The following is a 115,343-nucleotide window of genomic DNA, read 5'->3' on the forward strand; positions in this document are numbered from 1 at the left end:
TGCTTGACCACGCGGACTTAGTGAAATTTGAGATACACTCCCTGGGCGTACTGCCTCGGCAGCAATGGCATGTCCAAGTTCGTGTACAGCTACTCGGAAGCGCTCATCCTGCGCAGTTTCACGATCTGTTTTTTCGCCCATCATGACTTTATCAATCGCTTGCGTAAGATGCCTCATTTGAATCTGCTCATTAGCTTCACGCATAGCATAGATCGCACCTTCGTTCAGAACGCTTTCCAATTGTGCCCCAGAGAAACCGAATGTTTCTTCAGCAATACGTTCTACATTAACATCATCAGCCATCGGTTTATTTTTTGCATGCAACTGCAAAATATGTGTACGACCACTTTTATCAGGTAGATCCACTTGAATATGTCGATCAAATCGACCTGGGCGTAACAAAGCTGAATCTAGCATTTCTTTGCGATTCGTTGCTGCGATAATCAAGATTTGCGGATTCTCACTGCCGTACAATCCATCCATCTCCGTCAAAAGCTGATTCAACGTTTGATCGTATTCCCGCTGCTGCCCACCGTCTCGCTTACCTCCAATGACATCAATTTCATCAATAAAGATGACAGCACTTTCTTTCTTCGCTTTCTTAGCTTGCTGTCGTGCTTCCTTGAATAATTCGCGAATACGCCCTGCTCCAACACCGACGTACATCTCGACGAATTCACTTCCTGAGGCACCTAAAAATACAGCATCAGCATAGTTTGCAGCAGCCTTAGCCATTAACGTCTTCCCTGTCCCGGGTGGACCTGTTAACAGCAACCCTTTAAGGGGTCGAATCCCGAACTTACGTATGTCTTCCTTTTTCACAAGAAAATCCAACGCTTCAATGAGTTCTTGCTTGGCACGATCTTGCCCACCAATATGTTGAAAGCCAATTGACTTATCTGTCAACGCACCTGACTTTGCGCGAGGAGTACTTCCTTCATATCGGCTCATTACTTGACCTCTACGCTTCGCAATGACTGCGAGTAATCCAATCGCAACAGCCGCAAAAACAACAGGCCACACATTAACTCCAATGTAAGCCAAAAGTGCTAGTAACGGAACTAATATGCCAACCCCGATCTCAAGCCATCGTTTTGTTCGATTGTTCATTTGGCCACACCCCCATAGACTCCCCATTGAGCGGCAGCAGCAGCACTTTACTTCCTTTTCCCTTCTCTGCTGTCAGTGTCACATAGACATACTCATTATCCATTTCCGTCTTTACGGCTACTCCGCTTCCCTCGGCTAGTTTATTCAACTGAATAGGGATATCACCGTAGCTGCGATGCGCCATCGCCTCCGTCACTGGAAATAACGCTTGTGACCACCAACGTTCAAGTTCTGGAGTTGTATGCTCATTATTGATTTTTATAGAAATATTACGCTTATCTAGTTCATTATCAGCCTGTCGTTTTACTTCTTGTACAACAGTACGTACGTCAGCTGCTGGATCTAAAGAAAGCTCTACAGTAACTTGCTTAGGCCCCCACACGACTTTCGCTTGCTGAACAGTATCTATTTGTTGAATGGTTGATTGCAATGGTGTCTCAATCATTTGATGACGATAAAAAGACCAACCGCCGAACAAAACAATCGAACTGACCGCCATTGTCGCAACCAAGGCTGCCCAACGTTTATTTTGCATGATCTTCACTCCTTTATAGGGATTGATGAACCTTCGACGGTATTAATAGTTATACAAAGTGTATAGATAAAAGTATATCACATTGATATATCATCATTTGAATGTAATGATTGGATCTTCGATTTCAAATGCTTTTGTCAAAATCTATCTGAAATCGTTTACATTAGTCGAAGTTTCGTTTATACTTCAACTTACCAAATGTAATAGATTGACAATGAAGTCGATCACATTTCATAATTCCTCAAATTTCAACACGATCTCTCACACCTAGACCACAACACTCATTTCTATTTCTAAATCGCTTTTTATTTCATTGATCCGTACTCTATCTTAACGACCAGCTGTTGTTGTACACGGTATAAGCTCACATTGAGTTTATATAGATTTATTACACCTTTACATAGAGGAGTTGATAGCGGTAAACCGAGAGAAAAACCATATTGTATTGCCAAGGATTTAGCGAGGAGGTTCTGACGTTCTGTTTCGGATGCTGTAGCTGTAATGAAAAATGCAAACACATAATTTAGGAGGTAATTGATGATGCAATTACGTTTATCCAATCCTGTACTCAGCAAGCTTTTGGTTGCTACTGGTGTTACCGTGCTAGTGACAGCTTGCACGCTTATGTTCGCTGATAAAGTTTCCGCTCATGGTTATGTACTAGATCCAAAGAGCCGTACTAGCTTGTGTAATACAGGCGTTAATACGAACTGTGGAGCTATTCAATATGAGCCACAAAGCCTTGAAGGACCTAAAGGTTTCCCGGCAGCTGGTCCTGCTGATGGCAAGCTTGCAAGTGCTGCAGACCCTAGATTCTCTGCAATGGACGCGCAATCTGCTACTCGTTGGTCCAAAGTCAATTTGACTGGTGGTCCTACAACTTTCGCTTGGAAAAAGACTGCTAACCATGCGACAACGAACTGGAAATACTACCTTACTAAACCGAACTGGAATCCAAACGCAGTATTGACTCGCGATTCCTTTAACTTAACTCCTTTCTGTACAGCTGATGGCGGCGGCAAACAACCACCAAAAGATTTCTCTCACAGCTGTAACGTTCCAACAGATCGTACTGGATACCATGTAATCCTTGCTGTTTGGGAAATTGCTGATACACCTAACGCATTCTATAACGTTATCGATGTAAACTTCGGTGGCCAAGCACCAACAGATACAGTTGCTCCAACTGCACCTGCAAGCTTAAGCGCTACTGGCACAACGACAACTAGCGTATCCCTTGCTTGGAATGCTGCTTCTGACAATGTTGGTGTTACTGGTTACCAAATTTTTAACGGCTCTACATTGATCGGTTCTGTATCTGGCACTACGTTAAACTACACAGCTGCTGGATTAACTTCGAATACGGCTTACACATTTACAGTGAAAGCTGTAGACGCTGCAGGCAATGTATCTGCAGCTAGCAATGCAGTAAGCGCTACAACTGCTCCTGTTGCAAATGATACAACTGCTCCAACTGCTCCAACTTATTTGCACAAAATGGCTGTTACAACTAATAGTGTATCCTTGATGTGGACAGAATCCACTGACAACGTAGGCGTAACGGGCTACCAAATCTACAACGGCAACACACTAGTTGCAACAGTTCCTGGTACTGCAATCGAGTATAACGTAACAGGTCTAACTGCAAATACAGCATACTCTTTCAAAGTTCGTGCTATCGATGCAGCTGGAAACGTTTCCGCTGACAGCAACATTTTAACGGTCACGACTTCTGCTGGCACTGGAACTCCAGGTACTGCACCTGTGTGGGCAGCTAACACTGCTTATGCGGTAGGTGCAGAAGTGACGTACAACAATGTTACTTACGTGTGCCGTCTTGCACACACTTCTCTTACTGGCTGGGAGCCAACAAATGCAGCAGCATTATGGCAAGTAAAATAATTTATACAAATTATTCGACGAAGGAGAGCTATGTAGCTCTCCTTTTTCATAGCAAAAAAAGCGTAAACGTTCACTCACATGAACGCTTACGCTTATACCTATTGGTTAGGCATTGGATATCCTTCACCTATGCGCTGACCATTATCGAAACGGAAGAAGTGATAATAGTGCCGATTGTTCCCTTCCTCATCTTTTCGATTGACGAACGCTTGGTATACGAATTCACCGTCTTTGATACCAGGTGTAATCTGCTTAATATCCGCATCCGGATAGGTAGACAGAAGTTGATTCGAGATATATGCTTTATCTACCCCATCAGCTGCTCGTTTCACATCTACCTTTTCTTTACCTACCCAAATGATCTGGTTTGTATTTGCTGCATCTTTCCCTCGAATGACGTAAGTCGTATCATACCAAACAAACTTGTCTACCTCATCAATACTCACAAGTTGAACCGTTTCATTTGCTCTTTGTATCGCGGCCGCTTCTTTCACGTCTTCCTCACGATTCACCGAGTTCAAAACATACACCAAAAGAATAACAATCAACACCAACGCTAGTATTACACCAGATACGACCCAACGCCAACGTGGGTTACGATTGCGTCGTGGTCGACTTCTAGTCATATGAAGATCCATCTACTGCCTCCTAGCGTTCAAGCAAGTTTCGGAAGCATTGTTCCGCTTCATGCTTAATACGCTCTTCATCCATTGTCAAGCACTCACCATTTTTAACAACTTGGTTGCCGTCCACCCATACGTGCTGAACGTCTTTAGCGCTAGCGGAGTACACCATATGAGATACGAGATCCGTATGCGGATATAGATGCGGCTGGTCAATATTGACTGCAATAAAGTCAGCCTTCATCCCAGCTTGCAACAAACCTACATCATTCATATGAAGCGTACGAGCTCCATTCACAGTAGCCATTCTCATTGCATCAGCGGCAGGAACTGCTGTTGGATCACCAGACACCCCTTTATGTATAAGGGCAGCTAAACGCATTTCTTCGAACATGTCCAAGTTGTTGTTGCTGGCAGCACCATCAGTACCAAGAGATACGACCACTCCAGCTCGCTGCAATTCAACGACACGGGCAATACCGCTTGCCAATTTGAGATTACTTCCTGGATTATGAGAAACACCGACATTGTACTTCGCCAATGTTGCGATTTCTTCATCATTCAAATGTACGCCATGTGCAATAAAGGAAGGTCGACTAAACAAACCGAGTTTCTCCAAATGAGCTACTGGACGTAGTCCGTATTCCTTGACGTTTTGCTCTACTTCAGCTGCTGTCTCAGACATATGTGTATGAAGCATTAAGTCTAGCTCATGTGCAGCCTCTACAAATTTTTCAATAAATGCAGGCGGACATGTATATGGAGCATGCGGTGCAAGCAACGTTGTAATTCTACCATTTGCTTGTCCATTCCAGTCTTTCGCTAACTGTACAGCTTCGTTCAACTTCATAAGTTGTACTTCTTCACTGCACAATCCAATCGCACCGCGCATCAAAGCAGCGCGAATACCAGACTCTTCACTTACTTTTGCAACTTGGTCCATATGATCATACATATCAACGAAGAGCGTAGTTCCACCTTTAAGCATTTCGATCACAGATAATGCAGTACCCCAATATACATCGTTACCCGTAAACTTAGCTTCCATAGGCCACATTTTTTCTTGCAGCCAGCTTTGGAGAACCATATCGTCCCCATATCCACGGAGCAGCGACATCGCAGCATGACCATGTGTATTAATTAAGCCTGGCATGAAGAACAGGCCTTTGCCATCTATATATTCAACTTCACCTTGTTCATAGGCTTCAGGAAGTGTTTCGCCAATATAAACAATACGATCTTGTTCTACAACCATATAACCTTTACTTGTAGTGTGAGCTGCACCTTCTTGCAGTTGTGCAAATAATCCGTTACGTATGATCAATCGTTGTGTCATTCGTTACAACATCCTTTCCTTCATTAGGTAAATAATAAGCCAAGCTAAACAAATCTGTTGAGAAGTCAGCTGTATGCACACGTACATGTGCAGGCACCTTCAAAATAACCGGAGCAAAGTTTAGAATAGCCTCTACACCAGCCTCAACAAAACGATCAGCTACCTGCTGCGCCTCTAATGCAGGTACAGTAATAATGCCGATACGAATGTTATTTGCCTCTACACTCTCTTTCAGATCCTCCATAGGCTGAACCTGAAGATCACGAATAGCAGTTTCTATTTTCGCGGGGAATGCATCAAATACGGCAACAATTTTCATATTGTCATTTAAAAAACCAGAATAGTTGCATAATGCTTGTCCAAGCTTACCTGCTCCAACAAGAGCAACATTAATTTGTTGATCCAGCTTAAGTATATGTCGAATCTGCTCAATTAGATAAGAAACGTCATAACCGATCCCTTTTCTGCCGAAATCACCAAAATAAGCTAAATCCTTTCGAATTTGGGCTGGGTTAAGATCTAGTTTCTGTCCCAAATCCTGAGACGATATGGTTAGTACTTCACTTTGTTTTAGTTCTTTTAGATGTCGCAAATAAACAGGCAGCCTGCGTACGACAGCTTCAGAAATTTTTAGTGTTTTCATATACCAGTCCCCCTTTCGTTCTCTATCAACATACCAACGCCAACTATTATTATAATAAACCTTTTGCATTTCCTCTACTGGTTACTGCTGTTCCTCTTTTAGCCACGTTTCAACTCTTGGAACAACATGCTCCGTTGCCATATGTTCCATTTTGGGTCCAGGCAGTGAATACAGAAAATGCTTCCCGTAGCTTGTTTCAATCACTCGCGTGTCGTAAATAAGCACAATTCCTTTGTCCTGTGTCGTTCGAATGAGTCGACCAAATCCTTGCTTGAATCGGATAACAGCTTGCGGAACCGAATATTTACGAAATGGATTCTGTTTGCGTCGCTTCAACAAATCGCACTTTGCTTCCACCAGCGGATGATTCGGCGGCTGGAATGGCAACCGAACAATAGCCAAACAGGTCAATGCGTCCCCAGGAATATCTACACCTTCCCAGAAGCTGCTTGTGCCTAAAAGTACCGATGCTGATTGCTCTTGAAAACGACGTGTAAGTTTGCTTCGATTACCACTATCCATACCTTGACCGAGAACTTGAATGCCATGAAGCTTCAAATGTTCTTTCAAGGGCTCATATACGTCCTTGAGCATACGATAAGAAGTAAACAGTACAAGCATTCTACCTTTTGTCACTTTCGCAATTTCCGCTAAGGAAGTTGTCAAGTTGGAGTTAAAGTGAGGATCGCTTGAACCTCTTACTGTCGGAAAATCACGCGGTATAATGACTAAAGCCTGTTCACGATAGTTAAACGGAGAAGGCAATATGACTGTATTCAACCGTCCATCTCTCGCAGCATCTTTCAAACCGATCTGTTCTTCAACGAAACCGAAAGATTTGTCAACAGACAAGGTCGCAGAGGTAAGAATGACACTTTTCTTCGGTTCAAAGAAGTACCGATTAAGCGCTTCACTAACATCTACCGGTACAGCATACATGTTCATAGATTTATGTTTGTACTGCGGATTACCTTCCATCCAATAAACGGTCTCAGGATCATTGACTTGGACAAACATACGGAATTCATCTTTAACATTCGCCAAATCTTTGAGCAATCCTGTTACATCCGTAATTACACCCTGCAATTCCTCGTCATCTGCATCTTTCCATTCTTGAGTCAGCTTCTCTCCGGAACGCACGATTTCATTTAATCTTGTATGAACTTCTTGTTCCATCTCAGAAACGGTCGACCATGCCTCGGGCTTATTAGAAGATTGCAATCGTAATACAGCCTGTCCTACTTCAGCTTGACCCGCTTCTGGAGCTGGCAGCAATTGATACATAGCTTCATGCAATCGATCCCAACTGTCCTTAATCTCAACAATCTGATTCATGAGCTTATCGATACCTTCTGCCCACACCAATGATTTCTCACTTCCAGATAATCGCAATCGGGTTTGAAGCAGAACAAGGGAACCATTTTTACTATCTTTATACAAACGCACGAGCGGATGTACCAATGAGAAATATTGCACATGAACACCAAGATGCTTTCCGGCCGTCTCTTCGAAATGATGTGCCTCATCAATGACCAAATGCTCATATGCAGGCAGTAAACGATGCTCCGCAATCACATCCGTAAACAATAGAGAATGATTCGTAATGATTACATCCGATAAATTGGCACTGTTCTTCGCACGATGATAATAACAGCGCCGGAACCACGGACATGCACGATTCAAGCAAGAATCACTGTCGCTTGACACTGTATCCCAAAAATCGGGGCCTTTATGAACCAAGTGAAGCTCTTCATCATCACCATGCTCCGACTGACTTAACCAAACAACCATCTGTGCAGCTGTAATGAGATCATCACGAGCATGTACAAACTCTCTATGATTTATTTTATGTTCAAACTTTCTCAAACACAAATAATGACTGCGTCCTTTTAATACCGAAGCTTTAAATGGAACAGGCATAATCATGTCTAGCAAAGGCAAGTCCCGTTGACGTAACTGCTCCTGCAAATTGATTGTATGTGTACTAACTATTACTTTCTTTTCGTTCTTGACGCTGTGATACAAAGCTGGGAGCAAATATCCAAGTGACTTTCCTGTCCCAGTCCCTGCTTCAATCAGCAAGTGCTTGTCTTCATCCAAGCATTCCATAACTTCCTCAAACATCTGTTCTTGTGCAGAACGAGGCTCATAGTTGCTGAATCGCTGTTTGAGATTGTCTTTCACTTGATCCATAAAAGATCGGAATGAAACACCTTCTAACGCCTTATCATCCATTCCTTCGCGTGGTGGCAGCTCATCTGTCCATTCATCCATCTTAAAGCTAAGTTGACGATACGAATGCTGGTCATGACGATCATTAAATCTGGTTGCATCTTGTTCAATGCGTGCTAGCTCAGATTGCAACAACCAAGCAAGGTCATTATCCTCGTTCGCAAACAATTCAACGATACGCTGCAGCGTCAAAAGCGGAAGCTCTCGAATAGCTTCTATACAGCGAACAAATATGTGCGCGGTTGCAAGTGCATCACTATCTGCCTGATGCGGTCGCTCGTGTTCGACTCCAAATGTCTGGGCGACAGAGCCTAACTGATATGACGTTAATGATGGGAACAAGATTCGCAGCATCTCGATCGTATCCAATATGCGACCTGTAAAAGGTAAATAGCCTGTCTGCTCAAGTGCATTCCGTAGAAATTGATAATCAAATGCTACGTGATGCCCCACCAACGCCACATCACTTAATAATGGCACAAGACCTGTCATCGCTTCATCCAAGTCAGGAGCTTCAGCAACCATTTCGTCAGTAATTCCTGTTAATTGTGTAATAAACGCAGGAATCGGGATGGAAGGACGGACAAGAGTATGATACTGCTGTTCAATCGCTAGCTGTTCATTTAGCACAACGAAGCCAATCTGTATAATTTCATCGCCAGGCTGGTTACCTGTCGTTTCAAAGTCCAATACGGCAAATCTCATCATTTACATATTCCTCTCGCCCAATTCTGTTTATATAGCATAACAGATGTTCGGTTGTTTGGAAATGAGTAGAGGGGTACATCTTACGAAAAGATGTTCCCCTCTTGTAATTTCATCCCATATGAACCATTCGCTTTTCCCCTAATTGGAGACAGCCCTGATTGTCTAAACACACTTGCAAATTAGCAATTGGTTCGGGAATCGTCGGATCAGCAACATGTGCTTGGTGAAAATAATGCTGCGCTTTCTCCGTATTTCGATCCATCGCTTGAATACAACCTAGTGCATTGTAAGCCAATGCCTTCAACATTGCATCCTCCGTCAAAGGAATAATAAAATGAAAATGACGGCATGCTTCCTGCTTGCGACCGAGATGCAAATAAGATAATCCCAAATATGCTCTTGCTAATAATCGTTCAGGTTGCTGTAAGGCAGCCTCTTCAAAATGATTGGCCGCTTGATGATACATCAGAAGCGTAAAGTAACCTTGCCCCCGTTGAAAAGGATCACTGTAATCCAAATCCAGCATTGACTTCTGTGCAGAAGTTGAAGTCTGTTTTTGAGAAACGATACTTGTTAGACTGTTGCTTTGGCTGTTATGCTCGCCTTCATTTTGCTTACGAAGTAATGCCAGTTTTTCTTCGAATCGAAGCCATTCTTCTAGAAAATGGTCACTCATGGAAGTAAGCAGTTGAATTTGCTGATTCAGCTCTTCACGTATTTGCCCCTTCGCTTTCGGATAATGCTTCAAGATATCATCCAACTGATCATTCATCGTCGCGAACATGTGCTGCAACACGATTCATCCCACCTCTACATGTGATGCTGTGCGTTGTTGTTTGGCTCACGTTCATTGTGTGTATCAACGATGCTTTTCATGCGAGATGGCATTGATTCAACAATACTGCCTCATGCTGTTATCAAATTATCGAATTGTAGCATGAATTTCAACACTCGCTGTTTCCGTAGGGCGGTTGCGCTCATCAACGAATACGATACGAGGCTCATATTGACGCGCTTCTTCATTCGTCATGCCAGCATAGGAAATAATAATGACATTATCCCCTGGCTGAACAAGTCGAGCTGCTGCACCATTCAAGCAAATAACTCCAGAATGACGTGCTCCACGAATGACATAAGTTTCAAGACGAGCACCATTGTTATTATTAACGATTTGAACTTTCTCATTCGGCAATAAATCAGCAAGCTCCATAAGATGCTCATCAATCGTAATGCTGCCAACGTAGTTCAAATTTGCTTCTGTTACCGTTGCACGATGAATTTTTGACTTCATCATTTCACGAATCACGGCGTAATCCCCATTTCTGAATGATTCATATATTTGAAAAACGTAAATAATATAGAAACTTATAAACGGAATGAATCAAATCTTATTGATTATGATTGGTACGGCAAATATAAGTTATCAATCAATCTCGTATTGCCAAATCTTACAGCAAGCGCGATTAGTATGTCCGACTTTTGTTCTGGCAACTGCACAGACGCAGCAAATCGTTCCATACTTGGATACTGAACAATTTCTACATAATCAATATTTGCAAGTGGCATTGCTTGAATATTTTTTATAATTATATCCATTAACTCTCCTGCTGTAATGGCAGCTTGTTCGCGAATTAGTGAATGAGCCATTTGTAAAGACTCAGATAACACAAGCGCCTGACGACGTTCTTCATCAGACAAATAGACATTACGTGAACTAAGGGCTAGACCATCTGTTTCTCTGACAATCTGACAAGGAACAACTTCCACATCGATATTGAGGTCATTTACCATCTGTTGAATAACAGCCACTTGCTGTGCATCCTTCAGTCCAAAGTAAGCCCGATCTGGCTTTACCATATTAAATAATTTGGCTACCACTGTTGTTACACCGTCAAAATGACCTGGTCTAGACGCACCGCATAAACCTTCTGTTACTTCAGCAACTCTAATCTTAGTCTTTGTCGCTTGTGGATACATAACGTCAACGGATGGTAAAAATACGATATCAATACCACATTGTCCAGCCAATTGTAGATCACCCGATTCATTTCGTGGATAGCGATCCAAATCTTCATTCGGTCCAAATTGAATGGGATTCACAAAAATGCTAAGCACCGAAATCTCATTTTTTTCAACCGACTTGCGCATAAGACTTGCATGTCCTTCATGCAAATATCCCATTGTCGGTACGAAACCAACCGTACTATTAGGACGATTGCCGCGCAATTGCTGCACTGCTGCTCTTATTTCTTCAACCGTACGTGCTACGATCAACGTACTTCCACCTTTCCTGGGCCATACAAATGATCAACTACAACATCTTCTGCACGGAAGCTATTCGCTTCTGCTGGGAATGAGCGAGTCTTGACATCTTGTACATAAGACTGAATGCTTTCTCTAATTGTCGTACCGATATCGGCATATGTCTTAACAAATCGCTTCTCACGGTAATCTGGTGAGTAACGGACAATATCATGGAACACAAGCACTTGGCCATCACAACCAGCACCAGCACCTATACCAATAGTAGGGATGCTGAGTCGTTCGCTAATATAAGTAGCCACTTGATCCGTTACTAGCTCAAGCACGATTCCGAATGCACCCGCTCGCTCCAAAGCAAGTGCATCTTGCAACAATCGATCTGCATCTTCTTTTGTTTTCCCTTGAATGCGATAACCGCCAAGCTGATGTACAGATTGAGGCGTTAGTCCGATATGACCTAGTACAGGCACTCCTGCCTTAACGCATGCATCCACCATAAGCGTAATTTCTGCGCCGCCTTCCATTTTAACAGCGTTTGCATGGCCTTCTTGCATAAGTCGACGAACATCATTCAACGTCTCTGTAACCGTGCTGTGATAAGTCATGAATGGCATATCTGCAACGATAAATGTATGAGGCGCCCCACGGCGTGCAGCGCGTGTATGGTAAACCATGTCATCAACGGTGACTGGCAGTGTGGAATCATATCCTAGAACGACATTCCCAAGCGAGTCTCCGACAAGAATCATATCTACCCCAGCTTGTTCCACAAGTGCTGCAGTTGGATAATCATAAGCAGTCACCATCGTAATGGGATCTTTATTTTCTTTCATATTTTTCAATTTAATAATGCTTACAGGCTGTTTTTTGACTACTGACATGTAAGTCAACTCCTTTGGTTTTTCCTTTTTAGTTTACGCAAAACAAAAAAACCTTTTAGCGTTTCCACTAAAAAGGTCCCAAAGCAAAAAAGAAGTCACATGCGGACGTCTTTCTGTCTCGGTCCCTTCGGCTCAGAGCAGAAATGTGCAGCACAGCTACTATGCAATTAAAGGCACAATTCCGTTGCTTTGCGAGTGCGGTTCCAACTATGGATACCGCCTACACAGCTAGTATACCAGAAATGCGCCTTCAAATCATGTGCTAAATTGCACGTCTCCTGAAAATACTTTCTTATAGCAGCCATCCGTATCCAGCAATACGAGTGCACCGGATTCATCCAATCCTTGTGCGACACCGCTAACCTGGCCGAAAGGCGTATCTACGTTGAGCGAACGACCAATTGTTATGCTTTGCGCTTCCCATAACGAACGAATCGGACCGAAACCTTGCTCTTCATAGAGTCGATACAATTGCTCCCATTCGAATAATACTTCGGCAAGCAGTGCAGCTCGGTCCACTTCTTGGCCACTTTCATGGCGCAGCGAAGTCACGACTTGTCGAAGTTCCTCTGGGAAGTCTTTTTCTTCTAAATTAACGCTGATGCCTACACCAGCTATTACACTAAGTAATCGCTCATCCTCTGCTTGGGACTCCAGCAAAATACCGCATACTTTCCGCTCGCCGACGAGTAAATCGTTCGGCCATTTTATCCCGATCGGTAAGGAAACAATTCGCTTAATAGCACGACATATCGCTACAGCTGTCAGAAGCGTTAAATGCGGTGTGAAGTGAAGTGGTATACGCGGCTTAAGCACGAGACTCATCCAAATCCCTTTACCCGCAGGCGAATGCCACGCTCGTCCACGACGACCACGACCTTCCCCTTGTTCTTCAGCAATGACGATCGCGCCCTCTTCTGCCCCTTCCAAAGCCCAAGCAAGTGCAACGTTCTGAGTCGAATCTGTTCGTTCAAGCAGCTTTAGCTGCTGGCCAAAGCTACTCGTCTTCAGATGCTCTCTGATCGAAGCTTCATCGAGCTTGGTAGGTTCACCAATCAGACGATATCCGAGCTTTGGTACCGCTTCGAACTGATAGCCTTTTTTGCGCAGGCGATTAATTTGCTTCCATACCGCTGTACGCGATATGGACAGCTCCCGACTTATCTCTTCGCCAGAAATATATTGATCTTGATGGGATTGGAACCATCCTAAAAGTGGATCGCTCACGTTGTATCCCCACCTTTCCTTACGACATTCATCAAGGCATCGCGCTCATTCGGAAGCGCACCAACTGCCACCTTGATCCAGATATGTTCTAGATTAGCTCGTACCCAAGGGCCAGCAGGACGCTCGCTTGCTTCTAGAATGTCGCGGCCCTTAATGGCAAGGTCCGACAGCTGCCGGACCGGCATGGCATTGAGCCATTGCGGCCCCATGCGAAGCAGCGTGCAAGCAGCATGCGGCTCCGCGCATTCATGCGGTAGATCAGCTGCAGCCTGCGGCTGCATGGATGCCTGCTGCACTGCCGCAGGCTGCTCGCCTTCGCTTGCGCCTAGCATCGCTTGGCGGCAAGCGAGAGCTCCGCGCACAGCCGTTTCGCCATAGGCGAGTACGGCTTGCGCGAACGCGCGGCGCAGCGCAGCTTCGCCAGCGCTAGCGGCGCCTTGCGCTGCTGCGGCGGCGGATGCCGCCTGCGCCGCAGCAGCGAGCTGCGCATGGGCGCGCAGGACGGGCAATATGCCGTCCTGCTGCGCGCCTGAGAGGCGCAGGGCTAGGCATACAGCCTGCGCCTCTTCTGCGCTTGCGCCATGCACAAGCGCAAGCAGCGCGAAGCGCAGCTCGGGCGTCTCTACCTGCCCCAGCACTGCCAAGGCACTTTGCCAGCGGGCGCTCCATGGATGCGCCAAGAACAGAAGCGGCTCTTTCGCATATGCGAGTATACCGCTTCGCACGACGAACGCCCAGCCTCTAGCAGGATCTGGCCCAGCAGTAAGCTTCCACAGCTCTTCGCGTACCCGTTCCATCGCAACAGGAGCCAATCCAGCACGTAGCTTCACCAATGCGCGCCATGTTCCCTTTGCGATCCGCATCTGTAACACAGAAGCGAAGCGAAGCGCTCGCAGCATGCGCAAAGCATCTTCACTGAATCGCTCCTCTGCATGACCAACCGTACGCACACGATGTGCTTGCAAATCAACTTGTCCATCAAATGGATCCAACAACATGCCGTCAGCATCAACGGCCATTGCATTCATGGTAAAATCTCTGCGACGCAAATCTTCCGTCACATCCGTAATAAATTCCACAGACGCCGGACGACGATTATCCACGTAGCCGCCCTCACGTCGGAACGTTGTCACTTCATAGGTACCACGCTTCGTAACAACCGTAACTGTTCCATGCTGCAAGCCTGTCGGTATGACACGCTCAAACCATTCACATACTTGTTCTGGCGCTGCGGAGGTAGCAATATCGATATCGTGAATGGGACGATCTAATATCGTATCACGCACACAGCCGCCTACCATATAAGCTTGATGACCCTGCTGCTCTATTGCGCGAATGATTTCTCGCGCTCCATCAGCCAGTTCACTATTCAACTGTAGTCGAAGCATATTCATTCAAGCCTTTCTTGACATTTGCTTTACGTCAGAATGCCGACAATAACCAAATGTATATCGTTCCTTACGATTACGTGCACACCGGTTGCTCTAAATTCACTTCCCGATTCAATACACGATAATAAATTTTCTCATACTCGTGCGTAATGAGATCATTACAGAATACATGACGAGCTCTATGCAAGCACGCTTCCCGCATACGCTCTGCCAAAGCATCATCCGTCAACAAGCGAACCGCATAAGCTGCCATTGCATCGGTATCCCCGACTGGTGCCAAAAATCCGGTCTCTTCATGAGTTACGAGCTCAGGTATCCCTCCTGCAATCGATCCGATAGTGGGAACACCACAAGCCATTGCTTCCAAGGCAACTAAACCAAAGCTTTCTTTCTCCGAAGGTAACAACAACACGTCCGCTAAGGAAATGACTTGAGCAATCTCATCTTGCTTTCCTAAGAAATGCACGCGATTTTCCAAACCCATCGCCATAATTTTGTGCTGCACTTTCGGCATATCAGGTCCCTCACCAACAAAAACAAGTCGTGAAGGCACTTTTTCCGCCATTTTTGCAAACGTATCAACTACATCACATACTCGCTTCACAGGACGGAAGTTAGAAATGTGCATAACGATTTTCTCATCTGGGTAAGCAAACTCTGAACGCAGGTGAGAAATATCACGCGGATAATACACACGCTTATCGATAAAGTTATAAGTCAAATCAATATGACGATCAATATCAAGTAGCTCTCGAGTTTCTGCAATCAGATCTTGGGAAACCGCCGTAACGGCATCACTTTGATTAATCGCAAACCGGATCATATCCTTTAACGTTTCATCCTGAGCCAGCACGGTAATATCCGTACCATGAAGCGTAGTGACCACTTTAAGATCCGAAGTACTCATCTGTTTCGCCAAATAAGCGCACACAGCATGTGGTACCGCATAATGAACATGAAGAAGATCCAATTGCTGCATCTTTGCCACTTGTGCCATTTTGCTGGCTAATGACAAGTCATAAGGCGGATAACGGAACACGTAATAATCGTTCACATCCACCTCATGATAATAAATATTTTTTTGAAAAGAAGTCCCTAAACGAAAAGGAATATTATGTGTAATAAAATGAACTTGATGTCCACGCTCAGCCAACAGTTTGCCAAGCTCCGTTGCAACAACACCTGACCCTCCAAGTGAAGGGTAGCATGTTATTCCTATTTTCAAAGGCTCCTGTGTCATACTCCGACCTCCCTTACACTGCTGCTCTTTACAACAACGGTTTCCTGCTGCTGCATCAATGAAGGATTCTATGCCTTCTTTAGTATTTACGAATTTATGATTCCCGATCTAACAAATATGCAACATGATACGGTCCCTTATAAATAAAACCTTCTGCGAATCCGATTCCTCTTGCCTGTCCGATTAGCGCATCGCGAGCGGCAACCCGTTCTACGTAGCCTTGATTTAAAGGAGTCGCAACGATATCTTCTCCACTTTTGGCACTTGTAAACTGAGATTGATAAGCATAAAGTGCTGCCTGCTTTCGATCATACACATCAGTTACATCGACGATAAGATCAGCTGGTGCCAAATCATTAATGAAATAAAAATATACATGTTCAGGCTGATGAGCAGCCAACTCAGGCATATATCGACGTAGCTTTGCATTAAACAGTGCTTCTTGAACAATACGACTGCACATGACATGGTCAGGGTGCCTATCTTCCCAATAAGGTACGAACACAATGCGCGGCCGATAGGTGCGAATCGCTTTGACAACTTCATCAACATGCGACTTATCCAGTTTCAATCCGCGGTCAGGCAGCCCCAAATTCAAACGAAAGGTAACTCCCAAAACTTCATCAGCTGCCTTCGCTTCCAGTTGACGTACTTCTACCGTTCCATTAGAAGACATTTCAGCATAAGTCACATCCACAATGCCAATGCTAAAGCCTGCTTGCTGATGTTTGGCCAGTGTACCCCCCATCCCAATTTCTACATCATCAGGATGAGCCCCGAATGCCAACAAATCCACCTGATTCATTAAGCTTCATCGACTCCCGGTTTATATTTGTCCGTTAACTCTCTCCAAGCAAAATCTCCACGCTCTAATGCACGTACGAGCAGCTCAGCTGTAGCAATATTCGTCGCCACCGGAATACCTTGCACATCACATAGACGAAGAAGTGCAATAATATCCGGCTCGTGAGGTTGTGCCATAAGTGGATCACGCAAGAAGATGATAAGATCCATTTCATTATCAGCAACTAGAGCTCCAATTTGTTGATCTCCACCAAGCGGTCCAGATTGGAAGCGATGAATATCTAAATTGGTAGCATCCATAATACGGCTTCCTGTCGTGCCCGTTGAGTATAGTTTATGCCCGTGAAATACATATTCGTAAGCAATGACAAAGTTGACCATTTCATCTTTTTTGCGGTCATGTGATATGAATGCGATGTTTAGCATAGTTAATTACCCTCCGTCTATCTGCGATGTATACAAGTTTGAATATCGTGAATGGCATGTATTTAAGAAGCCTATTAGCTATTAGTCCATCATGTGCTCAAAACCATAAATTAATTCTTCTATTTCCATGACTTTCTTTATCGCAACATTAACGCCGGGCATATAGCCTGCACGCTCGTAAGAATCATGACGAATTTTTAGTGATTGGCCGTATCCACCGAAAATAACTTCTTGTTGTGCAAACACACCAGGTAAACGAACACTGTGAATTCGGAATCCATTGTAGTATCCACCACGAGATCCTTCGATTGTCTCTTCTTCATTCGGATTGCCTTGACGATGCTCTTTACGAACTTGAGAAATCAACTCTGCCGTTTTAACAGCAGTACCTGATGGTGCATCCAACTTTTGATCACCATGATACTCAATAATTTCGAGATCAGGGAAGTATTTAGAAGCCTGTTGGGCAAATTTCATCATTAAAATGGCTCCAATAGAGAAGTTAGGTGCAATTAAGCCTCCCAGCTTCTTCTCACTGCATTGCTGCTGTAACTCTTCAATCTGTTCTGCCGTAAAGCCAGTTGCTCCTACAACAGGCCTTACCCCATATCGAATAGCAAGCAATGTATTATCCATAACTACGTGAGGAGTAGTAAAGTCAACAAGTACATCAGGGCTTGTCTGTTCCAATGCTCGTTCCAAATCATTTGTTACAATAACACCACTTGCTGGCAAGCCAACTAATTGTGCAGCATCTATGGAGCCAGAAGATCTATCGATTGCTGCTGCAAGTTCCAGCGTTTCATCTTCTAGAACCATCTTTACAACTTCGCGGCCCATACGACCACCCGCTCCAGTCACAGCAACTCTTATCTTTTTCACTTTTCATCAACCTTTCCGTTATCAGCCTGTTCCACGTTCGATGCTTCGTCAATTCGAGTCCATCGATTCGCATCACGCGTGTTGAATTTATCCATTACTTTATCATGAGCTTCTGTCAGATCAATTCCTAAGGAATTGGCAAAGCATATTAGAATAAAGAGAACATCCCCAAGCTCCATTTCAATGGAGTTATCAGCTTCTGATGATTTCTTCGGTTTTTCACCATAGAAATGATTGACCTCACGAGCTAATTCTCCTGCTTCCTCTGTCAATCTAGCAAGCATCGCTAATGGGCTGAAGTATCCTTCTTTAAACTGAGATATGTATTGATCCACTTCGCGCTGCATTTCAGCCAATGGTTTGTCACGAAGATCTTTTAATGAAAATGGGTGTTGATGATCCGACATGGTCAATCCTTTCTGTACATGCACATGTTGAATGCCTGCACGATGCCTAATATAGCTAATATGTTATCGCAAAGCATGATGGAAAACAAATGCTTTTTAAGCCCATTTATTGTTGCTGTGCAGGATTGAAGCATGATAGCAGGCGCCAATTTTACAAAATTATAAAAAAGACGACTTCTACTTTGAGAAGTCGCCTTAACTTTCATTTATAACGAGCCCATGGACTATTGTGAATACCATTTCGATCATAGCGATATTTTTGATACGCCACATATGCTAATGTAACCGTGACAATACACCCTAACCATATTAGCACTTGCATCGGAATTGGTTCTTCGACAATAGGTGCGATTGTCTCTAATTCCTTCGTTGATCCGAACAAGTTATCTAAAATGACGGATTCATAATCTTTTAAAGCTCGCTGTACATCTTCATGCTTCACTTCACCACGCATGCCTTTATTAACAAGCGCAATCATCGAAGATGCCATTTCAATAACTTCCGGTGATCGATCCATGGAAGCAGCAGGAAGCAACCTATCCATATGTTCCAACCACTGTAAGGATACTTGCTTCCATTCAGCAGCAGATTTGGCGTTCGCCATCTGCTTCATCTCATCCATAATGACCGTTGCATACTGTCGCCACATCGCATCTTGTTCATGTGTAACAGCGTCAATGACTAATCGTAATCGAGCTGCCGCTCGTTCAAGCTTCTGTTCATCTTGCTGTGCAGCAACGAACGTCTGCTTAAAGCGGATCACACTATCGGTAATCGCCTTCATTTGCTCGTAGGTCATATGATCGAACATGCCTGGTGCTGATAGTACCGTGGTGAAGTTTTTCATATTGGCATGTATATTTGTCATGTTTCCATTCACGCTATCTTTATACATCGCGGCAGCAATTCGGTCTGCCTCTTTCCAATTCAGGATGTTGACATCCGATTGTTTCTCAATGGCAGCTTGTACGTACGGAGGCATGGACATTATGGCCCATACAAGTACGAAACAAATAACGATACGCAGTGCATGCATGTACACCCCTCCCCTTCATTAACCTATGGGGAAGAAGAGAAATGTAGAACAATTCAAATAGACAACCTATCTTTTTCTTGCAGCAATAACAATACTAATCGAATTTCCTGTCAAAGGCTGCTCTTTCCAACCACCCCACATATGAAGCAGCTCAAATCCACTATCCTCAATTAAACGAACTAGCTCTTGAGGGAAGGTATAACGTAAATCAATATAAGTTGTGTCCTCACTATCAAATGTTTCATTCACATAATAGGACCTAACCGTCTTATACCGTTGAATTTGGCTAACCGCATCATAGCTGCTTTGATAAGCAACTTCACATAGACGACCATCTGCACATGTATATTTATGATCGACGAGCAGCTCATCTGGCTGAAATATTTCTTCTGCCAACGGGAATCTCGTGTCAAATATACAAATGCCTCCTTGCTTCAGCGCTCGATGAAAAGATTGCAGCAAACGGTTCTGGGCTTCATTTGTCATAAAATGCTGAAATGCATTTCCAACCATAGAGACGAGCTGGAATCGATTCTCCCAAGGTAGATCTTCACAGTCAGCTTGTTGCCAAGCAATGTCCAAATTCAGCTCAGCTGCCTTTTGAGCAGCATGATCGAGCATACCTTGATGAAGATCAACACCTACAACTTCATACCCTTGCTGTGCTAAAGGTATCGCAATTCGACCTGTGCCTGTCGCTGCATCTAACACAGGACCTGCTGACAACTGACACATTTTCAAAATAGTTTCAAGTTCATAAGTACCTCTGTTCTCTTCATCATAACGTATAACATCTGCATATTCTTGTAGATTATGATCCATGTTGTGCCTCCGTATGCGCTAGTTGTATGTATAAAATTGATTAAAACCATCGATTCATTATTAATGAAGAACGTTTCTCCATAATTGCCAATTGTGCAGTAACAACACTTAGTCCAGTAAGCGTAAATGTAAAAATGCAAATGACAGTCAAGTCATCCATTAATACTTGAGATAAACTAGGAAATACACCGAACATGTAATCAACGGCATCATTGAGCCACGTCCAAGTTGCTGCAACCATAAGACTAATCGCCCCATAACGGAACCATTTCGCATATAACAAAGCTTCGACTGCCATCGCCAAGTGAGAAGAAATTAACATCCAGTCCTGCCAGACCATGTCCTGCCCTTGATAGGCCGCGCTAAAAATCATTACGCATGCCCATATTCCATATTTAATAGAGGTAACCACAGCTAATGCATCAATGATTCCCCTGAACGCAATAACTGCTATTCCCGTACCTTTAGGAGGAAATAATAAGAATAGAAGAGATAGCGTGAAAAACAAGCTCGCAGTAGGGCTGTCCGGCACAAATACAATCTGCCATAGCGGACGATTCATCCAAGTGTAAACGAGCTGCTCTTTGTACCAATAATAGCCGTATATTGTACCTATCGCATTAGACCAAAATAACGCCCATAATACCCAACGCCTAGTAAAAAAAGCTTGATTACCTACAAGATGTATCATACTACTCCTCCAAGCAGGCAAAATGATCGTAGAAAGCCTGACCGCATGTTTACGATCAGGCCTACTTCATGGATATTTCAACTATTCTTTCTTCTGCTTCGCAAGCCAATCAGCGAGCTTATCTAGCTCTTCTTCGGTCACACCTGCTTTAGTCGCTGTATCCAGCATCGCTGGCATCGCACCACGACCATCTTTAATGACAGTCAATATTTCTTCCTTAGACAAGCGATCACCAACACCAAGTAAGGCAGGAGCTCCGCCACCTTCAAGTTCCCCACCATGACACGCGATACAAGTTGCTTTCTTGTAAGTTTCCATGGCTGGATCATCTGCAGCTACTAACGCAACCGAGTCGTTAGGCTTCGGATGATTGTACGGCTTGCCTGCAAGCGCATTCTTTTCTGCCTCACGGACACGCTTATGATGTTCTGGCTCAATCTTCTGCACTTCAAGCTCATGTTGGTATTGATCCCAAGAAACTACTGTTAAATAGACACAAGCAGCCAAAGAAACAAGCATAAGTGAAGTAGCAATTGGACGTTTATAGAAGCGGCGTTCATTGCCAGTGTCCAAGAATGGAGCAAGCATCAATCCACCAAAGGCAATACCTGGTATAAGCACGGTACCAATGAGTACATAATCACCGGCAGCATACGGGTATTTAAGCAATTGATACAAAAATAAGAAGTACCAGTCCGGTATTGGAATAAACGCTGCATTGTTCGGATCAGCCGGATAACCTAACGGAGGAGCCTCCGAAATCGTTAAAACGAGAAATCCAACAAGTACAACTGCTCCTACCATCCATTCTTTTAATAGAAAGTTAGGAATGAAAGCTTCCGATTTACCTGGATAGGAAGAATAGTCCGGCTGAAGCGGTTGCGAACTTTTCTTCTTGACGCGGGAGTCTCCTACGTATACGACTTTTTCATCTTTAGAACCATGTGCCATCTCTTCTCCCCCTCTCTTATAGCGGCCCTGATATGCCTTGACGACGTATCATGAAGAAATGTGCTCCTAGCAATCCTAATAGAGCTGCAGGTAAGAAGAAAACGTGTATAGCAAAAAATCTAGTTAGTGTCTGCGCACCAACAATTTCGCCGCCTTGCATTAATTCTTTTAAGTATGGCCCGATATATGGAACCGTATCGGCAATCTCCATACCAACTTTTGTTGCAAAATAAGCTTTGTTATCCCAAGGAAGTAAGTAGCCTGTGAAACCGAGTCCTAGCATGACAAAGAAGATAAGCATACCAACTACCCAGTTCATCTCACGTGGAGCTTTGTATGAGCCTGTGAAGAAAACACGGAGTGTATGTAAGAACATCATGACAATTACTAATGATGCTCCCCAGTGATGCATTCCTCGAACGATACCACCGAATGCAACTCGTTGTTGTAAGTACTCTACGCTGTAATATGCATTTTGAATATCTGGCACATAACTCATCGTAAGAAACATACCCGACAAAATTTGAATTACCGTAATAAAAAACGTCAATCCACCAAAGCAATACACGAACGCTGAAAAATGATGTGCAGGGTTAACGTGTTCCGGCACTTCATGATCGGCTACATCACGCCATATCGGCGTGATGTCCAGACGTTCGTCTATCCAGTTGTAAACGCCTTTAAACATCTGTCATTACGCCTCCTTATTTCACGCGTGTATTTGGTTTTATTGCTCCTAAGTAGACAACACCATTGTCAACTTTTACTTCGTATTCGTCCAATGGAGCACGTGCAATTGCCATCTGTTTGCCGTCTTTAGTGTAAAACGCTCCATGACACGGACAAAAATATTGGTCTTTATGAGCGGCACTATTATTCCAGCCAACGGTACAGCCTAAATGCTTGCATACTGGGGATAATGCTAAAATCCCACTCTCATCCTTCGTAATCCAAGCTTTCAACTTTGCTTCATTTTCATACCAACCATCAACTTGCAGCCTTTTAAAAGAAAATTCTTGCGGTTCAGCGGTCAATTTACTCTCTTCTACTACCTTAATGAACTCGGCTCCAGCCTTTTCCTGAAGCAAAGGATCGACAGCAAAGCGAACCATTGGTAGTGCCGCTCCACCCATCATAAACGCGCCAGCCCCACCTAGCGTGTAGGAAAGAAATTGTCGACGGGACATTTCTTTACGAGTTGCCGGTTTGTGAGGTTGCTTGTTCTCAAGCGGTTGACTCATCCTCTCTAACCCCCTTTACCAACCGTTGTTACAGCTAATTATGAGATTTATTACCATCTAACTAAGACATCCCTATAATATCCCAGCACTATGTAAGCGTCAATAATTTACCAGATTAATTGGAACTATCAACCATTAATACTTCAATAATTGTTGATAATTTGTCACATTTAGTGATCGGTTTGTGACGAATTCCACATTTGACTCACTTGAGTTTCTATCATTTCGGCTATACTTTTTCCATCTTCCACCTTTACTGAATACGGAGTAACTACTAAATCAGCCTCAGAAAGGTTCTCCTTAGAAATATGAGACTGACAAGACATAATAATGACATATTTGAACCCGCTTCGTTTCACCATTCGAACAACTTCTTGTATCACACAGTATGTATCTTCTCTATCACTTGTTCCGTAACTGCTATAATGATAAGCCGGATAAGTGACAACCCTACCGTGAAAAGGAGTTTCGACTAAATCCAACCAATCTCGCAACTCTCCTAATCGCTCTGCCGCTTCCACAGGAGACTCAAGCCCAGTTAACCCTGTGATAGGTAAAAGACAAGTATCTAGGTATGGCCTCCACTCTGTCCATTGTTCTCTAGTCAAATCACTAAATTTCATCGTTACCCCTCCATCATTGCCAAGTTGTTCCTATTCCATTATACCTGTACAAACAAAAAAATGAAGAACTGCAAAATGCGTTCTTCATTGAAGCGTCTTTAGTTCATTTGTAAGTTGATGAAAGGTGTTTTCATCCCCCGCAGCGAGCGCTTTATCAATTTCTTCGTAAATTCGTAAAGTTCGATGCTTTTTAATCGCTTCGTCCCACACCATTTCAGCAGTCAGACTTAGCATTGCTTCATACGTTACTTTCATTTTGTCCATAGGATGCACCTCCAACCTTAACGATTAAGAGCCCCTATATTCCTTTCCTTTCACCACATAGCTTTCGGTTGTTCGTTTCATACGTTGTAAATCTTCTTCCGTCAGTTCTCGAATAACTCGGGCGGGTGAACCGATGGAAAGAGTATAGGCCGGGATTGATTTGTTTTCGGTTACAACCGATCCTGCCCCTATTAAAGCATATTCACCGATGTCTGCCCCGTTCAGTACAATCGCCCCCATCCCGATTAATGTACCCTTGCCTAGTGTACAACCGTGGATGATCGCCCCGTGTCCCACAGACACTTCCGAGCCTACAATTAAAGGCTGATTTGCATTCACGTGACCGATGACTCCATCTTGAATATTAGCGGATTCTCCAATGATAATAGGTGCCAAATCCCCTCGCAGTACCGCATTAAACCATATGGTCGACTGCGCTCCAACCGTTACGTCTCCAATTATTTTAGCTCCATCTGCAACATATACCGATTGATGAATAGTCGGCATAATATGATTGTAAGGAATGAGCATCGCTTTCCCCTCCAAGTCGGCATAAATAGCTCACTTTCAGCATAGCCGTTCAATTTGGGTTCATCGTAACAATGCTGCATTTTATTGTCAACCTAGCTTAATTTTATCCTCATGTGTGATAATTACACCTTTAACTAGAAGATTTCCCCGTTTTGACATTTGAACGGATGTACCCGTCTGTGCATCTTCACCTATTCTCATCAAGCCAAGATGTACTAGCATCTGAATGATCCGCTGCCTGATGATAGACTGTGGTTCATCGTAGAAAAAAGGCTTCACATAAGGAATCAATGCTTGTTCCATTGATTCAACGGTCGTCCATCTTGCCGTACATAAGTGAATCCAATGAACGATAGCTGACAAATTAGGAATTGCATTTTTATACAGTTTCAACCAAAACCGATAAATAGGCTGTATCGGCTCATAAGCTGCACCTTTTTCCAACCGTTCAAGTCCCGACAATGAAACAATTAGCTTACCTGCATGTTCTTCGATCCATCCTTGATAGAACACATAATCGTACAAAAGAGATAAACGATTTGGGTAATTATGAAAACGTCTTCCATAACCGAAGCGCCATTCTCCTTTAGATACGGTTTCTTCCATCACAGACATTTTTTCAATAAGCAATTGCTGTGTCTTCTTGTACATGACTCCTTCAGGATTAAGCGGCACGCTGCCTGCTTCATGAAAATATCGAAGCATGGTAATAATATCTTCACCTATTCGACCATCTTCATCCCGATATGCCTCCGGCTCTTGGACAGATACAAGTTCTTGCTCCATTCTTCTTTTCATAACAAGCTTGAAGCGCTCTTTAAGATCTTCAGGTACTTGAAAGAGATATTTGGTTTGCTGGCTAGCACCATTGAACAACCAGCCACTCTGCCGCATTTTCACTATCATATCGCGTGGGCTAGACGTTTGCGTTTGTTCATCTCGTTCAAATCGAGTTTGTTGAACTCTCGCAATTAACTCTTCTAGACTGAACAACGTTCGCTGCTCAAACAGTAATGAGTTAATGAAACGAAGCTCCTCTACGCTCATCTCATTTATGAATTGCTCAAACCAATCTTTGCGCCCTATTTTCGTCAAAATGGATTGAATCAATTCACGTTTCGAATGGGCATCACACTCGCAATCGTATCTTTTCGCAATGCTGACGAGCTGTTGAATATCTGCATAGCTAAGCATATCGGCTAAGTTCATGAGCCACCTCCAATTGTCCCGTCATCCATCGCCGATTCTCGTTGTCTAGAATCCATTATTGGACAATTCCGCTTGTTTATACGAATGATCTGAAAAAAATATAATAATCAACGGAAATGCAACCACAAGATTACGTTTAGCTCAAAAATAAAAAAGGTTGTTCCAAAGCTGGTATACAGCCTGTGGAACAACCTTTTTCATAAAACTCTCCAACCTTATTTAATTCAACTTACCGCACATCAACAGTCGGCTCTTCCATATGACGAGCACAGTTCAACAGCAGAGGTTCCCACTTCTGCTCATGTCTCTCTACAATTGTAAAAGACAAGTTTCCAATATGACTTGTACATTCTTCTCCAAACCAAGTGTAGAACAACTGAGCTAACCAGCTTCCATGACTAATGATAAGTATGTTGCGATCAGGCCATTCATTGGCAATAAAGTTCACTGCCTCTACCGCTCTCAACCTGATAGCATGATCTTTCTCTTGACCAACATCTTGAGCTTTCCAATCCACTCCCCATCTAGAAGTTCGTTCTTCTAGAGTGGTTCCTTCCGCGAGTCCAAATGCCCTCTCCAGTAAACCAGCATGCGGCTCTAATAACGGAATCTGTAAATGCGATGCAATGATAGCGGCCGTTTCTTCGGCACGTTGTAAACCACTTGAAATAACGGCATCAAAGCGATAAGGTTCGTGCACTAATCGTGCAGCGAGCTTCATCGCTTGATCTCTACCGATATCATTAAGTGGAATGTCAGTCTGACCTTGAATACGACCAAGCGCATTCCAATCAGTCTGGCCATGTCTTACTAATCCTATTTGTTGTTTATTCATTAGATACTCCTGCCTGTTCCAATTGATGATATCATCAATCTTACCATATTAACGCCTCATACGCGCTAAATAATGATACAGCAAGGAGGCTATAATGATTCCTACTAGGGAATAAACAATCCAGTACTCTGGAATCGTCGGGACGACTTGTAGAATTAGCGGTTCACTTGTTTCAGAATAAGGAACATCTCCTATGGTTATGTCCAATTCTGTTGAATTACTGCCTGCTATTGCGGTTGGTATAATGCCACTCTGATCAGAAGGATCCGTTTCCACTTTGTTTGGGTAAACAGCCATCACAATCAGACTGCTCATAAATACTACGATACAAAAAGACATTACCCCAACCAAAATGTTACGCATCTTAAGCGACATCACATGAGAACGTCTATGGACCGGCATAAGCCATTCTTGTTCGCTATATATGCGGTCCATCACGAGAGAGGAATCAAACGTAATTGGCCCGTTTATTTCCGCCTCTGCTAAGCTTGACTCTACTAAGTCATCTGTCCATGCCTCACTCGCCGCCCAAATCAGATACTCTTCCGCACAGCCTTCACAAACTGACAAATGACTTTGAATGCTAAGACGTTGCGGATCGTCTTCTGGCATATCGCTGTAAACCGATATCCATTCGAGCGCTTCCGCACATTTCATTTTCCGTTCATCCCTTCAATCCCGGGTCAGTTATGTATCCTTCCATTTGACATTTAATACTTGTGCGAGCCCGGAACAACAATGATTTTACTGAGCTTACCGTCTGTCCTAGCTGATTAGCTATCTCTTGGTAATCCAGTTGGTCATATTCACGTAGGATGATGGCAGAACGCTGTTTATCAGGCAAATTGTTAATCGCTTCCCTAACGAGCTGTACTTTCTCATTACGAAGAGCTGTATATTCAGGTGTTAGTTCCTTTGGAGCTTCAGGTACAATGCTATTATCTTCATCAAGTGATACTTGAAGGCTTCGCTGCTTACGAAGTTCACTTAACACCGTATTACGAGCTATCGTATAGAGCCATGTAGAGAATGATGCTTCCGCTTCTCTAAACGTATGTAAGCTGCGGTATGCCTTATAGAATGTCTCTGCACACAAGTCCTCTGCAAGTAATTCCAACTGAGAATTACGAAGCATGTGATAAATAAATGCTAGAACTTTGCGGTGATAACGATTCATCAAATCCGCATACAAGTCGGTATTTCCTTCCTTGATTTCACGGATAATTAGGGAGTCTGTCATGGATTGCGGTCCTCCTTGCTTTCCATTTCGTCCCCGATGCGCTACCTTTAACGATATTATACATCAAGAAACAATAAAAAGTTGCGAATCGGATACTACTTATATTTATAAAACGAATAATTAATTACCAACGATACGACAATAAATCCTATGATTTGACATCTTTGTTTAGTACATTGCTATTTTAGCATAAGACCTGCCCGCATAATGTTAATTTTTCTTAAGAATCTTTTAAGGTTAGACATTTGCACAAAAAAGAACCTCCTCGTATTGAAGCGGCTCTAGCTCTTACATATTAACACATATTATACAGCTGTAGCACAGAATTGGAGAATTGCGAGCATGGTAATTAATGTTTCTTTAAGCTTGTACTTCGTTCATTGCCTTTGTCACCTTGCACAAAAATTTTAAAAAAATGCATCCGCTTCCTTCACGATGGACGCTCCATTCCTTCTGGATGAAGATAAAAAAAAGAACCACTCCATAATGGAGTGGTTGCACAAAGTGCATATTTGGATAGGAGTGGAGAGAAACCATACTGTAGTTATAGTATAATGTATACGTTTTCATTCTGTCAATAACTTCTACCGAAAAAATTTCATGTCTTATCAATTTTTTCCGTTTCCACGTAAAAAAGCCCTTTCATAAGGGCTCTTTTACTACACGTATACTTCATATCCCAAAGCACGCAAGCACACCTGCGCGCGCTCCCAGTTCTGCTCTTCTCGGAATGAAAGTCGAAGCACACCTGGAACATCTTCTCTACTCTCAATAATCTGAAGATTACTAAGATTAATCTCTTCTTGTCCCAATTGGGTTGCAATACGGCCAATAACACCTGGCGTATCAGGTATATCCATATATACATCATAAAGGGCATGAATCGCACCTTTACGTCGTTCAGGCATTTGATTGCGGAAATGCCCTGAGAGACGGAAAGACTCTTCTATCCAATCACCATCTTCTCGTAGCAATACATCTTTCCATTCCTCGACTTTATCCTGCCAATCCTGAAGTAAATCCAACATGACTTGGCGATTATTAATCAAAATGTCTCGCCAAACAGTAGGATCACTGGATGCAATCCGAGTAATGTCTCGGAAACCGCCAGCAGCAAGTACAAGATGCAGCTCATTAGAATCATTGTACTGGCGTACTTGGTTGACTAGTGCACTTGCCACAATATGAGGCAGATGACTAATCGCTCCAACCACACGATCATGCTCTTCTGCATCCATTTGAATAATATGTGCGCGTGTATATTGAAGAAGCTGGCGAAGTTCTTGTATCACTTTGTCTGGACAATCACTAGTCGGTGTCAGTACATAATATGCATTCTCAAATAACAATAAAGACGCCGCTTCCACACCAGAACGCTCAGATCCTGCCATCGGATGACCACCAACGAAATAAACTTCATTCCAGTTCAGTTTACTTGCACATGCGGTTACCGAGGCCTTTGTACTGCCAACATCCGTAATGACACAACCGCGTCTAAGCGTTAAAGTATTCAGGTGCAAAATAGTCTCTTCTAGCATACCTACAGGAGAACAAATAAATATATAGTGCGCATCTTTCACTGCTTCTTCCAGATCTGTCGTTGCTTCATCAACGACGCCGCGCTCTACGTATTTCTCAGCTGATGATGCACGGGGGGAATATCCAATGACATGAAGCCCTGGCTTTCCCTTAAAACATAATGCAAGCGAGCCTCCGATGAGGCCCACTCCAAGAATGGCAATCTTTGTAGTCGTAGTCATAGGTCCACCTTACATTCTGATAAAATTTGTTCTATAGCTTGAATAAATGCTTCATTCTGCTCACGACTTCCTACCGTGACACGTATCGCATTTGGATAATGACGGAATCCTGCTCGAACGATAATCCCTTTGGAAACCAATTGTTCGAACATGACCTTACCAAGCGTTGGAACTTCGATCATAATGAAATTACCGTGTGCTGGCATTGTACGTAATTCTAACCTCTCACACTGCTCTTGTAAATACCTCAAACCTTCCTCGTTCCATTGCTTACACTGTGATACATACTCCTGATCTTGAATCGCAGCGATTCCTGCCGCCTGTGCAAAGCGCGACGTATTAAATGGCTCTCTAACTTGATTAATGGACCGAATCACCTCAGGTTGGCCGATACCATAGCCAAGCCGTAATGATGCTAACCCATAGATCTTGGAGAACGTACGCAGAGCAACAAGGTTCGGATATTTTGAAATTAGTTCAAGTGAATTAGAATAGCTTACATCCGTCACATATTCACAATACGCTTCATCCACAGCAACGAGCACATGTGAAGGGACCTGCTCCATAAATGAAATAAGTTCATCGTTCGTAACAATCGTTCCAGTCGGATTATTAGGGCTGCATATCCATACAACCTTCGTTCGCTCAGTAATAGCAGCGAGCATTCCTTCTAGATCATGTTTACCTTCTTTTAATGGAACTTCAATGGTACGGGCTCCCTCAATATCAGCGTTGTGCTTGTATTGAGGAAAGGTTTGATCTGCGGCAATAGACTCGTCATTCGCCGTTAGAAATGCACGACAAATCATCAGTATAACGTCATCTGAGCCTGCCCCAAAAATAAGCTGATCGCTGCTAACTTGCAATTGTTCTGCAACTGCCTGCTTCAGCTTAAGTGAAGCTCCATCAGGATATAGGCTCAGCTTGCTTATTTCTTCTTCAAGCGCCTGCTTTACTTGAATTGAGCAACCGTACGGATTCTCGTTGGATGCTAGCTTAACGACCTTATCAATACCGTATTCACGCTTCACATCCTCAGCAGATAAACCAGGCTGATAGACAGGAAGCTTCGCGACGATGTCTTTCGTTTTGATACGCATCCAATCACACCTCTCCACTTCAGGGTATCAACTTGCTAAAGTTATGATTTTAATTCTCGCACAAATTTACAAATTTGCAATACCCCTTCTTGAGCCGTTTGAGGAGATTTTAACAATGGAAGCGCCTCTTCGATTTGACGAACAATAGCACTTCCAACAACAACTCCATCACAGTGTGAAGAGAATCTACGTACGTGCTCTGCATTAGATATACCAAATCCGATCGCGATTGGTAGATCTGTTGCTGTACGAACTTCATGCAAAAACTGTTCTATATTAGCAGCAAATGAACTCCGAACGCCTGTTACACCTAATGATGACACACAATAAATAAACCCGCGGCCATGCTGTGCAATTTGTTGGACCCGCTCCTTCGAAGTTGGCGCGACTAGCGGCACAAGATGAATCGAGTAACGATCCGCTATTTCTCGAATAGGTGTACTCTCTTCAAGAGGCAAATCAGGGATAATAATGCCGCTGATCTCGGAGCCTACCATTTCCTTAAATAATTTCTCTGCTCCATATTGAAACACAGGATTGTAGTACGTAAACAGCACATAAGGAATGTCTGCACCACGTTCTCTAGCTTTTTTCGCTACTTGTAAACTATCCCGAATCGTAATATGGTTCTGCAACGCACGGGCTGAAGCACGTTCGATAACAGGCCCATCGGCAAGCGGATCTGAGTAAGGTACACCTAACTCAATAATATCCGCTCCTGCCTGTTCCATACCAAGCAACAAATCTAACGTAACATCGATATCAGGGTCTCCAACCGTAATAAACGGAATAAGTGCCGTTTTCCCTTCTGACTGTAATTTTTCGAATGCTGCATCCATACGATTCATGACGGTGTTATTCATGTTTATTTCCCCCCAGTACTTCCATGATCGTACCAACATCCTTATCCCCGCGACCAGATAAACAGATTACTAACAACTCATCTTTCTTCATCGTAGGAGCAAGCTTTATCGCTTGGGCTACAGCATGAGAAGATTCCAAGGCAGGGATAATCCCTTCTGTACGGCACATAAATTGAAGAGCATCCAGTGCTTCGTTATCTGTAATTGGTGCATAAGTTGCTCTGCCGGATGCATTTAAGTGAGCATGCTCTGGCCCAACACCTGGGTAATCAAGCCCTGCCGAAATGGAGTGTGCTGGCTGCACTTGACCAAACTCATCTTGCAACAAATAGCTTAATGATCCCTGAAACACACCTGGTGTACCCAAAGTCATCGTTGCCGCATGTTCTTTCGTTTCAACACCTCGTCCTGCAGCTTCCACGCCTACAAGCTTGACACTAAGGTCATTTATAAATGGATAGAACATTCCCATCGCATTGCTTCCACCGCCAACAGCTGCAACACATACATCTGGCAATCTTCCTTCTAACTCTTGTATTTGTCGTTTCGTCTCGTCCCCGATAATACGTTGAAAGTCACGAACGATCATCGGATAAGGATGAGGTCCTACTACAGAACCCAAAATATAGAATGTATCCGTCACGTTAGAAACCCAATAGCGCAATGCTTCATTTCCGGCATCCTTCAATGTTCTTGTACCAGAAATAACAGGTACCACCTCTGCACCAAGCAGCTCCATACGGAACACATTCAGCCGTTGACGTCTCATATCTTCCTCACCCATAAATACCTTACACTCTAAGCCAAGCAGTGCACATACGGTAGCTGTAGCTACACCATGTTGTCCCGCTCCAGTCTCTGCGATTACCTTTTTCTTGCCCATTCGTTTGGCTAGTAAAGCCTGACCTATAGTATTGTTTATTTTGTGAGCCCCTGTATGGTTCAAGTCTTCTCGTTTTAAATAAATCTTCGCACCGCCGAGCTCATTTGTCATACGCTCCGCATAATAAAGAGATGTCGGACGACCTGAATAGCTTTGCAGCAGTTGCTTGTACTCCGTCTGAAACTGCTCATCATTTCGGTATAATTCATAAGCTTGCTCTAGCTCAATTAATGCATTCATCAATGTTTCAGGGACATACTTTCCACCAAACTGACCATAACGTCCGTTCCCATCAGGATAACGGTAAACTTGTTCTTGTATGGACATGCTGTCTCACCCTTCCTATAAATGTGTCTACTTTACTCATGTCTTTGATTCCGTCTGTCTCGACACCGCTGGAAACGTCAACCCCATCAAGCTCATAGCCTGATAGTAAACTACCAATGTTGCCCGGATTTAATCCGCCTGCCACATACAGCGGCATACCTAATTGCTGGGCACGAGATTGGTAAAATGGGATCACATCCCATTGAAACACTTTCCCCGAACCCCCACCCTGAACCGGATCATGAGTGTCGAGCAACAATAAGTCAATGTATGGAGCTGCTTTCGCTAAGCGTTCAAACTGATGATTCAATTCATCCTCAAAATCTATTTTTCCAACGTTTGATATTGGCAATGTTAACCAAACATCCATATTACTATTTTCTTTCACCCATCCACAAATGTCTAGCTGTTCATTTGCATGAAATTGCAGCGCCTGCACCGTGCAGGATTTCATGACAGGCTTCAAACTTTCAGTGTCAGCATTCGCAAATACACCCACTGTATGAGGAATGTGAACTTGCTCATTCTCTAATTGATTTAGAATGGATTGAACGGTATCAGGTGACACTTGTCTGCGACTTTTCGCAAATACAAACCCGATATGATCAGGATTGCATGCAATGACGCCTCTAGTCATCTCCAAAGACGTCATCCCGCATATTTTAACGTTCATGAATTCACACTTCCTGTGGTAGATGACACCTGTTCAGCGGGCTTCATCAGATCGTGCACAGCCTCTCCAATGTTGTCATTTCGCATAAAATGCTCCCCTATCAGCACTGCATCGACACTGGACTCATATAGATGAGCAATATGTTCGGGCAAATGGATACCACTCTCACTCACTAATGTGCAGTGATTAGGGACCAATTGACGCAATTGATCCGTCTGAGCCAAGTCTGTAACAAAGGTGTGCAAGTTACGGTTGTTAATGCCAATTAATTCAACATGCTCCAAGTTCAACACACGGTGCAGTTCACTTTCTTCATGCACTTCAATTAAAGCTTCCATTCCCAGCTCTTTGCTTTGTTCGAATAATTCCTTCAGCTGCACATCATCTAAAATGGCAGCAATGAGCAAAACCGCGTCCGCCCCTATTAATCTTGCTTCAAGCAACTGCTCACGACTGATGATAAAGTCTTTGCGCAGCATAGGAACATTTACTTGAGCCCGAACTTGCTTAAATATATCGATTCCACCCTGAAAATAGGAAACATCGGTCAATACCGATAATGCATCAGCACCCGCATTAACGTAGCTTTGCGCGATCTCTATCGGATTAAATTGCTCTCGTATAATCCCTTTAGAAGGAGATGCTTTTTTCACTTCGGCTATTAATCCCATTCCACGACTGCGCTTCGTCGTAATCGCTTCTCGTAATGAGCGCACTGGCATTAACATAGATATATCTGCTTCTGCTTGAGTAACGTTCAAATGCTTCTGCAGTTGTTCAACTTCTGCCTTCTTCGTTTCTACAATACGATTAAGAAACATGACTCATCCCTCCAGTTGTCTCGATCAATTGTTGCAGCTTACTGTTTGCCTTTCCAGTATCTATCATATTAGCAGCAATTTGTACCCCTTCACGTATGGAATCTGCCTGACCTGATACATAAATGCAAGCACCTGCGTTTGCCAGTACGATATCTCGATGCGCACCGCGCTCCCCATTTAAAATATTTATGATAATTTTTGCATTATCTGCCGCTTCGCCGCCAAGTACGTCACTCAATGACTGGGTTCGTAAACCCATATCTTCAGGGGTGAGTTCATACGTCCGCAAATCTCCATTTCGCAATTCACTTATTCGAGTGGGTGCAGACAAGCCAATCTCATCTAATCCATCGAGACTGGATACAACCATAGCGCGCTTCAATCCGAGCTCTCGCAACACAGCTGCAACAGTCTCGGTTTTAGATTTGTCATAAATACCAAGCAACTGTCGATCTGCCCCGGCTGGATTTGTCAATGGACCTAACATATTAAATACGGTACGTATGCCAAGTTCTCTACGGGGGCCGGCAGCATATTTCATTGCAGGATGGAACATTTGAGCAAACATGAAGCAAATTCCGATACGATCTAAACATTCTGCAGCACTCTCACTCGAAAGATGGATATTCACACCTAATGCTTCTAACACATCTGCACTGCCTGAACGACTAGATGCTGATCGATTTCCATGCTTTGCAACGCGAACAGATGCGGACGCCGCAATAATAGCAGATACAGTCGATACGTTGAGCTTATGGATTCCTGATCCGCCAGTACCACATGTATCAAGTAATTGTTCACGAGACGTGATTACCTGTTTCGCAGCATTTCGCATCCCTTCAGCCAACCCAGTTATCTCATCGACCGTCTCACCTTTAAGTCGAAGACCAGCAAGTAACGCACCAATCTGAGCAGGTGTTACATCACCGCGCATAATATCTTCCATGACATGCCTAGCTTCTTCTCTTGTTAAGCTATCTCCGCTTAATAACTTACTTAAAGCTTCCTTCACACGATAATCATTTGTCATATGATCCTCTCCTTTTCGTTTCTTGTTTTTATAAGCAACTATGTCCGTCGTAACATCTAAATTTATTTATGATGTAATGGAGATTACTAGTTTCCTAATTGAATTACTTACAATAGCTTCTTGTCAGCGAGTTGTACTTCGTGACGTTCGCCAATCTTCTAATTGGTAATTCGGTATGTGTGAGAAACGAAAAAGAGAAGATATTGAACTCGTGGGATCATTCCTGCGTTTATTCATTGGAGGAATCATCGCGCACACTCCTTTCCCTTACTTGCATTTGTTAGGGAGAGACAGGTGTTCAACAACAAAAAAACCTCTGCTTCCGCAGAGGTGTGTTGAACGCGATGATAAAATTGAAGAAATAAAAGGTGTTGTTATCAGAATGCAAGGTGCATGAAGTAAAGACAATGATGCCCATACATCAACTATCCATGCATAAGTATGGACGTATAGAAGATATACCAATACCAATTAATGTTCCACCCTTGTTACACAAACAAGACTATGGACACATAGCACTGACTACTCTTCTTAGCTCCATATATCGAAATCTGATAATCAAAACACGCTTAAACTCAACTCTACTCATCTAATCTCATCTCAACTACACTATACTCAACTCTGCTAATGCCAACTATACACTAGCATGTGGAAGTCGTCAATGACGGAATCACATGCTCATAGCTATTCCACTATGAAGCCGGTCCAGCCAGATCAGGACGCAGCTGTGCCGACTCCTTTAAATACACATGCTGGATAGCTTCTTGTGATTTTTCAGTATTAATGTGCACCATTAATCGTATACATTTAGGCAAACTACCCTCCACAGGTATTTCCAATGCACACATAATAGGAACGAGCTCCCAATTCGGCAATGTACGGATAGCACGTGCCGGGAACGTTGCATTTAAATCCTCAGTCATTGTAATCCAAACACTTGAAATGGATTCTGGCTCAACGCCATTACGTTGAACGATTTCATCAAGCAGCTCTGATGTTGCTTGTAAAATTTCATCTGCATCATTTGCTTGCACGGTTGTTGCTCCACGTATTCCCCTCACCCACATCGTTAAGCCTACTCTCCTTTCAATTTATCCACTACACTGCGCACAAGCTCAATAGATATATCATGCCTAATATCTACTTGGCCCACTGCAGTTGGAATGACAAATGTCGTTCTCCCGCCACTAAATTTCTTGTCATGCATCATAGCTGCCATTATAGCGTCTGTTTCATAATGTGACGGAATGGAAGTTGGTAAGCCGAAAGCCTCCATTATGCGACGAGTATATGCGACAAGTTGTGAATCTTCACCGAGTAGTACGGCCAACTCAGCTGATCCTACCATACCAATAGAAATTGCCTCCCCGTGAAGCAGTTCGCCATACTGGCCTACTGCTTCAAGTGCATGGCCAATCGTGTGCCCTAAATTCAAAATGGCGCGTAAATTTTGTTCACGCTCATCTTTAGAGACGACCTGCGCTTTCACATTACAGCCCATATAAATGCCATATGCTAGCTTCGCCTCATCTAGAGCAACTAAATCATCAGCATGTTCGAAACACCAATCCGAAAATGCTTTATCCCAAATTAAACCGTGCTTAATCATCTCAGCAAGGCCAGCACGAACTTCTCTAATTGGAAGCGTATGAAGCGTATCCAAGTCAAAAATGACCGCCTCAGGCTGATGGAATGCACCAATCATATTTTTTGCCAACGGGTGATTTACAGCTACTTTACCGCCTACGCTGCTATCATGAGCTAAAATGGTAGTAGGAAGTTGAACAAATCGAACACCTCTCATGTACGTAGCCGCTACAAAGCCTGCCAAATCCCCGACTACACCGCCACCAAGCGCAAGAACCGTCGATTTACGATCCAAACCAGCCTCAATGGCAGTAGTCATACACGCTTCATAATGTGATAAAGATTTAGATGATTCTCCTGAAGGCACAATATGTACAGCTGTCTTATAGCCACCTTCTTGCAGAGCATGCTGTACAACCGCAAGATGATGCTTAGCAACTTGCTCATCGGATACTAGCAAAAGCGGGCTCCCATTTGATATGCCACGTTCAAGCAGTAACGCACTTAAGCGAAGGAGTAGACCACTCCCTATCCATATCGGATAGGAGCGATCCTCCAAAGAGACGACAAGTTCACGACATCCCAAAGACTGATTAATATTCATATCTCTCACCTTAGTACTGTGCTAACTGATTCAAGTAATTTTCGTAGTTGGAACGAATTTCTTCCATGGAGTCTCCGCCAAATTTCTCAAGAAATGCCTTAGCAATTTCCCAAGCAACTACATGCTCCATCACGACGCTTGCAGCAGGTACTGCACAAGCATCTGAACGCTCTACTTGAGCTGTGAATGCTTCTTTTGTGTCAATATCAACGCTGCGTAACGGCTTGTACAAAGTCGGTATCGGCTTCATAACACCACGAACAACAACAGGCATACCATTGGTCATACCACCTTCAAAACCGCCTAAGCGATTCGATGAACGTGTATATCCATGTTCACCGTGCTCTATTTCATCATGGACCTGTGAGCCACGAAGAATACCTGCTTCAAAGCCGATTCCAATCTCAACGCCTTTGAAAGCATTAATGGACATAACTCCTTGTGCGATACGGCCATCCAGCTTGCGATCGTATTGAACATGACTTCCTAATCCTACAGGCAGCCCTTCCACGATACACTCGACAATACCACCGATAGAATCGCCTTCTTTTTTAATCTGATCGATGTAAGCTTCCATTTTCTTCTCGGTTTCTTCATCCACTACACGCACAGAAGACTGTTCTGTACGCTCGATTAATTCATCAATTGAAATATCTCCTACAGGAGGTGCCTCAATCTCACCAATACGAATAACGTGACCTGCAATTTTGATTCCAAATTGCTCAAGAAGTTGGCGAGCCAGAGCACCACAAGCTACTCTAGCAGCAGTTTCACGTGCACTTGAACGCTCCAATACATTGCGCAAATCTTTCAAGTTATATTTTAATCCGCCGTTCAAATCCGCATGTCCAGGGCGCGGACGATGCACGCGGCGTTTTTCTTCGTCTGTTCCTTCGATCGGTTCAACATTCATAATGGAAGTCCAATGCTTCCAGTCTTTATTTTCAACTACTAACGCAATTGGCGCACCCGTTGTACGTCCATGGCGAACACCGCCTACGATTTGCGCAGTATCTGTTTCAATTTGCATGCGACGACCACGTCCATAGCCTTTTTGACGACGTAGCAAATGGTTGTTCAACTGTTCAAAATCTACACTCATATTACTAGGCATACCTTCTATAATAGCGGTTAATTGCGGACCGTGGGTTTCACCAGCTGTCAAAAATCGTAGACTCATTTACTGTTCCTCCTTTAAGCTGTGATGCTGTGAATGGCTAAAATCTACTCTTTGCTCATTATAGTATAGGTGACATGGTTTGACAAGAAAGCATCAACTGCATGCAGCAACCCTCTAGCATAAAGAAGCAAAGATTACATCTATGTAAATCTAGCTATTACAACTATATATCCCTCATTACTGCGAGATTCTAACTATAATTTACGATAGAAAAACGTCTCCTGTGTTTCTAATCCATATTGAGCAGGATTAAAGATTTGTTCTGTACTGCCTACAAATAGCATTCCACCTGGTCGAAGCGCTTGAGAGAACTTTTTATAAAGTTCATGCTTTGCTTCTTCCGTGAAATAGATCATAACGTTGCGGCAAATGATCAAATCCAGGTTCGATTCGAACTTGTCCAACAATAAGTTTTGCTTTCGAAATTGAATATGCGGCTTCAACATATCATGAATGCGATACATATCCCCATCTTGCTTATAATACTTTTGTTGAAAAGCAGGCGGTACATCTTTCAATGCACGCTCGATATAAATACCATCCTTTGCACGCTGCAATGCATTCTCATCAATATCCGATGCAAAAAGAGTGGTTTGCTTAAGACAATGTTTATCATCCAAAATCATCGCTAGCGTATACGGCTCTTCACCCGTCGAACATGCAGCACTCCAACAACGGAGCTGTTTATTTTCCTCCATTAATGCAGGAAGAACGCGATCTTTCAACACTTCCCAGCGGTTCGGATTCCGCCAAAATTCAGATACGTTGATCGTCATGCGGTCTAAAAACTCATAAAATAGCTTCTTGTCTGCATTCATAGCATGCGCAAATTGTTCGAAGGTTGCATAACCGTTCTTTACTCGCAGCGTCGTAAGTCGACGGCGCATTTGTGCTTCTTTGTATTGCGATAAATCAATTCCTGTCTTTTGTTTAATGAGCTGTATAAATGTCGTATAATCAACATCCTCTTCTTTTGAATATACGATTGTACGTGTAGGCATATCGGCTAGCGCAGCCAACTTTTCGGCTTTTGTCTGTTCATTGTATGTAGGTCTCTCCATTTGCTGCTTCTCCCATCATTTTTCATAAGTACTGTTTCTTCACTTATATCATACTAACAAGGACTATGCACCAATTAAAAAAGGCACGACGAAAAAAATTCGTCATGCCTGTTCGTATAACAACACTATTCGACTTAAATCCAAGGTTCAATCGTACGAGTATATCCAAGCAACTCGCTATCGCTGAACATATTAGCAATCTCACGCTCAGCACTTTCAGGTGCATCAGAACCATGCACAAGATTGAAGTTCGTATGTGCAGCATAATCACCACGAATCGTTCCTGGTAATGCATCAGCAACCTTTGTCTTGCCAATCATAAGACGAGACAGCGAAATGACATCGTCACCTTCCCACACCATAGCGAACACTGGACCAGAAGTGATGAAGTCTACCAATTCTCCGAAAAATGGCTTTTCTGCATGCTCGGCATAATGACGCTCTGCTTGACCACGCTCAATAATCATCAACTTACCTGCAACTAGCTTAAATCCCTTGCGTTCAAACCGGCTTACGATCTCACCAATCAGGCCACGCTGCACGCCGTCTGGTTTAACCATGATGAATGTGCGTTCCATACGTTCACTCCTTGATACTTATGTGAAGTTGTCCAACACAGAAAATTATACCAGATATTGTTTGTAAGCGCATCCTTTTCAAAAAATATAGCCTATGCATTTATAGCATAACGAATGTATTGCTACTGCATAAGCTCTATTTTTAGTGATTTCGATTTGCGATGAAATGCGCGATATCTTTTAAATTACGCTTTGCACGTTGATTAGGCAGCTGCGCAAGCGCATCCATTGCCTTTTGTATGTAGCGATCTGCTAACTGCTCCGCAATCTTAATTCCATCGCTGTATCGAATTAAATCAAGCGCTTCTGTCGCATCCGAATGACCATTGTTCAAACGTATTTCGTCAATATGTTTAAGCAACGGCTCTTGCAAACGAGATTCTTGCAGCGCGTACAAGACAGGAAGTGTAATGTTCCCTTGTAAAATATCATTACCCGGCGGTTTGCCCAACTGTGATTCCGTGCCAATCAAGTCAAGCACATCATCACGAATCTGGAATGCCATCCCAACGTTGTATCCATAGCGATACAATAGTCGACTCACATTACGATCAGCACCTGCTGCTAAAGCTCCTAATTGACAACTGATGGCGATTAGGAGTGCCGTCTTTCTGCGGATACGTAGTAAATACTGGCGAACAGATTGACTCGTATTAAAGAAATCACGGATTTGTTCCATTTCTCCTAGACACATCTCAACCATAGCTTTGGAGAGAATCAGATGAATATCTGGATTTTTCAATTCCGTCACAAGAGTCAATGCTTTACCATAAATAAAGTCGCCCGTATACATAGCAATCCGATTGTCCCATTTTGACTTAACCGTCATGCTGCCTCGACGTGTATTCGCGTCATCAATGACATCATCATGCACGAGGGAGGCCATATGAATTAATTCTAGCGGCACAGCAACTTTTTTGAGCTGCTCCAAATCGTATGTGCCAAACTTGCCCGCTAGCAGAACAAATACTGGTCGTATTCGCTTGCCGCCAGCCTTTAACAAATGCAGTGTCGTTTCATTAAGCAATTCGTGATCAGAGACGACCGTACGCTCCAGCTCACGCTCAATATAGGACACGTCATTTTTCATTGTTGCATAAATATCCCACAATTTCATACCGTCACCTAACCAACCTTATTTTCAGACCATATATCAAGTTGAACATGATGATCAATAAGACCTAGCTCATAAGCATATTCAAAATACAACTGCAACCCTTGCTGCTGCCTTGGACCAAAATCATAGTTCAAGTTTGCAAAATAGTGCCGCCAAAACTTCTCTGTACCTCCGACTCGTTGTACAGCCGTATGAATAAGTGGTTCTGGGTTAAGAATACTTTTGTGCTTGCTTTGCTCAAAAGCATCAACGATGCGGCCAATGTCAGAAGGGTGACTCACGAGTGCCTGCTTACGCACAGCCCATACCGCGAATGTCATCCAATGGCCTGTCCATTCTTGCCACATTTGCCCTAAATCCAACACCTGATAGCGCCCATGCCGCTCATTGTCCCAATATGCACGAATCGCATGATCACCTATCAATAAGGCAGCATCGGCATTTTCCATCATTCCCTCAAGTTGGGGGTCCATAGAAATATAGCTAGGTTGAGCGCCATAGCGCTTCTCAGCTATAATCTTGAACAAATTAATGGAAGTAGCAGAAGACGTAGTTAATGCAATCGTACCTTCTAGCGCTTCCATCAATGGCTTATTCAAAAATAGCAAAATGGAATTGACCGCCCCATAGGCACTAACCGACAAATCAGGGAATAACACGTAGTCTTCACTGGATTCACCATACGCAAACGCTGATATAGGTCCCATATCGATATTCCCTTCCTTCATCGACTTATTTAAGGTCGAAGGAACGGCAGGAATTAGTTCAACAGGCAATAACGTTTGTTCAGGCTTAAAGTGATAGAAAATCGGCCAAACATTCGTATAATCAATTTGACCGATTCGTATCGTTCTCTTCTGCGGATTCAACGGAATGCTCATTAGTCTGCTCTCCCCACCTTGTAAACAGCTGATGATCGATATCCAAGCTATCCAATACCTTTCCAACAAGGAAGTTTACGATGTCATCCAATGTTTGTGGACGATAATAAAAGGCAGGCATCGCAGGGACTATTTTGACACCTAATCGGGACACCTTGAGCATATTCTCAAGGTGTATAGCATGCATTGGCGTTTCACGAGGAACTAAGACGAGTGGTCTTCCTTCTTTAATCATGACATCAGCCGCACGCGCCATCAAATTATCAGATGTACCATGAGCGATGGCAGACAGTGTCCCCATTGAACACGGCATAATGATCATTCCTTTAACGCGGAATGATCCGCTTGCAATACTTGCCCCTATATCTTGTATAGGATGATATTGAATGCGTTCAGCAGCATCACCAAACGCTTCCTTAATCGCTTCCTGCCTTCTAGTCACTTGCCAATCTAGCTCTTCTTTAAGTACACGCCAGCCAGCGTCAGAAATGAGCAAATGAACGAAGTGACCAGCAGCAAGCAAAGATTGAACAAGACGTATACCATATATAGCTCCGCTTGCTCCTGTAATGCCTACGATCCAACGTTCAGAGCGACTCATTAGCGCAGCACCACCAAGTCAAGTAAACTAAATACAAATACTACGACGCTGAGCACTCCATTCATGGTGAAAAACGCAGTGTTCAAGCGTGTCAAATCATTCGGCTTTACGATAAGATGCTCATAAATCATCAAGCCTGCAGCAATTAATGTTCCAATGAGATACAACCAGCTTAGCTCCGTCATAAACGTTAACGATATAAAGCCAATTGCTGTCACAATATGAAAACCGCGAGCTATCATAAGCGAGTTTGCAATACCAAAACGAACAGGAATGGAGTGCAAGCCTTCCTTCTTATCGAATTCATAGTCTTGACATGCATACACAATATCAAACCCTGCCGTCCATAAGGCGACGGTCAAGAAAAAGACCATTGCAGTCCAATCAACGACATTCGTTACAGCTACCCAGCCACCTAGCGGCGCAAGCGCAATTGTTAAACCAAGAATAACATGACAGAGCCAAGTAAAGCGTTTTGTAAACGAATAAAATACGAGCATAAACACAGCAATAGGCAATAATAATAAAGATAATGGCTGTAACTTTAATGCCGCCCATATTAATAATCCAAATGAAACAACCGTAAACACGATTACTTCACCAAACTTCAACAACCCTGCTGGAATCGCTCGATTAGCTGTACGAGGATTTTTCGCATCATATGCTGCGTCAATAACTCGATTCAATGCCATAGCAGCACTGCGCGCACCTACCATAGCAACTAGAATCCAGCCAATCTCCGTCCAGCTCGGCATTCTACCTTGTAAAGTTATTGCACCTAGAATGGATCCCATAAACGCAAATGGCAAGGCAAAAAGCGTATGTTCAAACTTGATCATTTCAAGAAATACTTTTATTTTATTAAACATGTTCAATCCCCTTCGTCCCCATATGAAGCGCAGCTACACCCATAAAGAATGGCTTCACTTCAACTCGTTCCAATCCCGCTTCCTCAAACATACGGGCCAATTGTATATGATCAGGGAAAGAAGCCTGAGATTCCGACAGCCACTGGTATTGCTCATATCGCTTCGCCACCATTTTGCCCATCATCGGCATCAACTTCTGGAAGTAGAAATTATAAATACCTTTAAAAGGCTGCGTAGAAGGCTTAGAAGTCTCTAAGCAAACGACTTTTCCACCTGGTTTGACGACTCGACGCATCTCACGAATAACCTGCATATAGTCAGGCACATTGCGCAAGCCGAATCCAATCGTCACATAATCAAACGTATTGTCCTCAAACGGAAGTTCCATCGCATTGCCTTGCACAAGCGTTATTTGCTTGTCCAAGCCTAGCTTGTCTACTTTGGTCTTACCATGTGCTAGCATATTCGCACTGAAATCCAAGCCGTAAACCGCTCCCGTTTCCGTTGCTTGTGCAAGCTGAATCGTCCAATCACAAGTACCGCAGCATAGATCGAGAGCCTTCTGCCCACGTTGAACGTTCATCTTCTTCATCGTGTACGCTCTCCATGCTATGTGGCGACGGAAGCTTATGATGTCGTTCATCACATCGTATTTCGGTGCGATATTTTCAAATACCGCATGTACATGTTGCTCTTTAGCTTTGCCTTCCTTCGGCGAATGTGTCTTCACGTCACGTCACCTAGTCCTTTCATCGCCTATTTAACAACTGGTTCGTCACTTATCGGCGTTAAGATACAGCTTGTACACAAATACAAACCTATATCGCAAGTTCAGAAACAATTGACTCCACAAAAGAAGATTGCGTATCGCTCACAATTGCACCTAAAATGGTGGACAATCGCTCTTCAACAGACTTCATTCTCTCATGCAAAATCAACTCTGGCTTGCATTGCTGCAGCAACTCATTCCACTCCTGCTCGATAATTCCTTCATGCTGCCAACGATTAAGTTGAGCGGATGATGCATGTGCCATAACGAACCAATATGTCCAACTATGAGACTCCACAGCATGCTGTTTCACCATCTCTAACTCTTCTTGAATTACTTCTCGTTCACTAATTAAATCAAGCAATTGTTCGTATAATTCAACATCAGCACGATTGAGCCATTCATTAAAAGCGTGGAACAGACATTGTTTTATTTTCACTGCTTGCTCATAATAGCGGCTGTGATTCATAGATCCATCACGCACACTAGCAGCTACGGTCATCTTCAAGCGATTTACTTCACAAACTGCTCGACTAAGCAGCTGAATCGCTTCAATTTGCCCCACTTCGGCTAACATTTGATAAAAGCGGCTGCTGAAATAGTCTCCTGCCAGCACTTTGAGCTGTCGAGAACGCATATTCCGATCACTGGTGGAACTACTCGCATACTCAACCGTATGATGCGTATCGATTCCAAGTTGTACAAGTAACGTTACCGCTGCCATACGTTCCGTAATCTGTTGGTTATCTTCGTTCCGCTTCAAAAAGGCGTACAGCAAAGCTATCCGCTCATTCGCGAACGATGGCAGCTTCGTGTGCGCCTGAATCATGTCATGTCCCACATAACGCTTTACTTCTTGCGGAATAGCATATCCTTTCATCCTCGTGCCTCCGAATGCAATCATCCATCTGGATGTCGTGATCTTGATTATTATAGCATATTGTCAGTAAGACGGTGATATTTTTTATAGCCTAACACGCGCTCCAAATTGTTCAGTCCACAGTGTTGTATAACTCAATCGCATGGCTCGTATCGCTTGAACGGAAAGGGGATGTCCATTTTGGACTAGCTCATTCAAGACAGATGCGGTGACTTGATCGCGAAGTGAATCCAATGCGAGCAGCACATGTTTTTGGCGACGTTCTTTATTTTCAATGATAACTCTAAGTTCCAAACGATTAATATTGTCCGTCTCATAAAAACTAAAGTGAAGCCAGCGGTACAATTCTTCATAAATGATTCTCGGGTGATGGATACTGGCAGCTACACGGATGTCCAGTGATAGTAAGCCTGAATCACTCCATTTCACACGGCTAATAGGCAATTGAGTAGGCAAAGAGAGCAGCGCATCTACAAGCTTATCATTTTCTATGTGCATGGCTTGATTAATCGTACTCATCATTGGCATTGCTTTTAGCTCATTGCCATGCAAGCTGCGCCCTGAGGACAACATTCCTAGAGCAAAGACTACAATCGTAACGCTCAATATGTATAACGTCGTGTTACGGAGTGCTTTCTGCCATCTTCGCAACTTCACACACCCTTTCGCCTTCCACTAAGTCATCGCAAAGACATACTACCAGTGTCGACGGACGAACTTATGTCCATACCTCATTCTATAATGAAAAAAAGCAGGCTATGCCTGCCTTTATTCTAATCGTCTTTATCCGTATGAACTGTACCATGCTTGCTCATAACCATAGCTTTGCCGCGAATCTTGATTGCAGACGTATGATCCGTGAATTGTGCAATGAGAACCTCATTCTTGTCTAATTTTTCGGTGTGATGAAATTTTGTATCTTGCCCTCTTGTCAATCCGATAACTTGTACGCCTTGTTCTTTCGCCTTAATGACAACAAAATCCGTTTGTTCCACGTCAACCCCTCCTTATTAAATAAGTGTACCACATAAAGTAAGCCGTGACATTCGTCACGGCTGAGCAAAGACAGTCCTATGTAAAAGCCTATTTGATGCCTTCTTTCAACGCTTTGCCTGGTTTGAACGCAGGGATCTTGCTAGCAGGGATCTCGATCTCTTCACCCGTTTGCGGGTTACGGCCCTTGCGAGCGGAACGCTCACGAACCTCGAAGTTACCGAAGCCTACCAACTGAACCTTATCGCCTTCTTGCAGTGCAGTGGAAATCGCTTCGAATACTGCGTCTACAACTTTTGTTACATCTTTCTTAGGAAGTTCAGTTGACTCAACGACTTGCGTAATCAATTCGGACTTGTTCATGTATGCTCACCTCCCGATTCAAGTATGTGGTTATCCATTGTTTACACTAGTTCCTATAAAAATATACCTAAGTATATCCTATACGGAGTCCCTTAGCATGTAATCGTACATTTGGAACAAATTTATAGTAATATACCCTCAGATCAATTGCAAGTAGCGATATGACTGCTACTTATAAATTATGAAGAAGAAGAACGCCCTCGATTCACCACATAAAACGTAATCGAAAGTGCCAACACGAGAACCGTCCCTTTAATAATATCGTGTGTGTAATACTGCAAGTTCATCATCGTTAATCCATTAACAAGCACACCTATAAGCAGCGCACCTATAAAAGTACCGAATACATTCGGTTTGCCCGCTCCAAAAACAGAGAAACCAACAAATACAGCCGCTACTGCCTCCATCAAAAGTGGCGCACCTGCATCAATTTCTCCCGTTCCTACTCTTGATGTAAATAAAATACCACCAATTGCAGCGCAAATCCCTGATATAACATAAGCCAGTGTCCGAATTCGATTCACTCGGATACCAGACAAACGTGCAGCCTCACGGTTGCCACCAGTCATATACATCTGTCTGCCAAAACGAGTATAACGCAGCAGCAGATGTGCAGCTACAATAGCCAGCACCATGAACAGTACAGGGATAGGAACGCTGAGGCTACCAATATAGAACTCTCCTTGACCAATCGTCTGAAATGACGTTGTAATAACACCTGGAGCCTTAGTGCCGTCAGGGAATAACATATGATCATTAATGGAGTAGCCTTTTGTATACGTCTTGTGAATACCTGCAATTATGTACATAACAGCTAGCGTCGCTAATAGATCAGGAACACGAAATTTGATAATAAAAAGTGCATTCAGCAAACCTACTAAAGCACCAATTAATAGTGGCACTCCAATGACGACGATCATCGGCATTTCATACCACACCATCATTGACGCGGTTACGACGGTCGTAAGTGAAACGGTAGAGCCTACTGACAAATCAAATCCATCCACAATCAATGAAAAAGTAACACCTAACGCCACAAAGGTTACGATCGATATGGAAGCCATAATATCCCCAATATTAGAGGCCGTCAAAAAATGTTCAAGCCGCAGTGAAAAGTAGACAAACACTCCAATGACTACAAATATAGCTCCATAACGGAATAAAAAGTGCAATAGTTTATGTTTAATACCTACTTCCATACTTATAGCTCCCCTTCTTTGCCGGCGCTAGCGTAGAACAAGAGCTGTTCTTGGGTAGCTGCATGTCGATCAAATTCTTGAACTATCTTCCCGTCACACATCACAAGAATTCGATCTGCGATCCCTATCGCTTCTGCAAATTCGCAAGTAAAGTACAGAATGGCATGTCCCTGCTTCGCTAAATCACCGATAATTTGAAATATATCCTCTTTCGCACCGACATCAACACCTTTGGTAGGCTCATCAAATACATATACATCCGCATCGGATTCCAGCCACTTTCCGATTGCTATTTTTTGTTGATTACCACCGCTTAAATATTGAACCAGCGTCTGAATCGATGCTGTTTTAATTCGAAGTTTTTCGACGATTTCCGCCGCAAGTTGACGTTCTTTCTTAGCGTTAATCCACCCACTCCAGCTCGATAGTTGGTTTAATAGGGGGAGACTCACATTGGTTTCCACCGATTCATGTACGATAAGCCCTTGTTTGCGTCGCTCTTCCGGTACTAGTACAACTCCCTTTGCAATCGCATCCGCAGGCTCCTTGAAGCGAACCGACTGGCCTCTAATGTAGATGGAACCCGCTTCGGGCTGCTCCACACCCGTTAATAATCTTGTAGTCTCCGTTTTACCTGCTCCAACGATACCAACCACAGCCACAATTTCGCCGCTATGTACAGAAAAATCAACACCACGAACTCGATGACCAGATATGAGATTTTTCGCTTCCAAAACAACTTCACCGATCGGAACAACTTCCTTTTGCACCCGCTCCTCTAGCGTGCGTCCTAGCATATGACTGACGACATCCTGTATCGATAGCTTCGAAACATGGTCTGTATGAACCCTAACCCCATCTCTCATAATCGTAATACGATCACAAATAGCAAATACTTCAGGTAAGCGATGCGATATAAAAATGACGACGAGCCCTTGCTCTTTCATCAGCTGCATAACAGCAAACAGTCGTGCAGCTTCCTCCTGACTAAGGGGTGCTGTAGGTTCATCAAAAATAACCACTTTCGCCTGCCCAATAAGTGTTCTTGCAATAAGAACCATTTGCTTTTCTGCCAATGATAGCTCTGACACGAACTTTGTTAGTGGTAGCTCCACCCCAAGCTTGGCACATGCATCAGCCGCCTGCCGCTGCTGCTGAGCAGGACTAACCCACCAAGATGCTGTGTCTTGCGCCATCTGATCCAACATAATATTTTCTGCGACCGTTAATTGTGAGACAAGCGCGGTATCCACTTCTTGATAGACACAGTAAATCCCCACACTACGCGCGTCTTTCGGCTGCTCAATTTGCAGCTCCATCCCGTGCAGTTCGATCTGGCCTGCATCGGATGAATAAGCGCCAGAGAGCACTTTCATAAGCGTACTTTTCCCAGCCCCATTTGCTCCCAAGAGTGCATGGATTTCACCACTATATGCTTCAAAATCAACTGCCTTAAGTGTCGGTACCCCATTAAAACTCTTTTCTATACCCACCATGCGTAATAAGGAGCGAGAGAGAGCCATATCACTCTCACTTCCCTGCTCCTTATTTACGATCGTGGGTGAAGATTCTGCTGCGTATCGTGTTGTCAGCGTCATATCAGCCCCACCTTTGCTGGATATTGCAATTATTTATATGGAAACGACTTCATCCACTCTTTCTCCCCTTGCTTGCTGCCGCTCCAACCTTGTACATACTGTCCAAGTTCATTTGTTGATACTTGTTTGTCTTTTGGCAGATCATCACGCTTTACAAATACCGGTTCAAGGACAACACGATCTTCTGTTTGTTCACCGTACAACTTTTGATATAAATAGCGCACTTGTACACGCCCGATGTCTTTCGGATCAACAGCAGCCGTTGCAATCCATGGACTAGACTGATCTTGAAGCATTTGCAAATCCTCATCACTCATATCGATACCATATACTTTGATTTCATCCCGGCCTGCTTGCTTGATCGCTCGTGAAGCACCTTTAGCGAATTCATCCCAGGCAGCCCACACGGCCGTAATATCACCTTTATTAGGATACTGCTTCAAAATAGCTTCCATCTTAGCCTGTGTATCCAATGCTGTACTGCTGGATGCAGCACCAAATGCCGCAATTTCTTTAATATCCGGATATTTTTGTTGGAAAGCAGCATACGCCGTCTGACGACGTTCCATCGGGGCAAATCCAGCTACCCAGATTTTCACGATATTTCCTTTTCCACCCGCATCCGCTGCCAACTGCTCTAATGTCAATTCAGCCATTTTCTCATCCCCTTGTTCGAGGACAGTGACACCCGGAATATCTAGTAACGCATCAAAGGCGACGACAGGAATCTTATTTTCCTGTGCCTTCTTAATCCCTTTCGTCAATGCCTCTGGTGTGCCATGATCGGTTAAAATACCATCAAAGTTCTGGTTCACAGCCATATTTACGTATGTAGCCATCTTAGATTTATCTCGTTCAGCGACGAACACCGTCAACTCTCCACCAAATCGCTCTACTTCTTCCTTAACGCCTTCAGCATACTGCTGCGAGAACGTTCCTGTATTTAATTCCATGACTAGCGCGATCCGCTTGCCTTTTAGATCCTTTTCGTTCTCAACTTTATTTTCTTCCTGCTGATTTGCTGTTTTCGTTGTTTGTGTCGTTCCACTCTCACTACCACCTGTCGACTGTCCTGCTGACTTAATTCCACATGCAGATAAAATGATAGAAAAACATAAAATAGCAGAAAACATTCCCCACATGCGCCCTCGTCTCAACGTTGTCCCCATCTCAACATCCCCTATTGTATATTTAGCGTGCTTATAACCAACATTTTCCGCACAACTATTAGACAATAATATAAACGTTATTTCCTAGTATGTAAATCGGTTTTAAGGTATTTAATCGTTTTTCCATTAAAATTCAATTAAAATCACATAAAAAAAGGGTGCTTACCCTCTAAACGGCAAGCAACCCTTGAGTTATAATTATATTGTTTCGCCTGCTTGTTGTGCAGCCTCCAATAGCGTATCGAATAACTCGTCATCTTCTTCTAATCGTTCATCTAACTTCAGCAACTCTTCTTCTACTCCACTTTCAGACGTGTAATGTAGACTATAATCCCATTCTTTTCCCTTCTTACTGTAGATCGTCAACTCGTACGGATGCTGGTAGCCTTCAAGCTTGAAAACAACCGTTCCAAGGTATGCACCTTCCACATCTGTTTTCATTTGCGCTGACACAATATGTACTTCATTTTGCACGCTCATCAAAAATCCCTCGCTCTTCTTATCCTACTCCCCAAAAATAGGGACTTACTATGAGTATACCATTTTCTTAAATAAACTTCATGAGAGCCACTTGACAGATACAGGAATTGCCATTAAATTAGTTATCATAATCATCAAAAAAGACATTAGACGAACAACGAAGAGAGGTGTTATCATGATCAATCCTTTTAAATCGATTTATTTCAATGCAAAAAGACGTGTATTACCAATCACTACTCTAAACAAGCTATTTAGTGATACGAAATCAAAACGAACTGAATCTGCACTAACTGAACACTTGACAGTAGCAAGAATCACTCTAACAATTTATTCTAATCTGAAGTAACATTCGATTTTCATCAAACATTAGTTACGAACCTAATCGACATATATCTGCTTGTAAAAAGTAAGTACAAATAAAACGATTGACTGTTTCAACTATTACCATTATATTGTAAACTGAAGACATGTTCGATAAGTATCTAAAAGGAGATTCGAAATTGGTGAATAATCTAACAGCGATCCCACTAAATACGAGCAGCTCTATTACCGTTGAGCTACTAGCAGCAATGTTCCGACTAACGAACCATGACCAATTGGTACCGCAGCAACCTTCCATGCAGCTGCACCAGGATAATCAACTCAACCAATACGTTCAAGAAGCTCGGCTTAAACTGTCAAAAGATACTTTTGAACAAATTCAATTGTTTTTCCATCATGATAATTCCTGCGGCACATCTGTTCTGCCGACTATTATTCAAAATAACATGTCCATTAAAGATTTGTTTCATTGGATAGAGCAATTGCCGTCCAATGAGCTTTTCCTTCAATTTTTGAACTATAGTATAGATCCAGAAATACGCACCATGCCAGAACTCACCACAAGCAATATACTTGAACGGCTAGAACAAACGTCATTACCTGAAAAAGAACGTTGGAAAATGCTCTACTTCCATGCAGATACAGAACGGATGAAGAGCAGGTATCTAGAACTGCTTCGCCTATTTTACGAGGATATTTACAAGCTCTGGGAAGAGGAGCTAACTACACGATTAGAGCAAAGCTTACTCCAGCTTAATCAGCTTATTCATGAGCATGGCGTTAAGCAGTTGAACAAAGCTTTAAGAACAGACATTGTACCTGTTTCGACGAACGATCTACCGATTCATGTATTCCCTTCTTATTTTATGAACACAGCAGCGTTCATATATGATAATGAAGATGGATTTATATGCTTGTTGGGCATTAACCGTCTGGACATGATCAGCAAACATGATATTAATCATCAACAAATTAGCGATTCTCTAAAAGTACTGTCCGATGAGAAGCGGATTCATATCATTCAACTATTGAACCGCGCACCACGTTATGGACATGAGCTTGCCAAAGAACTAAACCTGACAAACTCTACGATATCGCATCATCTCAACGCATTAACGACGACAGGGATTGTCAAAGCCATCCGGCAAGAAAATAAAGTTTATTACCATGTAGATAAAGAACGCATCGCAGAAGTGCTTCAGAATTTAACGCAGATGTTAACCGAATAACACAGCACTAACGCTGTGTTATTCTTTCGAACAAATATTCGATATTCATCTAAAGTCATATTCTACAAAAATATAAAAAGGATGATTAATATGAAAAACTTCTTACGACGCAATCCAAAGTTTCTTCGCTTCTGGCTTGCTGCATGGTCTTCTGAATTTGGTGATAACATTCGCAATACCGCACTTTTATTCGTTATTTTAGAACAATTTGCCGATAAGGCAGCAGCAGCTATATCCATTAACCTCATATTAGAGTACGCCCCGATTTTTTTACTAGGCCCTATTATTGGCGTATTTGCAGATCGCTTTGATCGTAAGACATCCTTGTCTGGCGCATTATTGTTTAGAGCAGTAGTAATGCTGTTATTTATTAGTGCGATCGCAACGAACTCCGTACTTATGATTTACATAGGCTCCTTTTTATCAGCTATTTCTACACTTGTCTTTCGAGCTTCACAGCCTGCTTTTACGATGAGTCTTGTGCACAGTGATGATAGACTCCTTGCTGCAAGCTATCGTCAAATGTCCATTAGCTTTACTAACATTATTGGACCTGTAGTTGCCATCATGTTGTACGGCGCGATTGGGTCAAGTTTCATGATCGTCATTGCGACTGTTCTCTTTATTAGTGCTGCTACTACTATTATTCGAATTCCGAATGAACAGCAGAACAACGAATTATCTCCGAGTATAAACACAAATACACTAACATTCCGCTCTATTTGGAGCGATTTAAAACTTGGCTTTCAATTTGCGCTGGGCCATAAAATCGTCAAGATCGTTACGCTTAGTAATTTGGCGTTCGGATTAGTAGCAGGCGTATATAATGTAATGCAGATGTTCCTCATTACTGAATATTTAGGACTGCCTAAAGAATCCTTGTCTTGGTTTACCCCTATTATCGGCGTAACTATGCTTATTGGTTCGTTACTAATTCCGAAAATAAAATGCAAGCCGGAGCGTCTGTTAACGATATCCGTCTTCTTACTTGCATGCGGATTAGGTGGAATGACTATTTTCCCAAGTGTTATCTGGGTCATTGCTGCAACTGTCCTATTCTTTACCGGTATCGTAGCCTATAACATCACAACCGCATCACTCATACAAACTCATGTTGAAATAGATTTTCAAGGTAGAGTGAGTACGTTCATTCAATTAGCATGGATGGGACCTATGCTGCTTATGTCACTTATAGTCGGCCAACTGTATCCAGCCGTTTCGATTAGCTATTTGTTTATTGGAACAGGATGTATCGTCTTCCTGCTCGCAATAACAGTCGCTTATCGGATCGCCAAATTACAAGTCAATCCTCATCCGCTTTCTATGGAAATGGAACAAAATAAGCTGGCACAATCTTTATGAGTGAACTTCAATCCGAGTCCTTAGTGCGGAATAGATGCATAAAGTAAATGTATTTATTGTAAACAAACACCCCCTTCATTGTAGAAAAGCTCTAAAAAGAGCTGTCTACCAATTGAAGGGGGGTTCTTATTTAGTACATGAAATAAATGTATAACGCCATTACAATATAATAGCTATCAAGCCACCAGAGCCTTCGTTAATAATACGACCCAGCGTTTCCTGCAGCTTGTATCGAGCATTGTCTGGCATCATGGCAATCTTGCCTTGAATGCCTTCGCGCACGATCGAATGAAGCGAACGGCCAAATATGTCGGACTCCCAAATCTTCGTAGGATCATTCTCGAAGTCCTGCATCAGATAACGCATAAGTTCTTCACTCTGTCTCTCCGTACCAATAATCGGAGCAAATTCTGATTCCACATCGACACGTATCATATGTATCGACGGAGCAGTCGCCTTCAGACGAACACCAAAGCGAGAGCCTTGACGAATAAGTTCTGGCTCATCCAGTGCCATCTCTGCAAGAGTAGGCGCCGCAATGCCATAGCCGGTTGTTTTAACCATTTCTAACGCTTCTTCGAAGCGATCAAATTCTTTCTTTGCATGCGCGAACTGCTGCATCAATTGAAGGAGATGGTCTTTGCCGCGAATTTCAACACCAACCACTTCCATCAAAATTTGATCATACAGCTCATCCGGTGCATACAAATCAATCTCCGCAACGCCTTGCCCCATATCCATGCCACTCAAGCCAGCACGTGCAATGAAGTCATACTCAGTGAACTGTTGCACAATACGGTCCACATCACGCAAGCGACGAATATCTTTCACTGTATCACGGACTGAACTTTCATAGCTGGATCGGAGCCAGTGCTGTTCATTCAGTACCATTACCCAGCTAGGTAAATTTACATTCACCTCATGAACCGGGAATTCGTACAACACTTCGCGCAATACGCCGATAACATCTTCTTCACCCATCGTCGCAGCACTAAGCGCCAGCACTGGAATATCATACTTCGCTTGTAATTCATTGCGAAGCGCCTGTGTCTCGTCACTGCGCGGTTTCGTGGAGTTGATGATAAGCACAAATGGCTTGCCAACTTCCTTCAACTCATTAATAACCCGCTCTTCTGACTCCACATAAGAACGACGTGGGATTTCAGCAATCGTACCATCTGTTGTTACGACTACACCTAATGTTGAGTGTTCCTGTATCACCTTGCGTGTCCCTATTTCCGCTGCTTCCTGGAACGGAATCGGATCCTCAAACCAAGGTGTATTAATCATACGTGGTCCACTTTCATCCTCGTATCCTTTGGCACCTTCAACGGCATAACCTACACAGTCTACCAGTCTTACATTTACTTCAAGACCATCTGCCACTTTAATCTGAACCGCATTGTTCGGGACAAACTTCGGCTCAGTGGTCATAATTGTCTTACCAGCCGCGCTTTGTGGTAGTTCATCCACGGCACGGATGCGATCGGATTCGTTTGTAATATTCGGCAGCACGACCGTTTCCATGAAACGTTTTATAAATGTTGATTTACCCGTGCGGACCGCACCAACGACCCCGAGGTAAATATCCCCGCCGGTACGCTCGGCAATGTCCTTAAAAATGTCTACTTTCTCCAATTGATATCCCCTCCTCAAATAATTCCCGACGGACATGAAGGCAGCGTCCGCCTTCCGCCCTTCAGAAACAATTAGCACCGTTGCTGGAATTGAGCTGTTGCCGTTGTCGCTAGTGTTCGCCGCCCGGATTCATATGCAGCAATGAGCAAGCGATGCAACCTGTACATGCTTTGGACTAGTAACATCATATGATAGAACGCCATAAATATGACGATCAGCCACACTTTTTTTACTATCGCTGCTCATAACGTTAGTAAATAACTATGAGGGGCTCTTCAGCAGAGCGACGCCTTCCTACACAGGTATATGTGTTTTGTTCAAATATATGACAACCATTATGTATTTCTACTTGAAAAACTAAAAATAAAAAAGCAAGTGCAGTCTCTTACCTGCACTTGCTTCTACTTGCTATACAAATTACCCCATTTGATCATATCCCGACGCTTTTCTTAGGCCAAGGCGCATTCTCTCTCCATTCATAAACGGGAGATTTAACGGGTACAAACAAACCTTCCGTTACGAGCAGTTCCTGAACCTGATCCGTATGGTCAGCAGGTTTCTTACCCGACTTCTCAACAGCCTTCATGATATCTGGAGCATAGTCTGCAAATACGTTTCCTTGCTCATCCATAATAAAAGAGAGTGAATCACCGCTATACGGACTCTGGATATCGACAGGGCGAGCACCTATCTTTTCTAGCGATATTTCAAAAAATCCAGGATATATTTGTTCTTTACTCGGCAACTGACCTGCATGCTTCTCTATGTACATCGTAACCGCTCGCTGTAAGTCATTTACCCTCTGAGCTGTCGGAAGATGCATTAGACGAACGGTAGGTTTAATCTCTTCATTAACAATGAGATAAACCCCTGTCCCTCCATTTTCAAATGCATTGGCAGGAATTGCACTAAGCACTTCATTTGTCAGTAAAGCTTCAAAATTAACTTTGAATTTCTCGTATCTCGGCACAGATTGATCTGCAGTAACAATCGGAAGTAATGAATTTCGTTTTTGATATTCGTCAACTGCATGCTGAACGAGCAAAATTCCATCTTTTGCAGAAGCTTGATTCTCTTTTCGCAGTTCATTAGGGTACATACATCCCTGTAAAAGCAAACAAACAACCAGAAGTAAGCTGACTACGAATTTAGTGCGACTCAATCCGACTCTCCTCCCCCACCTACCACAGGCGGTCTTCCTCTTGCTGCTCCAGCAATCGTTTACGAACTGCCGCCTTTAAAGGATCTTCTGGCACATGAACGATCGCTTTACTATGTGCCGAGCCAATAATACGAGTCTGACAGGCTAATCGTTCTCCACAAGTTGAGAAATAGCCCATCTTACGCTGCTCAGCCTCCGTTGGGAAGTTCATCATCCCCTCATCAGCCTCAATCGACACTTTGCATTGTAGACATCCCGCTTTGCCATCACAACGAGTTCGTATGGAAATACGCGCTTTACGCGCAGCCTCCAAAACGGTCATGCCTTGTTTAATTTCAATCTGCTTGCCATCAGGTTCAAACTGAATACTAATGCTCATACAGCACCTCCTTTATGCGGATGCTAGTAGAGTTAATCCAACAACACGGTGTAGAATACTCCTTTAATCCTTGCTGTGCGCGCTATTCTCATACACATCTAGGCATAATTCAGGCAATACACGTCGAATATTCAAATATGCACTAGTGGATGGCTGACATTTAGATAATACATAAGACAATACTTCTTTATGCTGCTGGGGAGTGCATTGAATTGCCGCTACAATGGCATCTACACGCTCTCCTCTTCCCCTTAACATATTAAAAAGAAGCTCATGTATGAGAGGTGTCAATATGATGGAATGTTCCCCAACGTTCACAGATGGAGCATATTTCCACAAGCCCTCACTAACTTCCATCTGGTAACTACACCAATCGTTCTTTACATGGAATTGTCCAACAAGCTCTACAGAACAACTATTTATTTCATAATGACTTAGCAATGAACGATACATTTCTGTCTCATTCCAAACCGCGTCATCCGTAGATTTACTCCGCCATAATTGATGAAGCAGCTGTGCATCACATTGATCAGCGAACACATCAATATCATTTGGCGGAGCCAGTAGCTCCACTCCTTGTAACAATAGGCTGCAACTTCCACCTATCATCCATTTCGAAGGTTCATGCGACTGACTTGCAAGCCATTCAATCGCATGAGCCATCGTTTCTCTCATTTGTTGATGCATAGTAAACCCCGTCACAATTTCATTAGTAATATGGTGCAAACTTCGCTGCTATTGTCGTGTCAGCCTCTAATACTTTAGCCTGACATGCTAATCGGTAACCAGCTCGTAATTCATCTTCGTCCATTCGATCCCATTCAGCATCTGTTATTCCATTCAATTGGAGATGTCCTTCCTCGATCATGCAACGGCACTGTGCACACGTACCTCGTTCACATCTATATTGCCAATCCAATTGAAGCTCGATTGCCGACTGCAGCAACGTTTGACCTACAATAATTTCTGCTTGTCCTTCTCTTGTTCGACCCATTAATTTGAGTTCACCCATGTTCGCTGAGCCCCTATACAATTGAAATAAAGCTGTATAACATACCTAGCAAAAGTATTACGAAAGCAATTAATGTTAATATTCCCTTAATCCATCCACGAGTCTTGGATCGGGCAAACACAACGAGGATTGCTGATAAAGCCATGAGACCAATTCCGATAAATGAAACCCACATCTTCGTTAAACCATCCATGCCAACGTCTCCCATTCTTCCAAACTGACCCTATTATAACATCCGTCATAAAGAAACAAAAGACGACATATTGGTTGATTTCACCAACATGTCGTCTCGACGATTAGCAGTTGCCTATTTCTTCGTCATCAGCTTCATTAATGACTCTAGACTGCCTCCATTTATCCCGCTCTTTTTCACGGTACTAATAATTTCATTCACCGTTGACTCCGTAACCGGCACGTTCGCCATCATAGCGACCTGCTTAATGAGCTGTCGAAGCTGAGCCTCGCTCTGCATCGTTTCAGGAGTTACAGTACTTGCCACGTTTTTGATCTGATTTTCTGTAATAGGCTTGTTAATCTTCTTATTAATTGCTTGGAGTGCATCTTTCGGAACTTTCCCCTTCGACATGTCACCTGTGCCTCCTCAACTGAACTCTTCATAGTGTATGAAAGAGCAAGCACGAAGGTGAGGCTCGTTACCATGTCCAATTGAAATCATGTCCAGTTAGAACGAGATATCCTCAATCTCGTTCTTTCGAACACGGCCCATCAATTTCTCAACAGCGGTTTTGGGTTCCAGTTGTTCGAACAATACTCGATACAACTGCTCTGTAATTGGCATTTGTACATCATGCTTCTCAGCTAATATATGAGCAGCCTTCGTTGTACGAATACCTTCTACTACCATCCCCATTTGCTGAAGCACTTCATCAATAGGCATCCCTTGACCGATCATAGATCCAGCACGCCAGTTGCGACTGTGCTGACTCGTACACGTTACAACTAAGTCACCAACACCTGCTAAGCCAGCAAACGTTAATGGATTGGCCCCCATTGCTGTTCCAAGACGAACGATTTCAGCTAATCCACGCGTAATAAGTGCTGCTTTGCCATTATCACCGAATTTAAGACCATCTGAGAGTCCCGCTCCCAATGCTATAATATTTTTAAGTGCACCAGCCAGTTCTACCCCAACTACATCTGAGTTCGTGTAGACACGGAAATAAGAATCATTCATAAATAAATCTTGTGCCTTCGCAGCCGTTTCCTGTGATGCTGAAGCGACAACGACTGTAGTTGGACATTGACTAATTACTTCTTCCGCATGGCTGGGACCAGATAAGACAGCAATGCGTTCTTCACCACATTGAAGTTCGTCGTTTAGCACCTCAGACATTCTTGCAAGTGTCTCCGTTTCAAATCCTTTAACGGCATGAACGATGAACATATGCTGCTGCCAATACTGCTTCATCTGTGCTGCTACACCGCGCAACGCTGCTGATGGAGCCACGATTACACATGCAGACGCGCCATCCATCGCATCCTCAATTGAAGTAGTTGCCCTTATAGCTGAATTAAGCATCGCATTTGGCAAGTACTTCTGATTCGTGTGCCGTTCATTTATTTCAACGGCTTGCTGTTCGCTGCGTGTCCAGACGACTACTTCATGTTGATTGTCAGCCAAAACTTGGCATAACGCGGTTCCCCAACTCCCAGCTACAAATACAGCAACCTTTTTAACGGACACGTGCCTCTCCTCCCTTATTAGCACCGAGACGATTCTCTGTGCCCTTCATCAGCTTCACAATATTACTGCGATGAGCGTAGAAAGCAAAGAGACAAAGCAGCACACTTCCTAAAAAGATACTACTGTCGTATTTATACAACCAAATAAACACTGGCGTCAAAAATGCAAATACTAGCGAACCAAGGGATACGTACCTTTTCCATACGATGGTCAAAATGGCAAACACAGACGCTGATAGCGCGGCCCAAAATGCCAACACAGCGAGAACCCCAATTGTAGTAGCAATTCCCTTCCCACCACGAAAACGGAAAAAGATCGGCCAATTGTGGCCAGCAATAGCTGCGATTCCACAAACTACAGCTACCCATGAGTCATCCGATACAAGGTAGCCCAGCAAAACAGCAGCAATACCTTTCACTGCATCAAGCAGTAATACGCAAAGGGCGGGACCTTTTCCTAATACACGCAGCGTATTCGTTGCGCCAGCGTTGCCGCTGCCATGATGTCGAATATCAATTCCACGGAGCCATTTGGCAAACAGAACGCTGAAACTAACTGAGCCAATCAAATAGCTGCCGATTATAGAAAGTATGGGTAACGTCACCTTAGATCGCTCCTAACTCTCGTCTGATTTGCGACGCGTGAACAATCGCATCGGCGTTCCTTCAAAGTCAAACGAAGCGCGAATGCGGTTCTCCAGGTAACGCTCGTATGAGAAGTGCATAAGCTCTGGATCGTTTACAAAAATAACCATCGTAGGCGGTTTGACCGCCACTTGAGTGGCATAGTTGATCCGAAGACGACGACCTTTGTCTGTCGGCGGTGGGTTGTAAGCAACCGCATCTGAAATCACGTCGTTAAGTAAGTGAGTCGGAATACGTCTAGCATGTTGTTGCGCTACATGTTGGATAACTGGCAGTAGCTTATGTAAGCGCTGCTTCGTTTTCGCTGACAAGAACACAATTGGTGCATACGACATAAACAAGAAATTATCACGAATGTTCTGCTCATTCTGATGCATCGTCTTGTCATCCTTCTCAACCACATCCCATTTGTTTACAACAAATAGTGCTGCTTTACCAGCTTCATGAGCATAGCCTGCAATATGTTTGTCCTGTTCAATGATGCCTTCTTCACCATTAATAACAACCAATACAACATCTGCCCGCTCAATAGCTTTAAGGGAACGCATTACACTGTACTTTTCCGTAGTCTCATATACTTTGCCGCGTTTGCGCATACCTGCTGTATCAATAATGACATATTTTTGACCGTCTTTTTCAAACGGTGTATCAATCGCATCACGTGTAGTACCAGCAACTTCACTTACAATAACTCGATCTTCACCTAGAATTGCGTTGACTAGAGAAGACTTACCAACATTCGGACGACCGATTAAGGCTACTTTAATGACATCATCTTCATACTCATCTTCAGTCAAATCAGGCAGATTTTTAACAACTTCGTCCAACAAATCGCCGATTCCTGTTCCGTGAGAACCCGATATAGGCACAGGGTCACCGAACCCAAGAGAATAAAATTCGTAAATATCATCCATACGGCGCATGTTATCCACTTTGTTAACTGCTAAAATAACAGGTTTACCAGAACGGAATAGAATTTGTGCTACTTCTTCATCCGACTGTGTTACACCGCTCTTAGCCTCACACATAAATACGATAACATCCGCTTCTTCAATCGCCAATTCTGCTTGTACACGAATGGAACGAAGAATATGATCGACACCATCGATCTCGATTCCACCTGTATCAATAATGCTGAACGTCTTCCCGTTCCATTCGCCCGAGCCATAAATGCGATCTCTCGTAACGCCGGGCTTGTCTTCCACAATTGCCAATCGATCGCCGATGACACGGTTAAAAATGGTCGATTTCCCGACATTCGGCCTTCCGACGATGGCAACAACGGGTTTTGCCATGCAGTTCACTCCTTCATTTACCTAAACAATATACACGTACAACATCATATCAGAAAAATCACGGATTGGCTAACTATTCCCGACGCATATACATAACAAACCGCTCTGCATAAAGTACAACTAATGCACTGAAGCGGCATACCACATAGGTCATCCACCATTCATCAGCCGTTGATAATGTACCAAATAACATAATAAGTGTTGCTTTATCACGCACTTGCAGCAACCATTCCTTACACAGAAGAACACCTGTCACTACGATAAATGAACGACTCGCTGACGAGTACATAAGCCCTACAACTAGTCCGACAATTACACTTATCAACAGGGGAGTGAACGAAGTTGCCCACGTATCTCCTGCTTCACGTAATAAGTCTACGATCATCCAAAGTGCGGCAATAATCAACATCTGACCACAAAGCACGATACAGTCTGCAAGCGTCATGCCTGATCGCCAAAGCTGCACGAACATGGCTACGGCAACGAGACAGATAAGCAGCCATCCTAAATCCCAAATGGATTCACCTACTCTTAGCTGCAGTCCAGTTACCCATAGCCAAGTCCCAATACCAAGGATAAGCACATAACTTGACGCATGAGGTAAAATCACTTGTCTCCAGCCAGTAAATAAGAGAATGATGGAACAGACCGCACATAATGCAGCAACGGTCCCCGGCACCGAGGCAAGTTGTAGCCCCATCTTACATCCCTCCATTCTATGTTAGGATGGGATAAAGAAGGACAAAATAAACGGCAATCCAAAAGAGGATTGCCGTTCGTTTACATCTTATTTCAAGTTGTTCAACTTGTCGCCAAATCGTTCAGCCAATGTAAAGCTCATTGTTTCGTTGCTCAAAGTAACATTAGGATTGTTCAGCTCTTCTTTTACCCTCTTCTCAGGTTTCTCAGTAGGAGCTGGTGCCTCTTCTGTTTCTTTGATGCTTAGGCTAACACGTTTCTCAGCTGGATTAAAGTCTAGTACTTTAACTTGAACCTCTTGGCCTTCTTTCAATACTTCGTGCGGTGTGCCAATATGGCGATGTGAAATTTGGGAAATATGCACCAATCCTTCCACACCTGCTGCTACTTCGACGAAAGCGCCGAATGCAACCAAACGTTTTACTACGCCAGTCAACACATCTCCAATATTGATGGAGCCACCAGCTTGTTCCCAAGGTCCAGGTTGAGTAGCTTTCATACTCAAGCTAATTTTTCCATTTGAAGGGTCAACCTTAAGCACTTTGACACGTACTTGCTGGCCCTCTTGAACAACATCAGCAGGCTTCTCAACATGCTGCCAAGCCAACTCAGACACATGTACAAGACCATCTACTCCGCCTACATCAACAAATGCTCCGAATTGAGTTAAGCGTTGAACCGTACCTTCAAGTTCTTGACCTTCTTTAAGGCCTTCGATTACTTGCTTTTTATTTACTTCGAACTCTTCATCAAGCACATCTTTCTGAGAAAGAATAAGCTTGTTGTTCTCGCGATCAATTTCTTTAACTTTCACACGCAACGTACGACCTTTATAATCGCTGAAATCTTCTACAAAATGACGCTCTACCATGGAAGCTGGGATAAAAGCACGCACGCCAACATCAGCAACAATGCCACCTTTAACAACATCTGCAACCGTTACTTCAAATACTTCTTTGTTATCAAAGCGCGCTTGCAACGTTTCCCAAGCAGATTCACTATCGATAATACGTTTCGACAAAATCAAGCTTTCTTTGCCATCATTAATGCTGACAACTTTAGCTTCAACTTCTTGACCAATTGCTACAGCATCAGAAGCTTTTTCTACTGATACCGAAGATAATTCACGAACAGGAATAATACCATCGTATTTATATCCAATACTTACATATGCTTGATTGTCATCAATCTTGACAATCGTGCCTTTGACGGTATCTCCTTTTTTCAAAGTCACGATGTTGTCCACCGTTTGTTCAGTAGCATTTTCAGTTACGGTTTCAACTTGTTTCGTTTCTTCAGACATGTCCATACCTCCTCGATTAGAACCCCATTTATAGAAAGCTGCTTAATATAGCAGCACCCATAACGAATCAGCTTACAAATAAGCTCGAAAATAATACCAATAGTATGAAACGTAGATCTTCAATTCATGCATAAACGAAAGTTATTGCTATTGCGACTCGGAATCGACAAGAGCATAGATGTGCTGCATAATTCGAACCGTCGCTTGCTCTAGCATATCGCTATCTTTAGCATCAAGCAAATCTTGCATATCAATTGGCGGACCATAAGTAACAGTAACCTTACCAAACAGCTTATACGAACCGGAAATGGCAACGGGAACAACTGCTGCACCACTTTTAAGAGCAATCATAGCTGCCCCCTTCTTAGCTGCAACGTCCCCAGACATATTACGAGTCCCTTCGGGAAATATCCCCATAATTTCGCCTGAGCGAAGTAATTGGAAAGCTGTCTTGATTGCATCCTTACCTACACCGCCACGCTTGACTGGAAAAGCGCCAAGTGCTGAAATAATTGAGCCAAGAACAGGTACTTTAAAAAGTTCTGCCTTAGCCATAAATCGAACTTTTCGCTTTAAAGCAATACCGATAGTAGGAGGATCAAAGTTACTTATATGATTGGCACATAATACAACGCCACCTGTCTGTGGCACATGATGCTTCCCTTTGACTTCCAATCGGAAGAAAAAGCGATAAAGAACGTATAAAAGATTTTTACAGAATGTATAGAACATATGCCTATCACTCACCATCCAATATGGAGTTAGCTTGCTTAACCATGCGTTGAACAATCTCATCAATGCTCATATAAGTTGTGTCCAACAACATAGCGTCGTCGGCTTGCTTTAATGGTGAGATAGCGCGTGTCGCATCCTGATGATCACGTTCGGCAATGTCCTTTATGAGCTGTTCCATCGTAATTTGCTCTTTCCCCTGCCATTCCACATAGCGTCGGCGGGCTCTCTCTTCCACCGTAGCAGTTAAGAACCACTTCTGCTCTGCATGAGGAAGTACATGAGTCCCAATATCTCTGCCATCCATAACCGTTCCTTTGCGTTCTGCAAGTTGGCGCTGCATATGTACGAGCGTCTCACGAATTAACGCAATTTGAGCGAATTTAGAGGCTTGAAGACTTACTTCAGGTGTACGAATTAGTTCCGTTACATCCTCGCCATTTAACAATATAGTTTGACGAGCTTCTCCAGGTATGAGTTCCACCTGTAACTGCTTCATTTCCTCAATAGCTCGTTCAGGCTCGTCTGGAGAAATACCTCTCCGGTTCATATGTAACGCAACAGCTCGATACATGGCTCCTGTATCAATATAAATATAACCCAGTTCACGAGCAACATGCCGTGCAACTGTACTTTTGCCTGCGCCTGCTGGCCCGTCGATGGCAATATTGATTCTTGCTTGAGTGGATCGTGACGCTTGCTTCAACGAGTCTACCCCTTTCTACCTGATGACACTTCACTATGTTTCATGCGCTTCAATAAAAAAGCAGGCATTGCCTGCAGACGTAAAAATTATACCACACCTTATAAAAAGGATGCAAAAGGCCCAAAGACCGATATGAATGGTGAATACAGCGCGAAACTTGCTCATTTGTCATTTACATTTATTTAATATACGGAACGCCTTCAAGTCTTTCTACTTTACTAAACCAGTTCCTAAATACAGGAATATGCATGCTAACTTGAGTAACAACTCCTAGCAAACTAACGATCAAGAGCAATTTCAACAGCTTCGAACTCCACTTGTCAATCTGATACATCAATTGGCGGTGAGCAGCATTTTCATCCTCTTCATCAAGTTCTTCACATTCCTTAGTCGGCTCAGAACCGATAGGCAATTGCTCCTGCGTATTGTTATTCATCTCCACACCCCTAACCTCACAATAAGTGGAATTAGTGTGCGGAAATACGAGTAAACTTATGTATAATCATTTTATGTATATAGATTTACAATTTCGTTCTGTAAACTACTATGTTTATACCCGACGTTGAACGAGCTGTCTTTCAAAGCAATAACGAATTACCTTCTGCTGGTCAGTAGCGCTTATTTGATGGAACTTGATCATGATTAATCTGTTTGCAGCAGATTCATCCTTCTGCACAATACGTATCACCTCAGCCACAAAAGGAATATGTTCATACTCACCACTTCGGAAAGGTACAACCATCCAGCAATGTATTTGCTCCTCCAATTGTAACGTTTCATTTTGTTTGGGTACGATGAATGATATTCCCCCACCACTTATATCTTCTGTAATAGCCAGCAGCTTTTGGCCACTGCTCGTACGAATCGCAATTTCCAATTCAGCATTTACGCGTAAAAAAGAACGCTGGTGAGACGAACGAATATCTTCGACAGCCGGCATTCTAATGCCAAACATTCTTACACCGGCTTCTTTTCTGGCAACGATATTCGACATAAATTGAAACACTGCTCCTTCGTGTTTACTATAGCGAATTTGCAGTACTTCTGTATTCACAAATATCCCGTACTTGCCTGTATCATGATTAAGTGGAATTTCGATCCAGATGTGAGAATCATCCAAATCCAACACACGGGCCTTATAGTCCCCTGGGTGATTGGCAGAATCAGTTTGAATAATTAAAGTATCATTAATAGTTGGAAACATAATTGGACTCCCCTCCGCCCTAATTATACCATTCCTGTACCTTTTGCTCCATAAATATATAGTATAAAAGTCATAGATGCACACAAAAAATCGCCCCATCCCGTAGATAAGGCGATTCCTATAGATTCCTGTTTTCTTCATTGTCTTTACTATTATTTCAATGTCTCAATAGACTCTTCCTCGCCCGTATCTGCATTGATAAAGACTCGGTATTTTTGACTTCCTTGTTTGCCAACAAATTCATAGCATAGCACTGACTTGGACAATTCATTTTTGATAACAGCTAAGTTGCTGTCCTCGATAATGATGTCTTTATTAAGTCGTTTTAGCGCTTCTTTCTCTGTTAGCTTAGGCTTCAAGGAGACAGATTTCACTTCCTCTGCTCCATAAAGATAATCGGCTGCCTGAATCCCTGTAATATCACCATTATCCAACGCTACTCTTACTTGAATTTTTTGTGGATATAAATAAACATCTTGCTTTTCAGGGACAAATGTGAAGCTTGCGATATTTTGGTGATCATGATATCGAACTGCCTCAAAATCTTGGTACCCATGCTTCTCTAAATACTTTTCTGCTTTTGACTCAGCAGTTTCTATCGACACCCGAGAACCTTTTACGGTCCTAGTATCCATATATGACATCGGTTGACCTTGCTTCGTAAAGTCAATCATAATGCCGCCGTCTCCATGTTTATGATCAGCACTTACCGTATAAGTTTCGTGCTCTTTGCTATTTCCGTTCTTTTTCACGCGAACATTGGTAACAGAATGCGGTTTCATTAATTCTAGTGCTTTCTTCTTCATTTCTTCTTGTGTAGCCGGCGGGCCTTGCAGCATTGTTACAGATCGCTTCGTATAGATACTGGAGACAGATGGACCCCAATTAATTTCCGGATATTCAGTAACTTTTTTATCAACTGTCTTAAAACCATCGATAATTGTATTATCCGACTGCTCATTTTCTGTTGCCATCGCTACTTCTACATCCATCCAGCGGAGGTTGTTGCTAAGTACTTTTGTACGCACTTGTTCAAGATCTTTTGCTATTGTTGCCGAGTTCGCATAGAGTGTCTTCAACGTCTTGAGTTCCTCATCAGACAGCGGTTCTTTCGTCATATCACGAACAGCTGCACGGTAAGAAAAATTAGATATGCGTGACAAAAAATCTTCTGTTTCACTAAAAGGAAGCAGGGTCAATGGCAATTGATTAATCTCATTTTGTGCTTCGCTAGTTAAACGCCACACATTGACAAGCCCTTTACGCTGCATTCCTTGGGATGATGAATGGACAGCCAACGTTTGACCAATTTGGTCATGAAGTTTATCCACATGAAACGTCAAATCATGGAACGCTCGCTGATACTGATTTTCGGCCTTAAGCAAAATTGCATGTTTTTCTTGATTCTCTTGATACCCCCACACTACCGCTCCAATAAGCAAAAGCGTGACGATCGGAAACATCACGGCACTAAATCGTTTATACATCGTACAAACGTCTCCTTTCACAGCTCCAAGTTAATCGTGTTAGTATTGTGCTGGAAATGGATTCAGATTATACATACCGTGGAATCTCTTCGTCACGCTCTATTCAGCTTGTTCCTCTACCGCAAAATGCTCCCGATTATCACATAAGCACTGCTTGAATCCTGTTTCAATTCTACCCTTTTCACGCTTGCCTCTCAGGATAAATTTTTCCCCACATAAATTGCATCTTATCGTTACTTTAACTCGCATAAGAACACTCCCTCCACGGAATGAACAGTACGAGTTCATTATTTCCATTTTTTCTATGGTCTAAACCGACTCGGATCCTCTTCATGCTTTACCATACGAAGCGGTGAACCTGCATTCGCCTTCCTCACCTTCCCCATACCAAAATACCAGAGGAACATCATTAAAGGCACAACAAACCACAGCCAGTATTTAGTCATCGTCATCAAAATAATGTCATACACACCGTGCCAGAACAATGGAACGAGGAACGAAAAAGCCAACAGCTTCTTTTTGTCCTTCTGCAATGTAAATTTACTTTTCCCCATGTAGTAGCCCATTAGAACACCAAAGAGCGCATGACCAGATACAGGTAACAAGGCGCGCATTAGCAAATAAGCAAAAGACGCCTGATTCAGCCATGCATAAAGTACATTCTCTATAGTTGCAAACCCTAAAGAAATGGCTACTGCATACAATATCCCATCATAATGTTCGTCAAATTCTACATGGTTGTAAATCATATGGTACAGGACGAACCACTTTACCCCTTCCTCAACGAAGGCAGATATGACGAATGAAAATACAAATGGCTGTTTCCCCCATGACAATACTAGTCCATGCTGAATAATCATAATCGGCAAAACGATTAGAAATCCGATTAGGAATAAGCGAATAACTACATGAATGGGTTCAGCATGATACCGATCCTTCAAATAAAAATAAACCAAAAGTGCAATTCCAGGAGCTACTGCTGCCGTAATAATCGAAAATAATGGGGTGGACATTTCATTTGACTGTATTGTGTTCATTGATAAAGACATCTGGTGAAACATATTTAACACAGTCATCGCTAACCTCCTACGGAATCACATGCTGCAACCCAACAGTGTCCATAACTAACTGCTATACATATACTAGCAATATATTGTATTTATTTTAGTACGAAATTAACCATGTCATTACTCAAAAAAAGAGCCTCGATCATGGACCGAGGACTCTTACTAAACTAGACATACACTTATGTCCCGCGCGGTTTGAAGTATTCGCACGTCAAGGTAATTGCATTCTCAGGCATAATGCAAGACCCATACTCTTCCAACACTGCAGTCGTTACTGAGGTTGCCTCTCCGAACTCCGCTAGCAAAGCGACAAGCGCTTGCAAACGGCTCTGTTCTATGGAAGCGCCGTCCAAATGATACATATACTGACCATTATATAGGTATAATGCCCCCGACACGTCAAATCGACCATTGACTTCGTGAGCCGCATCAATAAAATGTTCAAAGTCACGGAAAGCAAACAACACAGTATCGCTCTCCTCTAACGTAACTTCCATTTCATATACGCCTTCCATATCTTCATCGTCATGACTTGAAATATTCAAGTTATCAAGACGAGTGCGAGTAACAATAACAACCATCCCTTGTGCTGGCATTGCAAATACTTCAACTGCTAGCGGGCCTGTCGCGTCAAATCCGAGTTCAGTATAGGCCTGATCCATCATCTCCGCAAACAGATCCTGTAGCTTTGACATCTCACGCCACAGATCATCCCGCTGGATCCCGCGCTCTGATAAATCATCAAACGTAAGGAAAATACGAATCTTATCTTGACTTAAACGTTCGATTTTCATGACAGGACCCTCCTTTACAACATCGGTTATAACAGATTATGAAGCAACATATAATATGTGCTGAAAATAGTTCTATGTAATTCATGTTATCATGGTTTCCAACGTTTTGCACGTATTAAAATGATCTTCCATGATCAATATCATACGCAGTAAAATATAAAAAGCCACTTCTGATCTTCTCAGAAGTGGCTTCTTCTTGGCTTATCTTGGCTTATAACACCATTGTTTCGTTAATCAACTCATGAACTATGCTTCCGCCGTATCCGTTTGGCACGAGGAACACGTTCGTTCTTACGCTTTCAATGAGACGATTGATGATGTGCAGATGTTTTATGACTTGACTTTGCAGCTTCATGTGCCACTACAGCAGGCACGTGAGTTTCGCTTGTGCTTAAGGCACGTGCTGCTCCACTCTCACGCAAGATGGCATCTACTTGCTTCTTCACTTCTGGGTCCCGCTCAATCAATTCCTTAATCTGATCAAGTCGCGGAGTATGATGTTCCTTTGATACAGAAGTCGTTGAAGCATGGGTTGCTTTCACTTGAGTTTGAGTGCTCCCCACAGAGCTTGCCCCTTGTGCGAATGAATCGAGTGCTGTTTCTACAGCTCGATTTCTCGCCTTACCTACTACATCATTCACTACATCCCCAGCGGTTTGCAGCTTAGACTGCAATTGCTCGAATGAGCGGCGATCCGCCAAATAAATACCAGCCAATGCACCAATAGTTAACCCTGTAAGAAACGTCGTTACCCTCACTACTGTTCCCTCCTTGCTATGATAGGATCAGTTCTTAGTGTGGGTTGATTGCCGTATTCACATGCGATTCAAATTAAGGAAGCTATGGAGATCGCCGTAACGTAATAAAGTGACACTGAGGCTTAGCATTCCAACGCAGAGGCACATGGGATGTGCCAAATCCATTGCTAACAAATAACTGATACACGTGATTAGGCACATCTGTGGCATTAATTTCATACCATCCTGATAAATATCGACGATAAAAATCGTTTAATCTTAACGGTCCATATATCGGTAATCTAATTTGTCCGCCATGGGTGTGTCCTGTCAATACCAGCTTTACATAAGAAGGTAGCTTTTCACGAATGACTACTGGATCATGAGCTAATACGATGGCACAACTTGCTTCTGAATTGGATGGTGTAAATGCTAAATGTACATTAGCGTACCCGCTGCTGCTGTCACCGATTCCACAAAGCCAGATCGATTCTCCATCCTTTTCAAAGCGTACTGCTGTGTTGTCTAGCATTTGAACTCCAGCTTTTATTAGTTCAGTATCCAACTGGGCCGTATTACATTTGTGATCATGGTTACCATGTACCATTACGATAGGCGCGATCTTCCTTAATTGTTCAACGCTTGACATAACCTGTTCAATGGCAACACCTTGTTCCATAATGTCACCGCCTAACAACACAAGCTCTGCGCTTGGATAACGTCCAACGACGCTTGCGTGTTCAGCAGTGAACGGCCTTCTATGCAAATCAGTAATCAAGAATAACCGCACACCATCCCACGGATGCGGTAAATCACTCACATAGACTTCTTCTTCTGTAACGGTAAAGCTGCTTGCTTCCTTTTTCATGTAAAGCAGTAGCAACATTACGATTAGACCCGCACCACTGATAGCTGCGCATACAACTAGTAAGATCTCGGTAGCCAGGCCCTTCATCCGTTACGATCCCTCCACAATTTGACGTCCCCAGATTAATAAAGCAACTAATAAGACAACAAACAAAATAAATAAAATATTATAAAACCACTTAGATAATCGTCCTGAGCTTGATGGATACAACGCACTTCGTGGAGGAAGTGTACGATCTTCTTCTTCCCTAGCTGTAATTAACTCATGCAATGCTTCTGTAGGCAAACTTTGTTCCTTAGTCTCCTCTACCTGAACTTCTATATCGCTTTTTTTCAGCAGCTTTAGTGCTTTTAGCGCTTGGCTGCTGCCCTGTTCTGACATCCCATACGTTCTACGTCTCTGAGGGGTTGGTTCCAAATCTGTTCTATAACGTTGTTCTTGCTCGGTCATGCTTCCCTCCGATAACGCAATATTAATCCCATAACAAAATCAATTACAAAATGCGCCATTATCGGCGCCCACAGCGATCCCGTCCATTCATACATTAGGCCCATCGCATAGCTAATACTAAACACAAGAGCGGTTGGAACCCAATGACGCAAATATCGAACATGTATAGCTGCAAATAAAATACTCGTCCAATAAGGTCCTAGCGCGAATTGAATTGCACCACGAAACAGCAGCTCCTCACAAATACTGACGATCAGAGCTATAATAAATATATGCCAGACTGGCCGTGCACGGAACAGTCGCTCATTTACACCCCCATCATCGGTAACATCATCTGGAACGAATCTGGAGATTAACAAGTCAACGACAATAACAATTGCAGCTAAGCCGATTCCCCACAACCACGGCTGCGCGTGATTGGGAAACTGCAGCAGTTCAAATGGATTGCGCTGTTGCAACCATATCCACACAATCCCTATGATAAGTGTAATCGCTTGAGTCAGATATAAATTCAACAGTAACGTTCGATCATCCAATTCGCCAATTCGTGCTTGCTGTTCTTTGAACGCTTTCCACTTTTGTTTCATTCCATCCCTACTGTTCTATGTAGCTTATGGCTATTCTTGTCGATAATAGACCATAAATGTATCATATCAAATTCAAGAATAATCGCACAACTACAGGAATTAGGAAGCAATTTGACAACTTCTGCGAATTTGGCAATTGTTATGATTGACACGAATTATGAACCGTGTTAAAGTTAGAAAAAATTTCATGTTCGTAAAAGTACGATGAAGGAAACGAGCAGTCGTGAAGCTTACAGAGAGCCGATGGAAGGTGCGAATCGGTGGTGGATGATCTTGCTCTAGCGTTCCCGAGTAATTGGACTGAAACTTTCTATTTCTCTTGAGAATTAGTAGGTTCAATCGGCTAGAATCCGTTACCATTCTCATCTCGCTAAGAGATAACAAGGTTGACCGTGCGAACGGACAACGAACTAGGGTGGCACCACGATCTAAACTCTCGTCCCTTACTACGGAAGTAGTATGTGGATGGGAGTTTTTTTATATTTTTCACGATTAAGTAGGTATACAAAAGGGAGGAACTACAATGTTTAAAGTATTGGTATCGGATCCGATTAGCGACTTCGGAATCCAGCAATTAATGGATGCTCCAGATGTACAGGTAGATAAAAATACCGGATTATCTGAAGACGAACTCGTAGCCATTATTGGGCAATATGATGCACTACTCGTTCGCAGCCAAACAAAAGTAACTCCGCGCATCATGGAAGCTGGTACAAAATTGCGAGTCATCGGACGCGCTGGAGTTGGTGTGGATAATATTGATCTTCAAGCAGCAACACAACGTGGTATTATTGTAATTAACGCTCCAGACGGGAATACAATCACAACTTGTGAGCATGCATTCGCGATGATGATGGCGATCGCTCGACATATTCCTCAAGCCTATGAAAAGACGATTAAAGGAATTTGGGATCGCAAATCTTTCCTAGGCGTAGAACTCCGCAACAAGACGTTGGGTGTACTAGGTATGGGACGTATTGGTAGTGAAGTTGCCAAGCGAGCAAAAGCATTCGGTATGAACATCATCGGATATGATCCATTCATGACAGACGAGAGAGCAGATAAGCTGGGCATTAAGCTAGGCTCTGTAGATGATATTATCCGACAAGCTGACTTCATTACGGTTCATACACCACTAACCCCTGAGACTAAACATATGATTGCAGGCCCTCAATTTGAAGTAATGAAGCCTGGCATGCGCATTATCAACTGTGCTCGCGGAGGTGTCATTGATGAGCTTGCACTAGTTGAGGCGATCGATCGCGGTATCGTAGCGGGTGCCGCATTTGACGTGTTCGAAGTAGAGCCACCCGCACCTGATCATCCATTCTTGAGCAATCCAAACATCATTGTTACTCCTCACCTAGGCGCATCGACAGTTGAAGCTCAAGAAAATGTTGCAATTGACGTTTCAGAACAAGTGATTTGCATTCTAAGAGGTCAACCATTTAAAAATGCAGTCAATATGCCTCCAGTTCCGGCAGACGTATTGAACAAAATTCAACCTTACTTTGATCTCGGTGAAAAATTAGGAATTTTTGTTTCCCAATTATCCAAAGGTCCAGTTGTTGAAATTATCGTTAACTATTCAGGTGAACTGGCAGAAGTAGATACTCAGCCTTTAACTCGCTATATTGTTAAAGGAGTATTGCAGCAGCATCTAGGTTCTAATGTTAATGTGGTTAATTCGATGCATTTAGCTAAGGTTCGCGATATTAACATTCTTGTGCAAAAATCTCATGTTACAAAAGGTTTCACAAACTTAATTACGGTTACCCTGCGTACGAATGAAGATGAGCGTCTAGTTGCTGGTACTCTTTTGAATGGTTATGGTGAGCGGATTGTGCAAATCGATAAGTATCCAGTAGACGTTGCACCAGAAGGTCATCTGTTATTGGTGAAGCACAATGACAAGCCTGGTATGATCGGTTCTGTTGGTACTTTGCTGGGCAACAACGACATTAATATTGCTACAATGCAAGTGGGACGTAAAATTGTAGGCGGATCAGCTATCATGGTGTTGTCTGTAGATCGTGCTGTTCCAAAAGAAGTTATCGAACAATTAAAAACAACGCCTCAAATTAATAAAGCAAAAGAAATTGTGTTTCAGTAATTACGAGGATGTGCAGTTGATTATAACTCATTAAACCTGGCTTTTAATTAGCCCTATATATGTTTTATTATTTAAACAAATTTATCGATGCTTACTGTTCCACGAACAACAAGATTTACATCGCAAAAATGACGTCTGACTACGGCAGACGTCATTTTTGCTGTTTGCCCTTTACTTGTCGACAAATCTTATTTCGCAATTCCGCAAGGTTCGCCAACTTCTCCTACTCGTCTCAAAGAAAAAAAGAACCCATACAACTACAACAGTTCTATTGACTGCAGCTGTAAAGATTCTTTTTACTATTTAGGCTTATCTCAATTCATGATGCCAAGCGGTAATGAAATAGAGAACGTCGTTCCCGCCCCTACCTTGCTGCTCACTTCAATCTTACCCTGATGAGCCTCAACAATATTTTTGACGATAGCTAAGCCTAATCCAGTTCCACCCGTAACTCCACGTGTGCGAGCTTTATCTGCCTTATAAAACCGTTCAAAAATATAAGATAAATCTTGAGACGGAATTCCCTGTCCATGATCTCGAACGTGAATGACAAGCCATTCTTGGTGTGAATCTGCGATTACTCCCGTCTCAACTTGTATCAATTGATTGGCCTGCGAATGCCGTAGAGCGTTATCCAACAAGTTCGTTAATACTTGTTCAAGACGATCCTCGTCAGCATTTGCTAATATATATCGCTCCGCTTTAAGCTCAGCGCCTAATGGGATGCCCTGTTCTTTGGCTAATACCGAATACTTCCTCAGAACACGATGGATGAGTTCATTAGCATCTACTTCGGCCCAATGCATCTGCAAATGACCGGCTTCCATGCGAGCAAGATCTAATAAGTCTTTCACAAGCCGTCCCATCCGAAGGGATTCGTCATGAATCACTTGTACAAGTTCTCGTCTCTCCTCAGGAGAAGTAACGATATCATCTAACAATGCTTCACTATAGCCTTGAAGCATCGATAATGGCGTTCGAATTTCATGGGAAATGTTCGCAATAAAGTCTTTGCGCATTTTCTCCAAGCGAACTTCTTCTGTCACATTACGCAAAACAGCAACAACACCACGAACACCATTGGCATTATGCAACGGCCCCATTACAACAGACCACACCTCTTGTTTCACATGAATGCGTGTCGTTACCTCTACCGCTTGGCTAATCACTTCATGAAATAATGGACGTAATGGACCTGGCACAGATTGATCCAGCTCGTACTCCTCCATATCATTCCATTCCAGCGTATTCCATTTCTCAAGCTGCGCTCGCCCTTGAGGATTCGTAGACAGCACACAGCCTACTGCATCAAACGTTATAACCGCATCCGTCATACTTCGCAGTATGCTTGATAAATGCTCTTTCTCATGTTGCAAATCTTGAATGACTAAATCAAGTTCTTCTGCCATATGATTGAATGTCTGCGCGAGCTCACCAATTTCGTCCGTAGAACGAATAGGTACGACTCGCGAAGAGTAGTCTCCTTGACGAATCGTTTCTGCAGCTGATTTTAGCAAACGCATCGGTTGTGTAATCTTCGTGAACAGAAAAAAGGCAAAAAATGTTGTTAGCGAAAACCCTACTATTGCCGTATATACAAATAGCCGTTTGACATCATTCGGATGCGCAAAGTTACTATCGATATAAGGAAGAAGATACACACCTAAAAATAGCAGGATCGCAGCAACTAATCCAATGATCGTGATCCATAGCTTACCAACTACACTTCGCCAAAATTTCACTTACTTCGGTACCTCCAATTTATAGCCTACTCCCCATACGGTAGTAATCATGGTAGCTGCTTCAGGAGATACTTTATTTAATTTTTCACGTAAACGCTTTACATGTGTATCTACCGTACGTAAATCACCGAAGAACTCATAGTTCCAAACATCTTTTAATAACTCTTCGCGTGAAAATACTTTATCAGGTGAAACGGCCAAGTAATGAAGCAGCTCGTACTCTTTAGGAGTCAAGCTAACTTCCTGTCCGCCTGCTGTAACACGATGAGCATCATGTTCAATGATTAAGTTAGGGAACACGATATTGTTACTTGTCTTCGGATCATTCGTCAAAAAGGCCGTAGCAGAAGAACGACGAAGCACTGCCTTCACACGGTAAATGACTTCACGAGGACTGAATGGCTTGACCACATAATCGTCAGCTCCTACTTCAAAGCCCTGTACACGGTTCATTTCTTCACCTTTAGCCGTCAAAATGATAACAGGTGTCGCTTTCACTTGACGGAGTCTTGTACACACTTCAATACCATCTATACCTGGGAGCATTAAGTCGAGTAGGATGAGGTCGAAGTCATCATTAACCGCTTTGTTTAAAGCTTCCTCCCCATCTTCTGCCTCATCAATTTCGTACCCTTCTTTTTCCAAGTACATTCTCAACAATCGCCGAATTCGTTCCTCATCATCTACGACGAGAATGCGATTGATTTGTTCTGACATGACTAACTCCCCTTTCAACACCACTAACAATACGTTCTTCTATATCATACTGCATAATTCCTTAGGTTTACACCCCTGCATATGAATGAAGTCCGACAATTAACAAATTTACACCAACCAATGTAAACATAACGATGATAAAGCCAATTACAACTAGCCATGCCGACTTTTCTCCATGATAACCGCGCGATAAACGCAAGTGAAGATAAGCGCTGTAGAACAACCAAGTAATTAATGCCCACACTTCTTTAGGGTCCCATGCCCAGAAGCGTCCCCAAGCCTCTTGTGCCCAAATCATCGCAAAGATAAGTCCGCCCAGCGTAAAGACAGGGAAAGCAATCGCCGTTGCACGGTAGCTAATCTCATCTAGATCATCTGGATTCATACCACGAAGAAGCGGCTGAAGTGCTTTGGCAATAGGCTTGCGAATGATTAATCGAATGAGTCCATAAAGCAATAGGCCTGACAACAGAGACCAAGTCACCGTATTCAATTTACGCGCCGTTTTATGACTATCCATCGCTGCTGGAACTTCCATAAGTGGAAGCTGCATACCTAAAAACTTCTCATCTCCAACCACTTTACTGTTAGTAGCAGCAAAAATAGGTGGCAATGTGTAGGAAATGGTATCCGGCTTGTTATTGATTTGTGTGTTGTTGTCTATGGTTTCAACTACTTCAACCGTACGCTGCAATTCTACTTCATAGCCAGCAGCACGATAGCCGAAAACAGTAACGACATACCCTAAAATAATAATGACAGTGAACAAACTGAATTCCAAAGCAATTTGAGATTTACGCTTCGTTATATCATCCCAACGCATCGTATGAACCAAGTACATAATTCCAGCAACAAAACCTACCGCAAAGAATGCTTCACTCGCGCCTACCATCGATACGTGCAAAATAAGCCAAATGGATTTGAGTTGTGGAATTAATGGCTGAACTTCACTAGGAAATACGGATGCATACCCCATCATTAGAATAGCCAACGGGACAGCAAACAACCCAAGTGCAGCTGAACGATAAATAAAATGCATGACAATATAAGCCGCTATTATCATAATCGCCAAAAATGACATGAATTCGTACATATTACTAAGTGGGATATGCCCTGAACCTATCCACCGTGTTACAAAGTAAGTTAATTGAGCAACAAATCCTAATACGGTAACAGCAAAAGAAATCGTTCCCCATTTCTTCAAATGAGCTTCTTGATTTTTCCTCCGTCCTGCCACAGTAAATACATATAAAATAAGTGCGAAGCAAAAAAGGAAAAAGGAAGTTAAATAGGAGTTCTGGCTGAACTCTAATATGTTCATGACTTGTCCCCTCCACGATCAATAGCATTCACATCTACTTCAAGCTCTGTCTCTCGCAATATGCGAGCCACTTCATTACGCATGCCATACCAATTCTTGTTCGTATGTGCTCCGAGCAGCAATTGCTTCTCATTTAGTCGCAGCCAAATGCGACGATGCTGCCAATAGAAGCCCATAACCAAACCAATCATAGATATTCCCGCTCCCACCCAAATATAAGGAAGAGCTTTTTCGATTCTAACGTTCAAGTAGCTTAAAGATTCTTGGATGGTGACATCTGCCATAGACTGGACGTCAATTTGGATTTTTTTCATAATTTCCTGATTCAACACATCTTCACGGAATCGCTGTTTGTCCTTCTGAAGCGGGAAGTAAAAGTATGGCTCACCCGTTTCTTCCAATCCTGGCCCTTTGATCATAAACAAAAATGCCGGTGCATTAGGATTAGGCGTTTTCGTTATCGGCTTGCCGTCTTTACCTAAGTCAAAGTCCATGTACTTCTCACGAAGCTCCAATGTATAGGGGCCAACCGTGTACTTAGGTTCCGATTTACTAATCTTCAATTCGAACGAACCATAAATTTCGTTGGTCTTCGGGTTTTTGAGATTAGGTTTAACGGCTACAAGCTTGGGCGTAAGGTCAAAGTCATATTGAAATATCATCAAGTCTTCATATTTCAACGGCTCATTTACTCTAATATTGTGTTTATGAACTTCCTCCAACTTCGGTTCAGCTAAAGGATCATCACAATTCGCCACACAACGATATAAAGTAGCTTGTGTTTCAAACAGTTTAGGGATGACTCGACCCTCTTTTGCAAACTGCTCCGGCATTTCTTCTTTGGTGTAATATTCAACGGTAAATTTCTCGTTTTCTAAATAAAAGGGAGTGTTCTCAATCGGACGTGGTTCGTTATGCGGAAATGCTGCATAATATTCTAGATTCCAGCCTGGAATGCTGCGAGCCAATACAGCTAATAAAAAAACAATTAACCCAATATGGTTAATATAAGGCCCCCAACGGCTGAAACGGTTCTTCTCTGCCAGTATTGCACCATCTTGCTCATAGACACGATAGCCTTTGCGCTTAAGCGCCTTCTGGGCTTTCTGTATCCAATCCCCCTGTTGCATAGCATCAGGCAATTGCTGTTCATAGACGATGCGTTGACGACGTAAAAACTGATCATGTTTGCGAATTTTTTGCTTATGCAAGGCACGATAAAGTGGCAATACCCGATCCAAGCTGCAAATGACCAATGAAGCACCAATCATAACTAGCAAGGTTATAAACCACCATGATTCGTATGTATTTGACAATCCTAGCAAGTAATAAATATGTCCAATCGTGCCATAGTTTTCTTTGTAGTAAGTCGAGGGATCAAAATTGATGAACTGGCTCTCTTGAGGATAAATCGTTCCCAGCGACGCACCAATAAGTGTAATGATAATAACAATAACTGCGATTTTTACAGAAGAGAAAAAATTCCACACGCGGTCAATCACACTTGGATTTGCTTTTTGAGATTTACGAGCGACACCATCATATCTCATTTCTAATACTGCTGTTTCGTTATCGCTTTCATGTAAAGGCTTACCACAAGCTTCACACAGAATCGTCTGAGTGGGATTTTGATGCCCGCATTCACACTTCGTATTTTGAAATTCCAAGGATGCAGCCCCCTTGCGTTATACACTGGTTAGCTAGTAATTTCCTTTATCTGCGTCTTTAGCACAGATTCCTCTACTTCACCTAATATGATGTTGTGTACGGTACCATCCGGCTTAATAAAGAAAGTGGTAGGAAGTGGTCGAATGCCGTACGCTTTGGCAACTGACTTTTTACTATCCAGCCAAATCGGAAACGTAATATTCATAGCGTTAACGTAGTTATTTACGGTAATTGGATCTTCACCATTATTGATAGCTATAATGGAAACGCCTTTGTCTTTCCATTCCTCATGTGCACGTTGAAAGGCTGGCATCTCACGCGTACATGGCTCACACCATGTGCCCCAGAAGTTTAATACAATAGCTTGACCTTTGAGGTTAGTAAGCTCTTGTACATCCCCATTCAATTGCTGAAGCTTTATATTCGGAACCTTACTCCCGATAACAGGAACTGAGTTGCTCGTAAACAAAGCCGAGCCGATGGCGAATCCGCCAAGTAGTAGTATGGCTGCAAGAATAACCATTTGAAGTGATTTATTTCGTTTCCCCATCGTAATTCGCCCTTTCTATGACAATTTTCACAATTAGGCGGCGCAGTTCAAACAATTCGATTACACCGAACACGTCCATTATAATCCATATAGGCAAGGACACATCTTCCTTTTTATGAAATTTATGTGTCATAGAAGGGCGACACGTTGGTTATATGCTGTTAAATGGACACAAATCTAGCACGCATCCTACAACAGTAACATGTTACTTTAATCGCTCTGACTTAACAGGCGACTGCATCAATTCATTAATTTCTGACTTCGTTAACAGACGATGCTTGCCTCGGACAAGACCTTGCAGCGTAATATTGCCAAATTGAACACGCTTCAGACGCGTGACAGGATGTCCAATAGCCTCAAACATCCTTCTAACTTGACGGTTACGCCCTTCATAAATCGTCATGCTAATCGTTGCTACATTTTGCTCCATATCAACATCGAAATACTCAACTTCTGCAGGCTGAGTCATTCCATCTTCGAGCATAATGCCTTTTTTAAGTTTCTCCAGCGCATCACCATGTGGAACGCCTTTAACAGTAGCTCGATAAATTTTGCCAACATGATGGCGTGGATGTGTCAGCCTATTAGCTAAATCTCCATCGTTGGTAAGAAGCAATAATCCTTCCGTATCGTAATCCAAGCGACCTACTGGATATACACGAGTCTTAATCTTTTTAAGGAAATCCTTGACCGTCTTACGGCCTTCAGGATCTGACATCGATGTAATAACACCTTTCGGTTTATAAAAAGCGATAACGATTTTCTCAGCCGCTTTTCTCAACGGACGACCATTCACCGTAATCTCATCCGTATTCGGATTCGCTTTGACGCCAAGTGTCAATACAGGCTCGCCGTTCAATTCTACTTTTCCATCTAATATCAATTGCTCACACTTGCGGCGAGATGCGATACCTGCATTCGCCATAATTTTTTGAAGACGTTCTTCCATTTGTGTCATTCACCTCAAACCTATGATATCCGTTCGTGAACAAGTCCACAAGCGAAACTGATAAAAACGTGTCGAAACAAGAAAAAACACCCTGTTATAGGTGGATATCACCTAGAAACTGGGCGTCTCTAACACATTATAACACATTTTCGTTTCTATTATACAAATATGAGCATACAAATGATAATTGCCGCTACAAATCCAACGATATCTGAAAATAGCCCTACTTTTAAGGCGTATCGTCCTTTACGAATACCAATCGCTCCAAAATAAACAGTCAATACATACAGCGTAGTGTCTGTACTCCCTTGAATCGTGGAAGCAATCCGACCTATAAGCGAGTCAGGGCCGTATGTTTTTATTAAATCCGTTGTGAACGCGAGCGAACCAGCCCCTGTAATAGGCCTCAAAAACGCTAACGGCATTACTTCGCTTGGTATTCCGAACCAATCCAGTAAAGGTCTCATTAGCCCGACGAGCCAATCCATTGCTCCAGATGCTCGAAATACACTAATGGCGACCATCATGCCTACTAAAGTCGGAATGATGTTGATCGATGTCTGGAACCCATCCTTGGCACCTTCGACAAACGACTCATACACCGGAACTCGCCTCATATATGCGTATAGGGGGATGAAGACGATAATGGCTGGAATCGCCCAAGTAGAAATGGTTGTCAAGAATGCATACAAGCTCCATCATCCTTTCTGCACATGCATTGCCCTATCAGACACCTACTAACACGCTATGGTCCTGCTGGCACAGAATTCGATTCATGATGTTGAGTATGCGGCGGGCTCTTTGTTCGAGATCGGTACCAACGATCTGCGGCGATGGCAGCTATTGTAGCAACCATTGTGGCTAATAAAGTAGTTCCTACGATTTCTGCTGGATTAGCGGAATCAAAGTTCATGCGTATGGCGATTAATGTAGTTGGTATTAACGTGATACTAGAGGTGTTAATCGCCAACAAGGTGCACATTGCTGGTGTGGCTGTTGTTTTATCGGGATTGAGTTTTTGCAGCTCCTGCATAGCTCGAATACCCATTGGAGTGGCTGCATTGCCCAACCCTAACAAATTGGCACTCATATTTGACATAATGAAACCTAGTGCAGGATGGTTGCGGGGTACATCAGGGAATAAATAGCGCACCACGGGTCCAAGCAGTTTAGCTAGTGATTTGAGCAAACCTGCATCCTCCGCTATGCGCATCATCCCAAGCCAGAACACCATGACGCTGATAAGCCCGAAGCTGACCGTAACACCCGTCTTGGCCCCGTCAAATACAGCTTCGGTCACAGCTTCGATTCGCCCTTGTGCAGCAGCCGCAATAAATCCTACGACCAGCATAAAAATCCATATCGCATTAACCATGCCGCTCCCCCTCGATCACTTCTTGTAAAGCTTGTCCAGCGCACCCACCTCTCCCTGAATGCCTGTGCGCTAAACATAAGTAAAAACAAGGCATTAAAAGCTGTTCATGTTTATTTAGAAAGTTCCTGATTCGCTTTCGCTTGTTCTGTTTTCACTTGCATCGATTGCTTGATCGGAATCGATCCAATCAACTTATCTTCTAGCCATATAGACACCTTCCCGTGCTGTCCGAGTCGATAATCAAGAGAATTAGGTTGAAACCATTCAACTTTTTGTTGAATTTTCGCTTGTTCCTCTGAACGTAATGGATAACTCCACGAAGCGTCCATTTCATAAGGTTGTCCTTCCAGTTTATAACCTTTCTCAATGACGGTCGTTAGCGGATACTGTGCAAATCCATAGTCAAGCAAAGTTTGATGGTCATTCCAATCATCGCCGTCATTTAATGTCACTACAGCAAGTTGTTGTCCATTACGAGTAGCAGAACTCACTAAACAACGCAACGCATCACTCGTATATCCTGTCTTCACACCATCTGCTCCAGCATAGAAACGGAGCATTTTGTTCTTATTTGTCCATTTGTAATCCCATTTTTCAATTGGATTTGGAACAACCTTTATTTTCGTTTTTACAATCGTTTGAAACTGCTTGTTATGCAAAGCATATGCACTCAATCGGGCTAGATCATGCGCGGAAGTGTAATGTTCTTTTTGGTCCAAGCCATGCGGATTGCGAAAGCTCGTATTTTCAAGACCAAGCTCCTCCGATTTTTGATTCATCATATATACAAAGCCATCTTCCGAGCCGCCAACATGTTCTGCGATGGCTACTGCCGCATCATTCCCTGAGCGAAGCATGAGACCATAGATTAAATGCTGCAATGTCATTTCTTCACCTAGACGCAAATATATCGATGATCCTTCTTTACCAACTGCCCGCTTGCTCGTTTTCACTTTGTCATTTAGCTTACCTGATTCCAATGCCACTATCGCAGTCATAATTTTTGTTGTGCTTGCCATAGGCAACCGAGTCTCACCATTGTTACTGTGAAGAATTCTACCAGTATTGACATCGATCAAGGCAAATGCTTTTGCTCCTGTTCTTGGCGCTTCGGATGAATAGGTTTTCTGCTTTTGACTTTTCTTTTGACTCTTCTTCTTTTTTTCCTTACTTACCGTTATTACTTTAAATCGATTGTTCATGGTTATCGCTTCTGCATTACCCGCTTGGAAAATAGGATTCCATAATAGTACAAGGGCAATGACGGCTGCTAACGTACGATGAATCATTAATTCGTAGTCCTCCTTCATGATGTCAGAACATGGAGTTCAGTCTACATAAGCACCTGCTCCTCACGCCGTAATTCATATGTATGCGAATACGATGCTACGTATGTCCAACTTTTTGTCCAAGCTATTCCATGATAAATTGGTTCAAAAAAAGCGCCATACCCACGCAGCCGCATGATGATTCAGCCAAACGACTGAATGACAGCTCGAGTTTATTGACGCTTTAATTTCATACAGTCATTATGAATCGGCATGTGTGTGATGACTATGTGTTGTTTGGTTCTGAGCGTGACTATCTTTACGCTTAAATAGAGACTCAAGTCGATCGATAATTTGTGGAGTCGAATCGATAATTTTTTCTAATAAGTGTGTATTATTGTCCATCGAAACAACCTGCACATTCTGTTTCCCTACTACAAGGAAGCCGATCGGATTCATGTATACTCCGCCCCCGCTACCTCCTCCGAACGGCTGCTGCGGCGGATAGCGATGTACCTGTTGATTTTGCCCGTCTGATTTCGCACCATTCATAATTCGATAGTCACTTCCCCCTGCAGCAAATCCGATACCAACCCTGCTAATGGGAATGATGACAGAACCATCTGGCGTTTGCACAGGATCACCGACAATTGCATTAACATCGATCATCCCTTTAATATTTTCCAGAGCGACTTGCATCAAGCCTTCGATTGGATGCTCCGCCATTGCTTAACTCCTCCTTCAGCCCGCTTGATGCGGAAAATGAGCACAATCACTGCAAAAATAGCATGTACGACACGAATTCGACCTATGCACAGAAATCTGGTGGAAAATACAGGGCAATCAAATCGAGGAACAACTTCCACATCGGGTAAGCTTCGGAAAGTCAGCAGTTGAGTAATGATGCCTGTTACTCCACCAATGAGAGCCCAAGCTAATCCATAGAGCATTCCTGTATGGGCAGCATTCGCTGTTCCATATTCGGTATCCCATATGTAGCTATCCACCTCAATGTGCTCTAATGTTTCCAGACCCCATTTTTCAAATCCATATGTACGAGCGGCTACACGCACAAACTCCCTGTTCCATTTTTTAATCGTTTCAGGCCCTACGAAATTACGCATTCTCTCTTTGTGCTTGCCTGCCCAAGACTGTTCTTTTTGCTTGGACTTCATACTAAACCCTTGCTTGAAATTTTGAAATTGAATGCTGCGGATCTCGTATCGCCAACGAACGATTCCGTACACGGCTCTAATCCCAATCCATATCCGCTCGTGCTTGCCCTGTTTAGAGACAACTAACTTGACCTCTAAATGAGACATCAACACGGTCACATTGAATCCTATCATGATTGCCGCAGCAAGCAAGAAACTCCATAGCCATATGGACATCTGCAAGTCACCCCTCTTCCTGCAATGCTCGTATTATAGCCACATGTATCCAACTCCATGCAGGGCAACAATGAATAGATATAAAATAGAAAAGAGCCGTCCCATTAGCAGCATCAGCCACTACAGAACAGCTCTCATATTCATTGCTTACTTAGCAACCAAATCATACTGTTAGACCTTTTTATAAAACGTTCATTTACGTTTATACGAGTTGCCAAGTAGATGTATCCAGCACTTGTCCAGGCTCCATCACAATTCCTTTAATACCATATTGCTTAAGCTTCTCAGCATAATCATGTCCATCCTGCTCAATAAGCGAGAATGTATTGTAGTGAATAGGGACAACAACCTTCGCTTGTAACCATTGTGCCGCAAGCAGTGCGTCCGTAGGATCCATCGTAAAATGGCTACCTATCGGCAAAAATGCAATATCCGGTGCATATCGTTCCCCGATAAGTTTCATATCCGAGAACAAAGCCGTATCCCCTGCATGATATAACGTGACACCCTCCATTTGAAGCACGAAGCCTGCTGGATTACCTAAATAAATAATCTCACCATCCACAATAGCCGATGAACTGTGCAAAGCAGGAACCCATTTTAGTTCACCAAATGGGAATGAGGCTCCACCACCGATATTCATAGGTACAACGGACTCTAGACCTTGCAGAGATAAATACGCTGCGAGTTCAACAATCGTAATGACAGTCGCATCATTTCGCTTTGCTATATTGATCGCATCTCCAGTATGATCATCATGACCATGTGTTAGAAGAATCGTATCCGCCTTTATTGTTTCCGCAGATTCTACAGCGACAGGATTGCCTGTCAAGAAAGGATCAACAAGCACGGAATGTTCTTGCCCAGTAATTTGAATACATGCATGTCCATGAAATTTAATCTGCATCTCCCTGGTTCCCTCCAACATCTTCAATAGTTAGCTGCCTACCATCTAACTTCGCGAATAGAAGCTGGGTTTCCTCCTCTAAGCCATCCGTTTGCTCAAATTGTGCAGCCTCAGGGAGTTCTTCCAGACTGGAAAGCGCAAAATAATCAAGAAACGCTTTTGTTGTACCATAAAGGATCGGGCGCCCAATCGCTTCTGCGCGGCCCACCTCTTCGATAAGATCTTTATTCACAAGCGTTTGAATCGCTCGATCAGATTTTACTCCACGCACTTCTTCTATCTCAACACGGGTAATTGGCTGGCGATAGGCCACGATGGACAAAGTCTCTAGTGCTGCCTGTGACAGCGATGCCCGAGCAGGTGAATATGCCATTTTTTCAAAATAAGGAACGTGTTCAGGCAGCGTCGCTAAATGATACATACCTGCGATCACAAGAACTTGAATGCCGCGCTTTTTTCGCTCAAAGTCTCCTTTTAAATCTTGCACAGCTTCTTCAACAACTTCCACACGCTGTTCCGTGATTTCAGCCATATGCTTGGTACTTAACCCTTCTTCTCCTGCCATAAACAGCAGGCCTTCAATAATCGACTTCAACTCTTGAAAGTTCATCTGTGTCCACCTCACCTTGCCACTGAATAACGATATCTTCAAATCGCTGATCTTGATGGCAGCGAATATGCTTTGTTTTCATTAACTCCAATAGGGCTAAGAAAGTGACAACAATCTCATGACGTGTCATTTCTTCACTTAGCAGCTTGGAGAACATAACCTTGCTTCCTTTTCCTGAAGGCTTGAGCATACCGACAATATCGCGGATACGATCTTTAACAGATATTTCATCACGATGAATGGTTGCTACTTGCTCTTTGCGCTGAGCTTTACTTAGCGCCTTCTGGAATGCACGAACAAGATCTGACACATGCAATCCTTCAACTGGATTAGTAGGAGCGGTCGGCAAATACGTGCTTAAATCCTCAGCTTCCTTGGTGAAAATGTGACTTCTTACTGTCTCCTTTTCACGCAAATGCTGAGCAATGCCCTTAAATTTACGGTACTCGATCAACTTACGGATAAGCTCATCACGAGGATCTTCTTCTTCCTCTTCGTACTCAGGATAGTCTTCCCATTCCATAATAGGAGGTTTGGGCAGCAACTGCTTAGACTTTATTGACAATAATGTAGCTGCCATAACGAGGAATTCGCTCGTAATTTCCAGCTCTAGCTCCTGCATACTTTGCAAATATTCCATATATTGATCAGTAATTTCGCTAATAGAGATGTCTTGAATATCAATTTCAGACTTGTCCACTAAGTGAAGCAACAGATCAAGCGGACCTTCGAATTGATCAAGCTTATATGTAACGGACACCCCGTAATTCCCCCTGAAAAAACAAATGTAGTACCCTTTTGTAAAAGGGCACTACATTAACTAAGCACTATTTTAGTTGTTTCGTCAAGTTAGCCATCTCGATTGCAGTCGCTGCTGCTTCCCACCCTTTATTGCCTGCTTTCGTACCCGCTCTCTCGATCGCCTGCTCGATTGAATCCGTTGTGAGTACACCAAATATCGTAGGAACCCCAGTTTTCAAGCCTATTTGCGCTACTCCTTTTGCCACTTCACTGCACACATAGTCGAAATGTGGTGTCGAACCTCGGATGACAGCTCCAAGTGTGATGATCGCGTCATATTTACCACTTTCGGCTAATTTTTGTGTAATTAATGGTATTTCAAATGCTCCAGGTACCCACGCAATATCGATCTCTTCATCCTGTACACCGTGACGCTTCAACGCATCCAGGGCACCTGACACAAGCTTTGATACGATAAATTCATTGAATCTCCCGGCAACAACAGCGTATTTAAGACCTTCCGAAACGAGATGACCTTCAAAAATATGCGGCATACTAACAACCTCCGTTTATAATGGATAATTCGTATAACAGTGCTTCTATTAAAACGTTAGGACGAGAAGTCAAACAAATGTCCAAGCTTTTCTTGCTTAGTATGAAGATAACGACGATTCGATAGATTTTCTGGCATTTGCAGCGGGACTCTTTCCACAATTTGCAGACCATATCCTTCTAATCCAGTAATTTTTCTTGGATTATTGGTCATAAGTCGGATGCTGCGAACCCCTAGATCCTTCAGTATTTGTGAACCAATCCCGTAGTCTCTTAAATCAGCTGCAAATCCTAACTTCTTATTCGCATCAACCGTGTCATAACCTTCTTCTTGCAAGTTGTATGCTCGAAGCTTATTAATTAACCCAATTCCTCGACCCTCTTGACGCATATACAACAGCACTCCACTGCCTACCTGCTCGATATGATGCAAGGCTGCTGCCAACTGCGGTCCACAGTCACAACGATGTGAATGAAAGATGTCACCTGTTAAGCATTCTGAATGGACACGTACAAGCACAGGCTGAGTAGGATCAATCTCTCCCTTTACCATTGCAACATGTTCCTTATTGTCAACAGCATTCGTATAAGCTATCATGCGAAATTGCCCATATTCCGTCGGCATGTTCGCCTCAACTTCACACTGAACTAGTTTCTCCTGCGCATGTCGATATTGAATGAGATCCCGAATACAAATGAGCTTGAGGCCATGTTTTTCTTTCAACTGCATCAAGTCTGGTAGCCGTGCCATCGTTCCATCTTCATTCATAATCTCGCAAATAACACCAGCTGGTGCTGAGCCACTCATACGTGCCAGATCGACCGCTGCTTCGGTATGTCCAGCACGTCGAAGCACCCCACCCTTTTTCGCGACTAAAGGAAAAATATGACCCGGCCGTCTAAAATCGTCCGCCTTTGCCGCAGGATCGATAAGTGCCTGTATCGTTAATGAGCGCTCGTGAGCGGAAATGCCTGTCGTCGTGCTATTATGATCGACCGAGATCGTGAACGCTGTGCCATGAAAATCAGTATTGTGGCTGACCATAGGGGGAAGATTAAGCTCGACAGCCCGCTCAGGTGTAATCGGAACACAAACGAGTCCGCGACCTTCTGTTATCATAAAATTTATCACATCAGGCGAAGCCTTATCTGCTAACGCAATAAAATCACCTTCATTTTCACGATCCTCATCATCTACTACAATGATGACTTTTCCTGCTTGCAAATCTTCTACTGCTGCTTCAATCGTATCGAAATAAAACGGTTCACTCATAGTCATTCCCTCCTTATCCGTTAATCGTTAACAGAAACCATGCTCTGTAAGAAAGCTTTCCGTAATTTTCGATGATTTCGAACTAGACTGTGTCAACCTTGTATCAATATCACGCTCCGCTTTACTTGTAAATCCAAGCAGTCTTTCAACGTATTTCCCAAGCACATCGCATTCAACATTAACCGTGTCGCCTATGTTTTTGTGGGTTAGCGAGGTTTGGCTCAATGTATGCGGGATAATAGATACGGCAAAGTTGGACTCTTCCACTTGTATTAGCGTCAAACTAATACCATCTATCGCGATCGAACCTTTCGGAATCATATATCGCCCAATGCTAGGATGTTCTAGTTGGAATTCAAACACGACAGCGTTCGAATCAACGATTCGATTCACAATGATTGCTGTTCCATCAACATGACCTTGAACAATATGACCACCAAATCGACTATTTGCAGCCATCGCTCGCTCCAGATTGACAGATGCACCAGGCCGTAGTTGTTTTAAACTCGTATGACGATACGTTTGCGGCATAACATCTGCATGGAACGAAGTGCTGCTAAATGCTGTTACCGTCAAGCAAACGCCATTGACCGAGATACTATCACCTAGCCTTACCCCTTCAATCACCTTACCAGCACGGATGCAAAGCACCATGGCCTCTCCCTGCTTGCTAATCGAATGAAGTGTTCCAACCTCTTCAACTAAACCAGTGAACAAGCTGTATCCACCTCCTGTGAATCACATAACTTTCGTAATTTTCGATTCAACGGACTGCCACCAATGATGATGTTGTCCCCGACCATTTCCACTTGTAAATGCTCCAATCGCAGCGCATCTCCCATGCTTTCTGCACCTTCAAAAGTAAAGACAGAGGGAGCCTCACGATGACCGACAATTTTGGGAGCTAGCATGAGCAGAATACGATCAATAAGCCCAGCCTTCAGCATCGATCCATTCAACGTTCCCCCGCCTTCAAGTAAAATAGAACCGATCTCTTCCTCAGCACAAAGCTTCATGGCTAGTGAAAGATCAACAAGTGGGCCATCGTTCACTCGAATAATGCGCACTCCTCGTTCCTCTAATTCACGTGCCGCGTGCTCATTCGCTTGAGTTGTTGTGAGTACCCATGTTGGTGCTGTATCATCCTCCACAAGTCGAGCCTCCAACGGTAATCTTAGCTTGGAGTCCACGATGATTCGAATTGGATTAAGCGCTGGTACTGACAGACGAGTAGTCAACAACGGATTATCCTGCAGTACCGTTTCGATTCCAACCATAATGGCTTGATGACGATGACGCAGCGCATGTACACGTTCACGAACATCTTCGTTCGTAATCCATTGACTGTGACCGGTATGCGTAGCAATTTTCCCGTCCAGCGTGGCTGCCGTCTTCATCGTCACATAAGGAAGCTTGGTCAGCATGAACTTCGAAAACATCGTAATGAGCGATGCCGCCTCCCGCTGCATGACACCGACAACCACCTCGATGTCATGCTCACGCAGCGCTTGTAATCCACGGCCTGCAACTAGCGGATTAGGGTCAGCACAAGCAACGACAACACGCTTAATCCCCGCTTCAATTAACCGTGAGCAGCATGGAGATGTGTGTCCATAATGGCTGCAAGGCTCCAGCGTTACATAGGCAGTAGCATCTCGCGCATCTTCACCTGCCATTTGCAAGGCATGTACTTCTGCATGCCCTTTACCTCGCATTAAATGCGACCCCATACCCACAACACGACCCTCACGGACGATGACACAGCCTACAGGTGGATTAATGCTCGTTTGACCGACTACACGCTCAGCCAATTGAATCGCTAATTGCATATAGAACTCATCATCTAGCCGTGGAATCATACAAACACCCTCCTCACAAAAAAACGAGATACCTTGCTTTTGTAATTGCGTAAGTAACAACTACAAACGAACAACAGAAAAACCCCTCGGAACAATATCTCCGAAGGGTCATAAGGTCGAATAATCAGGTATGTACTATCTTTCACATGTATTGTATATGCTTGTCGACAGCAACAAAAGCCACTTATAAGCATAAACAAACAGACCAATGCCATTCACCTGCATAGAGCAAATAAACTGCATATATAGGTCAAAAAACAACCGTCATGTGAAATACAGCGCGTTGAAAATGAAATGCGTATACAACTGCTCCGTACCATTTGTCACAACAATCAAATGTCATGACCAAATAAGAGCAAGCAGCAGTCACACTTCACCTGTCCTGATATCCTTCTCCCATCCAGACTATACTGTCGGCTCTGGAGTTGCACCAGATCCACCGTCTACGGTATTCACCGCATCCGGGTCACGGACTTAGCATAAAGAGCGAATCACACTCTTTATTCATCACCGCCGGTTGGGATTTTCACCCGACCCCGAAGGATAAAACATATTAAATTGTGCTACTACCATGCTGCCATTTCATGCAGTATGGTAATAAGACATCGACTATACAAGTCTTGCCATGTATGTTACACCCGCATTTCAAAAATTGCAATAGCCTCTCCACATATTGCTATGTACACATCTACAACGGAAATTCCAACAACGACAAAAAGCTTTAGCCTTCCATCGCTTAAAACAATGGAAAACTAAAGCTTTTATGAATGCATCCGTTAACAGGTAATCATCGTTAATAAAAGTTAAGACTTCTTATTAACTTTTATTAAGCTACTGTTACAGATTTCATTTTGTCGCCTTGCTTGATTTGGTCAACAAGCTCCATACCTTCTGTTACTTGACCAAATACAGTGTGTACGCCATCCAAATGTGGGAATGGAGCGTAGCAAATAAAGAACTGGCTACCGCCTGTGTCCTTACCTGCATGAGCCATAGACAATGCGCCGCGCACGTGCTTATGTGTGTTGCCAGCTGTCTCACATTTGATTGTGTAGCCAGGACCGCCTGTACCTGTACCGTGTGGACAACCACCTTGAGCAACGAAATCTTTAATAACACGGTGGAACGTCAAACCGTTATAGAAACCTTCGTTAGCCAATTTCTCAAAGTTTGCAACTGTTCCTGGAGTTTCTTGATCGAAAAGTTCGATTACGACGTTTCCGCCTTTTTCTAGTTCAATTGTAGCTGTTTTCATATGTAAACATCCCTTCTTTATTGCAATTTTATAAAACACAATGAAAATAGTATAGCATTTAAGCAGCCAAGGCTCAACCCAATTGAACTGGATCAGCAACTAAGCCCTTTTTCCCACTCGCTTTTTAAGTCGTGGCCAAACTGTCGGACTTCATCATCGGCTACAATCAACGTAAAGTCTTGTTGAGCTCCAAAAAAATGGAGTTTATGCGTATTGCCCTTTTCTAACTTCGTCCATTCCAAATGATATAGATGTTTTTCGAAAGAGGTGTACAAATTATTCAACTGAAAATCGTTTAATTCCTCAAGCGGAAAATACGAAGTCACTTCAACATAATTTTTAATCGTCAGATTCGTCCAACCGAAGTTCAACTCATCAACGATACGATTTCCCTTGTAGTGCTTGAAATGAAGTTGGCATCCTTCGTAATCGCCGGGTATACACTTTAAAAAAGAGAATTCAATATAAGTTCCAATTTCCTGTATATCTCGCAGTGTCGCCATTCAGTTACTCCTTTAATTTGTAGAGCTAGCGTTTTCCACCAACGTTGGTGCGTTGAAAATGTTCGGAAGCTTCGTGCTCTTTAGTGCTCAGATATAAATTTAGATTATTATCTCATCAGGCTGTTACATGTCTCTAAGCAACATAAAAAGCCAGTCGTTACCCAATCGCGCTTGACGACTTGGTTAACGACCAGCTTCTAGCTGTACATTTAAACTTGAACAGTACTCTTCTTCTGCAGACGAGCAGGGATAACATCTTTCCCAACGATATCCTGATGCGTCTCACGTTCTACAACTACGTCTGCTTGACCTTCGTGCGCAAACACAACTGCCGGACGGCGGATGCGGTTGTAGTTATTCGCCATTGCATAGTTATATGCACCTGTACATGATACAGCAAGCAAGTCATCTTGCTTTACTTTTGGCAAAAAAAGATCCCAAATGAGCATATCTCCGCTCTCGCAGCATTTACCAGCGATAGATACAACTTCTTCAGTCGCATCGTTAGCACGGTTAGCAAGCACTGCTTCGTAACGGGATTCATAAAGAGCAGGACGCGGGTTATCTGTCATACCGCCATCAACTGCCACATATTTACGAACACCTGGAATTTCTTTCACAGAACCTACTGTGTACAATGTTGTTCCCGCTTCACCAATGATGCTACGGCCTGGCTCTACCCAAATCTCAGGCAATGTTGGTCCGATACCTGAAAAATGTTGTTTCACACCATCTGTAATTGCCTTAACATAGTCGGATACAGCCAAAGGCGTATCTCCATCCACATAGCGAATACCAAACCCGCCGCCCAAGTTGACCACTTTGAACGAAATGCCTGTCTGCTCTTTAATAGAACGAGCAAATTGAGCAACGCGCTCTACTGCCATTTGGAAGCCTTGTACTTCAAAGATCTGCGAGCCGATATGAGAGTGAATACCGAGCAAATCAATATGATCTGCATTAGCGGCTTCTTGAACAGCTACAGCAGCCGTACCATTGCCAATATCAAAGCCAAACTTCGAATCTGTCTGGCCTGTCGAAATATATTCATGCGTATGTGCTTCAACACCTGGTGTTACACGAAGCAGCACATTAACGCGTACACCTCGTTCCTTAGCGATCGCATTCAACAATTGAAGCTCATTGAAGTTGTCCACGACGAAACAACCAATTTGTGCGTCAATAGCCATCTCAATCTCTTCAGGAGTCTTGTTGTTACCATGGAAATGGATGCGCTGTGCTGGGAAACCTGCCTGCAATGCCGTAAATAGCTCTCCATCTGAAACGACATCGAGGGACAACCCTTCTTCTTCAGCAAGTCTGCACATCGCCATTACACAAAAAGCCTTACTTGCATAGGCCACTTGGAATGTCAGGCCAGAAGCGCGGAACGCTTCCATATACTGACGACAGCGCTCACGAACAAGCGCCTCATCGACTATATAAAGAGGTGTGCCGAATTGAGCTTTCAACGCGGTCACATCACAGCCACCAATCGTTAGATGCCCTTCATTATTGATAGTACTCGTTCCATGTAGATACATCGTTTTATTCCCCATTTCTACGCGATTTACTGGTTATGGTACCATGATTATAGCAACTCTTGGTGTTGTTTACCAATGGACTAAATTATGTTTCATTTGCATTTTATGCGATTTTATTTTTGTGTGTTACGCATTTTTGTACGGTCTTTTGGTTTGTTTAAGCTTGGTCGATCCTTGTTGTTGAGCACAGGCTGACGAACAAAAATATTGAACATCGCTTTTGCATTAAATGGTATAAACGGCCACAGATAAGACGAGTTATACGAGCGGTGCAAAGTTAATAGGATAACATATAGTGTAATCCCAATTATTAAACCATGTACCTTGAAGAACGCAACGGCAACAAGCAAAATTAGCCTGACCATTCGATTAGCTAATGCCAGCTCATAACTCGGCGTCGCAAACATCCCTACCGCAGCAAACGCCATATAGAGTATGACTTCATACACGAAAACGCCTGTCTTGACAGCTATTTCCCCTAGCAGTATCGCAGCAACCAAAGTCATCGCTGTCGCTAACGGAGTAGGCGTATGAATGGAAGCCATCCTCATTAGGTCAACCCCAAATTCCGCAAGAATAAACTGCAGCAGAAGAGGAAGCTTACCTGTCTCTTGTGGTCCAAGTATTTGGAGATAAGCCGGCTTCAAGCCTGGTTCCATAACTAACAGCAACCAAATCGGAAGCAGGAACAATGATGCAAATATACCCAAAAATCGAATCCAGCGCAAGTAGGTACCCATAAAAGCCGTCTGGCGATTTTCTTCTGCGTGCTGACAAAGATCAAAAAACGTCGTAGGCATGAGCATAACAGATGGAGAAGTATCCACCAGAATGGCCACACTTCCGTCCAATAGATGATCGGCAACGACATCAGGCCGTTCAGAATACCGAACAAGCGGATATGGATTCCATCCCTTCTTAATAATTGCCTCCTCCAGCTGTTTATCAGCTAACGGAAGTCCGTAAATATCCACTGCCTGTATTTTTTTTCGTATCGACTCCACAAGTCGGATGTCCGCTATATCATCGATATAAAGAATAGACACATCGGTTTGTGTTCGACGCCCGACTTGCATAATTTCTACCTTCAGTCCTGGATCACGAACTCTGCGACGTACAAGGGCCACATTTGTAAGCAACGTCTCATTAAATCCATCTCTAGCCCCTCGTACCACCTTTTCCAAAGAAGGCTCTTCTGGTCCACGCGCTGGATAATTACGAGTATCTAGCACAATAGAAGTAGATTCCTGCTCTATGTAGAACACACTGTAGCCTTGGAATACTTTATTTATTGTCTGGCTCATCGAAGTCATAAGCTCAACTTGAATATGCGGAATGTAAAGGTCAAAAAAAGCTTTAAGTGCATCAGCACTTATTTGCTTTTTATCCAACATGCTCAACCGCGCCAATATAATATCCATAATATTGTCTTTTGCAAATCCAGATACAAAGAAATAACCGACTTTACGTCCTGCAAATGTCATTTCACGGAAAACGAGATCGAATGATTCGCCTAGTCCAGAGACATCCTTTAACGTTCCTTTGACCTCTTCAATATCAGTCGGAATCTTATCATCGCCTTGCCAATATTGCACCGATTCCTCCAAACTGTTGGAATACTCTTGCTTGCGCTTCCTTGCATGCTCCGGACTCTCCTCTCCAACTGGACTGCCGGCAGTTCGATCTGGAATTTGATTGGATGCATGATGCTCATTTTGATTTGATGCCTGTTCCTGATCACCCTGTTGTTCAGGAGGTTCTGACACTTTTCCATCTTCAGCATGTGATGAAATTTGATCGTCTACGCCTGTATCTTCTTTTTGGTCTGTATCACGTGTATCAGTCACCGTATTCCCTCCTTCTTGCCTTCAATTTCACATTTATCTAGATCGATATCTAGCTGGGACATTCCTTAGTATGGAACAGAAGGAAGAAGTTCATGAATGTATGCTGCAATAATTAAATCGGGCTTCACAAAAAACAACAGCCGCTCTTCCCGTTGATGGAAAAAAGCGGCTGCTAATTAGCGTAGATCGTTCAATTGATCAACTTTTTGAAACTTGTATCTTGTAACCATCATTGCGCGATTTGCGACTTAATGGTCTGCAATATTTTTTTCTCTAGTCTTGACACCTGTACTTGAGAAATACCAAGACGACTCGCCACCTCAGACTGCGTCTGATCGCGGAAGTACCTCAAATACACGATGAGTCGTTCCCGCTCATTTAACCCCTCAATCGCCTCGTTAAGAGCCAGCTTATCAAACCATTTCTCTTGTGATTCATCCGCGATCTGGTCCATTAATGTTATCGGGTCGCCATCATTCTCGAATACCGTCTCATGGATAGAGGTCGGTGGTTTGTTCGCCTCCTGAGCAAAAACAACATCTTCCGGCGAAACACCGAGCTCTTCCGCTACTTCCTTAATCGTCGGGAGTCTATTCAACCTCTTGGACAGCTCGTCCTTCGTCTTACGGACTTTGTTGGCCATTTCTTTGAGGGAACGGCTGACCTTAAGGGTTCCGTCATCACGCAAAAAGCGTTGAATTTCCCCAATAATCATCGGTACAGCATAAGTTGAGAATTTCACGTCATAAGAGAGATCGAACTTATCGACTGACTTTAACAATCCAATGCATCCGATCTGGAACAAATCTTCAGGCTCATATCCACGGTTCATAAAACGCTGCACGACAGACCATACGAGCCGAATATTACAATTTACCAACGTCTCACGAGCCAGGCTATCACCAGATTGGCTGAGCGCAATGAGACGTTTTACTTCTGCATCTTCTAAGTAGCCGGGTGATGATTGTCTCATATCGGCCTCCATTGCCTCAACCCTAGTTATAGAGCGCTTTTTTGGATTCAATCCGCTTTTTCATGCGGATCGTTGTTCCTGCGCCGGGTTCGCTATTCACTTCAAATTCGTCCATAAAATTCTCCATAATGGTAAAGCCCATGCCTGAACGTTCCATGTCAGGTTTGGATGTATACAGCGGCTGACGAGCCATCTCCAAGTCTTCGATTCCATTGCCTTCATCCGAAACGTAAATCGTTACTTCTTCCCCTACGATTTCAGCAGAAATCGTTACGACTCCGCTTGGATTGTTATCGTATCCATGAATGATGGAATTCGTAACCGCTTCCGAGATTACCGTTTTCAAATCTGTTAACTCGTCCATGGTAGGGTCCAACTGAGATACAAATGCCGCAACCGTAACTCGGGCAAACGCTTCATTCTCAGACCGGCTGGCAAATTGCAGTTTCATATGATTCGTGTGATTCTTGTTAGTCCGATCATTCATGATACGACCTCCAGACCAGTAAGTGCTGTGTGCTCACTATCATAAACGTTCATAATCTTAAACAAGCCAGACAGTTCAAACAGTCGGCGAACAGCAGGGTTCATATCACAAACGACCATTTTCCCACCTTTACCTTTAAGCAACTTGTAGCGTCCTAATATGACACCAAGTCCGGAACTATCCATAAAGGAAAGCTCTTTCAAACTAAGTACAACATGGTTGATCTGACCACGTTGAATCGCTTCGTCCAATTGAACACGCACCAACTCTGCAGTATGATGATCCAATTCTCCTTTTAGCCGAGTAATTAGAACATTACGTTGATGCTCCAGCTCTACATGCAAATTCATGCTTTCACTCTCCTCCCACATTGCCGAACCTTTTCGTTGCCGAAACCTCTAATTCCTGCCCGGTGACAAAACTAGAACTTCCCCATCAATCATTGACAAAAAACAACTTAGAAGTCGCCCGTTTGAGTAGGGTCCACCAGCCAGCTTTCGCAATATCACGGTCTGATTCGACAGGAATTTCACGAATGACTTGTTCTCCCTGATAGACGACAATTTTCCCAATCGATTGTCCTTTAGCAATTGGAGCAGATAAAGATTCTGGTGCAGACAATTCAAAGCGAACTTTATCTTTGCTAGCTCCTTTTTTAAGAAGAAGATGATAAGGTTGCTCTGCCTTCAACTCCAGTTTGGACTGCATACCCTTCTCAATTTGAACTTCACCGATCCGATCCCCTTTTTTAAGAAGAGGAACATTCATATATTGAGCAAATGCATAATCGAACATTTGTGTCACTTCTGCATTTCTTGTTTTCGTATTTGGCTCGCCTAGCACGACAGCAACAACACGTAAATTATCCCGCTTCGCAGTTGCAGACAAGCAATATTTAGCCTCTGATGTATATCCTGTCTTCAATCCGTCAGCACCGCTGTAGAACCGAACAAGCTTGTTGGTATTAACAAGCCAAAACTTCTTATCTGTATGCTGCCGTAAGTAATCCTCGTAGGCTCCTGTAAACTTCGTTACTTCAGGATATTTCAGCAGCTCACGAGACATAATCGCAATATCATGCGCTGACGTATAGTGATTGTTAGCCGGCAGGCCATTGCAATTTACGAAGTTAGTATTGTTCATCCCAAGCTTCTTTGCCTTCTCGTTCATGAGCTGTACAAAGGCTTGCTCAGAGCCTGCTATCTTCTCAGCAATCGCTACCGAAGCATCATTTCCAGAAGCCATTGCGACTCCTTTAAGCATATCGCGTACACTCATTTCTTCACCAGGTTCCAAAAAGATTTGGGACCCACCCATAGAAGCGGCATATTCACTCGTCGAAACTTTATCGTCCCATTTTATTTTTCCGTCCTGTATAGCTTCCATAGCAAGCAGCATCGTCATAATCTTTGTAATGCTTGCAGGAGGCAGGCGATCATTGCTGTTTTTTTCATAAATGATAGTTCCCGTATCTGCATCCATAAGCACTGCAGAACGAGCACTTGATGCAAGCTGTACCGTATCTGTATTTGTTGTTGAAACTTCCGTAACTGTCCTTCTATCTGCTGCTTGATCCGTACTTGTATTCATATTGTCAGGCGGCAGATCAAGTCCATACACTGCTGATGATCCTGTCAGCATCAATGCCCCACACAATGTGATACAGACAAAGAGCTGCATCGTTCGGCTTTTACGACTCAAGTCGTTCCCTCCTCATTGATTGTATCCACTCTTAACTCTCTGAAAATGCATAAGATTACGTATATGTACATTCTCGCAAAGCGAACAACTGTCGTTTATAGTAATCACGAATGCATAAGAGAAAAAGAATGCCTTTTCACATTGTCGACCTCTTGCACCTAAAATATTCCACACATAAAAAAAAGCACAGCACGCTTAACGCGCAACTGTGCTTTCATTCCTAATTATCTAGTTCTAGACGGTTTGTTTTTGCGAATAACACGAGTAAACTCCGAGTTGAGTACACGATGCGTAGGATTCAAGTTGCCTCCCGCTGTTTTACCAAAAACACCCAGAAGTGCACTGCGTCCCGTAATTTTGATTTCTACCTCGAACTGTAACACGTTACGGTTTAAGTTAACGGAGAGAAAATCAGATGTACCCGGAGAAAGGGTTACCGAGTCTCTCGTGATTAACTTTTTCTTACCGTTTAGCTTAAACACAGACACCTCAGCTTTAACTTGGCCAGTACCGTTATTCAGTACTTTTGCAATGACAGTGGCAGAACGGTTATTCGCTGCATTTTCTAGTGGACCTGTAGAAAATGTTCTAGTGTTAGAAGTAGTAGTAGTAGCTCCTGCAGTCTCACTATTACTGCTGAATCCCATATAAACAACTCCTTTTTGTTTTATCCCTCTATAAGATGCAGCGTCACTGTCTTTTGAAAGGTACATTCGTCGAAAGGTACATTCACCTTTACTAGATATGCACAGATTCAAGGGTGTTTTAACGATTTTCACAAGATTAGCAGAGGATGATGCAGCAACTTTGCAATGCATAATTATACATGCACTGTATTACGGTGAAGCGCTTTCTTTTTGCGAAACAAGACTTCTCATCCCCCTGTCAACGCCCCATATTATACTGAAATATACAGGTTCATAAAGATTTCTTTCATACTCATATAAAAAATTTCATTCACATAACTAGCCAGTTTATAAGTTGACCGACCGCATATTTATGATAAAATACAAGAAAATATTTAGATAGTGCAAACGAGAGGACCTAATTTCAGGTACCCTTTCAAAAAACTTACACCATTGAAAAATAAACAATTTGGAGGAGAACCATGGCTATTACATCAACAGCAGTTAAGCAAGAAACATTGAATCCTTATGAGATTGTACAGAGGCAGATCGAAATTGCAGCATCACACTTGAATCTTCCTCAGCAAGAAATCGAATTTCTTAAACGTCCTATGCGTGTGCTCACTGTCAACTTTGCAGTTAAGATGGATGATGGTTCTGTAAAAGTCTTCGAAGGGTACCGTTCGCAGCACAATGATGCAATTGGTCCAACAAAAGGCGGCATTCGTTTTCACCCAGATGTAACTCTTGATGAAGTAAAAGCTTTGTCGATGTGGATGAGCTTCAAATGTGGTGTTGTCAGCTTGCCATACGGCGGCGGTAAAGGCGGTGTCATCTGTAACCCTGCTGAGATGAGCAAAGGTGAACTAGAGCGTGTCAGCCGCGGATTTATGGAAGCAATTGCTGACTTCGTAGGTCCTGACAAAGATATTCCTGCTCCAGATGTGTATACGAATGCTCAAGTTATGGCATGGATGGTGGATACGTACAGCAAGAAGAAAGGCTCCTTCCAACCTGGCGTCATTACAGGTAAACCGATTATTCTTGGTGGATCAAAAGGACGTAATGAAGCTACGGCTCGCGGCTGCGTGTTTACGATTCTCGAAGCTCTTGAAGAATTAGGGAAGAAGCCTAACGAAGCAACTGTGGCTATTCAAGGTTACGGTAATGCAGGGCGTATCGCTGCAGAATTGTTAACTGAGCTTGGCTTTACTATCGTGGCAGTTAGCGATTCGAAGGGTGCTATTTACAACCAGAACGGTCTAGACTTAGAAGCAGTTAATGCGTGTAAAGACGCAGGGTCATTGGCTAATTACGACAAAAAATATCAAATCAGTGCAGACAGCATTTTAGAGCTAGATGTCGATGTACTTATCCCTGCTGCATTGGAGAACGTGATTACCTCTGTGAATGCCGATAAGGTTAAAGCTAAAATTGTTGCTGAAGCAGCAAACGGACCTACAACTCCAGAAGCGGATAAAATTTTGAGTGATAAGGGAGTCTTGGTCATTCCAGATATCCTTGCGAATGCGGGCGGTGTAACCGTATCGTACTTTGAATGGGTACAAAACTTGATGAGCTTCTATTGGAGCGAAGAAGAAGTGAATGAGAAGCTTCAAGTGAAAATGGTAGATGCTTACCGCGAAGTTCGTTTCTTAGCTAAAGAGCATCAAACTGATCTTCGTACAGCTGCGTTTATGATTTCGATCAAACGTATCGCTGAAGCAATGCGCATTCGTGGTTGGGTGTAATAGATAGAACAACTAAGAAAGCTGCTTATTCCCCCTAAAGGGAACGAGCAGCTTTTCTTGTAGTTACTTATTACATATTAAAATCAATTATACAAAACGTTGTACGCCGTCCTTCGTTACAATTGCATAAACAAGCGGCTTCTCTTCAACTGGCTCAGCAGACAGCTGATAAGCTTGAATAATACGCTGTTTAGACTCTTCCACACGTGATTCATCATTCACATGTAGAATCGCAAGCACATCACCCTTCTTCACTCCATCAGCTACTTTTTTACGTAGGTCAAGCCCTACAGCCAAGTCAATGACACTTTCCTTAGTCTCACGACCAGCACCTAATAGCATAGCTGCAATTCCAATGCTCTCTGCTTCAATGCTGGAGACGTAACCATCATTCTCAGCAAGCACTTCTATACGTTTAGCTGCGTGTGGAAGCTTAGCTGTGTCTTCAACCATAGCTACATCGCCACCTTGTGCCTGTACAAGCTGCTTCAAACGATCGAATGCAGAACCATCTGCAATCGTTTTTTCAAGAATTTCACGAGCCTCTTCTGTAGTGGATGCTTGTTTGCCAAGCACAACCATGTGAGACCCTAGAATCATAGACAATTCATGAAGATCTTCAGGGCCTTTACCGTGTAGTGTCGCAATTGCTTCCTCTACTTCAAGACCATTACCAATGAGATGTCCTAGCGGTTGATCCATATCAGAAATAATCGCTACCGTATCGCGGCCAACTTCTGTTCCGATATCTACCATCGCTTGTGCGAGTGCAATGGAATCGTCAAGCGTCTTCATAAATGCACCGCTACCTGTCTTAACATCAAGTACGATCGCATCTGCACCCGCTGCAATCTTCTTACTCATTACAGAGCTTGCGATAAGCGGAATTGACTCTACCGTTGCGGTTACGTCACGCAAAGCATAGAGCTTCTTATCAGCTGGTGTGATGTTACCACTTTGTCCAATCAGCGATACGCCGATATCATTTACTTGGTTAATAAATGTTTCGCGCGGAAGCTCAACTTGGTAACCTGCAATCGCTTCCAACTTATCTATAGTACCACCTGTATGTCCAAGCCCGCGTCCAGACATTTTCGCTACAGGAACCCCTGCCGCTGCGACCATCGGTGCAAGAATCAACGTTGTTTTGTCGCCTACACCGCCAGTGGAGTGCTTGTCTACTTTGACACCGGCAATTGGGCTCAAATCAATTTGATCGCCAGACTTCGCCATTTCCAGCGTTAATTGCGCTGTTTCTTTAGCGCTCATCCCTTGGAAGTAGATAGCCATTGCCCAAGCAGCTACTTGATAGTCAGGTACATTACCTTCACTATATCCACGTACCATAAATGTGATTTCTTCTGGTGTAAGTTCCTTACCTTCACGCTTTTTCTGAATAATGTCAACTGCTCTCATGTTAACTCCTCCTACCTGAAGTCATTCTTGTTGTTCGATTGTATTACTTGTATAGTAACCTGACAATTACATTGCAGGTATGATATCTAGCACAAGTCCCAGGAATTGTTCTTTAACCTGTTCTGCCGTTTCCATAACCTCTTCATGAGAAAGTGGCTGATCTAAGATTCCAGCTGCCATATTGCTAATACAAGATATCCCCAGCACTTCAAGTCCAGCATGCCTTGCTACGATAACCTCTGACACGGTTGACATGCCGACCGCATCTGCCCCAAGTGTACGCATCATACGGATTTCGGCAGGTGTCTCATAGTTAGGTCCTATCAGACCAACATAGACACCTTCTTGAAAAGTAAAGGAGTGACGGGCCGCTACTTCTTTGGCAACGGAGCGCAAGCGCTTACTATAAGCTTCCGACATGTCGGGAAAACGAACGCCAAATTGCTCATCATTTGGGCCGATGAGCGGGTTACGCGCAGTCAGGTTCAAATGATCGCTAATAAGCATTAAATCACCTGCACGATATGCAGTATTAATGCCACCTGCCGCATTCGTTACGAGCAGTTGCTTAACGCCAACGGCCTTCATAACACGTACAGGAAATGCGGTAAGCTCGGGACCATATCCTTCATAGATGTGAAAGCGACCTTTCATCAACATAACGGCTCGTCCACGAATCGTGCCAATTAGCAATTCACCAGCATGGCCTTCTACCGTTGACTTCGGAAAATGCGGGATATCTTCATATGCTATAATAGTTGGGTTCTCAACTAAACTACTGAGAACCCCCAACCCTGACCCAAGAATCAAACCAATCTCAGGTTGATGGGAAGTACGGCTCTGAATATAAGCCGCAGCTTCCTGCACTTGATTATACGTTGTAACTGTACTCATTACTTACATCCTCCTTAATATGTATTAAGGAGCTAGATGCAATCTCATGATGTATATTCTTATAGCTCCGACAAGAAGCTTGTTCCGATCTCTGGAAGCTTCGCTCCAAAGTTATCAGCTACTGTAGCACCCAAGTCTGCGAATGTCGCACGAATACCGAGCGAGCGACCTGGTTCAATAGATGGGCTGTATACCAACAAAGGTACATACTCACGTGTATGATCCGTACCTGGATGGATTGGGTCATTACCATGGTCTGCCGTAATGATAAGCAAATCATCAGGACCTGTCATTTCCAATAATTTTGGAACTGCAGCATCGAATTCCTCCAATGCGCCTGCGTAACCTTCTGGATCACGACGATGCCCGAACAAGGAATCAAAGTCTACCAAGTTTGTAAACAACAAACCTTCGAAAGATTGTCCCATCAAATCAATTGTCGTCTCGATACCGTGTGCATTGCTCTTCGTTGGGTAAGAAGCAGTAATGCCTTCACCACTGAAAATATCGTTAATTTTGCCGACAGAAATAACATCTTTGCCAACATCCTTAAGCGCATCCAATACCGTTGGTGATGGTGGAGATACCGCATAATCATGACGGTTAGGCGTACGCTTAAAGTTGCCTGGAGTTCCAACATATGGTCGTGCGATTACTCGCCCAACCATGAATTCTTCCTGCAACGTAAGCTCACGAGCAATTTCACAAGCACGATACAGCTCGTCTAGCGGAATAATTTCCTCATGAGCTGCAAGCTGGAATACACTATCAGCAGATGTGTAAACAATCCAGCTTCCTGTCTTCATTTGCTCTTCGCCATATTGATCCAATACTTCAGTACCAGAAGCAGGCTTGTTGCAAAGCACCTTGCGGCCTGTTTTTTCTTCAAATTGACGAAGCAACTCTTCTGGGAACCCATCTGGGTAGGTTTGGAATGGAGTTGTAATATTAAGACCCATCAACTCCCAGTGACCTGTCATTGTATCTTTACCTACAGAAATCTCGGCCATTTTGCCATAGACTCCTGTTGGAGCATCTGCAGGCTTCAATGTGCCCAAGTCTGCAATAGAACCCAAGCCAAGTTGATTCATGTGCGGGATCTTAACAGCTGGAACACGTTCGATAATATGACCTAGTGTATGCGAGCCTTTATCGCCAAAAGATTCAGCATCAGGAAGCTCACCTATACCGACACTATCCAATACGATAACGGTTACTTTTTTGAATTTGCGTGACATCGTACCACTCCTCTTTGTCTCTTTGCTATTGTGCTTAGGGCACGTCATGCTCATACGCAATATAGCACAGCTTACTTATTTTTCTTAGCTCTTGGATGAGCAGATGAATATACTTCCTTCATATTTGGCTTCTCGGGAATTGACGCGTAACGCTGGGTCGTTGCCGCATCCGCATGGCCAAGTAGTTCCTGCACAACACGAATATCAGCCCCATTGTTCAACAAATGAACAGCAAAAGTCTGACGAAGCATTTGCAAAGTCAGCTCTGGCATATCTGGTATTTGTGCTGCATACGTACGAAGACGCTTCCAGAACCCTTGTCGAGTCATACGCTGCCCATGACGATTTAGAAATAGAGCTTGTCCATCTTGCTTCTGATCTCCAGATGACTGGGACTGCAAGCCTTCTCTACTCTTCTCTAAATAAAGTCGGATCGCTTCAATGGCTACTTCCCCTAGTGGCACAATTCGCTCCTTGCGATTCATCACACAACGAACAAATCCCAATTGTAAATTGACATCCGTTATGTTCAGATCAAGCAGCTCAGATACACGGGCACCCGTTCCATATAGCGTTTCCAGCATGGCACGATCTCGAATTCCTTGCAGTGTATGCAGCGAAGGCGCTTCCAATAGCCTGCCAACTTGCTCAACTGTCAGAACTGTCAACTGCTTAGGATTGCTTTTAGGAACTTCAAGATCCATGGTTGGATCTTTGCTAGCTTCCCCTTCCCGAATTAAATAACGATAGAAGGCACGAAGAGCGGCCTTATGCCTCGTAATCGTCGATGCAGCCCGTCCTTGCCTTCTTAACCAATTTACATAATGAAATAAATGTACAGGAAGCACTTCATTTGCCTGCTCTATACCTTCAGCTGACAAGTGACGAACAAAAGATTGAATATCCCGCTCGTATGCATCTTTCGTATGAGGGGATATTTGACGTTCGTCGGTTAGATACTGCATATATTGCGCCATTTGTCGTTCCAACGTCGTCTTCATGTTCGTCAATCTCCTTCTCTTACACTTTAACACCATTTATGAACGACTTCCACCACAAAGAATACAATATTAACTGCCGTTATTCTCCAAGCCAGTAATACAACTTCAATCGTTCACGAAATTGTTCCGGTTCCATATTCAATTCCACATTAGGATGAAATACTTTTACTGCACGTCCTTGCGGTTCACGGTATTTATTCACCGGTGCTATCCACGCCGAAACAACACCAAGTAATTGTACCACTACATATGTAGCCAAGAAAAAAACAACAATAAATCGTAAGCGCTGCACTACAGATCGAATGGATACAATCAACGTCTACACACCTTTCCATAACGGAAATAAGAAACTCCAAAACACGATAATATGGAAGCTTTTTTCGTCTATCATAATCAACGTATGTCCACCTTCGAGCGCTTATACCCCAATAAGCATGAAATGTGTATGTAAACAGGCTCACCGGAATCGGTTGCTACTCATAAAATAGGAGACCAGACAGCATCGTGAGAGGAGCAACGTCATGCGATCGTTATCCGCTTATATGAAGGCCCATATTCATTCCCAGCCTCATAAGTACAGTGTTCGTAAAATGATTGTGTGCCGCAATCGTGAAGCTTATGAGAATTGGCTGCATGAGCTTCATAAACAGGGCATTACTCCCCTGAAGCAAATCCCTTCTGCTCTCACCATATGTTGTCATATGAATCCCGATAAGGAGCTCCACACATCAAGTTACCATCCAAGTATCCGAAAGGTAGAAACGGATAAGCAAGTTCGCATTCATCGTTGTTCAAAAGGATGGGTACGTACATTTGCCTCTTCACCTGATAACTATTCGCCTACATTCACTTCTAAGTCAATGAAGGAGGTCAAAGTCAGGCTTCCGCAAATCCCTTGGAATATTCACGCTGTAGAAGCCCCAAAAGTGTGGAAACAAACAAAAGGAGAAGGCATTAAAATTGCAATTATTGACACAGGCGTAACCGAACATCCTAATTTAAAAATTGCTGGCGGCATAAATATGATTAATCGACTTGAGTCCTATGAGGATGACAATGGTCATGGAACTCATGTGGCAGGTATTGCTGCGGCGATCGGACATCAAAAAATGCCCTTTGGCGTAGCCCCGAATATTCAACTGTATGGCATCAAAGCCCTTGATAATACGGGCACGGGCTATGTATCCGACATTGTGGATGCGATCGAATGGTGTATTCATCAACGAATTCATATTGTTAATATGAGTCTTGGGCTGGATGATCCTAGTGACGTTCTTCGGCGTGCAATTATTAAAGCTCATCAAAGAGGAATTATTGTGGTTGCTTCTGCTGGAAACGATGGTCCAGATACGCTATCGGTAGATGAACCAGCAAAATATCCAGAAACGATCGCTGTAGCTGCCATGAACGCTAAATATGAAGTTGCTTCTTTCAGCAGCAGAGGTAAGGAAGTAGATATCATTGCTCCAGGAGAACTTATCGTTTCGACGAACCATAAAAATGGCTTTGCTATCGAATCTGGCACTTCTATGGCTGCTCCGCACGTTGCTGGCGCAGTTGCGCTACTATTGTCATTGCATGGGGCTCTAAGCCCTGATGAAGTGCGAGGATTGTTAATGAGCACAGCAGATCCCCTAAAAAATACGAATGAACGCTCTCAAGGAAGCGGTCTGATCCAAACGCTAAAAGCAATCCAAGCAGTTCCTCAGTATGCAACAGCTAGTAGACGTACGATCTCACGAAGATCGAGAACTGGCTATAAGCTGCAGTCTACACACTCAAACACGAGGACCCCAAAACCTATTTCCTCACGCCCTCTTTTCGGAATTGCTTTGTCCAAAAGTATGAAAACCAAAGCTCGACCCAGTAGAAATGTAATTTCGAAAAACAACCCGAACGTTCAAACAAAACGAGAAAAAACTGTAATAAAGAAGGTACGTTCAAGTCGACTACGCACGAACAAGAAAAGTAATACTCCACTAGTACGGAAGCAGCATGGTTTCTCCTCTCCTATGAGAACCCCAATGAAAAATCAATCGAATCATAAAATGCTTTATCGCAAATAATTATGGGCTTCCAAAGTAAAAGGGCTGCCCTAGTCATTGTACATGACTTATCGGACAGCCCCTTGCTAATATGCGGATGTAATTGTTGTGTAACAGCAGTTGCATATTTTAATTAACATGAACTACTGTTCTTGCTTGGATTCCTTCTCCTGACATTTATTACAAATACCCTGGAAATCCAAACGATGATCGAGTACATGGAAATTGTATTCTTGTGCTAACCGCTCTTCCAACGGTCCCAGCCAGTCATCCAAAATTTCTTGCATCGTACCGCACTGCACGCAGATTAAGTGATGGTGATGATGTTTGCTGTTGTCGCCACGCAAATCGTAACGAGCAACTCCATCTCCAAAGTTCAACTTCTGTACCACATGCAATTCACTAAGAAGCTCTAACGTACGGTAAACGGTGGCAAGACCGATTTCGGGAGCTTTCTCCTTGACAAGCATGAAGACATCCTCTGCACTTAGATGGTCCTCTTCATTCTCCAGCAGCACGCGCACAGTTGCTTCACGCTGCGGTGTCAGCTTATATCCTTGGGATTGCAGTTGTTGTTTAATTGTATCAATCCGCGACTCCATGGTCTCCCCCCTTGCCGCCTATCCGCAATTCAATTCACTTCTATTATTATAGGGGGACTATCTAATCAGTGTCAAATTATTTACGAGATCTTTAAAGCACTCTCGACATCAATTATCGTGGAAGACATCCAATTCATGAGGTAAGGACTAATCCAAGTCATAATAACGGCAACCGCCATCATTCCTATACATACCCCGACTTGTGTCGTCAAATAATCGAGAAACGGTTTTTTTAACGAACGCATCTTCGGAACGAACAGCCTGTCCTTCATCACATGAATCGCAAAAGACAGGGCAGAAACACTTGCTATAAGCATAAGCGGAATCGCTATCATATTGTGTGGAGCGACACCAAGCAAGGCTACGAACATTCCCTTCCATGAAAATTGACTGACTAGTGTTCCGACTGTAAATCCAATGAGCACCCCTTTTGTAAAGTCAAGAATTAAAATAAGTGGAAATCCTACAATAGAAATACCAAGCACGGCAATGAGCAATATCCACCGCCAATACATCCAAAGTGAGGACCAGAATTCGGTAGTGTCAGCAGGCTCTCCTGCTGTTAAAAAGATTTGCTCCAATTGACGCGATAGCTCCTCTTGTTGGTCATACGTTAACGAGTTGACCAATAAAGCACCGAACACAACACCTACAACAAATATCAATGTCACGAACACGTACAAATATAAATGCTTCTTTATATCCGGCATGATTGCTAACAAGGCCAACGTCTCCTTTCTCCTTACGGAAAGCTTGTCCGCTCTGACGTTCGCTCCATGTATATGCACATGCACGCTATAATATGAAGATACCGTATTTTTATTTCTTTGTGTTCATGACTCCTCCGTACGTTCCTCCACCGCCACTTCTAAGCTCCAGTGTTCCTGTACGTGCAGCTTGAATCAATTGTGCAATTTTGTCACCAACAACAGCACAAAGATCCTCCGTGCTTGCTCGATGCAAAATATTCATCTCCGTACCGAACTGCTGCAGCATCTTCCTCATCGTGCTAGGTCCGACACCAGGTAAATATTCTAAAGGTACCTGATGAATATACGGAGTGCGATCAGGCCGAGCAGCCTCTTCTACACTTCGATCTGCAATAGTTGCAATTCGATCGTACACACCGCCGATGACTACTTTACTGCCGCACGTTGAACATGGATGAGACATGTGATTCCCTGACGAATGGACTCCATCCGCTAACAAATGCCCATTGCCGCAAGTTGTGCGATGATACTTTCCAAGTCGCGGATTCAGGCCATAATTCGCTGCAACACCGCGCCCTTCCCGTTTACGCAGCACTTTGCACCATTCTGCAAAATTCGGCTCCGCCATTACAAATGAATTGTACTCACGACCAATTTTGGATAATGAGTGGGCATCTGAATTTGTTAATAGTGTATACGGATCAAGTTCAGAAATACGTGCTGCCATGTCACGATCTGCGCTCAAACCAACTTCGACAGCATCAACGAGCTGCATGTCCAGCACTTCCTCCATCCGATTTGTACAGCTGCCGTATATGCTTTTATGTGGGGTGAAAATATGAGCAGGGACAAATACTCCCCCATAGGCTGCAACTTCCTGCTGTAGCTGCTCTGCCTCTACATAAATTCGCTGTGTGGACAGATGAATATTACGCATATGTGCAGACATCCACCGAGAAAAGTGCTTCATCGCGTCAAGGCTTGGCATATAGCAAAGTACATGCGCCGTGCCTTTTCCGCTGGGCTTAATCTCAATTTCACTCCCCAATAAAATGGTCGTATTTTTATACCGAATCCCACCCTCAGGGAGCTCCTCCATTTCCCCTCGCGCGATTAAGCGATCGATATCAGCAAGCACACCAGGTGATTGCGCATCAATAATCCCGATTAGATCTATCCCTTTACGATCGGCCGCTTCACGAGCAATCGCTTCGAAAGTTAAATTTCGACTGGCGCTTATTTTAACAGGCCTTCCTTCTGAAGTCGCTCCTATATGGACGTGTAAATCCGCATAGTACGTACTCAGATTTAGTTTCATGTTCTCACTCACAAAGGCCAATGTCCCGTCAGCTTCTTAATTTGCCATGCATAAACCGCACTTATCGTCTTTGCATCACTAATACGTCCTGCACGAATCGCTGTGAAAGCTTCATCCAACGTAAATGCCATGACTTCAAGAAATTCATCCTCATCTGTCTGCATCGAACCTTGTACAAGCTGTTCAGCAACAAACAAATGAATAATTTCATCAGCAAAGCCAGGCGAAGTATAAAAAGAAGTAAGCGGAATTAACGACTCTGCGATGTATCCTGTTTCTTCTTCTAACTCCCTTGTTGCCGCTGCCTGCGGCAGCTCACCCGCATCTAGTTTACCCGCAGGTATTTCAACTTGGGACTTCCCTAACGGCTTCCGATACTGTTCGACAACAATCATTTTGTCGTCACGAATCGCAAGTACAGCTACAGCTCCTGGATGCTTAACAATTTCGCGAGTAGCCGTCGAGCCATCAGGCAAAGTCACCGTATCTACTTGCAAGGAAATCACTTTACCATCAAAAATTTTCTTCGTCTCTATCGTCACTTCTTCAAAAAGTTTACCCACTTCATATTGATTCGAATGGTTCATTCTATCTTCATCCCCTTATCCATCTGTGATAACTGCTCAATCTATTATTTTTCACATATACACACAAGCTATTACATACAAATTATATCAGATGGCATTCATAAACACGATGGACGACAAGGAGATGAGATGCAGCAATGAAACAATTTCGTACGGATAAACAGTTATGGCTTTCAGGCAAAGGATATGATATAAGTGCAACTTTACGACGTATGATGATGAAAGAAGGCAAAGATGCCAAAATATCAGATATACTAAGTAAACCGCACAGAAAATAATGCTTTTAACCAATCGCGTATACATCTGTACATTGACGCAATCAACGAGACATCTTAGCATAATTTTCACAAGGCGTTGACCTTACTCGACTGTTATGAACTTGACACCTCCTTCTGATCAAGCTAAGATTGGACTATACTGACCGATCGTTCTAATAATGGAGGATACTTATTCATGGCACGTCGAACTGCAGAAGAAGCCGAACAGACTAGGCAAGCGATCGCTGCTGCTGCGAAGCAGCTCTTTATTCAACAAGGATACCAAGCCACTTCTATGGAGCAGATTCGAGAATCTTCTGGCATGAGTAAAGGAAGCATTTACTACCATTTCAAAAGTAAAGAGCAGCTATTTATGTACTTACTTGAGTTAAATATGGTCGATTGGATTTATAAATGCACAGAACGATTCAAACTTGCTTCAAACGCAACTGAGAAGTTGTATGCGATCGCTCATCATTTCGCCCATGATTTTGAAAATCCGCTTATGCAAGCATCGATGGAATTTTCCGGGACTAAAGGTGCCGATCCAGAAGTGATCGAGAAAATTGTGGAAATGTCTAAGTTCCCGCTTCCATTAATTCTCGATGTCATTAAAGAAGGGATCCAGCAGAAGGAATTCGCTGAAGATGATCCCGAGGGGCTAGCTCTGTTGCTTTACAGCGTATTAGGCGGACTTGGCATGATCCAATTTGACAACTACTCGCTTGAAGAACTTGAGTTCATACATCGTAAGGCAATCGATGTGTTCCTTAACGGTATTCGCGCATAACATAAAGGATGGAATAGATGGATGAACCAATCCATCTTTATTTTCACCCATTATTAAACCGGACAGTCAGTATATTTTAAATTAGGGGGATAATGAATCATGTCAAGCAATGCTACACCTGTAGCTGCACCACCATCTTTATGGAGTAATCGAGTTTTCCTCATCGTAGCTTCTGCTGATTTACTCCAACAAATCGGCATCTGGGTACGTAATATGGCACTTCTATTCGCGGTTACGGAGATGACAAATGGAAATGCAGTAGCCATTTCCTTACTCACCGTATTTGAAATGGCACCGATATTTATCTTTTCCTTAATCGGTGGCGTATTCGCGGATCGCTGGAACCCGAAATGGACGGTCGTAATTGGCGACTTGCTCAGTGCCTTGTCCATCGTCGTCATCATGCTCTGTCTCGCATCTGGCATCTGGCAAGCTGTATTTTTAGCTACCGTTGTCTCTGCAATCGTGAGTCAATTTTCAGTACCCTCTTCATCCGTACTGTTCAAGCGACACGTTCCTGAATCTCAAGTACCTACTGCAATCGGGATTACACAAGGTCTGAGCTCCATATTCGTCATTCTTGGCCCAATTATTGGAACTTTCTTGTACAAGGTGCTCGGGCTTCAAGGCTCTTTGGTCGTACTATGCGGTATTTTCACATTAGCAGCACTTATCCAACTTGCTCTACCTTCCTATAAACGAGAGAAGAAAGAGAACACAGCCGTACTTGAAGATATTAAATCAGGTATATCCTATGTATGGGCGCACCCCACCCTACGCCTGTTAACACTTACGCAAATTGTAATTAGTCTCGGAATCGGCTTAATTCAGCCACTTGAAATATTTATCGTAACAGAGCGACTCGGACTGCCTAAAGAATCATTACCTTGGATAACAACAGCGGCAGGTATTGGATTGCTCCTCGGTATAAGCATCGCATCTGCATGCGGATCATTTATCCAGAAACACCGCAAAATCATCTTTGCAATTGCTCTATTAGGATTAGCTATATCGTTAGTTATCGAGGGATGGTCTACGATTTTATGGTTAACACTAGGCATTCGTTTCCTAAGTGGTTTACTGATTGCAGCGCTACAAGTCATTTTGAGTACGTGGTTCATTCAGTTTGTAGACGAAAACTTTATCGGACGTGTAAATGGCATTACCATGCCGCTGTACACGGCAGGCGTAATGATCGCTTCCGGTATGGCTGGATTTATTAAGGAACAATTTTCACTCGTTACGGTCTTTACTCTTGCAGGTATTATAGTCGCTTTTGGTGCGTGGCTGAGTCTTTACATCAATTTATCATCAGCCAAGCAGCCTTCCGAAGAAACGGAAAACGTAGAAGCGAGCAAGTCGTTACGTACAGCAAAATGATGACACAAAAAAAGAAAGCATCCTGATTCACGGATTAACAGTGAATCAGGATGCTTCTTTCTTGAGGAGCTTTGCTAGACAAAGGTTTCGTACCGTTGCACTAAGCCTGAATTGCCTCTTCTATAATCGCAACGACAAGCTCCGTCGTCTTCACCAAATCCGAAGTATGAATATGCTCATTCGTCGTATGGATATCTTTGTAACCCACTGCAAGGTTAACGGTAGGAACGCCATGGCCATTGAAAATATTGGCATCGCTTCCGCCGCCGGAATGGAATACACTCGTTGGTACACCAATTTTTGCATTCGCACGAGCAACTAATTTTACAACTTCATCTTCTTCTGTGAAGTTAAATGCTGGGTACATCACTTCACTTGTGAACTTAGCGCGAGCGCCGTACTCTGCTGCTGCTGACTCAATCGCTTCTTTCATAGCAGCTGTTTGCTTATCCATCTTATCTTGCACGATACTTCTTGCTTCAGCTGTAAGCTTCACATAATCGCATACGATGTTCGTCGCACCGCCACCTTCGAAGCGACCGATGTTCGCTGTTGTCTCGTGA

General features: G+C 43.2%; 126 protein-coding genes, 1 riboswitch and 1 other annotated feature (2 of these 128 only partly in view). Of the genes, 9 read left to right on the forward strand and 117 right to left on the reverse strand.

Annotated elements, in window-relative coordinates; genetic code table 11:
- Window positions 1–1,110, reverse strand: partial view of an AAA family ATPase gene (locus IFO66_RS04590; RefSeq protein ID WP_192023994.1) — the 5' portion only. 411 nt of this gene lie to the left of the window's left edge; the window shows 1,110 of its 1,521 coding nt (coding positions 1–1,110); it begins with the start codon at window positions 1,108–1,110; its stop codon lies off the left edge, out of view.
- Window positions 1,082–1,645 carry a quinolinate synthase gene (locus IFO66_RS04595; protein WP_192023995.1) on the reverse strand — a complete coding sequence of 188 codons (564 nt, stop codon included), beginning with the start codon at window positions 1,643–1,645 and terminating at the stop codon, window positions 1,082–1,084. The genes IFO66_RS04590 and IFO66_RS04595 overlap by 29 nt, the downstream gene beginning before the upstream one ends.
- A 537-nt stretch (window positions 1,646–2,182) precedes the next feature.
- On the opposite strand from IFO66_RS04595, the gene IFO66_RS04600 reads away from it, so the two are divergent.
- Window positions 2,183–3,547: a lytic polysaccharide monooxygenase gene (locus IFO66_RS04600; protein WP_192023996.1), complete on the forward strand. Its 1,365-nt coding sequence runs from the start codon at window positions 2,183–2,185 to the stop codon at window positions 3,545–3,547.
- Between the two features lie 98 nt (window positions 3,548–3,645).
- Here IFO66_RS04600 and IFO66_RS04605 read toward each other — a convergent pair whose 3' ends face one another.
- The 53 genes from IFO66_RS04605 to IFO66_RS04865 form a co-directional block, all read right to left on the reverse strand.
- Complete coding sequence (locus IFO66_RS04605) at window positions 3,646–4,185, reverse strand: cell wall elongation regulator TseB-like domain-containing protein (protein ID WP_192023997.1); 540 nt, start codon at window positions 4,183–4,185, stop codon at window positions 3,646–3,648.
- A 10-nt stretch (window positions 4,186–4,195) separates the two neighbouring features.
- Complete coding sequence (locus IFO66_RS04610) at window positions 4,196–5,506, reverse strand: amidohydrolase (protein WP_192023998.1); 1,311 nt, start codon at window positions 5,504–5,506, stop codon at window positions 4,196–4,198.
- Window positions 5,481–6,149, reverse strand: a complete 669-nt coding sequence (locus IFO66_RS04615) for a redox-sensing transcriptional repressor Rex (protein ID WP_192023999.1) — start codon at window positions 6,147–6,149, stop codon at window positions 5,481–5,483. Before IFO66_RS04615 ends, IFO66_RS04610 begins: the two co-directional genes overlap by 26 nt.
- Window positions 6,150–6,230: 81 nt before the next feature.
- Complete coding sequence (dinG, locus tag IFO66_RS04620) at window positions 6,231–9,086, reverse strand: ATP-dependent DNA helicase DinG (protein WP_192024267.1); 2,856 nt, start codon at window positions 9,084–9,086, stop codon at window positions 6,231–6,233.
- Between the two features lie 112 nt (window positions 9,087–9,198).
- Complete coding sequence (locus IFO66_RS04625) at window positions 9,199–9,885, reverse strand: tetratricopeptide repeat protein (RefSeq protein ID WP_192024000.1); 687 nt, start codon at window positions 9,883–9,885, stop codon at window positions 9,199–9,201.
- A 126-nt stretch (window positions 9,886–10,011) separates the two neighbouring features.
- Window positions 10,012–10,395 carry an aspartate 1-decarboxylase gene (gene panD, locus IFO66_RS04630; protein WP_192024001.1) on the reverse strand — a complete coding sequence of 128 codons (384 nt, stop codon included), beginning with the start codon at window positions 10,393–10,395 and terminating at the stop codon, window positions 10,012–10,014.
- A gap of 89 nt (window positions 10,396–10,484) precedes the next feature.
- Entirely contained in the window at window positions 10,485–11,363 is an 879-nt protein-coding gene (gene panC / locus IFO66_RS04635; RefSeq protein ID WP_192024002.1) for a pantoate--beta-alanine ligase, read from the reverse strand.
- Complete coding sequence (panB, locus tag IFO66_RS04640) at window positions 11,360–12,232, reverse strand: 3-methyl-2-oxobutanoate hydroxymethyltransferase (RefSeq protein WP_192024003.1); 873 nt, start codon at window positions 12,230–12,232, stop codon at window positions 11,360–11,362. Before panB ends, panC begins: the two co-directional genes overlap by 4 nt.
- A gap of 255 nt (window positions 12,233–12,487) precedes the next feature.
- Window positions 12,488–13,459 carry a biotin--[acetyl-CoA-carboxylase] ligase gene (locus IFO66_RS04645; RefSeq protein WP_192024004.1) on the reverse strand — a complete coding sequence of 324 codons (972 nt, stop codon included), beginning with the start codon at window positions 13,457–13,459 and terminating at the stop codon, window positions 12,488–12,490.
- Window positions 13,456–14,853 (reverse strand): CCA tRNA nucleotidyltransferase, encoded by a 1,398-nt coding sequence (locus IFO66_RS04650; protein WP_225445494.1) that lies wholly within the window; start codon window positions 14,851–14,853, stop codon window positions 13,456–13,458. Before IFO66_RS04650 ends, IFO66_RS04645 begins: the two co-directional genes overlap by 4 nt.
- A 70-nt stretch (window positions 14,854–14,923) precedes the next feature.
- A complete protein-coding gene (gene bshA / locus IFO66_RS04655) occupies window positions 14,924–16,090 on the reverse strand; it encodes an N-acetyl-alpha-D-glucosaminyl L-malate synthase BshA (RefSeq protein WP_192024005.1) in 1,167 nt (388 codons plus the stop codon).
- Between the two features lie 94 nt (window positions 16,091–16,184).
- The gene (gene bshB1, locus IFO66_RS04660; protein ID WP_192024006.1) at window positions 16,185–16,895 is read right to left on the reverse strand and encodes a bacillithiol biosynthesis deacetylase BshB1; all 711 of its coding nucleotides are present in this window, start codon (window positions 16,893–16,895) and stop codon (window positions 16,185–16,187) included.
- Window positions 16,895–17,320, reverse strand: coding sequence for a methylglyoxal synthase (gene mgsA, locus IFO66_RS04665; protein WP_192024007.1), 426 nt, complete (start codon window positions 17,318–17,320; stop codon window positions 16,895–16,897). The genes bshB1 and mgsA overlap by 1 nt, the downstream gene beginning before the upstream one ends.
- 81 nt (window positions 17,321–17,401) lie before the next feature.
- Window positions 17,402–18,202: a 4-hydroxy-tetrahydrodipicolinate reductase gene (dapB, locus tag IFO66_RS04670; RefSeq protein WP_192024008.1), complete on the reverse strand. Its 801-nt coding sequence runs from the start codon at window positions 18,200–18,202 to the stop codon at window positions 17,402–17,404.
- A complete protein-coding gene (locus tag IFO66_RS04675) occupies window positions 18,199–18,609 on the reverse strand; it encodes a nucleotide pyrophosphohydrolase (RefSeq protein WP_192024009.1) in 411 nt (136 codons plus the stop codon). The genes dapB and IFO66_RS04675 overlap by 4 nt, the downstream gene beginning before the upstream one ends.
- A 202-nt stretch (window positions 18,610–18,811) precedes the next feature.
- The gene (locus tag IFO66_RS04680; protein ID WP_192024010.1) at window positions 18,812–19,645 is read right to left on the reverse strand and encodes a sporulation protein YpjB; all 834 of its coding nucleotides are present in this window, start codon (window positions 19,643–19,645) and stop codon (window positions 18,812–18,814) included.
- Window positions 19,646–19,711: 66 nt separating this feature from the next.
- Complete coding sequence (locus IFO66_RS04685) at window positions 19,712–20,467, reverse strand: class I SAM-dependent methyltransferase (RefSeq protein ID WP_192024011.1); 756 nt, start codon at window positions 20,465–20,467, stop codon at window positions 19,712–19,714.
- Window positions 20,468–20,507: 40 nt separating this feature from the next.
- Window positions 20,508–21,158 (reverse strand): DUF1405 domain-containing protein, encoded by a 651-nt coding sequence (locus IFO66_RS04690; protein WP_192024012.1) that lies wholly within the window; start codon window positions 21,156–21,158, stop codon window positions 20,508–20,510.
- Between the two features lie 81 nt (window positions 21,159–21,239).
- On the reverse strand, window positions 21,240–22,109 hold the full coding sequence (locus IFO66_RS04695; RefSeq protein ID WP_192024013.1) for a menaquinol-cytochrome c reductase cytochrome b/c subunit: 870 nt from the start codon (window positions 22,107–22,109) through the stop codon (window positions 21,240–21,242).
- Window positions 22,110–22,125: 16 nt separating this feature from the next.
- Window positions 22,126–22,797: a menaquinol-cytochrome c reductase cytochrome b subunit gene (gene qcrB, locus IFO66_RS04700; protein ID WP_028593553.1), complete on the reverse strand. Its 672-nt coding sequence runs from the start codon at window positions 22,795–22,797 to the stop codon at window positions 22,126–22,128.
- Between the two features lie 16 nt (window positions 22,798–22,813).
- Entirely contained in the window at window positions 22,814–23,350 is a 537-nt protein-coding gene (locus IFO66_RS04705) for a Rieske (2Fe-2S) protein (protein WP_192024014.1), read from the reverse strand.
- Window positions 23,351–23,520: 170 nt separating this feature from the next.
- Window positions 23,521–23,973, reverse strand: a complete 453-nt coding sequence (locus tag IFO66_RS04710) for a DUF2487 family protein (protein ID WP_192024015.1) — start codon at window positions 23,971–23,973, stop codon at window positions 23,521–23,523.
- A gap of 84 nt (window positions 23,974–24,057) precedes the next feature.
- Window positions 24,058–24,237: an IDEAL domain-containing protein gene (locus IFO66_RS04715; RefSeq protein WP_028593550.1), complete on the reverse strand. Its 180-nt coding sequence runs from the start codon at window positions 24,235–24,237 to the stop codon at window positions 24,058–24,060.
- Between the two features lie 24 nt (window positions 24,238–24,261).
- The gene (locus IFO66_RS04720) at window positions 24,262–24,768 is read right to left on the reverse strand and encodes a gamma carbonic anhydrase family protein (protein WP_028593549.1); all 507 of its coding nucleotides are present in this window, start codon (window positions 24,766–24,768) and stop codon (window positions 24,262–24,264) included.
- A gap of 87 nt (window positions 24,769–24,855) precedes the next feature.
- Window positions 24,856–25,977, reverse strand: a complete 1,122-nt coding sequence (locus IFO66_RS04725; RefSeq protein WP_192024016.1) for a hypothetical protein — start codon at window positions 25,975–25,977, stop codon at window positions 24,856–24,858.
- Between the two features lie 229 nt (window positions 25,978–26,206).
- Window positions 26,207–26,812, reverse strand: coding sequence for a histidine phosphatase family protein (locus tag IFO66_RS04730; protein WP_192024017.1), 606 nt, complete (start codon window positions 26,810–26,812; stop codon window positions 26,207–26,209).
- Between the two features lie 48 nt (window positions 26,813–26,860).
- A complete protein-coding gene (locus tag IFO66_RS04735) occupies window positions 26,861–27,469 on the reverse strand; it encodes an anti-sigma factor (RefSeq protein WP_192024018.1) in 609 nt (202 codons plus the stop codon).
- A gap of 7 nt (window positions 27,470–27,476) precedes the next feature.
- Window positions 27,477–28,052, reverse strand: coding sequence for an RNA polymerase sigma factor (locus IFO66_RS04740; RefSeq protein WP_028593545.1), 576 nt, complete (start codon window positions 28,050–28,052; stop codon window positions 27,477–27,479).
- Window positions 28,053–28,711: 659 nt separating this feature from the next.
- Window positions 28,712–29,812, reverse strand: a complete 1,101-nt coding sequence (locus IFO66_RS04745) for a prephenate dehydrogenase (protein WP_192024019.1) — start codon at window positions 29,810–29,812, stop codon at window positions 28,712–28,714.
- A complete protein-coding gene (hisC, locus tag IFO66_RS04750; protein WP_420488648.1) occupies window positions 29,809–30,906 on the reverse strand; it encodes a histidinol-phosphate transaminase in 1,098 nt (365 codons plus the stop codon). The genes IFO66_RS04745 and hisC overlap by 4 nt, the downstream gene beginning before the upstream one ends.
- Before the next feature lie 47 nt (window positions 30,907–30,953).
- Complete coding sequence (gene trpA / locus IFO66_RS04755) at window positions 30,954–31,775, reverse strand: tryptophan synthase subunit alpha (RefSeq protein WP_192024021.1); 822 nt, start codon at window positions 31,773–31,775, stop codon at window positions 30,954–30,956.
- On the reverse strand, window positions 31,768–32,985 hold the full coding sequence (trpB, locus tag IFO66_RS04760; RefSeq protein ID WP_192024022.1) for a tryptophan synthase subunit beta: 1,218 nt from the start codon (window positions 32,983–32,985) through the stop codon (window positions 31,768–31,770). Before trpB ends, trpA begins: the two co-directional genes overlap by 8 nt.
- Window positions 32,951–33,658: a phosphoribosylanthranilate isomerase gene (locus tag IFO66_RS04765; RefSeq protein WP_192024023.1), complete on the reverse strand. Its 708-nt coding sequence runs from the start codon at window positions 33,656–33,658 to the stop codon at window positions 32,951–32,953. Before IFO66_RS04765 ends, trpB begins: the two co-directional genes overlap by 35 nt.
- Window positions 33,655–34,479, reverse strand: a complete 825-nt coding sequence (gene trpC, locus IFO66_RS04770; protein ID WP_192024024.1) for an indole-3-glycerol phosphate synthase TrpC — start codon at window positions 34,477–34,479, stop codon at window positions 33,655–33,657. Before trpC ends, IFO66_RS04765 begins: the two co-directional genes overlap by 4 nt.
- Window positions 34,469–35,509: an anthranilate phosphoribosyltransferase gene (trpD, locus tag IFO66_RS04775; protein WP_192024025.1), complete on the reverse strand. Its 1,041-nt coding sequence runs from the start codon at window positions 35,507–35,509 to the stop codon at window positions 34,469–34,471. The genes trpC and trpD overlap by 11 nt, the downstream gene beginning before the upstream one ends.
- A 692-nt stretch (window positions 35,510–36,201) precedes the next feature.
- Window positions 36,202–36,576, reverse strand: coding sequence for a chorismate mutase (aroH, locus tag IFO66_RS04780; protein ID WP_192024026.1), 375 nt, complete (start codon window positions 36,574–36,576; stop codon window positions 36,202–36,204).
- 8 nt (window positions 36,577–36,584) lie between these two features.
- A complete protein-coding gene (gene aroB, locus IFO66_RS04785) occupies window positions 36,585–37,700 on the reverse strand; it encodes a 3-dehydroquinate synthase (RefSeq protein WP_192024027.1) in 1,116 nt (371 codons plus the stop codon).
- Between the two features lie 10 nt (window positions 37,701–37,710).
- Window positions 37,711–38,880 carry a chorismate synthase gene (aroC, locus tag IFO66_RS04790; protein ID WP_192024028.1) on the reverse strand — a complete coding sequence of 390 codons (1,170 nt, stop codon included), beginning with the start codon at window positions 38,878–38,880 and terminating at the stop codon, window positions 37,711–37,713.
- Between the two features lie 194 nt (window positions 38,881–39,074).
- A complete protein-coding gene (locus IFO66_RS04795) occupies window positions 39,075–39,881 on the reverse strand; it encodes a CheR family methyltransferase (protein ID WP_192024269.1) in 807 nt (268 codons plus the stop codon).
- Window positions 39,882–40,075: 194 nt separating this feature from the next.
- Entirely contained in the window at window positions 40,076–40,519 is a 444-nt protein-coding gene (gene ndk, locus IFO66_RS04800; protein WP_028593534.1) for a nucleoside-diphosphate kinase, read from the reverse strand.
- A 142-nt stretch (window positions 40,520–40,661) separates the two neighbouring features.
- Window positions 40,662–41,636, reverse strand: coding sequence for a heptaprenyl diphosphate synthase component II (hepT, locus tag IFO66_RS04805; RefSeq protein ID WP_192024029.1), 975 nt, complete (start codon window positions 41,634–41,636; stop codon window positions 40,662–40,664).
- An 8-nt stretch (window positions 41,637–41,644) separates the two neighbouring features.
- Entirely contained in the window at window positions 41,645–42,517 is an 873-nt protein-coding gene (locus IFO66_RS04810) for a menaquinone biosynthetic enzyme MqnA/MqnD family protein (RefSeq protein WP_192024030.1), read from the reverse strand.
- Complete coding sequence (locus IFO66_RS04815; protein WP_192024031.1) at window positions 42,465–43,118, reverse strand: UbiX family flavin prenyltransferase; 654 nt, start codon at window positions 43,116–43,118, stop codon at window positions 42,465–42,467. Before IFO66_RS04815 ends, IFO66_RS04810 begins: the two co-directional genes overlap by 53 nt.
- Window positions 43,118–43,987, reverse strand: a complete 870-nt coding sequence (locus IFO66_RS04820) for a UbiA-like polyprenyltransferase (protein ID WP_192024032.1) — start codon at window positions 43,985–43,987, stop codon at window positions 43,118–43,120. The genes IFO66_RS04815 and IFO66_RS04820 overlap by 1 nt, the downstream gene beginning before the upstream one ends.
- The gene (locus IFO66_RS04825) at window positions 43,980–44,717 is read right to left on the reverse strand and encodes a demethylmenaquinone methyltransferase (RefSeq protein WP_192024033.1); all 738 of its coding nucleotides are present in this window, start codon (window positions 44,715–44,717) and stop codon (window positions 43,980–43,982) included. The genes IFO66_RS04820 and IFO66_RS04825 overlap by 8 nt, the downstream gene beginning before the upstream one ends.
- An 88-nt stretch (window positions 44,718–44,805) precedes the next feature.
- Window positions 44,806–45,636, reverse strand: a complete 831-nt coding sequence (locus IFO66_RS04830) for a heptaprenyl diphosphate synthase component 1 (protein WP_192024034.1) — start codon at window positions 45,634–45,636, stop codon at window positions 44,806–44,808.
- A gap of 84 nt (window positions 45,637–45,720) precedes the next feature.
- Window positions 45,721–46,293 (reverse strand): hypothetical protein, encoded by a 573-nt coding sequence (locus IFO66_RS04835; protein WP_192024035.1) that lies wholly within the window; start codon window positions 46,291–46,293, stop codon window positions 45,721–45,723.
- Window positions 46,294–46,409: 116 nt separating this feature from the next.
- On the reverse strand, window positions 46,410–46,631 hold the full coding sequence (mtrB, locus tag IFO66_RS04840; protein WP_192024036.1) for a trp RNA-binding attenuation protein MtrB: 222 nt from the start codon (window positions 46,629–46,631) through the stop codon (window positions 46,410–46,412).
- Between the two features lie 88 nt (window positions 46,632–46,719).
- Complete coding sequence (locus tag IFO66_RS04845; protein ID WP_028593525.1) at window positions 46,720–46,992, reverse strand: HU family DNA-binding protein; 273 nt, start codon at window positions 46,990–46,992, stop codon at window positions 46,720–46,722.
- Between the two features lie 179 nt (window positions 46,993–47,171).
- A complete protein-coding gene (locus tag IFO66_RS04850; protein WP_192024270.1) occupies window positions 47,172–48,179 on the reverse strand; it encodes an ABC transporter permease subunit in 1,008 nt (335 codons plus the stop codon).
- Window positions 48,180–48,193: 14 nt separating this feature from the next.
- On the reverse strand, window positions 48,194–49,714 hold the full coding sequence (locus IFO66_RS04855; protein ID WP_192024271.1) for a sugar ABC transporter ATP-binding protein: 1,521 nt from the start codon (window positions 49,712–49,714) through the stop codon (window positions 48,194–48,196).
- A 104-nt stretch (window positions 49,715–49,818) separates the two neighbouring features.
- Entirely contained in the window at window positions 49,819–50,958 is a 1,140-nt protein-coding gene (locus IFO66_RS04860; RefSeq protein ID WP_192024037.1) for a sugar ABC transporter substrate-binding protein, read from the reverse strand.
- Window positions 50,959–51,156: 198 nt separating this feature from the next.
- Complete coding sequence (locus IFO66_RS04865; RefSeq protein ID WP_192024038.1) at window positions 51,157–51,438, reverse strand: hypothetical protein; 282 nt, start codon at window positions 51,436–51,438, stop codon at window positions 51,157–51,159.
- A 503-nt stretch (window positions 51,439–51,941) separates the two neighbouring features.
- On the opposite strand from IFO66_RS04865, the gene IFO66_RS24190 reads away from it, so the two are divergent.
- Together IFO66_RS24190 and IFO66_RS04875 are read left to right on the forward strand one after the other, a co-directional pair.
- Complete coding sequence (locus tag IFO66_RS24190; protein WP_192024039.1) at window positions 51,942–52,988, forward strand: metalloregulator ArsR/SmtB family transcription factor; 1,047 nt, start codon at window positions 51,942–51,944, stop codon at window positions 52,986–52,988.
- Between the two features lie 90 nt (window positions 52,989–53,078).
- Window positions 53,079–54,350 carry an MFS transporter gene (locus IFO66_RS04875; protein WP_192024040.1) on the forward strand — a complete coding sequence of 424 codons (1,272 nt, stop codon included), beginning with the start codon at window positions 53,079–53,081 and terminating at the stop codon, window positions 54,348–54,350.
- A gap of 159 nt (window positions 54,351–54,509) precedes the next feature.
- On the opposite strand, the gene spoIVA is transcribed toward IFO66_RS04875, so the two are convergent.
- The 24 genes from spoIVA to IFO66_RS04995 all read right to left on the reverse strand — a co-directional run bounded on the left by spoIVA (window position 54,510) and on the right by IFO66_RS04995 (window position 72,819).
- A complete protein-coding gene (gene spoIVA, locus IFO66_RS04880; protein WP_192024041.1) occupies window positions 54,510–55,988 on the reverse strand; it encodes a stage IV sporulation protein A in 1,479 nt (492 codons plus the stop codon).
- Window positions 55,989–56,418: 430 nt separating this feature from the next.
- Window positions 56,419–57,150, reverse strand: a complete 732-nt coding sequence (locus IFO66_RS04885; RefSeq protein ID WP_192024042.1) for a hypothetical protein — start codon at window positions 57,148–57,150, stop codon at window positions 56,419–56,421.
- Window positions 57,151–57,169: 19 nt separating this feature from the next.
- Window positions 57,170–57,529 carry a 2Fe-2S iron-sulfur cluster-binding protein gene (locus IFO66_RS04890; protein WP_192024043.1) on the reverse strand — a complete coding sequence of 120 codons (360 nt, stop codon included), beginning with the start codon at window positions 57,527–57,529 and terminating at the stop codon, window positions 57,170–57,172.
- Window positions 57,530–57,592: 63 nt separating this feature from the next.
- On the reverse strand, window positions 57,593–58,216 hold the full coding sequence (locus IFO66_RS04895) for a nucleotidyltransferase family protein (RefSeq protein WP_192024044.1): 624 nt from the start codon (window positions 58,214–58,216) through the stop codon (window positions 57,593–57,595).
- A gap of 22 nt (window positions 58,217–58,238) precedes the next feature.
- Window positions 58,239–58,541 carry a 2Fe-2S iron-sulfur cluster-binding protein gene (locus tag IFO66_RS04900; RefSeq protein ID WP_192024045.1) on the reverse strand — a complete coding sequence of 101 codons (303 nt, stop codon included), beginning with the start codon at window positions 58,539–58,541 and terminating at the stop codon, window positions 58,239–58,241.
- Between the two features lie 13 nt (window positions 58,542–58,554).
- The gene (locus IFO66_RS04905) at window positions 58,555–58,734 is read right to left on the reverse strand and encodes a DUF2768 family protein (RefSeq protein ID WP_028593514.1); all 180 of its coding nucleotides are present in this window, start codon (window positions 58,732–58,734) and stop codon (window positions 58,555–58,557) included.
- 114 nt (window positions 58,735–58,848) lie between these two features.
- Entirely contained in the window at window positions 58,849–59,127 is a 279-nt protein-coding gene (locus IFO66_RS04910) for a stage VI sporulation protein F (protein ID WP_028593513.1), read from the reverse strand.
- 96 nt (window positions 59,128–59,223) lie between these two features.
- Complete coding sequence (locus IFO66_RS04915) at window positions 59,224–60,246, reverse strand: NAD(P)H-dependent glycerol-3-phosphate dehydrogenase (RefSeq protein WP_192024046.1); 1,023 nt, start codon at window positions 60,244–60,246, stop codon at window positions 59,224–59,226.
- Window positions 60,236–60,850 (reverse strand): glycerol-3-phosphate 1-O-acyltransferase PlsY, encoded by a 615-nt coding sequence (plsY, locus tag IFO66_RS04920; protein ID WP_192024047.1) that lies wholly within the window; start codon window positions 60,848–60,850, stop codon window positions 60,236–60,238. Before plsY ends, IFO66_RS04915 begins: the two co-directional genes overlap by 11 nt.
- Before the next feature lie 12 nt (window positions 60,851–60,862).
- Window positions 60,863–62,185, reverse strand: a complete 1,323-nt coding sequence (der, locus tag IFO66_RS04925) for a ribosome biogenesis GTPase Der (protein WP_192024048.1) — start codon at window positions 62,183–62,185, stop codon at window positions 60,863–60,865.
- Window positions 62,186–62,258: 73 nt separating this feature from the next.
- The gene (locus tag IFO66_RS04930) at window positions 62,259–62,885 is read right to left on the reverse strand and encodes a hypothetical protein (RefSeq protein WP_192024049.1); all 627 of its coding nucleotides are present in this window, start codon (window positions 62,883–62,885) and stop codon (window positions 62,259–62,261) included.
- Between the two features lie 87 nt (window positions 62,886–62,972).
- On the reverse strand, window positions 62,973–64,187 hold the full coding sequence (rpsA, locus tag IFO66_RS04935; protein WP_192024050.1) for a 30S ribosomal protein S1: 1,215 nt from the start codon (window positions 64,185–64,187) through the stop codon (window positions 62,973–62,975).
- A 147-nt stretch (window positions 64,188–64,334) separates the two neighbouring features.
- On the reverse strand, window positions 64,335–64,919 hold the full coding sequence (locus IFO66_RS04940; protein WP_192024051.1) for a lysophospholipid acyltransferase family protein: 585 nt from the start codon (window positions 64,917–64,919) through the stop codon (window positions 64,335–64,337).
- Between the two features lie 7 nt (window positions 64,920–64,926).
- Complete coding sequence (gene cmk, locus IFO66_RS04945; RefSeq protein WP_192024052.1) at window positions 64,927–65,625, reverse strand: (d)CMP kinase; 699 nt, start codon at window positions 65,623–65,625, stop codon at window positions 64,927–64,929.
- 178 nt (window positions 65,626–65,803) lie between these two features.
- Window positions 65,804–66,061 (reverse strand): hypothetical protein, encoded by a 258-nt coding sequence (locus IFO66_RS04950; protein WP_192024053.1) that lies wholly within the window; start codon window positions 66,059–66,061, stop codon window positions 65,804–65,806.
- Window positions 66,062–66,175: 114 nt separating this feature from the next.
- Complete coding sequence (locus tag IFO66_RS04955; RefSeq protein ID WP_192024054.1) at window positions 66,176–66,829, reverse strand: flagellar brake protein; 654 nt, start codon at window positions 66,827–66,829, stop codon at window positions 66,176–66,178.
- Window positions 66,830–66,981: 152 nt separating this feature from the next.
- A complete protein-coding gene (gene ypeB, locus IFO66_RS04960) occupies window positions 66,982–68,316 on the reverse strand; it encodes a germination protein YpeB (RefSeq protein ID WP_192024055.1) in 1,335 nt (444 codons plus the stop codon).
- Between the two features lie 99 nt (window positions 68,317–68,415).
- Entirely contained in the window at window positions 68,416–68,565 is a 150-nt protein-coding gene (locus tag IFO66_RS04965; protein ID WP_192024056.1) for a hypothetical protein, read from the reverse strand.
- A 53-nt stretch (window positions 68,566–68,618) separates the two neighbouring features.
- The gene (gene prsW, locus IFO66_RS04970; RefSeq protein WP_192024272.1) at window positions 68,619–69,353 is read right to left on the reverse strand and encodes a glutamic-type intramembrane protease PrsW; all 735 of its coding nucleotides are present in this window, start codon (window positions 69,351–69,353) and stop codon (window positions 68,619–68,621) included.
- Between the two features lie 209 nt (window positions 69,354–69,562).
- Window positions 69,563–70,177, reverse strand: a complete 615-nt coding sequence (locus IFO66_RS04975) for a genetic competence negative regulator (protein WP_028593501.1) — start codon at window positions 70,175–70,177, stop codon at window positions 69,563–69,565.
- 299 nt (window positions 70,178–70,476) lie between these two features.
- Window positions 70,477–70,935, reverse strand: a complete 459-nt coding sequence (locus tag IFO66_RS04980; RefSeq protein ID WP_192024057.1) for a DNA-directed RNA polymerase — start codon at window positions 70,933–70,935, stop codon at window positions 70,477–70,479.
- A gap of 82 nt (window positions 70,936–71,017) precedes the next feature.
- Complete coding sequence (locus IFO66_RS04985; RefSeq protein WP_225445496.1) at window positions 71,018–71,869, reverse strand: metallophosphoesterase; 852 nt, start codon at window positions 71,867–71,869, stop codon at window positions 71,018–71,020.
- Between the two features lie 3 nt (window positions 71,870–71,872).
- Window positions 71,873–72,232 (reverse strand): hypothetical protein, encoded by a 360-nt coding sequence (locus IFO66_RS04990; RefSeq protein ID WP_192024058.1) that lies wholly within the window; start codon window positions 72,230–72,232, stop codon window positions 71,873–71,875.
- Window positions 72,229–72,819, reverse strand: a complete 591-nt coding sequence (locus tag IFO66_RS04995; RefSeq protein WP_192024059.1) for a CPBP family intramembrane glutamic endopeptidase — start codon at window positions 72,817–72,819, stop codon at window positions 72,229–72,231. Before IFO66_RS04995 ends, IFO66_RS04990 begins: the two co-directional genes overlap by 4 nt.
- Window positions 72,820–73,014: 195 nt before the next feature.
- Window positions 73,015–73,266, forward strand: a binding site (T-box leader).
- A gap of 76 nt (window positions 73,267–73,342) precedes the next feature.
- Here IFO66_RS04995 and serA point away from each other — a divergent pair.
- Complete coding sequence (serA, locus tag IFO66_RS05000; RefSeq protein WP_192024060.1) at window positions 73,343–74,932, forward strand: phosphoglycerate dehydrogenase; 1,590 nt, start codon at window positions 73,343–73,345, stop codon at window positions 74,930–74,932.
- A gap of 314 nt (window positions 74,933–75,246) precedes the next feature.
- Here serA and IFO66_RS05005 read toward each other — a convergent pair whose 3' ends face one another.
- The 28 genes from IFO66_RS05005 to IFO66_RS05140 form a co-directional block, all read right to left on the reverse strand.
- Complete coding sequence (locus IFO66_RS05005) at window positions 75,247–76,674, reverse strand: ATP-binding protein (protein WP_192024061.1); 1,428 nt, start codon at window positions 76,672–76,674, stop codon at window positions 75,247–75,249.
- On the reverse strand, window positions 76,675–77,391 hold the full coding sequence (locus IFO66_RS05010; RefSeq protein ID WP_028593496.1) for a response regulator: 717 nt from the start codon (window positions 77,389–77,391) through the stop codon (window positions 76,675–76,677).
- Window positions 77,392–77,458: 67 nt separating this feature from the next.
- Entirely contained in the window at window positions 77,459–78,712 is a 1,254-nt protein-coding gene (gene ccsA, locus IFO66_RS05015; protein WP_225445497.1) for a cytochrome c biogenesis protein CcsA, read from the reverse strand.
- A complete protein-coding gene (gene resB / locus IFO66_RS05020; protein ID WP_192024062.1) occupies window positions 78,709–80,379 on the reverse strand; it encodes a cytochrome c biogenesis protein ResB in 1,671 nt (556 codons plus the stop codon). Before resB ends, ccsA begins: the two co-directional genes overlap by 4 nt.
- A gap of 29 nt (window positions 80,380–80,408) precedes the next feature.
- Window positions 80,409–80,930 (reverse strand): thiol-disulfide oxidoreductase ResA, encoded by a 522-nt coding sequence (gene resA / locus IFO66_RS05025; RefSeq protein WP_192024063.1) that lies wholly within the window; start codon window positions 80,928–80,930, stop codon window positions 80,409–80,411.
- Entirely contained in the window at window positions 80,914–81,063 is a 150-nt protein-coding gene (locus tag IFO66_RS05030) for a hypothetical protein (protein ID WP_192024064.1), read from the reverse strand. Before IFO66_RS05030 ends, resA begins: the two co-directional genes overlap by 17 nt.
- 72 nt (window positions 81,064–81,135) lie before the next feature.
- Window positions 81,136–81,879, reverse strand: a complete 744-nt coding sequence (locus tag IFO66_RS05035; protein WP_192024065.1) for a pseudouridine synthase — start codon at window positions 81,877–81,879, stop codon at window positions 81,136–81,138.
- 158 nt (window positions 81,880–82,037) lie between these two features.
- Window positions 82,038–82,571 carry a spore maturation protein gene (locus tag IFO66_RS05040; RefSeq protein WP_192024066.1) on the reverse strand — a complete coding sequence of 178 codons (534 nt, stop codon included), beginning with the start codon at window positions 82,569–82,571 and terminating at the stop codon, window positions 82,038–82,040.
- A 53-nt stretch (window positions 82,572–82,624) separates the two neighbouring features.
- Window positions 82,625–83,254: a nucleoside recognition domain-containing protein gene (locus IFO66_RS05045; RefSeq protein WP_051217207.1), complete on the reverse strand. Its 630-nt coding sequence runs from the start codon at window positions 83,252–83,254 to the stop codon at window positions 82,625–82,627.
- 110 nt (window positions 83,255–83,364) lie between these two features.
- Entirely contained in the window at window positions 83,365–84,543 is a 1,179-nt protein-coding gene (locus IFO66_RS05050; protein ID WP_192024067.1) for a D-alanyl-D-alanine carboxypeptidase family protein, read from the reverse strand.
- A gap of 240 nt (window positions 84,544–84,783) precedes the next feature.
- Window positions 84,784–85,248 carry a GerW family sporulation protein gene (gene ytfJ, locus IFO66_RS05055; RefSeq protein WP_192024068.1) on the reverse strand — a complete coding sequence of 155 codons (465 nt, stop codon included), beginning with the start codon at window positions 85,246–85,248 and terminating at the stop codon, window positions 84,784–84,786.
- On the reverse strand, window positions 85,221–85,913 hold the full coding sequence (locus IFO66_RS05060) for a DUF2953 domain-containing protein (RefSeq protein WP_192024069.1): 693 nt from the start codon (window positions 85,911–85,913) through the stop codon (window positions 85,221–85,223). The genes ytfJ and IFO66_RS05060 overlap by 28 nt, the downstream gene beginning before the upstream one ends.
- Window positions 85,914–86,115: 202 nt before the next feature.
- The gene (locus IFO66_RS05065; protein WP_192024070.1) at window positions 86,116–86,820 is read right to left on the reverse strand and encodes a metal-dependent hydrolase; all 705 of its coding nucleotides are present in this window, start codon (window positions 86,818–86,820) and stop codon (window positions 86,116–86,118) included.
- Window positions 86,810–87,430 (reverse strand): SMC-Scp complex subunit ScpB, encoded by a 621-nt coding sequence (scpB, locus tag IFO66_RS05070; RefSeq protein WP_192024071.1) that lies wholly within the window; start codon window positions 87,428–87,430, stop codon window positions 86,810–86,812. Before scpB ends, IFO66_RS05065 begins: the two co-directional genes overlap by 11 nt.
- Window positions 87,399–88,190, reverse strand: coding sequence for a segregation/condensation protein A (locus tag IFO66_RS05075; protein ID WP_192024072.1), 792 nt, complete (start codon window positions 88,188–88,190; stop codon window positions 87,399–87,401). The genes scpB and IFO66_RS05075 overlap by 32 nt, the downstream gene beginning before the upstream one ends.
- Before the next feature lie 67 nt (window positions 88,191–88,257).
- On the reverse strand, window positions 88,258–88,725 hold the full coding sequence (gene ribH, locus IFO66_RS05080) for a 6,7-dimethyl-8-ribityllumazine synthase (protein ID WP_192024073.1): 468 nt from the start codon (window positions 88,723–88,725) through the stop codon (window positions 88,258–88,260).
- Between the two features lie 56 nt (window positions 88,726–88,781).
- Entirely contained in the window at window positions 88,782–89,996 is a 1,215-nt protein-coding gene (locus tag IFO66_RS05085; RefSeq protein WP_192024074.1) for a bifunctional 3,4-dihydroxy-2-butanone-4-phosphate synthase/GTP cyclohydrolase II, read from the reverse strand.
- Window positions 89,997–90,023: 27 nt separating this feature from the next.
- The gene (gene ribE / locus IFO66_RS05090) at window positions 90,024–90,713 is read right to left on the reverse strand and encodes a riboflavin synthase (protein WP_192024075.1); all 690 of its coding nucleotides are present in this window, start codon (window positions 90,711–90,713) and stop codon (window positions 90,024–90,026) included.
- Window positions 90,698–91,855 (reverse strand): bifunctional diaminohydroxyphosphoribosylaminopyrimidine deaminase/5-amino-6-(5-phosphoribosylamino)uracil reductase RibD, encoded by a 1,158-nt coding sequence (ribD, locus tag IFO66_RS05095; protein WP_192024076.1) that lies wholly within the window; start codon window positions 91,853–91,855, stop codon window positions 90,698–90,700. Before ribD ends, ribE begins: the two co-directional genes overlap by 16 nt.
- A gap of 384 nt (window positions 91,856–92,239) precedes the next feature.
- A riboswitch (FMN riboswitch) is annotated at window positions 92,240–92,403 on the reverse strand.
- 278 nt (window positions 92,404–92,681) lie between these two features.
- Window positions 92,682–93,110 carry a peptidylprolyl isomerase gene (locus IFO66_RS05100; protein WP_028593482.1) on the reverse strand — a complete coding sequence of 143 codons (429 nt, stop codon included), beginning with the start codon at window positions 93,108–93,110 and terminating at the stop codon, window positions 92,682–92,684.
- Window positions 93,111–93,202: 92 nt separating this feature from the next.
- Window positions 93,203–93,613: a hypothetical protein gene (locus IFO66_RS05105; protein WP_192024077.1), complete on the reverse strand. Its 411-nt coding sequence runs from the start codon at window positions 93,611–93,613 to the stop codon at window positions 93,203–93,205.
- Between the two features lie 209 nt (window positions 93,614–93,822).
- A complete protein-coding gene (gene lysA / locus IFO66_RS05110; protein WP_192024078.1) occupies window positions 93,823–95,157 on the reverse strand; it encodes a diaminopimelate decarboxylase in 1,335 nt (444 codons plus the stop codon).
- A gap of 113 nt (window positions 95,158–95,270) precedes the next feature.
- Entirely contained in the window at window positions 95,271–96,923 is a 1,653-nt protein-coding gene (locus IFO66_RS05115) for a spore germination protein (RefSeq protein WP_420488649.1), read from the reverse strand.
- Between the two features lie 310 nt (window positions 96,924–97,233).
- Window positions 97,234–97,989: an RNA polymerase sporulation sigma factor SigF gene (gene sigF / locus IFO66_RS05120; protein ID WP_192024079.1), complete on the reverse strand. Its 756-nt coding sequence runs from the start codon at window positions 97,987–97,989 to the stop codon at window positions 97,234–97,236.
- A gap of 10 nt (window positions 97,990–97,999) precedes the next feature.
- Window positions 98,000–98,464 (reverse strand): anti-sigma F factor, encoded by a 465-nt coding sequence (gene spoIIAB, locus IFO66_RS05125; RefSeq protein ID WP_273015049.1) that lies wholly within the window; start codon window positions 98,462–98,464, stop codon window positions 98,000–98,002.
- Window positions 98,461–98,814: an anti-sigma F factor antagonist gene (spoIIAA, locus tag IFO66_RS05130; protein ID WP_192024080.1), complete on the reverse strand. Its 354-nt coding sequence runs from the start codon at window positions 98,812–98,814 to the stop codon at window positions 98,461–98,463. The genes spoIIAB and spoIIAA overlap by 4 nt, the downstream gene beginning before the upstream one ends.
- Before the next feature lie 85 nt (window positions 98,815–98,899).
- The gene (locus IFO66_RS05135; RefSeq protein ID WP_192024277.1) at window positions 98,900–100,054 is read right to left on the reverse strand and encodes a D-alanyl-D-alanine carboxypeptidase family protein; all 1,155 of its coding nucleotides are present in this window, start codon (window positions 100,052–100,054) and stop codon (window positions 98,900–98,902) included.
- A gap of 335 nt (window positions 100,055–100,389) precedes the next feature.
- Window positions 100,390–100,812, reverse strand: coding sequence for a hypothetical protein (locus IFO66_RS05140; RefSeq protein WP_192024081.1), 423 nt, complete (start codon window positions 100,810–100,812; stop codon window positions 100,390–100,392).
- A 461-nt stretch (window positions 100,813–101,273) separates the two neighbouring features.
- Between IFO66_RS05140 and IFO66_RS05145 the strand changes: the two genes are divergently transcribed.
- On the forward strand, window positions 101,274–102,542 hold the full coding sequence (locus IFO66_RS05145; protein ID WP_192024082.1) for a Glu/Leu/Phe/Val family dehydrogenase: 1,269 nt from the start codon (window positions 101,274–101,276) through the stop codon (window positions 102,540–102,542).
- 87 nt (window positions 102,543–102,629) lie between these two features.
- Here the strand turns inward: IFO66_RS05145 and IFO66_RS05150 are convergent, their stop codons facing one another.
- The 5 genes from IFO66_RS05150 to IFO66_RS05170 all read right to left on the reverse strand — a co-directional run bounded on the left by IFO66_RS05150 (window position 102,630) and on the right by IFO66_RS05170 (window position 107,407).
- Window positions 102,630–103,958 carry a pyrimidine-nucleoside phosphorylase gene (locus IFO66_RS05150; RefSeq protein ID WP_192024083.1) on the reverse strand — a complete coding sequence of 443 codons (1,329 nt, stop codon included), beginning with the start codon at window positions 103,956–103,958 and terminating at the stop codon, window positions 102,630–102,632.
- Window positions 103,959–104,024: 66 nt separating this feature from the next.
- Complete coding sequence (locus IFO66_RS05155) at window positions 104,025–104,852, reverse strand: purine-nucleoside phosphorylase (RefSeq protein WP_192024084.1); 828 nt, start codon at window positions 104,850–104,852, stop codon at window positions 104,025–104,027.
- A gap of 59 nt (window positions 104,853–104,911) precedes the next feature.
- Window positions 104,912–106,090, reverse strand: a complete 1,179-nt coding sequence (gene deoB / locus IFO66_RS05160) for a phosphopentomutase (protein ID WP_192024085.1) — start codon at window positions 106,088–106,090, stop codon at window positions 104,912–104,914.
- A gap of 71 nt (window positions 106,091–106,161) precedes the next feature.
- Window positions 106,162–107,091, reverse strand: a complete 930-nt coding sequence (locus IFO66_RS05165) for a tyrosine recombinase (protein ID WP_192024086.1) — start codon at window positions 107,089–107,091, stop codon at window positions 106,162–106,164.
- Between the two features lie 79 nt (window positions 107,092–107,170).
- Window positions 107,171–107,407, reverse strand: coding sequence for a DUF4227 family protein (locus IFO66_RS05170; protein WP_192024087.1), 237 nt, complete (start codon window positions 107,405–107,407; stop codon window positions 107,171–107,173).
- Window positions 107,408–107,612: 205 nt separating this feature from the next.
- Between IFO66_RS05170 and IFO66_RS05175 the strand changes: the two genes are divergently transcribed.
- Window positions 107,613–109,157: a S8 family peptidase gene (locus IFO66_RS05175; RefSeq protein ID WP_192024088.1), complete on the forward strand. Its 1,545-nt coding sequence runs from the start codon at window positions 107,613–107,615 to the stop codon at window positions 109,155–109,157.
- Window positions 109,158–109,279: 122 nt separating this feature from the next.
- Here IFO66_RS05175 and fur read toward each other — a convergent pair whose 3' ends face one another.
- The 4 genes from fur to IFO66_RS05195 all read right to left on the reverse strand — a co-directional run bounded on the left by fur (window position 109,280) and on the right by IFO66_RS05195 (window position 112,353).
- On the reverse strand, window positions 109,280–109,738 hold the full coding sequence (gene fur / locus IFO66_RS05180) for a ferric iron uptake transcriptional regulator (RefSeq protein WP_028593468.1): 459 nt from the start codon (window positions 109,736–109,738) through the stop codon (window positions 109,280–109,282).
- 80 nt (window positions 109,739–109,818) lie between these two features.
- Window positions 109,819–110,466, reverse strand: coding sequence for a stage II sporulation protein M (spoIIM, locus tag IFO66_RS05185; protein ID WP_225445498.1), 648 nt, complete (start codon window positions 110,464–110,466; stop codon window positions 109,819–109,821).
- 91 nt (window positions 110,467–110,557) lie between these two features.
- Window positions 110,558–111,766 carry an endonuclease Q family protein gene (locus IFO66_RS05190; RefSeq protein ID WP_192024089.1) on the reverse strand — a complete coding sequence of 403 codons (1,209 nt, stop codon included), beginning with the start codon at window positions 111,764–111,766 and terminating at the stop codon, window positions 110,558–110,560.
- An 8-nt stretch (window positions 111,767–111,774) separates the two neighbouring features.
- Window positions 111,775–112,353, reverse strand: coding sequence for an NUDIX domain-containing protein (locus tag IFO66_RS05195; RefSeq protein WP_192024090.1), 579 nt, complete (start codon window positions 112,351–112,353; stop codon window positions 111,775–111,777).
- Window positions 112,354–112,490: 137 nt separating this feature from the next.
- Here IFO66_RS05195 and IFO66_RS05200 point away from each other — a divergent pair, with 137 nt between their 5' ends.
- The 3 genes from IFO66_RS05200 to IFO66_RS05210 all read left to right on the forward strand — a co-directional run bounded on the left by IFO66_RS05200 (window position 112,491) and on the right by IFO66_RS05210 (window position 114,780).
- Window positions 112,491–112,631, forward strand: coding sequence for a hypothetical protein (locus IFO66_RS05200; protein ID WP_192024091.1), 141 nt, complete (start codon window positions 112,491–112,493; stop codon window positions 112,629–112,631).
- A gap of 175 nt (window positions 112,632–112,806) precedes the next feature.
- The gene (locus tag IFO66_RS05205; RefSeq protein WP_192024092.1) at window positions 112,807–113,400 is read left to right on the forward strand and encodes a TetR/AcrR family transcriptional regulator; all 594 of its coding nucleotides are present in this window, start codon (window positions 112,807–112,809) and stop codon (window positions 113,398–113,400) included.
- A 99-nt stretch (window positions 113,401–113,499) separates the two neighbouring features.
- On the forward strand, window positions 113,500–114,780 hold the full coding sequence (locus IFO66_RS05210; RefSeq protein ID WP_192024093.1) for an MFS transporter: 1,281 nt from the start codon (window positions 113,500–113,502) through the stop codon (window positions 114,778–114,780).
- Between the two features lie 100 nt (window positions 114,781–114,880).
- Here IFO66_RS05210 and IFO66_RS05215 read toward each other — a convergent pair whose 3' ends face one another.
- Window positions 114,881–115,343, reverse strand: the 3' portion of a protein-coding gene (locus tag IFO66_RS05215) for a M20/M25/M40 family metallo-hydrolase (RefSeq protein ID WP_192024094.1). Its footprint extends 668 nt past the window's final position; 463 of the gene's 1,131 nt are visible here — the last part of the coding sequence; the start codon falls outside the window, past its right edge — the gene reads right to left on this strand; the stop codon is at window positions 114,881–114,883.

This window comes from Paenibacillus arenosi (genome assembly GCF_014841135.1).
GTDB lineage: Bacteria > Bacillota > Bacilli > Paenibacillales > Paenibacillaceae > Paenibacillus_B > Paenibacillus_B arenosi.

What these genes read in the sequence shown, in the direction of transcription:
- IFO66_RS04595 (WP_192023995.1), bottom strand. Translation starts at nt 1,645, where the DNA reads ATGCAAAATAAACGTTGGGCAGCCTTGGTTGCGACAATGGCGGTCAGT.
- IFO66_RS04600 (WP_192023996.1), top strand. Translation starts at nt 2,183, where the DNA reads ATGATGCAATTACGTTTATCCAATCCTGTACTCAGCAAGCTTTTGGTT.
- IFO66_RS04605 (WP_192023997.1), bottom strand. Translation starts at nt 4,185, where the DNA reads ATGGATCTTCATATGACTAGAAGTCGACCACGACGCAATCGTAACCCA.
- IFO66_RS04610 (WP_192023998.1), bottom strand. Translation starts at nt 5,506, where the DNA reads ATGACACAACGATTGATCATACGTAACGGATTATTTGCACAACTGCAA.
- IFO66_RS04615 (WP_192023999.1), bottom strand. Translation starts at nt 6,149, where the DNA reads ATGAAAACACTAAAAATTTCTGAAGCTGTCGTACGCAGGCTGCCTGTT.
- dinG (WP_192024267.1), bottom strand. Translation starts at nt 9,086, where the DNA reads ATGAGATTTGCCGTATTGGACTTTGAAACGACAGGTAACCAGCCTGGC.
- panB (WP_192024003.1), bottom strand. Translation starts at nt 12,232, where the DNA reads ATGTCAGTAGTCAAAAAACAGCCTGTAAGCATTATTAAATTGAAAAAT.
- IFO66_RS04650 (WP_225445494.1), bottom strand. Translation starts at nt 14,853, where the DNA reads ATGAATATGCTTCGACTACAGTTGAATAGTGAACTGGCTGATGGAGCG.
- bshA (WP_192024005.1), bottom strand. Translation starts at nt 16,090, where the DNA reads ATGACACAGGAGCCTTTGAAAATAGGAATAACATGCTACCCTTCACTT.
- bshB1 (WP_192024006.1), bottom strand. Translation starts at nt 16,895, where the DNA reads ATGAATCAGGTGGATTTGTTGGCATTCGGGGCTCATCCTGATGATGTA.
- mgsA (WP_192024007.1), bottom strand. Translation starts at nt 17,320, where the DNA reads ATGCTAAACATCGCATTCATATCACATGACCGCAAAAAAGATGAAATG.
- IFO66_RS04675 (WP_192024009.1), bottom strand. Translation starts at nt 18,609, where the DNA reads ATGTCGGATCATCAACACCCATTTTCATTAAAAGATCTTCGTGACAAA.
- IFO66_RS04680 (WP_192024010.1), bottom strand. Translation starts at nt 19,645, where the DNA reads ATGCATGCACTGCGTATCGTTATTTGTTTCGTACTTGTATGGGCCATA.
- IFO66_RS04685 (WP_192024011.1), bottom strand. Translation starts at nt 20,467, where the DNA reads ATGGATCATAATCTACAAGAATATGCAGATGTTATACGTTATGATGAA.
- IFO66_RS04690 (WP_192024012.1), bottom strand. Translation starts at nt 21,158, where the DNA reads ATGATACATCTTGTAGGTAATCAAGCTTTTTTTACTAGGCGTTGGGTA.
- IFO66_RS04695 (WP_192024013.1), bottom strand. Translation starts at nt 22,109, where the DNA reads ATGGCACATGGTTCTAAAGATGAAAAAGTCGTATACGTAGGAGACTCC.
- qcrB (WP_028593553.1), bottom strand. Translation starts at nt 22,797, where the DNA reads ATGTTTAAAGGCGTTTACAACTGGATAGACGAACGTCTGGACATCACG.
- IFO66_RS04705 (WP_192024014.1), bottom strand. Translation starts at nt 23,350, where the DNA reads ATGAGTCAACCGCTTGAGAACAAGCAACCTCACAAACCGGCAACTCGT.
- IFO66_RS04710 (WP_192024015.1), bottom strand. Translation starts at nt 23,973, where the DNA reads ATGAAATTTAGTGATTTGACTAGAGAACAATGGACAGAGTGGAGGCCA.
- IFO66_RS04715 (WP_028593550.1), bottom strand. Translation starts at nt 24,237, where the DNA reads ATGGACAAAATGAAAGTAACGTATGAAGCAATGCTAAGTCTGACTGCT.
- IFO66_RS04720 (WP_028593549.1), bottom strand. Translation starts at nt 24,768, where the DNA reads ATGCTCATTCCTTACAATCATATTATGCCGACTATTCATCAATCGGTA.
- IFO66_RS04725 (WP_192024016.1), bottom strand. Translation starts at nt 25,977, where the DNA reads ATGAACTTAGCCGATATGCTTAGCTATGCAGATATTCAACAGCTCGTC.
- IFO66_RS04730 (WP_192024017.1), bottom strand. Translation starts at nt 26,812, where the DNA reads ATGAATAAACAACAAATAGGATTAGTAAGACATGGCCAGACTGATTGG.
- IFO66_RS04735 (WP_192024018.1), bottom strand. Translation starts at nt 27,469, where the DNA reads ATGAAATGTGCGGAAGCGCTCGAATGGATATCGGTTTACAGCGATATG.
- IFO66_RS04740 (WP_028593545.1), bottom strand. Translation starts at nt 28,052, where the DNA reads ATGACAGACTCCCTAATTATCCGTGAAATCAAGGAAGGAAATACCGAC.
- IFO66_RS04745 (WP_192024019.1), bottom strand. Translation starts at nt 29,812, where the DNA reads ATGACTACGACTACAAAGATTGCCATTCTTGGAGTGGGCCTCATCGGA.
- trpA (WP_192024021.1), bottom strand. Translation starts at nt 31,775, where the DNA reads ATGAATAACACCGTCATGAATCGTATGGATGCAGCATTCGAAAAATTA.
- trpB (WP_192024022.1), bottom strand. Translation starts at nt 32,985, where the DNA reads ATGTCCATACAAGAACAAGTTTACCGTTATCCTGATGGGAACGGACGT.
- IFO66_RS04765 (WP_192024023.1), bottom strand. Translation starts at nt 33,658, where the DNA reads ATGAACGTTAAAATATGCGGGATGACGTCTTTGGAGATGACTAGAGGC.
- trpC (WP_192024024.1), bottom strand. Translation starts at nt 34,479, where the DNA reads ATGTTTCTTAATCGTATTGTAGAAACGAAGAAGGCAGAAGTTGAACAA.
- trpD (WP_192024025.1), bottom strand. Translation starts at nt 35,509, where the DNA reads ATGACAAATGATTATCGTGTGAAGGAAGCTTTAAGTAAGTTATTAAGC.
- aroH (WP_192024026.1), bottom strand. Translation starts at nt 36,576, where the DNA reads ATGTGGGTGAGGGGAATACGTGGAGCAACAACCGTGCAAGCAAATGAT.
- aroB (WP_192024027.1), bottom strand. Translation starts at nt 37,700, where the DNA reads ATGAATATTAATCAGTCTTTGGGATGTCGTGAACTTGTCGTCTCTTTG.
- aroC (WP_192024028.1), bottom strand. Translation starts at nt 38,880, where the DNA reads ATGAGTCTACGATTTTTGACAGCTGGTGAAACCCACGGTCCGCAATTA.
- IFO66_RS04795 (WP_192024269.1), bottom strand. Translation starts at nt 39,881, where the DNA reads ATGCCTACACGTACAATCGTATATTCAAAAGAAGAGGATGTTGATTAT.
- ndk (WP_028593534.1), bottom strand. Translation starts at nt 40,519, where the DNA reads ATGGAACGCACATTCATCATGGTTAAACCAGACGGCGTGCAGCGTGGC.
- hepT (WP_192024029.1), bottom strand. Translation starts at nt 41,636, where the DNA reads ATGAAATTGTGGGATATTTATGCAACAATGAAAAATGACGTGTCCTAT.
- IFO66_RS04810 (WP_192024030.1), bottom strand. Translation starts at nt 42,517, where the DNA reads ATGAGCATTCCGTTGAATCCGCAGAAGAGAACGATACGAATCGGTCAA.
- IFO66_RS04815 (WP_192024031.1), bottom strand. Translation starts at nt 43,118, where the DNA reads ATGAGTCGCTCTGAACGTTGGATCGTAGGCATTACAGGAGCAAGCGGA.
- IFO66_RS04820 (WP_192024032.1), bottom strand. Translation starts at nt 43,987, where the DNA reads ATGTTTAATAAAATAAAAGTATTTCTTGAAATGATCAAGTTTGAACAT.
- IFO66_RS04830 (WP_192024034.1), bottom strand. Translation starts at nt 45,636, where the DNA reads ATGAAAGGATATGCTATTCCGCAAGAAGTAAAGCGTTATGTGGGACAT.
- IFO66_RS04845 (WP_028593525.1), bottom strand. Translation starts at nt 46,992, where the DNA reads ATGAACAAGTCCGAATTGATTACGCAAGTCGTTGAGTCAACTGAACTT.
- IFO66_RS04855 (WP_192024271.1), bottom strand. Translation starts at nt 49,714, where the DNA reads ATGGCTCTCTCTCGCTCCTTATTACGCATGGTGGGTATAGAAAAGAGT.
- IFO66_RS04860 (WP_192024037.1), bottom strand. Translation starts at nt 50,958, where the DNA reads ATGGGGACAACGTTGAGACGAGGGCGCATGTGGGGAATGTTTTCTGCT.
- IFO66_RS04865 (WP_192024038.1), bottom strand. Translation starts at nt 51,438, where the DNA reads ATGAGCGTGCAAAATGAAGTACATATTGTGTCAGCGCAAATGAAAACA.
- IFO66_RS04875 (WP_192024040.1), top strand. Translation starts at nt 53,079, where the DNA reads ATGAAAAACTTCTTACGACGCAATCCAAAGTTTCTTCGCTTCTGGCTT.
- IFO66_RS04890 (WP_192024043.1), bottom strand. Translation starts at nt 57,529, where the DNA reads ATGAGCATTAGTATTCAGTTTGAACCTGATGGCAAGCAGATTGAAATT.
- IFO66_RS04895 (WP_192024044.1), bottom strand. Translation starts at nt 58,216, where the DNA reads ATGCATCAACAAATGAGAGAAACGATGGCTCATGCGATTGAATGGCTT.
- IFO66_RS04900 (WP_192024045.1), bottom strand. Translation starts at nt 58,541, where the DNA reads ATGGGTGAACTCAAATTAATGGGTCGAACAAGAGAAGGACAAGCAGAA.
- IFO66_RS04905 (WP_028593514.1), bottom strand. Translation starts at nt 58,734, where the DNA reads ATGGATGGTTTAACGAAGATGTGGGTTTCATTTATCGGAATTGGTCTC.
- IFO66_RS04910 (WP_028593513.1), bottom strand. Translation starts at nt 59,127, where the DNA reads ATGTCGAAGGGGAAAGTTCCGAAAGATGCACTCCAAGCAATTAATAAG.
- der (WP_192024048.1), bottom strand. Translation starts at nt 62,185, where the DNA reads ATGGCAAAACCCGTTGTTGCCATCGTCGGAAGGCCGAATGTCGGGAAA.
- IFO66_RS04930 (WP_192024049.1), bottom strand. Translation starts at nt 62,885, where the DNA reads ATGGGGCTACAACTTGCCTCGGTGCCGGGGACCGTTGCTGCATTATGT.
- rpsA (WP_192024050.1), bottom strand. Translation starts at nt 64,187, where the DNA reads ATGTCTGAAGAAACGAAACAAGTTGAAACCGTAACTGAAAATGCTACT.
- IFO66_RS04940 (WP_192024051.1), bottom strand. Translation starts at nt 64,919, where the DNA reads ATGTTCTATACATTCTGTAAAAATCTTTTATACGTTCTTTATCGCTTT.
- IFO66_RS04950 (WP_192024053.1), bottom strand. Translation starts at nt 66,061, where the DNA reads ATGAATAACAATACGCAGGAGCAATTGCCTATCGGTTCTGAGCCGACT.
- IFO66_RS04955 (WP_192024054.1), bottom strand. Translation starts at nt 66,829, where the DNA reads ATGTTTCCAACTATTAATGATACTTTAATTATTCAAACTGATTCTGCC.
- ypeB (WP_192024055.1), bottom strand. Translation starts at nt 68,316, where the DNA reads ATGTATAAACGATTTAGTGCCGTGATGTTTCCGATCGTCACGCTTTTG.
- IFO66_RS04965 (WP_192024056.1), bottom strand. Translation starts at nt 68,565, where the DNA reads ATGCGAGTTAAAGTAACGATAAGATGCAATTTATGTGGGGAAAAATTT.
- prsW (WP_192024272.1), bottom strand. Translation starts at nt 69,353, where the DNA reads ATGAACACAATACAGTCAAATGAAATGTCCACCCCATTATTTTCGATT.
- IFO66_RS04975 (WP_028593501.1), bottom strand. Translation starts at nt 70,177, where the DNA reads ATGAAAATCGAACGTTTAAGTCAAGATAAGATTCGTATTTTCCTTACG.
- IFO66_RS04985 (WP_225445496.1), bottom strand. Translation starts at nt 71,869, where the DNA reads ATGAAGGGCCTGGCTACCGAGATCTTACTAGTTGTATGCGCAGCTATC.
- IFO66_RS04990 (WP_192024058.1), bottom strand. Translation starts at nt 72,232, where the DNA reads ATGACCGAGCAAGAACAACGTTATAGAACAGATTTGGAACCAACCCCT.
- IFO66_RS04995 (WP_192024059.1), bottom strand. Translation starts at nt 72,819, where the DNA reads ATGAAACAAAAGTGGAAAGCGTTCAAAGAACAGCAAGCACGAATTGGC.
- serA (WP_192024060.1), top strand. Translation starts at nt 73,343, where the DNA reads ATGTTTAAAGTATTGGTATCGGATCCGATTAGCGACTTCGGAATCCAG.
- IFO66_RS05010 (WP_028593496.1), bottom strand. Translation starts at nt 77,391, where the DNA reads ATGTCAGAACAAATCAATCGCATTCTCGTCGTAGATGATGAGGAACGA.
- ccsA (WP_225445497.1), bottom strand. Translation starts at nt 78,712, where the DNA reads ATGAACATATTAGAGTTCAGCCAGAACTCCTATTTAACTTCCTTTTTC.
- resA (WP_192024063.1), bottom strand. Translation starts at nt 80,930, where the DNA reads ATGGGGAAACGAAATAAATCACTTCAAATGGTTATTCTTGCAGCCATA.
- IFO66_RS05030 (WP_192024064.1), bottom strand. Translation starts at nt 81,063, where the DNA reads ATGACACATAAATTTCATAAAAAGGAAGATGTGTCCTTGCCTATATGG.
- IFO66_RS05035 (WP_192024065.1), bottom strand. Translation starts at nt 81,879, where the DNA reads ATGGAAGAACGTCTTCAAAAAATTATGGCGAATGCAGGTATCGCATCT.
- IFO66_RS05045 (WP_051217207.1), bottom strand. Translation starts at nt 83,254, where the DNA reads ATGGTTAATGCGATATGGATTTTTATGCTGGTCGTAGGATTTATTGCG.
- IFO66_RS05050 (WP_192024067.1), bottom strand. Translation starts at nt 84,543, where the DNA reads ATGATTCATCGTACGTTAGCAGCCGTCATTGCCCTTGTACTATTATGG.
- ytfJ (WP_192024068.1), bottom strand. Translation starts at nt 85,248, where the DNA reads ATGGCGGAGCATCCAATCGAAGGCTTGATGCAAGTCGCTCTGGAAAAT.
- IFO66_RS05060 (WP_192024069.1), bottom strand. Translation starts at nt 85,913, where the DNA reads ATGTCCATATGGCTATGGAGTTTCTTGCTTGCTGCGGCAATCATGATA.
- IFO66_RS05065 (WP_192024070.1), bottom strand. Translation starts at nt 86,820, where the DNA reads ATGCAGATTAAATTTCATGGACATGCATGTATTCAAATTACTGGGCAA.
- scpB (WP_192024071.1), bottom strand. Translation starts at nt 87,430, where the DNA reads ATGAACTTTCAAGAGTTGAAGTCGATTATTGAAGGCCTGCTGTTTATG.
- ribH (WP_192024073.1), bottom strand. Translation starts at nt 88,725, where the DNA reads ATGCCGCATATTTTTGAAGGTCATCTCGTTTCGGAAGGTCTTAAATAC.
- IFO66_RS05085 (WP_192024074.1), bottom strand. Translation starts at nt 89,996, where the DNA reads ATGAGTGAACCGTTTTATTTCGATACGATTGAAGCAGCAGTAGAAGAT.
- ribD (WP_192024076.1), bottom strand. Translation starts at nt 91,855, where the DNA reads ATGATTCCACGGCTAGATGATGAGTTCTATATGCAATTAGCGATTCAA.
- IFO66_RS05100 (WP_028593482.1), bottom strand. Translation starts at nt 93,110, where the DNA reads ATGAAAACAGCTACAATTGAACTAGAAAAAGGCGGAAACGTCGTAATC.
- IFO66_RS05105 (WP_192024077.1), bottom strand. Translation starts at nt 93,613, where the DNA reads ATGGCGACACTGCGAGATATACAGGAAATTGGAACTTATATTGAATTC.
- lysA (WP_192024078.1), bottom strand. Translation starts at nt 95,157, where the DNA reads ATGTATCTACATGGAACGAGTACTATCAATAATGAAGGGCATCTAACG.
- sigF (WP_192024079.1), bottom strand. Translation starts at nt 97,989, where the DNA reads ATGGAGGCCGATATGAGACAATCATCACCCGGCTACTTAGAAGATGCA.
- spoIIAB (WP_273015049.1), bottom strand. Translation starts at nt 98,464, where the DNA reads ATGAATGATCGGACTAACAAGAATCACACGAATCATATGAAACTGCAA.
- spoIIAA (WP_192024080.1), bottom strand. Translation starts at nt 98,814, where the DNA reads ATGAATTTGCATGTAGAGCTGGAGCATCAACGTAATGTTCTAATTACT.
- IFO66_RS05135 (WP_192024277.1), bottom strand. Translation starts at nt 100,054, where the DNA reads ATGAATACAAGTACGGATCAAGCAGCAGATAGAAGGACAGTTACGGAA.
- IFO66_RS05140 (WP_192024081.1), bottom strand. Translation starts at nt 100,812, where the DNA reads ATGGGATTCAGCAGTAATAGTGAGACTGCAGGAGCTACTACTACTACT.
- IFO66_RS05145 (WP_192024082.1), top strand. Translation starts at nt 101,274, where the DNA reads ATGGCTATTACATCAACAGCAGTTAAGCAAGAAACATTGAATCCTTAT.
- IFO66_RS05150 (WP_192024083.1), bottom strand. Translation starts at nt 103,958, where the DNA reads ATGAGAGCAGTTGACATTATTCAGAAAAAGCGTGAAGGTAAGGAACTT.
- IFO66_RS05155 (WP_192024084.1), bottom strand. Translation starts at nt 104,852, where the DNA reads ATGAGTACAGTTACAACGTATAATCAAGTGCAGGAAGCTGCGGCTTAT.
- deoB (WP_192024085.1), bottom strand. Translation starts at nt 106,090, where the DNA reads ATGTCACGCAAATTCAAAAAAGTAACCGTTATCGTATTGGATAGTGTC.
- IFO66_RS05165 (WP_192024086.1), bottom strand. Translation starts at nt 107,091, where the DNA reads ATGAAGACGACGTTGGAACGACAAATGGCGCAATATATGCAGTATCTA.
- IFO66_RS05175 (WP_192024088.1), top strand. Translation starts at nt 107,613, where the DNA reads ATGCGATCGTTATCCGCTTATATGAAGGCCCATATTCATTCCCAGCCT.
- fur (WP_028593468.1), bottom strand. Translation starts at nt 109,738, where the DNA reads ATGGAGTCGCGGATTGATACAATTAAACAACAACTGCAATCCCAAGGA.
- IFO66_RS05190 (WP_192024089.1), bottom strand. Translation starts at nt 111,766, where the DNA reads ATGAAACTAAATCTGAGTACGTACTATGCGGATTTACACGTCCATATA.
- IFO66_RS05195 (WP_192024090.1), bottom strand. Translation starts at nt 112,353, where the DNA reads ATGAACCATTCGAATCAATATGAAGTGGGTAAACTTTTTGAAGAAGTG.
- IFO66_RS05200 (WP_192024091.1), top strand. Translation starts at nt 112,491, where the DNA reads ATGAAACAATTTCGTACGGATAAACAGTTATGGCTTTCAGGCAAAGGA.
- IFO66_RS05205 (WP_192024092.1), top strand. Translation starts at nt 112,807, where the DNA reads ATGGCACGTCGAACTGCAGAAGAAGCCGAACAGACTAGGCAAGCGATC.
- IFO66_RS05210 (WP_192024093.1), top strand. Translation starts at nt 113,500, where the DNA reads ATGTCAAGCAATGCTACACCTGTAGCTGCACCACCATCTTTATGGAGT.